Origin of the sequence: Halorussus vallis, assembly GCF_024138165.1 — an archaeon.
Lineage (GTDB): Archaea > Halobacteriota > Halobacteria > Halobacteriales > Haladaptataceae > Halorussus > Halorussus vallis.
Map to the genome: position 1 here is coordinate 329,477 of NZ_CP100000.1, position 110,977 is coordinate 440,453.

Sequence of the window (110,977 nt, forward strand, 5' to 3'; positions counted from 1 at the left end):
TCGTCGTACTCTCGCTGATGCTCATCGTGGCGGGGAGTGCGGTCGGAGACTCGTTCGGCGGCGGCGCCACGGTCACCATCGTCATCGACAACGAGCGCCAGCGCCTGACCTTCTCGGCCGAGGAGGGGGTCGCCGAGGAACTGCGCCGACTCGCCGCGGAGAACCGTTAGGCGTCGGAGTCGACCCGCGAGGCGACGTACTTCGAGACGTGGTCGTCGACCTTGCGCTTGAACCCCGCTTGCCGAGCGAGGCGGTCGAGTTCGCGTGCGACGAGGCTCCCGTACTGGACCGCCTTCTTCTCGCGGAACGCCACTCGGTCGGGGACGAACTCGCGGGCGGCCAGACGGAACGCCTTCTTGCGCTCGCCCCGCGAATCGACCAGCAGTTCGCCGGACAGCGACAGCGCTGTCCGGACGACCCGGTCGTCAAGCAGGGGCGCGACCGGTTCGACGCCCGCGCCGCGGAGCGCCAGCACGTCTCGCTCCAGTTGGTCGGGGAGCGTCCGAATCACCTCGCGGGCCGCGCCGCGGACCGTCTCGGCCTCGACGCGGGGGTCTTCGGGCGCGCGAGCGACCTTAGCGTAGCCGCCGAACAGTTCGTCGGCGCCCTGGCCGACGGCGAGACGGTCGAAGCCGTCGGCCGCCGCCCGCTCGGCCGCAAGGTAGAGCGGCAGGGCGATCTGGACGTCCATCGCGTTCGTCCGGCCGGTCGCGCGCGCGACGGCCGGTACCGCCCGTTCGACGTCCGCGACCGAGAGTTCGACGACGCGCAGGTCCGACTCGCGACCCATCAGTCGCGCGGCCGACCGCGCCGCGGCGACGTCGTGGCTGTCGGGGAACCCGACGACGTACAGCGGCGCGTCGACGGCGGCGGCGACGACCGCCGAGTCCACGCCGCCCGAGAAGGCGACCGCGAGTCCGTCGCCGGGAACGTCGAGGCTGTCGCCGAGCGCCTCCCCGAGTTCCGAAACCGCCTCACGAGCGTCGGCGAACGTCGGCGCGGCGGCGGCGGGTAGCGAGAAAACGCGTTCGGCCCGGCCCGCGACGGTCCCGGAGTCGTCGCTCGCGGAGTCCTCGCCCGTAGGCGCGGGCGAGGACTCCACAGGCGCTGACTCCCTCGTCGACAGCGCGTGACCCGCGGGTAGCGAAATCGGGTTCGACAGGTCGGCGGGGTCGAAACTCCACGCCTCGCCGTCGACGAACACCGGGTAGCGACCTAGCACGTCGCGGACGAGGTGACCGTCGGGGAGTCGCCCGGCGAACCCCCGGGTACCGGGAAACGGGTCGCCCGAGCGCGCCGCGCGCGCGGCGCGCTCGGGCGACGTCCCGTGCATCTCCGCCGCCTCCGAGGAGTCGTTCGTCATTCGAGCGCGTCGAGGACCCGGTTCTTCACGCGGCGCTTCGCCCCGCCCGCGGCCTGCCGGAAACTGATGCGCCAGGGGGTCCGCTTGCCCTCGACGCTGGTCCGCCCCGCCTCGATGGCGTCGAGGATGCCCGCGATGCTCCGCTCGTCGGCGTCTATCTGGGTGACCGCCTGGCCGACCATCTCGCTGATGTGGGCGTCGCTCCCGGCGGTCCGCGGGAGGCCGTGGCCCGCGGCGAACTGTTCGGCCTTCCGGTTGCCCCGGCCGGTCAGCAGCCGGGAGTTGTACACCTCGATTGCGTCGGCTTCCGCGAGTTCCGACCGACCGATGTTGGCCATCACGCCGCTCCGGGAGGTCTGGAACGGGTGGGGAACGACCGCGACGCCGCCCGCTTCGCGGATGCGGTCGAGCGTCTCGCCGAACGACAGGCCGGCGGGGACCCGCTCGCGGATGCCCAGTCCCAGAACGTGGCCCGCCGCGGAGCTAATCTCCATGCCGGGGATGCCGACCAGCCCGTACTCGCCGGCCTTCTCGACCGCGTCGAGGCTGGCGTCGATCTCGTCGTGGTCGGTTATCGCCAGCGCGTCGAGGCCGATGGCCGCGGCTTGCTCGAGGAGGAGGTCTACGTCGTCGCGGCCGTCGTACGAAAGCGACGAGTGGGCGTGTAACTCGGCCGATAGCACGGTCGGAAGTTGGAAGGGTGTCGGCAAAAGCGCCTCGGTCCGTCCGAGTGCGTGTCATTACCACGTACCGACGCCCTTCCGCCTTCTGACGACCGCAAAGTACAAATCCCAATTCGGTCGATTAACTCACGATGAGCGAATAGCTGGTCTTCGTCCTTTTTCGCTCTCGCTGCACTGTGCACGTCCACGCAGTGTGGTTCGAGCGCCAGCCATCCGAATCGAGACGCTTCCTCGCGGGAAGTACAACCGACACACGGTCAACACGAACACATGCCAACAGCCATCGAGTTTCCGGTCTCCGCGGGCCGGACGACTCCCGGACGACCCGTCGGCCCCGAACGCGGGCCGACGCCGGTCGAGGTACAGTACGCAGTAATCGAAACGGGCGGAGAGGCGGCCGCGATCGTCGAACGCGACGCCGAAACGGAGGAGGAAGAGTCGCGATGACATCCGATTCCGACCCCGAAATCTACCCGATGCCGATGTTCGCCGGACTCGAAGTCTCGGACGTCGCTCGGTCCGCCGAGTGGTACGAGGACGTTCTCGGTTTCGCGAACGTCTTCCAGATGCCGACGCTGGCGCACCTCCGCTATCGAAAGTACGCGGACGTGCTCCTCGTTCCGAGCGAAACCGAAGGAGAGCGTGAACGACGAGCGAGCGGCGTCACCGTCAGTTTCACCGCCGAGGGCGAAACCGTCGCCGAAATCGCCGAGCGGGCGCGCGACGCCGATGCCGACGTGAGCGGTCCGACCGAAACCTCTTACAACACGCGGGAGGTCGAGATCACCGACCCGGACGGCTACGCGCTGGCGTTCACCGAACCCGTCGATACGTCCCGACGTTTCGAGGACGTCATGGGGGTGGAGTACGAGAATCGATAGTTGCCACTCCGAGTCCCCCGTCCGTTCGAAAGAAGAATCGTGCCTCGTCGGGTCGGCGATGCCGTCTCCGTATCGACCGACCCGGAGCGATAACTATCAACCTGAAGAAAATATTTCAACTATTTGCTCGTAGTGATTCCGCATGTCCAGTACGCAGGTGACGTTCGAGTTCGAGGAGATGGAAGCCGAGCGGCGATTTCTCCGGCGGTACATGGTTCCCGCCTGGGACCGCTTCGAGGAGATGGACGCCTTCGAATCGGGATGGTTCTGGCGACACGGCCGGGTTCACCGCCACGGAATCGACGGACTCGAAGAGGGAAAGATAATCTTCGTCATCAACGGGACGCCGGGCGCCGTCATCGAACGGGAACGCGACCGCTGGGAAGCCCAAAAAGCGGAGGGGGAACTCGCCGGTTGGTCCACCAGGACGTTCCGTCCCGAGTACGAGGACAGTCTCGACAAACTCCGGCAGAACTTCGGCGAGGTCGGAGGGCGTCGAAACTACAGACTCCGTACCCTGGCGCCGCGCTTCACGCTGGAAATGCTCCGGGAGTTCGAAGACCCGCTCCCCGCAGTCGGGGAAGCGACCGACGATAACCCGCTCCCGGTCAACTTCTGGGTGCTCTTCCACTACCTGATGAAACAGAGCGGCTACGACTGGTACGACGAAATCGACGCCGCCACCAAAGCGATCGAGAACCGACTTCGTTCGCTCGCGGAGTTCAGGGGCGAAGCGGAAGCCCGACGGCAACTGCGGGAAACCATCGAAGAACTCGAAGCCTTCTCCGAGGAACTCGATACGCCGTCGGGCAAGCGGGAGTCCCGTTGAGTCGTCTCCCCGTCGGTGTCGAACGCTTCCGCTCGCGTTTCCATCGGGCGTTCGCGTTCCAACCACCTGCGGCCGGCCGGCGACTCCCTCGCACCGACCGGGTCGCCGGTCAGTTCCGCCGAAAGGTCCTTCCGAATTTTCACGACGCTCCGCGGCGAGAACCGAGCGCAAACGGACACTGCCTGGCGATTTCGCGTCACTTTCTCCGGCGAACTACCGGCGCCGGAATCGCCGCGATTTTAGAATCCCACCCTCGAATTCTGTATAGCTCTAAATGGTTTATGTGGCGCGCCCGGGGCACTCGAAAGTGACTCTCAAGATACATCTCCGGCCAATGCCATATCCGAGATTCCCGAAAATCGCCCGCTTCGTTTCGGCCGGCGGCGAGACGGTTTATCTGCCCGGAGCGCGAACCCCGTGCCATGAAGGTCGCCGTCGGTGGACCGCCGAACTCCGGGAAGAGCACGTTCACCGCAGCCCTCGTCGAGGAGATCCGCGAACGCCGGCGCGACAGCACCGTCGACCTCTCCTTTACCTGGGAGACGCTCGACGTGACCGACAACTCGCTCGCGTACCTCCTCAACGAGCGCGAGCGTCCAGAGCGCAAACACGAGGAGATAGAGTGGAGCGACCAGACCGCCCGGACCAAGCGAGCCACCTTCGAGGGTTGCGACGAACAGCTGGTCGTCGCGGACACCCCCGGCAAACTCACCGAGGAACTGGACATCGTGCTCGAACCCGCCGACGAGATGATACTCCTCGTGAGCGCCGAAGGGGCCGAGGAGGCCGAGGCGTGGCGCCGGCAGGCCGAGTCACACGGCATCGACGTCCGGTGGTTCCTGACCACAGTGCTGGACGAAGAAGCCGACCTCGGATGGCGAGACGACGAGGAGGAAAGCGAGGAAGGCGGCGAGCAGGCCAGAGATGGCGTGATTCGGAGCGTCGAGCGCCCGGCGTTCGAGGAGCGCGGAATCGACGCCTACGACCCGGAGTCGGCCCGCGCGATTCGCCGAGTCGCGCGGGACCTCGTTGAGCGGGCGACGCGAGTCGAAGCGTGAGCGCGGACGGCGACTGCGGTCGACGGGTGTGAAACCCTGTACCGTTTTTTCGTGCGGTCAGGCGACTGTCTCCCGGCGCGCGGTCGCCGAGAGTGCACACGTTCGTGCACATGGAAAGGCATTAATCCGGCGTGTCTGTACAGAAGAGTGAATGAGTCTCTCCGAGCCAGACCGCGAACTGGTCGTCGCCGAACTCGACCGGGAGCCGACCCCGGCGGAGGCGGCCCTCTTCGAGAACCTCTGGAGCGAACACTGCGCGTACCGCTCGTCCCGACCGCTGCTCTCGGCGTTCGACTCCGAGGGCGAGCAGGTCGTCGTCGGACCGGGCGACGACGCCGCCGTGGTGGCCGTTCCGTCCCACGGCGGCGCCGACGAGGAGACGTACATCACGATGGGCATCGAGAGCCACAACCACCCCTCGTTCGTCGACCCCTACGACGGCGCGGCGACCGGCGTCGGCGGTATCGTCCGCGACACGCTCTCGATGGGCGCCTACCCCATCGCGCTGGCCGACTCGCTGTACTTCGGCGACTTCGATCGCGAGCACTCGCGCTACCTGCTGGAGGGCGTCGTTGAGGGCATCTCGGACTACGGCAACTCCATCGGCGTCCCGACCGTGACGGGGAGCACCGAGTTCCACCCCGACTACGAGGGCAACCCGCTGGTCAACGTCGCCTGCGTCGGCCTACTGTCGGCCGACCGCCTCGTGACCGCCGACGCGAAGGAACCCGGCAACAAACTGGTGCTCGTGGGCAACGCGACCGGCCGCGACGGACTGGGCGGTGCGAGCTTCGCCAGCGAGGACCTCGGCGAGGACGCCGAAACCGAGGACCGCCCGGCGGTCCAGGTCGGCGACCCTTACACCGAGAAACTCCTGATAGAAGCCAACGAGGCGCTGCTCGACGAGGACCTCGTGGAGGCGGCCCGCGACCTCGGGGCGGCCGGCCTGGGCGGCGCGTCCTCCGAGATGGTTTCGAAGGGCGGACTCGGCGCGGAGATTCGCCTCGAGGAGGTCCACCAGCGCGAACCGAACATGAATGCGCTCGAAATCCTACTCGCGGAGTCCCAGGAGCGGATGTGCTACGAAGTTCGCCCGGAGAACGTCGAGGCGGTCCGCGCCGTCGCCGAGAAGTACGACCTCGGCTGTTCGGTCATCGGCGAGGTCACGGAGGGCAACTACGTCTGCACGTTCGAGGGCGAGACGGTCGTCGACGTCGACGCCCACTTCCTCGGCGAGGGCGCGCCGATGAACGACCTCCCGTCCGAGGACTCCGAACAGCCCGCACGGGACCTGCCCGAGGTCGACCTCCGGGAGGCGTTCGAGGCGGTCGTCGCCAGTCCGAACTGCGCCAGCAAGCGGTGGGTCTACCGCCAGTACGACCACGAGGTCCAGGTCCGGACCGCGGTCGCGCCGGGCGACGACGCGGCGCTACTCGCGCTCCGCGAAGCCGAAACCGGCCTCGCGTTCTCCTCGGGCGCGGTCCCGCGCTGGACGAGCGTCGCCCCCTACGACGGCGCTCGGGCAGTGGCGCTCGAAAACGCAACCAACGTCGCCGCGAAGGGCGCGATGCCGCTTGCCGCGGTCGACTGCCTCAACGGCGGCAACCCCGAGAAGCCCGACGTCTACGGCGGTTTCCAAGCCATAATCTCCGGTCTAGCCGACATGTGCTCGGAGCTGTCGGTGCCGGTCGTCGGCGGCAACGTCTCGCTGTACAACGACTCGCCGTCCGGCCCGATTCCGCCGACGCCCACGCTGGCGATGACTGGCACGAAGGCGGGCTACGACGCTCCGCCCGCGGCGCTCGCGGGCGAGGGGACGCTCCTGCTCGTCGGGGCAGGCGGCGAGTCGACGCTCGGCGGATCGGAGTACCTCGCGCAGTTCGGCGGGAGCGACCGCTTCCCCGACCTCCCTGAGAACGCGAGCGAGGTCGTCGCGGCGCTCGCAGAGTCCGCGAACCTCCTCGGGACGCTCGCGGTCCACGACGTCAGCGACGGCGGCCTGGCCGTGACGCTCGCCGAGATGGTCACCCCGAGCGCCGGCGCGTCGGTCGAACTCGCCGGTGAGGCGGTAGACGCCGCCTCGCCCGCGGAACTGCTGTTCGCGGAGACGCCCGGCCGCGCGGTGGTCGAGACGACCGACCCCGACGCGGTCCGCGAAACCTTCGAGGGCGTCGCGCCGGTCGTCGAACTCGGGTCGGCCGACGATTCCGGAACGCTCTCGCTGTCCGTCGGCGAGGAGTCGCTCTCCGTTGACGCCGACGAAATCGCAGAGCTCCGGGATACGCTTGCCCGGGAACTGGACTGAACTCCGTCGGCAAGTTCGACGATTCGATTACGCGGTTCTGATTTTGGGGACGGCGCGTGCTGGTGCGGCCGGCGGTTTCGGCCGCACCCACACGCGCGAGGGATGAGCGAACGAGCGAAGCGAGTGAGTGAATCGGCTGGGGAGGCGTGTGGCTGTGGCGGGGCGGTTGCGGTTTCTCAGTTGCGTCGTGCGAGTAGCGGTCACCGTCGCAGAGTCAGTCCGAACTGGCCGTGGAGACGAGCCGTGTCACCGTCGCAGAATCGTCCGCTATCAGCCAACACCGATGGAGTCGTAGCGGCGAGAAGATTTCGCGAAAACGAGCGGAGAGAACGACGATTACGCCAGAACGAGCGGGAGAACGAACGCCACCGCCAGTCCCACGGCCAGCACGGCGAAACCGATGCCGACCTGCGAAGTCGAGAAGTCCTGCATCGGTGAGGTCACGCGGTCCATCTCCTGGGCCTCGTGGCCGTGGACGTCGTCGGTGTGGGCGTCTCGTTCCGAGGGGTCTTCTTGGTCGCTCATGCTCGACGATTACGCCGCCCGCCACTTAAACGCACCCAAACGCCCCAATCGTGAATCGCGAATCGACGGGCCACCGTCGCGGGGAAGGTGGCGGTGTTCGTGGGGAATAAACCGGTGGACCACGTTCGTCCGGACGATGGAAGGGCGAGCACCCGCTGGCGCTTCGGAGCGAGGCGAGGAGTGGTGGAAGGAGGCAGTGGTCTATCAGATCTATCCCCGGAGTTTCGCCGACTCCGACGGCGACGGCGTCGGCGACCTGCGCGGCATCGAGTCGAAACTCGACTACCTCGACGAACTCGGCGTCGACGTGGTGTGGCTCAATCCGGTGTACGACTCGCCGCACGCCGACAACGGCTACGACATCCGCGACTACCGGGCCATCGACGACGACTTCGGGACGATGGACGACTGGGAGTCGCTCCTGTCGAGCCTCCACGACCGCGACATCCGCCTTATCATGGACCTCGTGGTCAACCACACCTCCGACGAACACGAGTGGTTCCAGCGCGGTCGCGAGGACCCCGACTCCGAGTACCGCGACTTCTACATCTGGCGGGAGGGCCGCGGCGACGGCCCCGGCGGGAAGGGCGAACCGCCGAACAACTGGGAGTCGGCGTTCGGCGGGTCGGCCTGGACGTACGACGAGCGGGTCGGGAAGTACTACCTCCACCTCTTCGACGAGAAGCAACCCGACCTCAACTGGCGCAACCCTGCGGTCCGCGAGCGCGTCTACAACATGATGGAGTGGTGGCTCGACCGGGGCATCGACGGCTTCCGGATGGACGTCGTCGACCTGCTCTCGAAGGCCGAGGGCCTGCCCGACGGCGACCCCGGTTCCGGATGGGTCGGCTCCGAGCACTTCATGAGCGGGCCGAACATCCACGACTACATCGGCGAGATGCACGAGGAAGTCCTGGAAGGCCGGGACGTGATGACCGTCGGCGAGATGCCCGGCGCGACCTTGGAGGAGGCCAGGCGGTACCTCGGGCCGGACGGCGACGGCCTGAACATGATCTTCCACTTCGAGCACATCGACATCGACGTGAAGGAGGGGTCGTGGCACGCCGTCGACGACTGGTCGCTGACGGAACTCAAGGAGATACTGACGAAGTGGCAGGAGGGCCTGCGCGGCGAGGGGTGGAACAGCGTCTACCTGGGCAACCACGACTGGCCCCGGATGGTCTCGCGGTTCGGCGACGACGGACTATACCGCATCGAGTCGGCGAAGATGCTGGCGACGCTGCTGTTCACCCTCGAAGGCACGCCGTACGTCTACCAGGGGGACGAACTCGGGATGACGAACTACCCCTTCTCCGAGCCCGAGGAGGTCGACGACGTGAGCGCGAGGAACTACCTCGAACGCCGGCGCGAGGCGGGCGACCCCGTCGAGGATATCATGGAGGCCATCGAGTACGGAAGCCGGGACAACGCCCGCACGCCGATGCAGTGGTCCGACGAGGAGAACGCCGGGTTCACCGAGGGTGACCCGTGGCTCCAAATCAATCCCAACTACGAGACTGTCAACGCCGCGGACGCCCGGTCGCGCGAGGACTCCGTCTGGCACTACTACCGCGACCTCGTCGAGTTCCGCGACGACACCCCGGCCGCGGTGTACGGCGAATACGACCTGCTGTTGCCCGACGACCCCGACATCTACGCCTACACCCGAACGCTCGGCGATAGCCGACTGCTGGTCGTGTTGAACTTCTTCGACGGGACGCCGACGTTCTCGCTCCCGCCCGAGGTGACCTACGACGAGGCCGTATATCGCCTGGGCAACTACCCCGTCGCGGGCGACGACCCCGGGTCGTTCGAACTGCGGCCTTACGAGGCGCGGGTGTACGAACTCGCGTAGCCGAGCGCGATTTCGGCGGAAACCGGAGACTCCGTTCCGTCACTCGGCGGAGACGACGCGGTGGAGTCCGCCGCCGTCGTCGCCGGTCCCGAGGACGTACACCTCGCCGGCGGCATCCCGGCCGAACGAGAGCACGCGCTGAATCTTCCCGGCGTCGTCGCCGGCGACTTCGAGGACGCGCGTCGGCCACTGGCCGCCGTCCGTGTCACCTCCGCCCGCTCCGTTCTGTCTGCCCGTGGGCCGCGTCGCGGCGAACAATCGCCCGGAGGCGGCGTAGTCGGCGAACAGGTACGTCCCCCGCAGTCCGGGAACGCTCGACCCGCGATAGACGTAGCCGCCGATGACCGAGACGCCGCTGATGGCGGCGTCGGAGTGGGGATACTCGATTATCGGGTCGACCAGCGGTTCGCCGCCCCGGACGTCCTGCGGGGTCCGGTCCGGGCAGTCGTTCGCCCCGTAGCAGTGGGTTCCCTCCTTGACGTTCCAGCCGTAGTTGCCGCCCTTCTCGACCAGGCTGACCTCCTCGTAGGCGCTCTGGCCCACGTCGGCGACGAAGAAGTCCCCGCGGTCGAACGAGAACCGCCACGGGTTGCGGAACCCCCACGCGTAGTGTTCGGGCAGGCCCTCGGAGCCGACCAGCGGATTGTCGTCCGGAATCGCGTAGGGCTTGCCGTCTTCCCGGTTGTTAACGTCGATTCGCAGGATGCTCCCCAGCAGATTCTCTGTCACGTCCTGGCCGTTGCCCCCCGAGACGGCGTCGTACCAGTCGTCGACGTGGCCGGTACCCTGGTCGCCCCCGCTACCGCCGTCGCCGACGCCGAGGTAGAGGTAGCCGTCGGGGCCGAACGCGAGCGACCCGGCGTTGTGGTTGGCCTGAGGTTCGGGAATCTCCAGGATCGCCCGCTCGAAGTCGGGCTTGGCCCGCCTGCCGTTCGCGGTCGCCTCGAACTCCGAGAGGACGAACGTGTGGCTGTAGTCGTCGGGCGTCCCCGAACGCGGAGGCGCGCTGTACCGGACGAACACCCGGCGATTCCGCGCGAAGTTCGGATGGAGCGCGATGCCCAGCAACCCCGTCTCGCTCCCGACGGTGACCGACTCGCGCAGGTCGAGGAACGGTCGGTCGCGGAGGCCGCCCGACTCGTGGACGAAGACTCGACCCTGCTGGTCGGCGACGTACCGCCGGTCGGCGTCTGGGGCGAACTCGACGTCCAGCGGCGCGTCGAACCCGGTCGCCAGCGTCTCCAGGCCGACCGAGTCGGGGACAGATGCCCCCGACTCGGTCGTTTCGCCGGCGTCGGTCGTCGTTTCGGTCCCGGCGGTCGTCCCGGTCGTCGTTCCCTGCCGAGGTTCGTTCGACCCCGAACACCCCGCGAGTCCGGTCACCGCGCCGGCGAGCGCCGTCCCGAGGAAGCGTCGCCTGCTGAAAGGAGGTTCCATGGGAGTCGTCTAGGCTCGCCAACGGAAATAACTGCGTGCGGGAATCGGGGGCGCTCAGTGAGACGAACCGCCGGAAGCGGTCGCCGTGACGGAATAGGGGACGCGCTCGGTGAACCAACCGACGGGTGGGACTGAAAGGGGCCGCTCGCTGGCGGGCCGCAGGCCCCTGGTCGCTTCCGACGGGCCACTATTCGGCGCTCGCCGTGGGCGAGCGTCGAATATCCCGCGGAACGACCGCCAGCGAGCGGGGGCTTTCGAGGCGGTCACAGTCACGATACTGTACGAACACGACGACCCGTACTCTCCGAGTCCCTGCCGCAGTCGAAACCGTGAAACCGCGTTCACGCCAATCCACGAACGACTAGATGACCCTCACCAAACGTATCATCCCGTGCATCGACGTCGACGTCGACGACGACGGCGAGGCGGCGGTGTACACGGGCGTCAACTTCGAGGACCTCCAGTACACGGGCGACCCGGTCGAGATGGCCCGCGAGTACAACGAGTCGGGGGCCGACGAGTTCGTCTTCCTCGACATCACCGCGAGCGCGGAGGGCCGCGAGACGATGCTCGATACCGTCTCGGCGGTCGCAGACGAGGTGTTCATCCCGCTGACCGTCGGCGGCGGCATTCGCACCACGGAGGACATCAAAGAGACGCTCCGCGCCGGCGCCGACAAGGTGTCCATCAACTCCGGCGCGATAGCCAACCCCGACCTCATCGACGAGGGCGCGGCCGCGTTCGGCAGCCAGTGCATCGTCATCTCCGTCGACGCAGAGCGCCGCTACGACGAGCGAGGCGAACACTACGCCGAGGTCGACGGCGAGTCGTGCTGGTTCGAGTGCACCGTCAAGGGCGGCCGCGAGGGCACCGGCCTCGACGTGGTCGAGTGGGCGACCGAGGCCGAGGAGCGCGGTGCGGGCGAACTGTTCGTCAACTCCATCGACGCCGACGGGACCAAGGACGGTTACGACATCCCGCTCACGAAGGCGGTCTGCGACGCCGTGAACACCCCGGTGATCGCCTCCTCGGGTTGCGGCGGTCCCGAGGACATGCACGAGGTGTTCGAGGACGCGGGCGCCGACGCCGCGCTCGCGGCCTCCATCTTCCACTACGGCGAGTACACGATTCGAGAGGTCAAGGAGTACCTCGACGAGCAGGGCGTTCCGGTTCGGCTCTAGGGACGTCTGTCGTCGGCGAGTCGTTCCGTGAGGGGCGGTACGTTTGGTTTTGTGGAGAGCGAAGGATGCGGTAAGAGGCGGAGAAATACAGTACGAGGCGCTGAAAATCCCACTGTGGACCGCAACGCGGACCGCCACTCGCACGAATCAAGTGAAACAGCACCGCCGTCGGACCGGCGGTCCGACGGGCCTGCGTTCGCTACGCTCCCGAAGACGCCAGCGCGCACCGTGACCGACGGACGACTGTTCGCCGTCGATTCCTAAAAGAAAGTTATCGTCTTCACTCCCGAAACTGCGGTCGTCGACTCCCCTTACCGCTCGGGCGCGCGGTACGCCGCGGTCGTCGTGGTGTTCCCGGTGCCCGCTTCGCCTTCGGTCGCGGTGCCGGTCGTCTGCTCGTCACCGCCGCCGAGGACCGAACCGATGCCGACGGAGGCGTTCTCGACGCTCACGCTGTCGGCCTGCACCGCGTCGAGGACCACCGAATCGACGGTCATGTTACCCACCGAGATGGTCGGCGACTCTAACTGGCCCGCGTCGGTCGCGTTCCCGCCGGGGGAGATGGACGCCTGGACGTCGTTGACCTCGACGGTGCCGACGCGGCTCTCGTTGACGTACAGCGAGTCGAGGCTCACGTTCGAGAGCGTGGCGTTCTGGACGGTCGCGGTGCCGTCCTCGGGCGTCGCGTTCCCGAGCAGTGCGTCGGCGACCGTCTGGTTACGGATGGTCACGTTCTGAAGCGTGACGTTCCGGAGCGTGGCGTTGACGACGGTCAGGTTCGACGCCGCGGCGGTGCCGAGCGGGTTGGTTCCGCCGGCCTCGCGCTGGAGGACCGTGTTCTCCAGTCGCGCTTGTCCGATCTGGACGCCCTCCAGGTGGAGGCGCTGGATTGTCAGGTTCTGTAGCTGAACCGCGGTGTCGTTGCCGCCGTCCTGCATCGCGGCCGCCGCGGGTGCGTCTGCGCCGGTCGCGGCGTGCGTACTCGGTCCGGTTTCGGCCGCCGCCAGCGCCGAGGAGACGCCGGCGAGCAGTACGAGCGTCGCTACGGCTATTGCGCGTGTTCTCATGCGTAATCCGAGTTTCCCGCCCGCGCGAATAAACCGAAGCGACCGTTTCGTTTTTCCGTGAGTCGTTGGCCGCGGTTAGTCTCGGCTTATCTCCGCGGCTCGAACGCTTCTCACCGGGTGTGAGACGCCGGACGCCGGCAGTAACGAGGCATACGTCTGAGAGTCCGCCGAGGGTGTCAATCGGTGACGTGACGGCGGCGCGGTCGCCGTCCTCGGCCGCCCTCGATTGAGGATGACCTCGGACGATAAACCGTAGGGCGCTTTAGGGAGGGTGGTTCGACGGAGCGTCGGAGAAGAGGGGCGGCGGGACCGGCACGGAATCCCAAACTATACGCTTCCTATCGCTGAGGTCACATCATGGATTTGAAACTCGACGGGAAGCGGGCGTACGTCGTGGCCGCCAGCGGGGGTCTCGGCCGGGCGGTGGCCGAAGCGTTCGTTCGGGAGGGCGCTTCCGTCGTCATCTCGTCCCGGAGCGCCGAACGACTGGAGACTGCGACCGAGTCCATCCGAGCGGCGACCGGGTGCGAGACGGACACCGTCGATTCGGTCGTCTGCGACCTGAGCGACGGAACGTCGGTACGGGACGCGACCGAGGCGGCCGTCGACCGCCTCGGGGGCCTCGACGCTCTGGTGACGAACCACGGCGGCCCCGAGACGACGCCGTTTTCGGGCCTCTCGATCGACGACTTCGACGAGGGGTACCGCGGCATCCTCCGGAGTACCGTCCTCACGTGCAAGACGGCGCTCCCCGCGCTCCGGGAGGGAGGCGGCGCGATAACGAACTTGGTCGCGGCGTCAGCGCTGGAGCCGTCGGCCCGCGGCGCGCTCGGGAACGTCTTCCGTCCCGGGATATACGGACTCTCGAAGGTGCTCGCCGAGGAGTTCGGCGCCGACGGGGTTCGCGTCAACTGCGTCTCCCCGCGGGGAGTGACCACCGACCGCATCGACCACAAAATCGAGCAACTCGCCGAGCGGGAGGGAATCAGCCGGGAGGAAGCCGAGCAGCGCCGGACGGACGAACTTCCCCTCGACGACCTGGGAACGCCGGAGTCGTTCGCGCGCGCCGCGACCTACCTCTCGTCGCCGGCCGCCGATTACATCACGGGCGCCGTGCTGCCGGTCGACGGCGGGTGGCACCGGCGCGGATTCTGACCGGCGGGGATTTCTAACCCGCAGTTCCGACACTGTGCGGTAACTTCGAGAACGATTCGAGAACGAGGAGATGCCGGCAGGAGTAGATTTAGATGGCGGTTCGTTCGTGCGACGCTCGCGCGATTCGGTCCGGTCCGGTCGTCAGGCCGCGTTCTGGTAGGCGTCGTGGAACGCCGCCGTCTTGTCGTCGATGTCGCGGGCGGCGGCCTCCAGCGCGTCGAGGGGGTCGGTGCCGTCCTCGGTCTTGATGGTGAGGATGGGTTCGGTCTGGCCGCCGGACTGCTCGGGGTTCACGTCGTAGGTCGCGGCCGCGACGCCCTCGCGTTCGAGGAGCGCCCCCTTCAGCACGTTCATGAAGGTGTGGTCCTCGCCGCCGATTTCGATGGAGAGTTCGTCGTCCTCCTTCTCGATGACCCGTAGTTCCATACCTCCTCGTTCTGGCTTTGCGGGTTTCAAGGTTGCGGAAGCGGGATTCGAGCGACCCGGAGGGCCAGGATTCGCCCGGCCGGCAGGAAGCCTGTACTGTCGGCTGTCGTTCCGTTGCGCACGCCGGTCCTCGAAACCGTCGACGTAGTCCGGAAACCGTGTGGTACAATCGGTCGAATCACCACAGCGCTACGGCCCACAGCATAAGTGCCCGAGCGTCGACCGTCGGAGTATGGAGGACGGAGAGAACGAACCGGTCGAGGTACCTCGGCAAGTGTACTGCGAACTCAAGACGATGCGCCAGATGGGGACTCACGAACCGCTGTCGGACGAAGTGCTCGACGGACTGGAAACCTACAACTTCCGGGCGGCCCGCGAGTGGGTGCTCGACAATCCCGAGGCGTACGTGCGGACGGTCTATGACGGGATGGTGGACGCGACGTCGTCCGAGAGCGAATCCTGAATCCTCGGAGACGCGTCGGCTCGAATCGCTCGCGGTTGGCGGGCGTGCGGCGCGGGGTCACTCGCGGTCGTTCGGGCGGCGGCGTCGAGGGAGGCTCGTTCGAGCACTGCGAACGCCGCCCCGTCCGAGCCCGGCCGACTCCAACCACCCATTTATACGGCCTCCGTCTTATTCACGGACATGGGTCAGTTGCTTCCGTGGCTTCCCGCGCCGGAGCAGGTCGCCATCCCCCTCGTCTTCCTGCTGTCGTTGGCGGCGGTGTGGTGGCTCGACCGGCCCCGCGGTCGCTGGGGGCGGACGCTCCGGTCGCAATTCCTGTTCGGCCTGCCGTGGGGGACGCTGGTTTCGGTGCTCGGCGTCCTCGCGGTGTACCTGTTCGTCCAGGGCGGTTTCGCTCGCTGGCAGCACCCGCTCACGCTCCCGTTCTCGTCGTGGTCGTACCTCTACCCGACTGGGTGGCTCCTCGCGCCGTTCTCGCACACCGGCCCCGGACATCTCATCGGTAACCTCACCACCACGCTCACCGTCGCGCCGCTGGCGGAGTACTTCTTCGGCCACTTCCCGCACGCCCGCGGTCGGCGGAGCTTCGAATCGTGGCGCACGAACCCCTACGTACGGGCGTTCGTCCTGTTTCCGCTCGGGGTGTTCCTCGTCGGCCTGGCGACCAGCGTGTTCGCGTGGGGTCCCATCATCGGCTTCTCGGGCGTCGCGTTCGCGTTCGCGGGATTCGCGCTGGTGCGTTACCCCCTCGGAACCGTCGTCGCGCTCTCGGTGCAGGAACTCGTCAGGACCGTCTACCAAGCGTTCCTCGACCCCGTGACGCCGGGGGCCGCCCGGCAGGTGTTCCAGACCCCGTGGTGGTACGGCATCGCCATCCAGGGCCACGCCCTCGGCCTCTTCCTCGGCGTCCTGCTCGGCGTCCTCGTCCTCTACCGGCGCGACGAGACTCCCTCGGCGCTCCGACTGTGGACCGGCGCGACGGTCCTCGGAATCTCGATGACGCTGTGGGCGCTCTGGTGGTACCGCGGCGGAAACTCCTACGTCCTCTATCGGGGACTCGGCGTCGTCTTCGTCGTCGCGGTGGCGTTGCTCTTCACGGTCGCCGCGGTCGCCGGCGACCGACCGCTGCCGGCGTGGCCGTCGCGCCGCCGCGCGCTCCTCGGTTTCGACGCGCTACTCGTCCTCGGATGGGTGGCGTGGGGCGTGTTCGGGTCGAGTCCCGCCGGACTCCGGACGCTCTCGCTCGAGGTCGCCGGACTCCGGATAGGCGCCGTCAGCGCGCTGTTCGGGGTCGCGGTGGTCGCCGTCTCGACCGGCGCGGCGCTGAGTTCCGAGCGGCCGCTGTTGCCCCGGTCGGTCACCAGAAAGCAGGCGGCGTTCGTCTGCCTCCTGATCCCGCTGGCGGCCATGGTGGGCGTCGCGGGCGTGGTCAACGCCACGCAGGTCACCGACGACGCGGGCGTTCCCGGCGACGGTCCGGCGGTTTCGGTCGGCGACTACTCGGTCACCTACGCCGAGAGCGTCCCGAACGAGAAGGTGTCGGTGATCGACGTCTCGCTGTTCGGCGAGACGACGAACGTCGAGACGAGCGGCGTCATCGTGGTGAACCCCGACCGCGAGATCTGGGCGGTCCCCGTCTCGAAGGGGAGACTCGCGTTCCGGGGCCGGGCGGGCGTCCAGGTCGGCGGCGTCGGCTGGTCTGAGGTCGTCCGGGTCAGGCGCGCCGGGTGGTCGACGGTCCACGGCGGCACCGCCTACCAGGTGTGGCTCCGCGGCTCCGACGACCGCACGTGGACCCACGCGTTCGCCTCGAACCCCGCGACGGCCGGGGCGACCCTGGCGAACCGGAAGGTGTCGGTCGTCCCCCAGGGCGGGGCGTTCCTCCTGCGTGTCACGCGGAACAACTCCACGCTGGCGACCGTCCCGCTCCCGAAGAAGGGCGCGAACGCGACGGCCGCCGGCCTCCGCTTCGAGCGGCGGGGCGGGCGACTGTTCGCCGAGACGAACGGGACCAGAATCCGCATCGCCGCGACCGAACGCTCCGGAACGTGACCTCGCTGGCGATACGTAATCTTCCGGGCGATTCCGGCGCTTCGACGCGGGAGGCCGTAACGGTGATTTCGCTCCGCGTCGTCGGGCCGACGTGACAGTTCCGGGGTGGGCGATTCGATGAACGACGCTCGGGGGTGGACGGTTCGATGAACGACCAGGGTGGAAAGACCGGCGGAATGGGGACCGCGATTCGACGGCTGGAGGGCGTCGCGCGCCCACTCGCCGGCGCGCTCGGACTCGGCGTGTTGATAGTCTCGCTGGTCCGTCGCCTGGAGGGGCGCGGAAACGGTTAGACGACGCCGCCGAGGGTGACCAGCGTCCCGACCAGCGCGAGCCCGAATCCGATTTCGCCGTAGAAAGCCACCGCGAAACCACCCAACAGCGTCAGTTGTAGCCCGACGGCGATTATCCGAATTCTCGACTCCAGTTTCATAGCGTTCGAGTCTCACCGTTTCGATAAAAAGTCACCGCCACCGAATCCGGAACACCTCGGCGTCGAGCACCTCGCGCTCGCTGGTCTGGTGGTCGTACTGTCTGGGGAGGACCAGTTCCGCGCGGAAGGCGTGGGTGACCTCGCCGCCCTCGTCCGCGGCGAACGCCTCGACGAACTCCCGACTGCCCGCGTTGTGGACCGAGTAGGAGACGCCCGCCACCGCGGCGGCCGTCTCCAGGAACGCGCGGTCGGCGTGGACGTTGTCTCGCTGTGCGCCGAAGGGCGGGTTCATCAGGACCGTGACGGCCGAGTCCCGGTCAGCGCGGGCCGACGCCGACGCGGCCGCGTCGGCGTCGGCCCGCGCTCGACCCAGGCAGAGCGGGTGGCGGGTCGCGTCGGCGAGGAGCCACTCGACCCCGACCGCGGGGCCGACGCGACCGTGGTTCTCGCGGGCCTGCGCGAGCGCCGCGGGGTCGCGGTCGAGTCCGAATACGCGCTCGGGGCCGCGCGTCGCGGCCCCGAGCGCGAGCATCCCGGTGCCGGTTCCGAGATCGAAGACCGTCCGGCCGCCGAGGTCGCCCTGCACGTCGGCGAGGTGGACGAGGTGGGCCGCGAGGTCGGCGGGGGTCGGGTACTGTTCGAGTTCCAGTTTCGGGTCGGCGAACCCTTCGACGGCCGACAGGCGGCGCTCCAGCGCGGCCTTGCTCATGGCGGGAGAGAAGCGGTCGAGAGGATAGAGACTTCGGATTCGCGGTCGGGAAGACGGGACGCCGAGCGGACCTCGCTCAGGCGTCGAGCGAGAGCGGACCGTCGACGTCGAACGCGACGCCCTCGCGGCGGGCGCGTTCCGCGACCGCCGCGAGGGCGGGTCGGACCTTGCCTTCGTCGGAGACGCCGTCGAACTCGACGGTGACGGTGCCCGCGCCGAGGTACTTCGCGGCCCGGACGTACTCGCGCACGCGGTCGGCCTCCTCCTGGGTCGCGAACGAGCAGTCCTCGTCGAAGCAGGCCGAGACGACGATGCGGGCGGGCACGAGGTCGTCGGCGTCGAGTTGGCGCTTCAGTTCGGCGAGGTCGGGTCGGGCGGTCGAGGGAATCGTCTCGGCGTCGAGGCTCACCGGGGTGGCGTCTTCGACGTGACAGCCTTCGATAGCGGTTCGGACGTCGGCGGAACGGGTGGCGCTCATCGTTACCAGTACATACAAAACGGTAATACAAAAACCTTTGTGAATGCGCAATAGTAATACGCCGGGGTCGGAGGCGAGGGCGACGGGTCGATTCGAGGTCGGTCCGAGGCACGTTTATCTACGGACGCGTTGTGTGGTAACTCATGGCAACATGGGGGCGCGACGCCTGGCTCACGCTCGCCACGACGGTCACGCTACTCGTCGGCGTCGGTCTGGTCGTGTTCGGCAACGCGACGCTGACCGTCCTCGGCATCCTCCTGATAATCGGGAGCGCCATCGTCTTCCTCGTCGACGTGAAGGACCTGCTCGTCAAGACCGACGAGAAGGCCAGAAAGTGAGGACGGCGGCGTCGGTCGCGTTCCGGAGTCCGTCGAGCGAGCGTCTCTCCCCGATGTCGGCCGGGAGACGCTGAGGTGGATTTTTGCCGGTACGGCGATGACTACCGGTATGTACGAGTCGGTGCCGGCGGCATTCGGGGGTGACCGCGAGCGCGTCGTCTGGGCCGACGACGGGGACGAGTTCGCGACGTTGACGCCTTCCGACCGGTCCGGAACGCTCCCGGAAGCGACGTTCGCGTTTCGCCTCGCCAACGACCGGGGGACACGACTATGGACGAACGCGTACGGATGGAAACTCCTAAAGCGAGTCGACGGGGCGTGGTACCTCGTCGCGCCGACGTTCACGCCGCTCGTAGGGCTGAGCGTCGCATCCGGTAGTTTCCGTGACTGGTGGCTGACCCTCGAACGCGAGCCGATTCAGACGGGCGAGCGCACCCGCTCGACCTATCGACAGGAGAGCGTCGACGGCCGGCCCGTCGACCGGCTTCGCGTCGGACCCGTCGGCGGTGGAACGTACGCCTTCGGCGTTCCGGGCGGTTTCGAGGGTGACGGAAACGAGGGATCCGAAATCGACGCAATTCACGCCGCAGAGTTCGAACTGGCGGGCGACCCGCTCGTCGTCACTCCGACCGACGACGTCGCCAGCGTCGAGGACCGCGGCACGGAGGTCGTCGTCCGTCTCGCCGACGACGCGGAGTTCCTCGATGCCGACTTCCCACGGGCGACCTACGAGGTGACGAAGGTGAGTCCGGACGAAGCGACCAGAAAACCAACTCGGAAGATTCCGGAGCAACTCGCACACACCCCCGAACTGTGGAACGCCGTCGCGAACTTCGAACCCGGCGTCGAGCGGGTCCGCATCCTGACGCGGAACGCCACGGAACCGCCGTTCGGGATGGCGACGTCGACGTACTTCGCGTTCGACGGCGAGACGTACAGAATCGAGACGAGAAGGCCGGAGTGAGTCGGAACTCGCCTGTGCGAACGCTCAGGCTTCTTCGAGCGCGTAGGCCTTCGACGACTCGTCGCCGCCGCCCTCGGTTAGCACGAACACCGCGCCGTCGGCTACCGCGAGGCCCTGCTCGGGGCGTCCCTCGACGGGGTGCGACCAGCGCTTGGCACCGGCCCGGAACCGGCCGACGCCGAGGCCGCCGCCGAACTCGTAGGCGATGACCCGGTCGTCGCTCGCGGCGTAGACCGTCTCGCCCGCGGCGGCCGGACCGCACTGGGTCGTCTCGCCGCCGGTCCACCGGCGCTCGCCCGAGTTCGTATTCAGCGAGACGAGGCGGTCGCCCACCGCGAACAGCGTCCCGGCGGTGACCGCGAACGAGTCGGTCGTCCAGACGTCGGCCCTCCAGGCCGTCGCGCCGTTGCGCTCGCCGGAGAGTTCGACCGTCGGTCCGCCGAAGACCGAGACGAACGCGCCGTGGCTGTCCCCGGTGGCGAGCGCCTGGATCTGGCCGTGTAGTCTGCGCCGCCAGTACGCCCTGCCGTCGGTCGAATCGAGGCCGAACACCTCGCCCGCCTCGGTCGCCACGAGGAGTTCGGGGATGCTCCGGGCGAACGCGGTCACGCCGCCGAACACCCGACGCCGCCACCGGGTTTCGCCCGTCGTCGGGTCGAGTCCGTAGACGTACCCCTCGTCGTCACCCGCGAAGAGGGCGGGCCGCCGAGGGTCGACCAGGAGTGCTTGTGCACCAAATCCCTTCGGCGAGAGGGTCCACCGACGCTCGCCGGTCTTCGCGTCGAGCGCGAGAAGTCCCGGAGCGCCCATCCAGGCGACGAAGAGGGTGCCGTCGTGGTGGACCACCGACCGCGGCCACATCGGCGGGTCGCCGCCGTTCTCGCGCCACCGCTCCTCGCCGGTGTTCGCGTCCACCGCCCGGACCGCGCTCGCGGTCGGCAGGAAGGCGAGTCCGTCGGCGACCACGGGTGCGCACGCGGAAGGCGCGGAGATGTCGAGGCTCCAGCGCTCCTGAACGGATTCGCTGGGACCGACGGGCTTCGGGTTGTAACAGGAGCCGAGGTCGTCGAACCGCGGTTGGGGCCACCACTTCGTGTTCGATTCGCCGTCGCCGGCGTAGTTGGGGTCGGACGAGCCGAGACAGCCGACGGTGGCTGCGAGTCCGGCGGCCCCGACGCTCGCGACGAACTGACGTCTGGAGGGCATATCGGCCACTGCTCGCGAGTCGGCCAATAATGTTTCTACTCTTCTCGGGGTGAAGAAATCGGAGAGACGAGAGGGAGAATCGCCGGAGGAGCCACGCTCCGTCCGGACGGTTCGAGGTTCCTCCGGACGGTCACCGCGCGCCGCGGAACATCACCGCGTGTCGTCGGAGGTCACCACGTGCCGTGGAACGTGTCGAACGAGAGTTCGTCCAGCGGCTTGTTCCCCACCGCGATTTCGTACTCGCCGGGCGTGAGCATCGGCTTGTGGAACTGCGGGCCGTCGTCGGTCGTGATGCGGGGACAGCCCGTGTTGACGAACGCGTCCATGTCGAAGTTCCGCAGGCGGTCGGGGGTCACCTCGTCCATCGTGATGAGGTAGGCGTCGTCGTTGTCGTCCAGTATCTCCTGGGCCTGCTCCCAGCGGCCCTGACCGATCTTCGTGCAGAAGATGACGCCCCACTTCTGGGCGTCCATTGCCTTGTGGACCGAGGCGTAGCGCTGTTTCAGGAACTTCTCGGTGTCGGCGACGGTGACGACGTTGTTGACGGGGTCGGCGATGACCACGTTCTTGTCGGGGTGCTCCATCGCGAGGCCGAGCGGATGGAACTTGCCGCCACCGACGTAGAGCACCTGGTCTGCGTCGATGTCGGCGCTGGCGTAGTTGCACCCGAGCACCTGGCCCTCGTGAGTGAGTCGGTCGTCGCCCTTACGGGTGTGGACCTCGTAGCCGCGCTCGTCGAGCCACGACTTCATCTCCTCGAAGCGGTTCATGTGCTGGGCGGTCGTGACCAGGCCGACGTCGGGGTTCTCTGCGGGGTCGGCGAGTTCCTCCAGGGACTCCTCTATGATGGGGAAGACGTCGACGTTCGAGAACAGCGGGACGTAGATGACCTTGTCCGTATTCTTCATCGGCGAGTGGCCGAAGTGGACGAACACGTCGGTCCGCTTCATCAGGAAGGTGTCGAGGTCGCAGGCGCCGTAGCAGGGCTGGCCCGACAGCATCACGGTCACGTCGTCGGGGACGAGTTCGCGGATGTCGTCGGCGACCTTCGGGCCGCGCCGCTTGAGTCCCTCGGGGAACTGTAGCCCGACCTTGGTGGCGTCGCGCTCCTCGACCGCCTCGACGATGCGGTCGAGTTCGTAGTCCCACTCGCGGTCGTGCTTGAGGGACATGCCGGTGTTCCGGAGGTCTCCCTCCGAGTAGTCCTGTTCCTGGCTCATTGGAACGGCTTTGTCGTCGCACGCGTTTAAGCGCGGTGTTCCTGCGATACCGGGTGGTTAGTTCTGTCGTGGTAGACGTCGTCAGTACGTGAGTGAACTCGGAAGTGGGAGACGAGAACGGCCCGAGGCTCCCGTTCGGCGTCCACTCTCACGATTCGAACTCCACCGTAGTCGTGACCGCCACTCGCACGAATCAAATGAGAAACCGCAACCGCCACTGCACCGCGACCGCATGCCACGAGCCTCCCCAGCCGACTCCCTCGTTCGTACCTCCGGCACTCACTCGGTCGTCCCTCGCGCGGTTTGGTCGCACCACGAAGGTGCGACCGCACGCGCCACGCCGAAGGACAGTGTTGCGCTTCTCCACACCACCAATTCGGCGCGCGCTGGCGCGACCTCGTGTCGCGCCTTTACGCGCGAGGGACGACTGAGCGCCTCGGAGAGGCGCGACGGAGTCGGCTGGGGAGGCGTGTGGCCGTGCGGTTGCGGTGCGGTTTCTCATACTCATCGTGTCAGTAGCGGTCGTAGTCGCAGTTGCGGTCGAGGAGTCGAGGGGTCAACTACTCTCACGGAGTGTCAATTCCCTCGCCCCATCCGGCAGGTCTAAAACGTCCGAAGCCTAACCACCGACGCATGAGCGTCGAAACCGAAGCCGACGAAACCGCCGAACTCTCGCACCTCGAAACGCTCGGCGAGGAGCTCGGCGAGGCCATCGCCGACTCGCCCGCCTACCGGACGTTCGAGGAGAAGAAGGCGGCGGTCGAGGAGGACGAGGAAGCCCAGGAGAAGGTCCGCGAGTTCGAACAGCTCCGCCAGGAGTTCATGCTCGCGCGCCAGACCGGCGAGGCGACCCAGGAGGACGTCGAGAAGGTCCAGCGAGCCCAGCAGGAACTCCACCAGCTTCCCGTGATGGCCGAGTACCTCCAGGCCCAGGAGGAACTCGAAGCCAAACTCGAAGCCGTCAACGAGGCCATCTCGTCCCAGCTCGCGGTCGACTTCGGCCAGCAGGCCGGCGGTTGCTGCGAGGACTGAGGCGGCCTTCTGCGCACACTTTCCGTTTTCTGAATACCGTCGAGCGACGAGTGGCGACGCTCGGCGACGTCCGATACCGCCCGCTGACGTCCGCCACCGCCCGATGACGTCCCGCACCGCCGAACTGTTTAGCAGTCTGAATGGACAACCGGACGGTGTACGGCAGTTCGCCAGCACGAATAAGTGCGTCCTGAACGTTGAGAGTGGTGGTGGGGGACCATGGACGATAATACACGAAACGACACGGACGTATCTCGTGACGGGGAATCGAACATCACCACGGACCGCGAGACGGTGCGGACGTGGCTCGAAGACGCGGGTGCGAGACCCGCGTACCGAACTACCGGCGAGAACGAACGGGAGCTCCACATCCATCACGACGAACACGACGCCGACGAGTCCGTCGAGGAGGCCGACTGGGACGAGTTCCATCAGCGATTCGAGGACGACGAGATGGCGCTCATGCGCCACGGCGACCGCTCCGGCGCGGACGCCTTCGAGCTCATCCCGCAGTCCGAGGCGATAGAGCGGGCGACCCTCGAAGACCGAGAGGTCGAAGAGGCCCTGCTGGAGGGCGAAACCGTCACCAGCCAGATCGTCGAGACGAAGGTCATCGAACGGACGGTCCAGGAAACCGAGACCATCGAGAGCAAGATCATCGATAGCGAGGTCGTCCGCGACGAGGTCATCGACGAAGAGCTGATCCGCCGGGAGGTCGCCGGCATCCACCTCGGCGAGCGAGACACCGGCGTGACCGTCGTCGAGGAGAGCGAGTCCGTCGGCGTCGGCGACGAGGACCTCCGAGCTGAGGAGGACGAACTCGAGGTGCTCGAACACGAGGTCGTCACCCTCGACGTCGACGAAACCCGCGAGGTCACCCGGGAAGTCATCGAGCGCAAGACGGTCGAGAGCCGGCTGGTGGACGTCGACATCGAGGAAACCGACACGGTCGAATCCGACACGCTCGAGAGCCGCGTCGACCTCGAAGGCGTCCAGCGGACCATCGTCGAGAGCGACATCCTGGGCGGCGAGGTCGTCACCGAGGACGTCATCGAGGGCGGCCAGATGGAGAGCGAGATCACCGAGGACCAGACCATCCTGACGGAGCTCTACGAGCGCACCATCGTCGTCGACGAGGTCGTCGACCGCAAGCGTCTCCTCTTCGAACTCGTCGAAGAGGACATCGTCGACACCGAGACCATCACGTCCCGAGTCATCGAGAGCGAACTCGTCGGCTCGGACGCGATGGAGGAGGGCGTCGAGGTCGAGGGCGTGGCCATCGATCGCGAGGAGACCGTGACGACCGAAACGACCACGACCACCGAGACGACGACCGAGACCACCGAATCGACCGACGCGACGATGGGCGACGTGGAGACTACCGAGGCCGACACCGGGACCACGACCGACTCGGACACGATGGGCGAGTCCGACACGATGACCGACACCGGAACGGTCGTGCTGGACGACGACACTGTCGGCAAGCGCGTCGTCGACGAGAGCGGCGAGAAGGTCGGCGTAGTGACCGAGGTCGATGAGGACGCCGGCCAGATGTACGTCGACCCGAACCCCGGCATCGCCGAGCGCATCCGGAGTCGTCTCGGCTGGGAGAGCCACGACGACGACGCCTACTCGGTCGACCGTGACCACATCGAGGTCATCGACGACGACGAAGTGCGACTCCGCTCACTCTGAGCGGACGAGCCGAGAGCGCAAGCCTTACCGGGGTTCTCGGCGAGTCCCCGGATATGGCTGTTCACTCAGACTGGGGCGACTGGCTCCCCCGGGAAATCGAGGACGCCGACCCCGAAGGCATCGCCGTCTGGTACCTCGGCTGCAACGGTTTCGTGCTCAAGGCGGCCGACACGACCGTGTTCGTCGACCCGTACCTCGGGACCGGCGACCCGCCGCGGACCGTCCGGATGGTGCCGGTGCCGTTCGACCCCGCGGACGTGACCGAGGCCGACGCCGTGTTCGCGACCCACGAGCACACCGACCACGTCCACGGCCCGAGCCAGGCCCCGATTCTCGAGAACACCGACGCGACCTTCTACGGCCCCGACGACAGCGTCGCGGTCGCGCGCGAAGAGGAGAACTGGACCGACGAGTGGGACGTCTCCGACGACCGACTCGACGTCGTCGAGGAGGGCGACAGCGTCGAGGTCGGCGCGTTCACGGTCCACGTCGAACCCGCCCACGACCCCGACGCGACCCACCCGGTGAGCTACCTCTTCGAGTACAACGGCCGCACCGTCTTCCACGGCGGCGACACCAAACCCAGCGACGAGTTCGCCCGCATCGGCGAGGAGTACGATATCGACCTCGGCATCCTGGCGTTCGGGACCGTGGGCAACATCCCCGACAAGGAAACCGACGAACCGACGCGCACGAAGTGGTACAACGACGAGAACCAGGCCGTCGAGGCCGCCAGCGACCTGCAGTTCGAGCGCTTCCTGCCGAGCCACTGGGACATGTGGAAGGGCCTGACCGCCGACCCGAAGGCGCTCCACCACCACGTAAACAGCTTCGACTATCCGCGCGAACTGGAAATCGTGGAGATTGGCGATAAAGTGGACGTGTAGACGGTTCCCTCTGCCGTCTGTTCTTCTCCGAGCGGGAGCACGCACTGCGACCGCAACTGCGGCATCAATCTGACCGTAACCGCGAACGCAACTTGCACTCCAAGACTGAGGCCGGGATCCGAAGCTCACTTTCAAACGACCGAAGCCATCGCGCCACCTCGTCCACGACGAAGCGAACTTTCAAATACCATCCCGCGGCCAACTCTCCGCGGACGCTTCGCGCGGTCGCGGGCGGCGCACCTGGACCGCCAGTCCGGCTAAGCCGGGAACGGCCGAGCCCTAACGAAAACGCGAGTACCGACTGGGCTACAGTCCGAGCAGGGACGATACGCCCGCAGGTAACTCGCCACCGTCGACCCACTCGTCCGACGAGCGTACGATCACCCGGCCGTCGTTCGTGCCCGCCACGACCTGCCCGTCGTAGGCGGTCCACCCGAGCACGACCTCCTCGGGTTCGCCTGGGTACGCCACGGGCTCCAGCGTGTCCCCCTCGTCCGTGGACTCGAAGAGCGCGGCGTCAGCGCCGTTCTCGCCGCGCCAGGTCCCCGGCGACGAACGCGCCGCCGCGGCGTAGAGGACACCGTCGGAGGCGAACGCTTCGCGGAAGTAAGTGTGGTCGACGTCCGTGTCGAGTCGGGTCCACGACTCGCCCGCGTCCCGCGTCCGGTAGAGGCCGCCGCCGCAGGAGGCGACGTAGTGGGACGGTCCGCGCACGAGGACGTGGTGGACGTCGTCGTGGACGCCGTCCCTGCGCTCGGACCACGTCTCGCCCTCGTCGTCGCTGACGTGGACGCCGCCGACCTCCACGCCCGCGACCACCCGTTCGGGCGCGTCGGCGTGGGCGCCGAGGCTCCGAACGTGGGCCTCGTCGCGGTGGCGCGGCGTGTGCCACTGGTCGCGCGAGGGGAGGTCCTGGAACCCCTCGAGTTCGCCCCACGATTCACCGCCGTCCTTGGAGACGTAGAGGTGAGCGGGATGGGTGCCGGCGTACAGGCGTTCTCCCGAAGGGTCGCCCAGCACCGAGTACACCTCCTCCCGCGGGACGTCGAGGTTCGTCCAGAGGCCACCGCCGTCGGTCGAGCGGTAGAGGCCGCTCTTGGTCGCGGCGAACGCGCCGTCCCACGCCTCGAACCGCCGGACGCGCAGGACCCGGCCGCAGTCGAGCACCTGCTCGCCCGCGTCGAAGCGCGGGCCGTCGGTCCGATACACCCCGTCGTAGGTTCCGGCCAACAGTGTCACGTGCGGACGTACGACTCGGAGGCCCAAATTCGTATGCCCTCTCTCCGCTCGCACCGTCGGGAGGGAAGTACTATGAGGCGTGCTACGAGGCGTACCGCGACCGTCGTGTCGAATCCGCGTCGTATCTACGAAATCGGCGAGCCCTCGATTTACGCTTCGCGCGGCGTGTGATTTATATGGCCCTTCTGGGATGTGAACCGTATGAGTGACAGCATGACCGAAGTCGTGACGACCGAACGGGACATGGTCGTCGTAGAGAAGTCCTTCGAGGGCGACGAGTTCGCCGTACCGGCCATCAAGTTCGTCGTCCGCTCCGAGCGCGACGACCGCGCGGCGTTCACGCTCGCCGACGACATCCCCGAGTCGTTTCCGATGGACAACGTCGGATTCCACCCCGACTACGAGAACGACAACTGGACCGCGTACAAGGACCACCGGGTCCAGTTCGAGCGCGTCCTCGAACCCGGCGAGGAACTGGTCACCGTCTACGGCGTCCGACTCACCGACGACGACGACCCGGACGGCTTCCTCGGCTCGCCGTCCATCGAGGAGGTCGCGCCCGTCTCGGACGACTCCGAAAACGACGACTCGGCGTCCGAGTCCGAACCGGAACCCGACCCGGACGCGCTCAACGGCGGCGCGGGCGAGCGCGACAACACAATCACCGACATCGTCTCGGAGGAGGACAGCCGACTCGTCCGCGACGTGGTTTCGGGCGAAGAGGGCCTCGGACTCGACGAGGACGCGGACGATGACGACCCCCTCGCGGTCGAGGACGCCGACCCGCTGGCCGCCGACGACGCCGACCTCCTCGGCGACGCGGACGACCCGCTCGCCGAAGACGAGGGCGAAGACCCGCTGGCCGACGCCGACCCACTGGCCGCCGACGAGGGTGAAGCCGAAACCGACGACGGGGCCGACTTCCTCGAATCCGAGGACGGTGAGAAGTTCCTCGAACCGGAAGCCGACGACGCCGAATCCGAGGACGACGCGGTCGCGTCGTCCGAACTCGACGGCGAGAGACCCTCCGAGGCGGCCGAGGAAACCGAAACCGCCGAACCGTCGGTGTCGCCACCGTCGGACGCCGCGTCCGACGAGGTTCGCGAACGGCAGGTTCGCTCTCCCCCGACGCCGGGGACGGTCGCGGCGACGCTCGCCGAGGAGATTCGCGCGGGCGAGGTTTCCGAGGAGGACCTGAAGGTGCTCCAGCGGGAACTCGACATCGACACGCCCGAGAGCACCAACGTCCGCATCCGCCACCTCCAGTCGCGGGTCGAGGACCTCTCGGCCTACACCGGCGCGCTGGAGGAGTTCATCGACGAGGAGGGCGTCGCGAGCGACATTCTCGGCGACTTCGAGGACGACATCGCGCAGGTCCGCGCCGACGTCCAGGCGTTCGAGGACGAGGTGCAGTCGGTCAGAGCCGACGCGAACGAAACCGACGAGCGCGTCGGTGACCTCGACGACGACCTCGCGGCGCTCGAAAGCGACCTCGACGGTGTCGAGGAGGACCTGGCCGGGTTCGAGGACGAACTCGCGGCGGTCGAGGAACTCGACGCCGACCTCGCCGACGTCGAGGCCGACCTCGCGGCCGTGGACGGACTGGCAGACGACGTCGCCGAACTCGAATCCGACGTGGCCGAACTCGGCGACCTCCGCGAGGAGGTCGAGTCGGTCGAGAGCGAACTCGACGCCGTCGGCGACCTCCGCGAGGACCTCCGGACGGTCGAAGAAGAACTCGACTCGCTGGAGGACTTCGGCGGCGACGTGGAGGCCGTCTCGACCCAGTTGGAGGAACTGGAGGACCTCGTCGGCGCGAACACGACCGACGTCTCGAATGTGAGCAACGAACTGTCGTCCCTGCAGAGCGACTTCGAGTCGGTTCGGGACGACGTGGCCGACGCCGCCGACGCCGCGGAGGACATCTCGGCGGTCCGCGAGAGCGTCGAATCCGTCTCCGAGAGCGTCGAGTCGCTGTCGGCCGACGTCGACGCGCTCGAGGCGAACCTCACCGCGCGCGTGGAGGACGTCGAGGCGAGCGTCTCCGACGTCGAGGGCGAGATCGCCGACATCCACGACGAACTCGAAGGCCTCCAGGAGTGGCGCGACCAGATTTCGAACGTCTTCGGGAACTGATCGACGCCGATGTTTCGCCGGTCGGACGAGCGCTCGGTCGCCCGCAGTGTCGGCCCGTTGCGGTCGTGGTCCGTCGTCGGTCTCGGCGTCGGACTGCTGGCCGTCTCCGGAAGCTACTTCTTCGTCGACGCCGCGCTCGACGCGACCGAACTCGTCCGACTGGGCATCCCGGTGGGTGTTTCGCTGTTGGTCGTCGCGCTCGGTACCTGGCTTCGGACGTCGGCGCTCTCGGCGAGGCGCGTCGGCGCGGTCTTCGTCTGGAGCGTCGCCGGCGGAATCGTGATGGGCCTGCTCTCGGGGTGGGTCACGGTGTTGCAGGCGATGGAGGGACGACCGATGGTCCGGCCGGCGTCCATCGTCCTGACGGAGGTCGCCCTCGGCGCGCTGGGCGGCGGCCTGCTCGGCGTCTACCACGGCCGCCTGCGCCGCCGGACCGAGCAGTTGGCCGAGGAGCGAAATCGACTCGACGAGTTCGCGGGCATCGTCTCCCACGACCTCCGCAACCCGTTGAACGTCGCGCAGGGCCACCTCGAACTCGCCTGCGAGACGGGGCGCGACGAGAGCTTCGAGGCGGTCGCCGACGCCCACGGCCGGATGGAGCGATTGGTCGAGGAGGTGCTGGCGCTGTCGCGGCGCGGCCGAACCGTCGCCGACGCGGAGTCGGTGTCGGTCGGGTCGGTCGCCCGCGAGGCGTGGGCGACCGTCGAGACGCGGGGGATGGAACTGCGCGTCGAAACCGACCGCGAAGTCGTCGCCGACGCCCGGCGACTCCGGGCGCTGTTCGAGAACCTGTTTCGAAACGCTGTCGAACATGGAATCGAGGACGGGTCGGCCGACGACCGCGCCGGCGCGGTCGTCGTCGGCGAGTGCGAGTCGGGGTTCTTCGTCGCCGACGACGGGCCGGGCATCCCGGCCGACGAGCGCGAGCGCGTCTTCGAAGGCGGCTACTCCACGGCGAAGAACGGGACGGGCTTCGGCCTCGCCATCGTTCGACGCATCGCCGAGGCCCACGACTGGCGTATCCGGGTCGGCGAGAGCGAGGCGGGCGGCGCGCGCTTCGAGTTCGTCGGCGCGCGCGACCGATAGGACAGGGACACGCGGCGCGGCGTCGCGGCACCGCCGCGACGCCGCGCCGGACCGGAGTGACCGTTCTGCGGCCGAACCCTCGGCAAAACGTCGCACGAAGCGCAACCGGTTTACTGGCGCCGTCCGTGTTTCGGGGTAATGACTGAGACGATTTCGGTCGCGGTGCCGCGCAAGGGCCGGCCGCTGGAGGCGGTCCTCCAGCGCGTCGCCGAGCAGGCCGACGCCCAGGGGGTCGCCGACGACGTCATCTCGACGCTCCGCTACGAGAAGGCGGTCACCAAGCGCGACCAGGAAGCCAACGAGGACGTCTACCAGCGCTTGGCCGACTACAGCCACCTCGGCGAGGAGACCGAACCCGACTACACCCTGCTCCGGGACGACCGGGCGGGCAAGCCCCGGCGCATCGTCTTCGACAGCGTGACGGTTCCGGTCGGCGACGTGAACCTCCGACTGGTGGGCCGCGAGGAACCGTTCCGGGCGCTCCGCAAGCACGACTTCGCGCTCGGCTTCGACAGCGCCGACCTCGTGCTGGAGGAGGTCGTCGAACTCCGTCCGGACCCATTGACCCGCATCGCCGACGTGAACGCCCGCATCGACCCCCACGACACCGACGTCCGAGTCGTGGCCGGGATGGGCGACACCGTCTACCACACGCTGATGGCGACCCCCGAGGCGCTCGGCCAGGGCCGCCAGCCCACCCGCGAGTTCCTCGCCGACTACGAGGGGCCGCTCTGCATCTCGCCGCGCTACGAGCGACTGGTCGAGGCCGTTCTCGGCACGCGCAACGCCGACTCGCTGGAGTTCTGCTACCCCGACGAGGACGTCGAGGAGGAAGCCGCCATCGCCGAGGCGGGCGTCGGCGTCTACCTGACCGTCACCGGGTCGACGGCGCGCGACCACGGTCTGGTCGTCGGCGACGAACTGTTCCCCAGCGAAACCGTGCTGATGGAGAACTACGAGGAGGCCGACGAGGCCGCAGAACGCGCAAAGGAGGTCTTCACGCGGGCGGAACTGGAGACCGAGATGGCGATTCACTGACCGATTTGATGCGGCTCGTCGCTCCACCAAAACCACGGTGTTCCTGTGGAATTTCGGGCGACTCTCGACGTTCCCGCCGCAGTTCACGGACGTAGGCCGGTCTGCTTCGGTCGGCCCGTGGAACTTCTCGTTCCGACTTCCGACCGCTGTCTGGATATAGCAGGATACAATTTATACCTCGCATTTCGGACGTGGTTTTCGATTTCGAATTGGCCGTGAACAGCGAAGAGGACCGGTGACGTCGTGGAAATTGGCGTTTCTACTCCTCGTCGTCCAGCCTACACGTCATCCGGACGAGTTCCTCGGTGCCACCTTCGGGAACCTCGAACTCGGGGCCGAAGACCTCGAACCCGACCGACTCGTAGAAGGGAACCAGCCCCTCTCGGCAGAGCAGCGAGAGGCCGACGACGGACTGGAGCTCGGGATGGTCGCGGATCGCTTCCATCAACTCCCTGCCGAGGCCGTCTCCGCGGCGGTCGGCGGCGACGACCACGTCGAAGACGTTCGCGTAGTAGGTGAAGTCGGTCAAGACGCGCCCCGCGGCGACGAGTTCGCCGTCGGCATCGATGCCGACGGCGAACTCGGTTTCCGCCAGCGCGGCGCGGACGTCCTCCGTTTCTCGGTCGGCCCACCACTCGTACTCCTCGTAGAGGGCGGTCAGCTCCTCGGCGTCTGCCGGAGCGAGGTCGCGCACGGTGCTCATTCGGCTCCGTGTTTCTCCCCCCGAGGAAAAGCTCCTCGGGTGGTGGGTGAATCGGTGTCAAAGTGAAGGGTCGGGGGAGTCGTTGGTCCACGGCCGACGCTAGGGACACGCTCTCGGGGCGTGAGAGCGCCCTGAGCTACCTCGTGGACAAGCCCATCGGAGTCCGCGGCCCGAGTGACGAATGCCGTCGGTCGAGACGAGAGCGACTGCGTGGCGCTCTGTCGTCTCGACCGAGGTTTCTGATTACTGTGGCATCGACGCGGTTCCGTCGAGACGCCGTTCGACGTCCGTTCGCTCGTCCAACTACGTGACTCGACGCGCGAGAAAGACGACCATGGTCGAACGAGTGAAGTCGAATGCATCGACACGGGAACCACCCCCGTTTCGGACGACGAGCGAACCCGCGGTTCCGCCGTTGCCCGGCCGCGCAAAAACTCCCTAAAATATGATATGTGTCGCGTTCTACTTCTGTTCGACTCGAACGCGACGCGTTCGAGTTTCTTCTTCGAGACGAGCACCGGATCGAGTAATCCACCCTCGTGGCACTTCCACCGGAGAATTTCTAATCAGTCTTTGTAGGACTTCGACTCCATAAATCACTCTCCGTGGCACATCCTTTCTGCGCTTTTCCGGCACTACGGCAGAAGATAAGGTCACTTATCCGTACTCGTGGGACAGATTGATGTACCGGGGGTGAGAGGGTCCGAACGACCGATGAGCGAGGGTTCCGACACCGACCGCGCCGTGGTGAAGACGTTCGTCCCCCAATATCAAAAATCCGAGTGGAAGCGTCACGCCGACGAACTCGACATGAGCCAGAGCGAGTTCGTCAGATCGATGGTACAGGCCGGGAGACGCGGGTTCTCGGTCGAAAATTCGGAGAACCGTTCGGAAGGCGGTTCTCCACCCTCCGACCCCGGGGGTGACGGCCTCGAAACACGCCTCCTCGCGCTTCTCGATTCGGCCGACCACCTGTCGTGGGACCAACTAGTCGAGGAACTGGCCGGCGACTTCGAAGACCGACTGGAGGATACACTCCAGCGACTCCAGAACGAGAACCGCGTCCAGTACAGCGGCCGCCGAGGCGGCTACACGGTGGTGGGCGATGGCGAGTAGCCGACCGACTGGCGGCGAGGTCGAAACCGACGACCCCGTGGGTTACTTCCTCGAAGACCTCCGGTTCCACGGCAAGAGCGAGCGCACCCGCGAGTACTACGAGCGAGTGCTCCGGGAGTTCGAGGCGTTCCTCGGCGACCCCGACCGCAACCCCGGCGGCGTCTCGCTCGCACCGGGCGAGGCCACCCAGCGCGAGTGCATGGCGTGGGTCCACAGCCTCCGAGGCGACCTCGCCGAGAGCACCATCGCGACGTACGCCTCCTACCTCCACCGCTTCTACGCCTACATGACCCAGGTCGGGGCGTTCGACTCGAATCCGATGGCGCTCGTCGCCGAGGAGATGACCGAGTCCATCGACAAGGACCCCACCCGCCGGGAGATCTCGGTCGAGCAGATGCGGGGGTTCGTCGCCGGCATCGGCCACCCCCTCGAACGCGCGGCGGTCGTCACGTTGCTGAAGACCGGGATGCGTGTCGGCGAACTCTGTAACCTCGACCTGCGAGACCTGCGACTTACCGGCGAGGCCGCGGAGGTATACGACCTCGGCTCGCGGCCCGCGCTCGACGGTCGCGGCGAGTCGCTGTTCGTCGCAAGCGACGTGGGTCGCGGCGACGTGGTCAACGGCGAGGAGCGGTCGGCCGCCAACAAGCGAAAGCGCGACACCGTGATTCCGGTGGACGCCGAACTCGCGGCCGAACTCGCCCGCTGGCTGGCAATTCGCCCCGACACCGTCTCGGAGGCCGAACCGCTGTTCGTGAGCACGCGCCGCCAGTGGGGCCGCCGGCTCACCCCGCAGATGGTCCGCAACGCCGTCGAAACCCACGCCCGCGAGGCCGGGTGGTACCGCGAGGGCGGCGGCGCCGAGGAGAACGTCACGCCCCACTACTTCCGGCACTTCTTCACGACCCACCTCCGGGACAGAACCGGCGACAGGGGCATCGTGAAGTACCTCCGCGGGGACGTGGCCGAAGACATCATCGACACCTACACCCACAACTGGGGCGACCGAGTGCGCGAGGTGTACGAGGCGAACGTCTACTCGCTGTTCTGAGTCGAAAGCGCCGCTTCCGCCGGTGAAAGTTTCGCGGAATTCCGTCTTATCGGCGACTCCTAAACCATATGTTGCTACATTCATCACGAGGGGCGCAGTCGAACTTCGATTCGGATTCGGGCTCGATGGGCGCACCTGGTCTGTGCAGAACGGTCGTCCGCACCGATAATCGAATTACAGCGCGAAAGAAGTCCCGGAGCGTCCGTTTCGCCGGGTGACCCCGGAAAGTACTTGCCCGTCGTTTCGCAACGAATCGCATGCAACGGCGAGCCCTCCTCTCCTCACTCGGTGCTCTCGGAGCCGTGAATCTCTCCGGCTGTCTCGGGAGCCTGACGGCCGAAGAAACGACGACGACGCTCGCCTGGCTCGCGATTTACAACTACGACGAGAATCGCGGTCATCGAATCGACGTCCACGTCGAGCGAGACAGCGAGGTCGTCCACGAGTCGACCCACACCGTAGAGCGGAACCGGGAAGAGCGGATTCCCGCTGTCTCCGGCGCCATGGTGGAGTGTACGTGGGACGACATCGCGGGGCGGTACGTCGTCTTCGCCCGGACCGACGGCGGCGAATGGGTCGAGCAGGACCTCGTCGAAGCGTACGAACACCATCCCGGGTGCGTTACCGCCACGGTCGAGCACCACGGTGACGACGACTTCAGAGTGATGGTTCGTAACGACTGTAGCAACGTCGACGGCTACGTGGGCGGTTGTCCGGCCTACAAAGACCCCGAGACGACGACCGACGAGACGGAAGCGTAGCCGGCTAGTGTCGCGAACCGACGCGTCGGTCAGCCGTCTCCGAACGCCGACAGCCGGACTTCCTCCACGTCGCGCAAGTAGCGCCGAATCCGCGCGCGGTCCCAGCCCAGCGGCGAAACCACGCTCTCGGCCGCCCGAATCAGGCGGTCCTCGTAGAACTCGACGTCGTAGGGCGTTTCCTCGTCGAGTTCGAAGTCCAGGCGCACGCGCTCGCGCGAGCGCGCCGAGTCGTCGACGACGACGAAGTCGAACGACTGGCCCTGTCGCGGGTCGAGTCCGGCCGCCTTCGCGCGGTCGAGCGCCGCCACCGTTCGGGTTCGCCGGCGGTACGCCTCCGGACGCTTGAACGCCCGGGTCGTGACCAGCAAGTCCTCGGTCGGAACGTCGCCCGCCCGAAGTTCGCCGAGTCGGCGTTTCAGCGCGTCGCAGACCGGTTCGGGCTTTCGGTGGCGGTCGACCGCCCGGAGGAGTTCCCGCTGGGTGTCCGCGACGAACGCCGGGGTGGACCGCTGGCGAGCCTCGATGCCCCGAACCTTGTACTCGTCGGCGTCGCGTTCCTTGCCGAAGTACCGGTTGAGCGCGCCCGCCGACGAGTCGCGCTTCGGGACGAAGCAGATCCAGTCGTACGTCGCCTCGTGTTCGAGTCGAACACCGACGTCGGCGGTGACCGCCTCGGTCACCGCCGAGAGCGGCGTCGGGTCGCGGTCTTCGACGGGCGTCACCCAGAGGCTGTCGACGATGCCGTGGACGACCCGCCAGCCCTCTGCCTCGAACGCCTCCTTGGCTCGCAGGAGCACGTCGCGGGCGACGGCGTTGATGGCCTCGTGACACTCGATGCGGCCGAACTTCGCGTTCCGGTAGCCCTGGTAGCCAAAACAGGAAACCAGAATCCACTTGATGGCGCTGGCGGTCCGCCGGAGGTCGGCCTCCCGGTCGGGGTCGTCGGTTTCGCGGGCCTCGCGCTTCATCCGCGCGCGGTCGTCCAACAGCGGTCGGAGCACGTCGGGGAGGAACCCCCGGTCGTCGCAGACGCTGTACCCCAGTTCGGGCACGTCCTCGCGGTCGGCGTGGCAGTCGCAGCAGACGGTGTCGGGCGAGACGTTGTACCGACAGATGACGTTGGGGTACAGCGACGCGAAGTCGACCTCGTAGACCCCCTCGTGGAGGCCGACCTCCGGCGAGAAGGTGAACCCGCCGCGGTCGGCGGCGTGGAGCGTCCGCACGTCCTTGAACGCCTCCGGTTCCCACTTGTTCCACGGAATCAGCACGTCGCGGTCGCGGGCCTCGCGGATTTGAATCGCAGTGAGCACGGTGCCGATGCTGGCCCGGCCAACCTCCTGAATCGGCTGCCACGACCGCGAAACCAGGTACTCCAGGCCGGCGAGTCCGGCCTGCCCCCAGAGGAAACTGTTCGAGGCGTCCACGACGGCCCGGCCCGGTACGTCGTATCCGCCGCGCGAGCGACCGACTCGGCCGTCGCTTCCGGCGGTACCGCTCCCGTCGGTGTCACCCTCGTCGGTGTCGGCTCCTCCCGTCTCCCGCTCGGGACGTCGACCGAGTGCGAACTCCTCGCGGCCGTGTTCGTCGGCCTTCTCGGCGAGCAACGCGAGGAGTTCGCCGTGGCTCACGACGAGTACGTCGGGGTCGGCGTCCGCGAGTCGGTGCTCGACCACCTCCAACATCACGTCCTCGGTGGCTCTGAGGAAGTCGCCGTCGACGGTGAGTCGCGAAATGTCGCGGTCGGCGAGTCGCTTGCGGGTCGTCCCGAGTTCGAGCGTCCGGAGGTCGACGTCCTCGGGCGTCGTCGGGTCGGTGCCGGTGTCGATGCAGTAGCGGAACTGCGGCGAGAGGTCGACATCGAACAGTCGGAACGTTCCCGGCGGATACTCGCCGCGTTCGTGGACGCCGCGAATCTCGCGGGCGAGCGTTCGGACCTCGTCCACCCGGGCGAGGTCGGCGCGCAGGACGAGTTCGCGCTCGTCGGCCCGCAAGTCGACGTAGCGTTCCTCGAAGGCGGTCCCGACGACCTTCGGATCGGCGTCTAGACGCGCCCGCAGGTCGGCGAGTTTCGACCGCTCGGCGGCGACGAACAGCGCAGGTTCGTACTCGTCGTTTCGCCGGGTCGTCACGCCGTCTTCGGTGCGGTGCCACTCCACGACCGCGTCGTCGTAGAAGTCGACTTTGAACATGTTACTCGGCGGGTCGGTCCGGGGTCGGCTCCGGGTCGGCGCCGTCGTCCTCGTCCGATTCCGTCGCGGCGTCGAGGCGCCGCCGGAGTCGACGAATCTCGACCTCCTGGGACAACAGCACCGACAGCACGAACGCGCGTTCTGGGTCGGCGGCGTTCATGTATCCCGCGGCGTCGGCGTGCTCGCGGGCGCGGTCGAACAGTCGGTCGAAGTGGGGTTTGTACCGACGGCGGAGTCCCCGGCGGTAGGCCGACCAGTCGTCCTCGTAGCGGTCGAGGAAATCTCGGAAGGTGGGGTTGGTCCGACCCATGCTACACCTCGCCCGCGACGAGTCCGGCGGCCGTCGCCGCGGCGACCGGGTCGTCCTCGGCCACCGCGCCGAGCAACTCGACCCAGTAGGGGATGGTGGTCTGCCAGAAGCCGTCGTCGAGGTAGACGGTCGTCTCGAAGTCGTCGCTCGCGTACCGAAGTCCCGCATCCGTCCGCGTGCACTCGATTTCGGCGTCGGCGTAATCGGCGACGAGGGCGGCCGTTTCGGCGTCGGCCCCCTCGGCCGTGACCACCACCGGGAGGTCGAGCGCGCTAGCGAGTTCGGCGAGGACGGCGAGCGACGCGGAGAGCAGGTCCCGGCCCTCCCGGTCGGGCAGGTCGTCGTCCCGGTAGAGCGACGCGACGCAGGGCGCGACGACGAGCGCGGTCGACGGCGACGCCCGCCGGGCGGCCGCCCGCACGAGCGAGTGGTGCTGGTAGGCCGTGAACGCGCGAGCGACTCGGACCCCGTCGAGTCGTCGCCGACCCGGCGCGAGTTCGTGGAGCGCGTAGGTCGAGGCCTGGTTTCGCGCGTCGACCCACAGCGTCTCTCCGGTCCGCTCGCCCAGTTCGTGGAGGGCGAGTCGGTGGAGCGCGGTCGAGCGCCGTGAGGGCCGTTCGAGCACCGTCAGTCCCGGTTCCAAGCGTGGCAACGTCTTCGAGTGGGTTCCTCCCGTCATAGCACCTCTCCACTCACCGATAAATCGGAGTACCGTTTAACGGTACGCCGTCCGCGGAGTGAAAGTGAAACTGGAGCGTCGGGGCGGAACGCGGCAGCTCGCTCCCGTAGACGGGCGTTCAGGGGGTCTGCTCGGCGGTGAAAGTGGTCGGATGACGGGAAGGGTGGCGCGACCGGGCGAGTGGCCTAGTGCGCCGGCCGGGGTTCGTGATGAGTGCGGGTGCGGCGTTAGTGTGCTGGAGCCGATTCGGGATTCCGCGAACGGAAGCAAGCGTCCGGGCGGCGCTCGGCGAACGCCGCCCGGACGCCGCGAAACCCGTCGACTGCGAGCGGTCGAGCCGGGGAATCTGGCCATATAGTCCTATTTTTGGTATGTATTCGGAACTGCAGAACGTCCGAGCACGGACTTATGAACTTCATGCAGCTATACCGAATCTGGTTCCCTGAGGCTACCGAGATTTGTCTACTGAGAAGCGAAATTCGGGCGGAAGAGCCGCCGATTCGGAGGTTGTCACTCGAAGAGCGAAATCGGCGATAGCGAACACGCGAGGTGAAGCGGTATAATCGGGAGCGCCGAGCGAGTCTCGCCTCAGAAGTGCCGCCGGAGCACGCCGGCGTGTTCGGGTTCGCCGCAGTCGGGAATCGATTCGAACCACGCCGCGGCCTCGATCTCCGCGTCGTTCTCCCCGAGGTCGCCGCCGAGCGAGCGGGGCGACGAAGGGAGCACGCGCGTCTCGAAGACGGCGAAGTAGCCCTCGATGGTGGCCGCGGTCGCGCACTCCCCGGGCGAGTCGCCGGCCGCCGCGGCGGCCGGCGACTCGCGTTCTATCAACTCCGACTCGCTCTCGCGCACGAACGTCTGTTCGACTACTTCGAGGGGCCGCTCCACGCCAACGTCGAGGCCGGTTTCCTCTCGGGCCTCTCGGACCGCCGCTCCAGGGAGCGTCTCGCCGGGTTCGACCTTCCCGCCGGGGAGCACCCAGCCGTCGCTCCAGCGATTCCGCACCAGCGCGACCCGGCCCGCATCGTCCCGGACGAACGCGCCGACCGAAACTTCGTAGCCGGCCTCGACGTTCTCGCGGACCGTCTCGAACTCCGCGTCCGAGAGCGGGACGCTCTCCGCGGTGCGAGCCACATCGTCCCGGGCGACCAGCGCGTCGATTCCGGTCATCAGTTCGACGATTCGTCGGCCGCGGCGTAAAGGTTCGTCCCCGCGACCCGACGGTGGTTTCCGGCGGGTTACGAAAGTAACATGACACGCGAGCGCGACGGCATTCGCATGTCCCCGACCCGTCGGACCCTCCTCCGGGCGAGCGCGGTCGGCCTCCTCGGCGCGTTCGCAGGCTGTGCGGGCGACCGAGACGACGCCGAACCGACTTCGTTCGAAGCGAGCAGTACGAAAGCGACGACCGCGACTCCCAGCCACGGAACCGCGACGAAAGCGACGAGAGCGACGGCGACGACTCCCGCGGCCGAGGCGCGGGCGGTGGCGTTCCCCCATCGGAGTTCCGTCCTCGACTCCGGCGTTCAGTCGGTCGACGCGCGATACCACGCCCGCGTCTTCGACGACCGGTCGGCCGCGAGAGCCCTCGACGTGTCGAACGCGCGCGGAGAAATCGACGGACGGCACCTCGACTACGTCGACCGGTTCGTCGCCGAAACCGACTTCGAATCGTCGGCCCTGTTCGTCGTGCAGGCCGAAGTTCCGTCGTCGGAGTATGGACTCTCGTTCGACTTCGTGGACCGTGACGCCGCGCCGCCGCAGGTCGTCGCGCGCGTCCGGCGGACGGACCGCTCCGAACGCGGCGGCGAGTCCGAGTCCTCCGAGTCCCGGACCGTCGCTTCGACGCTCCTGGTCCGCGTTCCGGCGGCGATGGCGTTCCGATGCATCGCCACCGTGGTCGACTTCGCGGGCTGGCACCGGAAGGGGCACCTCCAGTCGATTCGGACGTTCGCACCGCCGAGCGAGACGCTGTTCGAATCGGTTCGAGTCGCTCTCGGCGGGCGGTGGGACGGACTCGCGTCGCCCGGCGGCACGCTGGTGACGACGCCGGCCGACGCGCGCCGGTTCGTCCCGGAGAATGCCGCGTTCTCGTCGTTCGTTCGCGAAACGACGTTCGAGCGGGCGTACCTGCTCGCCGTCCGAACCTCGGTCGACAGCGGCGATTACCTGTGGCCTCAGTCGGTCGAGCGCGTCGGGTCGCGAGTGACGGCGAAACTCCGCCTGCAAGCGTACTCGACCGGCATCAACTCGATGGACGACGTGCTCACGCTCGTCCGACTGTTCGACGCGTCACCGCCGACGGAAGGTGCGGTGACGATACGGCGCTACGCCGCCGACCCCGGCGACTCGCCGACCGAGCGGACGACTCTCCGCGTTTCGGCGACCCCGACGACCGGAACCGGTCGGGGTCGTTCGGGGTCGTCCGGGACGACCCTGCACGGCAATCGAAGCTAAGTGAATGGGTGTCGTGAACGTATGCCATGGACCGGGACGACACCCAGTTCTGGGCCGGCGTGATACTCTTCGTACTCGGGGGATTCCTGTTGTTCGCGCCCCTCGTGATGAACTGGCGGTACACGGATTTACTGCTCGCGGTCGCGGTGCTCGGACTGGCCGTCGGTGCCCTGCTCGTCGGCGTCTCGGGGCGCGGCCGGCCGGTGTGAGGGCCGTCCTGTTCGCTCGGAACCGTCGGTCCCCGGCGTCGCGATTCCTCTCGCTCCGTCGGGATGTCGCTGTTTTAATGTGCGCAGGGTCAGTAGAACGCGACAATGACAGACGAGGATTTCACCGTCACGCCCTACGCGGTCGAGGGCGACGTGGACTACGACAAGGTCCTCGAACAGTTCGGAGCCGACGAACTCACCGACGAGGACCGCGACCGGTTCCCGAAACCGCTCCACCCGCTGGTCAAGCGCGGCATCTTCTACGGCGGCCGCGACGTCGACGAGTGGCTCGACGGCGTCGAGTCCGACGAGACGGTTTCCATCGTCACCGGGCGCGGCCCGTCGGGTAAGATGCACATCGGGCACGTCTTCGTGTTCTACCTCGCCAAGCGCCTGCAGGAGCAGACCGGCGCGCACGTTTACATCCCCATCTCCGACGACGAGAAGTACTTCGCGAAGGACCAGTCGTTCGAGGACATCCAGGGCTGGGCGAAGAACAACGTCGAGGAAGTGATGGCGGTCGGCTTCGACCCCGAGAAGACCCGCATCATCGTCGACACCGCCGACGCCGACGTGGTCTACCCCCACGCCGCGAAGTTCGCCAAGAAGTACACCCAGTCGACGGTCGACGCCACCTACGGGAACCCCGAGAACATCGGCCTGTCGTTCTACCCCGCCGTGCAGGCGACCCACCTCCTGCTCCCCCAACTGGTCCACGGCAAGCACCGGACGATGGTCCCCATCGCCGTCGACCAGGACCCCCACATCCGACTCTGCCGCGACGTGGCCGCCAAAGAGCAGTTCGAGGTTTCCAAGCCCTCGGCCCTGCTGAGCCGGTTCTTCCCGCAGCTCAAGGGGTCGGGCGGCAAGATGAGCAGTTCGGGCGACGACCCGACCATCTACCTCGACGACGACCGCGAAACCATCAAGAACAAGATCAGCAAGTACGCCTACTCGGGCGGTCAGACGAGCGTCGAGGAACACCGCGAGAAGGGCGGTGACCCGGACGTCGACGTCTCCTACCAGCTGATGTACTACTTCTTCGAGGAGGACGACGCGGAAGTCGAGCGCCTCGCCGAGGAGTACCGCTCCGGCGAACTGCTGAGCGGCGAGATGAAACTCACCGCGGCCGAAAAGGTCGCCGACTTCCTCGAAGAACACCAGGAGCGCAAGGCCGACCTCGGCGACTTCGACGAGGAGATGGCGAAGTACCGGTTCACCGACGAGGAGCGCGAGATTCTGACGAGCGACCTGCTGTACTGAGCGGTCCGCCGTCTCGTCCTCTCGACCATCATCGTCTTCGGCGTTCCCGGCGGCCCCGCGGGGCCGCCGGGAACGCCCAATCTACTTACCTCGCTCGCGCACGTCCAGAGTCTCCATGCCGAATCGAGACGACGAAGCCGACGACTCGAACGAGCACAGCGGTGACTCCGACGGGCCGGCGACCCGCCGGAGTCGCCCGGTGACGGAGGAGAGCTACGGCATTCCCGACGACGAGGAGGGACTGCTGTCGTGGGAGTTCGTCGCCGACCGGATGGCCGACGACCGGACGTACTGGGTTTCGACCACGCGCCCGGACGGCCACCCGCACGCGCGACCCGTCTGGGGCATCTGGTTCGACGACACCTTCCACTGCGGCGGCGGCGAGCGGACGCGGTGGGTCCAGAACCTCGCGGAGAACGCCGAGATAACTGTCCACCGCGAGAGCGGCACCGAGGTCGTCATCGTCGAGGGCCGGGCGGGGATGCTCACGGAGCGGACCGCCGACGAGGAACGCCTGGAGCGAATCGACGACGCCTACGAGGAGAAGTACGGAATCCGCCACGGGACGCCCGTCTTCGCGGTCCACCCCCACACGGTCTTCGCGTGGAGCGACTACCCCGAGGACGCGACCCGGTGGACGTTCGGTCACCAGAGCGACGAGGAAGAAGACGAGGAGTGAGGAGTCCGGTGAACGCGCCGGAGAGACGTTTGGGGAACTGCGCTCGGTGACACCAACCCCCGGAAGCGCTCGGTGAATCAACCGATAGGGGGGACTTTCGAGGCGGTCTGCTTTGCCGCGGTTACCGTCTCGTCGAATCCAATACCGTTTCCATCCGATTATGTAATCTCGGGTACGTTCCGCAACTCCAATCAGCGCGAACGGCGATAGAGCAAAGTACCCGAGAGACACCATTGGTACCATGTCTCTCGACTACGAGCGGGAACTGGCGGAGTTCGAGTGGGACATCCCGGACGACTACAACATCCCGGCGGTCGTCGAGGACCACGCCGAGTCGTTCGGCGACCGCCTGGCGGTCCGGTACCGCGACGACAGGGGCCGGGAGGCCGAGCGGACCTTCGCCGACGTGCGGGACGACGCCAACCGGTTCGCCAACGCGCTGGCCGACCTCGGCGTCGGCGAGGGCGACCGGGTGATGCACCTCTTTCCCCGCCACCCCGACGCCTTCGCCATCCAGGTCGGCGCGCTGGCCCGCGGCGCGCTGCTGGTGCCGTGTTCGGCCATGCTCAAGCCCAAGGACATCGGCTTCCGGGCGAGCGACTGCGAGGCCGAGACGGTGGTCTGTCACGCCGACCTCACCGAGATGGTCGAACCGGTGCTCGAGGAGACGCCGCTGTCGCGGGTCGTCGTCCTCGACGCCGATGAAGGCGACGAGCGACTCGACCGCGAGGGCTGGTACGGCTTCGCCGACCTCATCGACGGCCAGTCGACCGACCACGACGGCCCGGACCTCGGCGCCCAGGACCCCATGTCCATCAACTACACGTCCGGGACGACCGGCCAGCCCAAGCCGGTGCTCCACCGCCACCGCTGGCTCCGCTGTTTCGAACTCGTCAACGGCCGCTACTGGTGGGGCGTCGAGGCGGGCGACGACTTCTCGGACGAACTGCTGTGGGCGACCACCGGCACCGGGTGGGCGAAGTGGTTCTGGAGCCCCGTCGGCGTCGGCCTGACGACCGGCGCGCCACAGTTCCTCTACGAGGGCGAGTTCGACGCCGGAACGTTCCTCGACCTGATGGAGGAAGAGGACGTCACGCGCCTCTGTGCGGTGCCGACCCAGTACCGGATGTTCGCCCAGCGCGACGACCTCGCCGACCGTGACCTCGCGCTCACGGAAGCGGTTTCGGCAGGCGAACCGCTCAACCGCGAACCGATTCAGGCCTTCGAGGACGCGCTCGGGGTGACGCCCCGGGACGGCTACGGCCAGACCGAGACGGTCGCGCTCGTCACCAATTACCCCGGCATCGACGTCAAGCCCGGCAGCATGGGCAAGCCCGCGCCCGGCATGGGGACGACCGTCATCGACACCCAGGACGAGGAGGAGGTCGAACCCGGCGAAACCGGCGAAATCGCGGTGCCGGTCGACTGCCCCGGCATCTTCGACGGCTACTACGAGAAGCCCGAACTCGACGAGAAGACGTTCCGGGGCGACTACTATCGCACCGGCGACCTCGCCCGCGTCGACGAGGACGGCTACTTCTTCTTCGAGGGCCGGGCCGACGACATCATCATCTCCTCGGGCTACCGCATCGGCCCGTTCGAGGTCGAGGACGCGCTGGTCGGCCACGAGGCGGTCGCCGAGGCCGCGGCGGTCGCCAGCCCCCACGACGAGCGCGGCAACGTCGTCAAAGCCTACGTCGTGCTCTCGGAGAGCTACGAAGGGAGCGACGAACTGGTCGCAGAGCTACAGGACTACATGAAGTCGGAGACGGCGCCGTACAAGTACCCCCGACGGATCGAGTTCGTCGACGAACTCCCGAAGACCTCCAGCGGGAAGATCCGCCGGATAGAACTCCGGAAGGAGGAGAAGGAGCAGTTCGGCGCGTAGGCCGACCGCCCGCAGATTACGGTCGGGGTCACTCGCCGAACGTCTCTGCCTCGGCGTCCGTCACGCGCTCGATGACCGCGATATCACCTGGGACGCGATTCATCCCGGCTTTGGCTGACACTAACGTGGTTGGTGCGGAGATAGAGGAGAAGGATACGTTTCGAACGTGAGTTCTGACCTAACCCGTTTATTCCTCCACCCGACCGGCGAGGTTTTCGAGGGCGGCGTCCCATCTGGCGGTCGCCTGGTCGACGCCGCCGAATTCGGGGATTCCCTCGAAGAGCGCGGTCACTTCGGTCCCGTCGGGGACTTCTTCGAAGGTGACCGTAGCCGTGTACCTCGCCTCTTCACCCAACTGCTCGACCATCGACTCGTCGGTAAACACTATCTTCTCGGGCTTCGTGAGTTCCTGGAACGTGCCTTTGAACGGATGGGAGTGAGGCTCCGTCTCCTCGGTCGTTCCTTCGAGCCATATCCGGAACGTCCCGCCCTCCTCGGGCTCTACGTCCTCGACCTCGGCTTCGAACCCCGGCGGGGGCGCCCAGACGGCGAGGTCGTCCGGGTCGAGGAACGCTTCGAATACCCGTTCGGGCGGGGCGTCGATCGTGCGGTTGATGGTGAAGCTTCGGTCTTCGTCGTCTGTGGATTCTGTCATCGGTTTCTCCAGTCGGTGGATTCGAGTGTCATGGTTGGTCGTTTTCGAGATGGTCGCCCAGCGCGTCGAAGCGGTCCTCCCAGAAGATGCGGTACCGGAGCAACCAGCCGAACGCGGCGCTCATCGGCGCGGCTTCCAGGTGACACCGGCGGACCCGGCCGTCTTTTTCGATCTCGACGAGGCCGGCGTCCTCCAGGACGTGCAGGTGTTTCGAAACCGCTGCGAGCGACACGTCGTGGGGTTCGGCCAACCCGCTAACGGGTTCCGGACCATCGGCCAACTGTTCGAGGATCGCTCGTCGGATGGGGTGAGCGAGCGCTCTGAAGATCTCGTCCAACTCGACATCTTCCGGCACTCGTTCAACCATCCAGTTGAATTACCTCTTCGATGATGCTTAGCATTTTCGTTGGGTGAATGGGAAGTCGCCCCGTTCGTCCGAATTCGGATCGCTGCCCGAGGGATATTCCCGCGGGATTCGTCCTGCTCATCTCGTGTACTTCTACGGAATCGCGTCGGTATCAAACCCGTCCAATTCCCCTACGGGTTCGACCGAACACGGACGTCCCCACCGCTACTGCCGAAATCCGCTCCGATAACAGCGTTTCCTCGAAGGGACTTAGTAGAAGACGCCGAAAGAGACGAATCCGACGACGAAGAACAGAACCATTCCGACGAACGCGTGTGCGGTCGGGGAGAGATTCATTCCCGCGAACGCGACGTAGTGTAGACCGAGAGTCACGATTATCGAGAGCACTACGTAGAAGGCGATTCTGCCCCAATCTTGGTCCGGGTGGGACGCGGTTTCGTTCGTTGGCTCGGCTTCGGGAGTTGGTTTTTCTGTCATGGCTGGTAGTTCTCCAAATGGTTATTAAACCACCTGGTTGAATGTCGGCGAGGCGAATATTTAACACTTTTGGTGGTTTTGGCGCGATGCGGCGCTAACGCTCCGAATTCGGCGCGTATCACCCCGGATACTGTCACAGGGCGCGATTAGAACTGCCGCCGGTACCGCCGATTTCCTATCCCCCTGCGTCGGCAACCGACCCGTCCTTCACCCGAACGGGGCGCTATCCCGTGGATTCTGCGAAGAACTCGCGCACGGTGTCGGCGCCCTCCTCCTCGTCCACCGCTCCTAGCGCAAGCGCGAGTTTCACGCGGGCCTTCCACGGCGCGAGGTCGCCGCCGGGAATCGCGCCCGCGTCCTGGAGGGTTTTGCCGCCGCCGGGCGTGCCGTACACCGCGCCGGTCGACCCCGCGCCGCACCGGGAGGTCAGGACCGCGGGGACGCCCGCTTCGATGGCGTCGGCGACGGCCTCGCCCAACTCCCCCGTGGTGTTGCCGAGGCCGGTGCCCGCGACCACGATGCCGTCGGCGCCGGCGTCGACGGCGCGCTCGACCTGAGCGCCGTCGACGCCTGCCGCCGAGACGACCAGTTCGACGCAAGCGTCGGTCGAGGTCGCGGGGACGTAGACAGACTCGCTCCGCGGTTCGCGGTGGAACCGCAGGCCGTCGCGGGTGAGCGTCGCGACGGGGCCGTCGTTCGGCGAGGCGAACGCCGCGAGCTTGTGAGTGTGGACCTTTCGGACGTCGCGGGCCGCGTGGAGTTCGTCGTCGAACGCGACGAAGGCGCCCTCGTCGACTCGGCGGTGAGTCGCCGCGCGGACCGCCGCCAGCACGTTCGCCGGCGCGTCGGAACTCGGCTCGTCGAGCCGACGCTGAGCGCCCGTGACGACCACCGGAACCGGAAGCGAGAGCGTCAGGTCCAGGAAGTACGCCGTCTCGGCCAGGGTGTCCGTACCGTGGGTGACGACGACGGCTTCCGCGCCGTCCTCGGCCGCGGCACGGGCGCGCTCGCCGACGGCGGCCATCGTCTCGAAGTCCATGTCGAACCCGGGCGTCTGCGAAACCGACTCGACCGAGAGGCTCGCCTCGGCGCCGAGTTCGGGGACCGCGTCGACGAGGTCCTCGCCCGAGAGCGACGGGGTCGCGCCGTCTTCGTCCGCCGTGCTGGCGATGGTGCCGCCGGTGGCGACGACGTGAACCTGTGGGAGCATGATTCGACGTGCACGCGACAGCGACAAGAAGCCTCGGGCGAGTCCCGGGTCGAACGACTCGCGGTGTGTCGGCGGCGTTCCCGAGTCGAGCGACTTGCGGTATGTCGGCGGCGCTCCGCCGCGCGGCGGAGCGCCGTCGCTCGGGACTCAAACACTGCCAACAATTTATTTATTCTAGTCCGTCGTACTGCTTCCGTGCTCCGACGCTTCCCCTACGAAGCGGAGCCCGACGGCGCGGTGTTCGGGCCGCACCACTTCTACCTGGGCGTTCTGCTGATACTGTTGGTCTGCTGGATGGTTTACGGCGTCGACGAGTCCGGCCGGAAGCCGTGGGGCGTCGTCGCGCTGACGATGCTCGCCATCTTCTTCTTCTCGCTCACGTGGCCGTACTACCCCGCCGTCGGGGCGCTCGGCGTTCTCGTTACGCTCGGCATCGCGGCGGCGCTGGCGGCGCTGCGACCCTACTGGTGGCGCGTCGGGATGACGACCCACTGGGCGCTACTGGTCGGTCTGTTCGTCGCGCTCGACGACGCGGTGAGCCACGCGCTCGGGTGGCGGACGCCGCTGGACTCCATCTGGGCCGAGTACCTCTACCCGTACGTCTCGAAGGGCCGGCTACCGTCCGACCTCGAAACCTTCGTCGCGGAGAATCTCGCGAACGCGCTCGGTGTGGTCCCCCTGTAGTTCGATGGTGCCGTCGTCGACGGTCCCGCCCGTGGCGAGTTTGCTCTTGAGCGTCGACCCGAGTTCCGAGGTGTCGACCGACGTGGTGTCGAACCCCTCCACGATGGTCATCGCCTTCCCGTAGGTCCGCTCCTCGGTGCGGACCGTCAGGCGCTGCTGGGAGCGCCCGAGGTCCTCGTCGATTCCAAGTTCGTCCGGCAGCCCCGAGACGGAGCTGATGTCGTCTTTCTCCCCCATGGTTCGACCTACGCATCGTGCGCCCTTGAGGCTTCCCCGGCACCGCCGGCGGTGATTCTCGCCGGAGCGCGACCGTCCCGGCAACCCCCGTCCCGGCAACCCCCGTCCCTCGCCGATATCTCGAACCTATAAGCGTCCCGCGGTGAATCGTGCGGTATGGACCGTGTCGCAATCATCGGTGCGTCGATGACCAAGTTCGGCGACCGGGACTCGTGGCTGCGCGAGTTGCTCGCGCAGGCGGGCCGCGAGTGTCTCGAAGACGCCGGCGTCGCACCCGACGAACTCGAACACCTGTACGTCTCGAACATGGCCAGCGGCGAGTTCGAGGGCCAGACGGGCGTCCCGAACGCCCTCGCCCACGACCTCGGCGCGATGCCGGCCTACACCCAGCGCGTCGACCAGACCTCCGCGTCCGGCGGCGCGGGCATCTACGCCGCCTGGCAGTCGGTCGCCTCGGGCGCGTCGGAGATGACCATGCTGGTCGGCGGCGAGAAGATGACCCACAAGACGACCGCGGAGGCGACCGACATCATCGCGTCGCTCACCCATCCGGTCGAGTACAAGCACGGCCTGACCCTGCCGTCGTTCGCGGGACTCACGGCGCGGCGGTACCTCCACGAGTACGACGCCCCGCGCGAGAGCCTGGCGAAGGTCGCGGTGAAGAACCACAAGAACGGCCTCGACAACCCCCACGCGCAGTTCCGCAAGGAGGTCGACGTCGAGACGGTGATGGAGTCGCCCATCGTGGCCGACCCGCTCCGCCTCTACGACTTCTGTCCCATCACGGACGGGAGCGCGGCCCTGCTGTTCTGTCCGGAGTCGGTCGCCGAGGAGGTCGCCACCGACTACACCGTCGTCTCGGGCATCGGCGGCGCGACCGACACCCACGTCGTCCACGAGCGCGACGACCCGACGGTGATGGGCGCGGCGGTCGAGAGTTCGGAGACGGCCTACGAGATGGCCGGCAGCGGCCCCGACGACGTCGACGTGGCGGAACTCCACGACATGTTCACCATCCTGGAGTTCCTCCAGAGCGAGGCCGTCGGCTTCTTCGAGCAGGGCGAGGGCTGGAAGGCGGTCGAGGAGGGCGTCACCGACCGCGACGGCGAGTTGCCCATCAACACCTCCGGCGGCCTCAAGTCGAAGGGCCACCCGCTCGGCGCGAGCGGGGTCGCACAGGCGTACGAGATACACCAGCAGTTGCTCGGCGACGCGGGCGACCGGCAGGTCGAGGCCGAGGTCGGCCTGGCCTGCAACGTCGGCGGGTTCGGCAACTGCGTCACCACCACCATCCTGGAGCAACCATGAGTCTGGAAGCACACCGCTGTCCGAACGGCCACCTGACGTACCCCGCACACCCGCTCTGCCCGGAGTGCGGCGAGGAGCAAGAGGAAACGGTCGACCTGAGCGACGAAACCGCGGAGGTCGTGACCTGGACGACCAGCACCGCGACCCCGCCCGGCGTCCGTCAGCCGAACTCGCTCGCCATCGTGGAGTTCTCGGTGGCGGACGGGTCGGTGCGCGCCATCGGGCAACTGACCGAGGATACGGAGGTCGAAATCGGCGACGAGGTTCGGCCCGTGTACGTCGAGGAGTTGCGCGACCCCGATGCAGGGATTCGAGAACCCGAGAGTCAGGAGTGGGACGGGTATCGGTTCGAAGCCGTCTGAGTCAACGATTTCTTGGTGACCGATAGCGCGGCGGGCGACCGACCGCGGTCGGTCGCCCGCCGCGCGGGAGGTCGACGGTTGTACGGCGGGTCGACTGACCGAACCGCGGAGTCGAGTCGCCGAACCGCTCGCGACTCTCGGCGGGTCGGAGAACCCTTGAGGCCGGCCCTCGAAACGCCGGGCGAGACACCATGACGGTACCCGAACCCGGCGGCGTCCGGCGCGTCGAGCGAACCTTTACGCCCGAAGACGTGCGGCAGTTCGCCGACGTCTCCGGCGACGAACAACCACGACACCTCGAACCCGACGACCGGGGGCGACTGATGGTCCACGGACTGCTGACCGCGACGCTCCCGACGAAGATCGGCGGCGACCTCGAAGTGCTCGCGCGCACGATGGAGTTCGAGTTCCGCCGCCCCGTCTACACCGGTGAAACCGTCGTCTGCGAGATGGAAGTCGAGGAAGTCGAGGAGCGCGGGGACCGCTACGAACTGGTCACGTCGGTGGTCTGCGAGAACGGCGACGGCGAGAAAGTGCTGACCGGCGAGGTCGACGGATTGGTCTGGAAGGAGTGACGGGCCGGAAAAGCGACTCGCCCGGAGAAGGCAATTCAGTGGGCGCGCGAACCGTCGTGGAGTTCGGCCTCGGGGTCGGCGGCCTCGTAGTTGTCGCGGGCACCCTGGGCCGCCTCGCGAATGTCGCGCTCGACCTCCTCGCGACCCTTCTTGAACTCGCCCATCGCCTCGCCGCTCGCGCGGGCGAGTTTCGGGAGTTTGTCGGCGCCGAACAGTAGGACGGCGATGAGGAGGATGACCAGCATCTCCATCCCGCCGGGGACCGGACCGAACAGCGGTGTCGGGTTCATGTCGCGGGGGTACGAAGTCCCGGAATATCAACTTCTCGCGTGCGCCGACTCTGACAGGTCGGCCGAGCGTGTTCGCCGACCAACACTTATAAAGGGACAGATTTACGTCGGGGCGGTGGGCCTTATGGCGTATGTTCCCGCCAGGCCACTACGGGATGGCCCTCGTCCTCTACTCCGTCGTCGGGTACGTCCTGCTCACGCGGGGCTACGTCCGGGACGCCCTCTCGGGCGGCGGCGTGGTGCTGGCGTACACGCTGTTTCCCGACATGGACGGCAAGTTCGAGTTCCTCGTCCACCGGGGCGTGACCCACACGCTCTGGTTCGCCATCGCGGTCGGCGCGTTCTGCGTGCTGGCCGTCTCGACCTCGCTCTACGGTCGCGAGCGCCGCGAGGCGCTTCGAGGCGCGGTGTGGGCGTTCTTCCTCGGCGCACTCGCGGTTGTCGCCCACCTGCTGGCCGACGTCGTGAACCCGTGGGGCGTCATGCCGCTGTACCCCGTCTCGCCTTCGCTCTACACGCTTGACCTGGTCCGCGCGACCAACGACGCCGCCAACTACGCGATGTTCGCGGTCGGCGTCCTCGTCGCGGGGGCGACGCTGCTGGCCGCGTGGCCGCGCCCGGAGCGTCCTCGGCCGACCCCCGCACCGCTGCACGTCAGGGCGTACCGCTGGGTTCTGGCGCGCACGACCGTCGCCGAGGGAAGTAAAACGGGTCGACAGAACGTCGAGAAGTAGGCTACTCGTCGTCCGCGTCGCCCGCGTCCTCGTCGTCTGCTTCCGACTCTCCCGCTTCCGAGCCGTCTCCGTTTCCGCGCGAATCACCGTCGTCGGTCTTCGAATCGCCGTCCGACGTCTCCGGTTCGGCGTCGTCGGACTCCGAGTCGCCATCGTCCGACGAGTCGTCGCTCGGTCCGACGTCCGCCGACTCCCTCCGCTCGATTTCGTCCTTGATGGACCGGAGTTCCGCGTCGACGTCGACCTGCGGTCGGTCCTCCTCTTCGTCCTCGTCGCCGGCGTCGTCGGGGTCGCTGAGTTCGATGGTCGCCCCGCGGTCGCGGTCACGGTCACGGTCACGGTCGCGGTCACGGTCACGCCGGCGGTCGTCCCGACTCCGATTTCTGTCCCGGTCCCGGTCGTCTGCGTCGGCCCGGCGTGAACGCTCTCGCTCCTCGTCGGCGCGTTGTCGGCTCTGCTCGACTCGCTCTCGGATGTCGCGGTTGATGCGCCGGGCGTCTTCGAGGAGGTCGCGGGCCTCCGGTTCCCGGGGGAGGTCGCCCTCTCGAATCGCGGTTTCGACCTCGCTCAGCGCGTCGTCCAGTCGGTCGAGGGTCGCGCGGCTCGCGTCGGCCGCGCGACTCTGGAGTCGGTCGCGGCCCTCCTCGACGTGGCTGTACTCGGGGTCGAGGACGCGCACGACGCGCTGGAGCGCCCGGAGCGCGCGGATGTTGGCCTCCAGAACGGCGATGGCGGTCGGAATCGCGTATTCGCCGGCGAACGACAGCACCTCACGCGGCGTCGGGGGTCGTGGCAGGCCGAGCGGCCCCTCCGGCGGTCGTGTCATCTCGGCCCGGAGTTCGCGGAGTTGGGCTTCGAGGTCGGCGATCCGCTCGTCGAGGTCCTCGGCGTCGCTCCGGCCGCTCCGTCGGTCCGGCCCGTCTCGTTCGTCGTTCCCGCGGCGTCGGTCGTCCCGGTCGTCGCTCGGATCGCTCATGGTCGACGGTACGTGTCGAACGGTAAAGAGTTTGGCCGCTCGGCGCCGGTCAGAATCCCTCGCGCAGGAACACGTCTCGCGGCGGGAACATCGCAGTTAGCGTCTCCCGGACCGCGGCGTCTCGAACCTCGAGGTCGCCGAGTCGCTCGGCGTCGGCGACCGAGTGGTAGCCGACGTACACCTGCGAGAGCGTGCCGACGCCGACGCGAGCGTCGGCGTCGGCGACCGAAATCTCGTCTGCGGGGTCGCAGGTCGCCCGGCCGTCGTCTATCGCGACGCGGAACGTTCGGTCGTTCCACTCAGCCAGCGGGTCGGTGACGGCGAGGGTGAACTCGCCGGAGACGCGAACGACGTTCGCGTCTCCGTCTGCGCCGCCGTAGTCGAGCGCCTCGAACGCCGCGGGAACGTCGACGAGGCGGACCATCGGCCCGGGCTTGACCTCGCAGTCGACGTCCGCCGGGTCGCGCACGCGGTCGAACAGGTCGGTCCGCTCTGGACCGTAGATTCGCACCGTCTCGACCTGCGAGTCGTGGTTGGCGAGGAATCGCAGGCAGTGGCGGTACGCCTCGTCGTCGACGGCCGCGAGTTCCCGGACGGCCAACTGCTTGCCGTCGCCCTCCTTCTCGACGGTGTAGACGAGGTAGCCGCGTATCTCGCCGTCGCGCTCCCAGGCGTAGGCGTAGGGGTCCTTGCGCCAGCTCTCGAAGACGCGCTTGCGCCACCACTTCTCGGTGCGGTCGAGGGCCAGTTCGTAGGGCTCGTTGTCGGCCGCGAGCACCGCGTCGAGTTCCTCGTGGTCGTCGGCGTCGACCTGTCGGAACTCGCCGGCGCGCTCGGCGTCGTCGTCGACCCGCTCGCGCGCGAAGTCGAGGACGTCGGGCGAGCACTCGTAGCTGACGTACTTGGTCGTCAGCCCCCAGCCGTACTTCGCGTAGAAGGGGTGTTCGAACGCCCAGAGCGCCGTCAGGAAGTCCCCGCGGTCGTGGTACTCGGCGAGCGACTCGGCGAGCATGGCGGCGACGTGGCCCTTCCGGCGGTGCTCGGGTGGCGACGCGACGGCCGACAGCCCCGGCATCTCGGTCCACCGACCGCGGACGCGGGTTCGGAACCAGTAGTGGCGACAGACGCAGAGGAGGTCCTCGCCGTCGAACAGCCCGCGCATCGCGCCCGGTTGCTCGGCCGGGTCCCAGTCCTCGTCGTCGACCTCCGGCCCGCTCTCGGGGTTGAAGGCGTAGTTGAGGTACTCCCGGAACTGGTCGTAGCGGTCCTCCGGAAGTGGACGGTAGTTCATGAATCACTCGCCGGGGCCGGAGGACAAATAGCTTGTTCCGGTGCGCCACGCGGTCGCACGCGCAGTTCGAACGGACCGAAGCCGAGCGACCTGAGCGGTGACCGCGCCGGTCGTGCCTGCCGCCCCTACCGCGCCCGCCGAAGTTACCCGCCGACTACCGTCGCGTACGGAAGCTTGTTGGTTTTGTACGTCCGCTTTCTCCGTTCACAAGCTGGCTTATTCCACCGCACGCCGGTACTGAACCGGCCACTCCACGCGGTCGCCCGCGCCAAGTTCCTCGGCCGCGTGGAGCGTGAAGTAGGGGTCCCGGAGGTGTTCGCGACCGACGATGGCGAGGTCGGCGCGACCGTTTCGAATCAGGGCGTCGGCCTGCGCGGGTTCCGAGATACCGCCGACCGCGCCGACGCGCGCGTCGGTCGCCTCGCCGATTCGCTCGGCGTACGGCACCTGGTAGTTCGGCCCGGAACTCGGAACTCGCTGGTCGGGGTGGAGGCCGCCCGAACTGACGTCGACGAGGTCGGCGCCCGCCTCAGCCAGCATCGGCGCGAGTCTCGCGGTGTCCTCGACGGTCCACGACTCGCGGTCGGGGAGCCAGTCGGTCGCCGACACCCGGACGAACACCGGTTTGTCGTCGGGCCAGACGCCACGGACCGCGGCCGTGACCTCGCGGACGAACCGCGTCCGGTCCTCGAAGTCGCCGCCGTAGGCGTCCTCGCGGTGGTTGGTGACCGGCGAGAGGAACTCGTGGAGGAGGTAGCCGTGGGCCGCGTGGACCTCTGCTATCTCGAATCCGGCGTCTCGGGCGCGCTCGGCCGCGGCGACGAAGGCGTTCTTGACCGCTGCGAGGTCCTCCTTCGTCATCTCACGGGTCAGCGGCGGTTCGTCGTCGTAGGGGTAGGGCTTCGCGCTCGGGGCGACCGTCTCCCAGCCGCCCTCGTCGGGTTGGAGGGGACGGCTCCCGTCCCAGGGCCGGGTCTTGCTCGCCTTTCGGCCGGCGTGGGCCAGTTGGATGGCCGGCGTCGCGCCGCGGTCGGCGGCGAACTCGGCGATGGGCGCGAGCGCGTCCGCGTGTTCGTCGCTCCAGATGCCGAGGTCGTGGGGCGTGATGCGCCCGCGCGGTTCGACCGCGGTCGCTTCGGTCATCACGATACTCGCGCCGCCGGTGGCCCTGCTCCCGAGGTGGACCTCGTGCCAGTCGGTCGCCAGGCCGTCGGTTTCGCAGGAGTACTGGCACATCGGCGAGACCATTACGCGGTTCCGAACGGTCGTCTCGCGGAGCGCCAACGGTTCGAAGAGGTCGCTCATCGGTGCCTACTCGCGGCCCGAGGTTGGAAAGCCCTCGTTTCCCCCGCGTTCTTGCCGAAACCGCCGTCGACAGAGGTTTCAACTCCCGAAACACTTATTGTAGCGATAGCCGTCATTGTTGAATCGATGAGTGGGGAGGAAGGAAGGGGGAGTCCGGAATCGATAGTGCAGTTTCGAAACCAACTCGCGGAGCTGAAGCAGGAGGGGAGCAACATCCTGCTGGTCGGAACCGACGAGCAGTCGGCGGCGTGCGAGCGGCTTCTGGGGGAGTCGAGCGCGCGACCCCGGCGTCGCGTGTTCGTGACGACCGACGCCGACCCGTCGGTGACCCGCCCGAAGTTCGAGTCGATAGACGAACGGCCGACCCGGGAGTCGGCCGCCGTCGTCGACTGGCGGGTCGAGACCAGGAGCGCCTCGGCCGACAGCGGGTCCGGCGGCGACGTCCGCACCTGGTCGGTCGACGGCGACCTCCGGACGCTCGGAGAGACCGTCGAGCAGGTGGTCGAGGCGTTCGACGAGGAAACCGGCGGACTCCGCCCGGCGGAGCTACGGCTCTGTTTCGACTCGCTGACGCCGCTGGTCGCCGACCGCGACCTCCGGGACGCGAGCCGATTCCTGCTGGCGCTCACCGAGACGGTAAAGCGCGTCGACGGGATGGCCCACTACCACCTGCCGGTTTCGTACGACGACGAGACGGTGCAGGTGCTCGCGCCGCTGTTCGACGCGGTCGTCGAGGTCCAGCGCGGCGAGCGCGAGGTCGAACAGCGGTGGCACCTCTCGGACCCCGACATCACGACCGACTGGCTCCCGCTGTAAGTCGGATATTTCGCCGGGGAGAACTCGGTTCGGGGAGCAACATCGACCGAAAGCGCGCCCGACGCCGGCCCGAGTCGGGCCGGCGTCGGGCGCGACACGCTTCGCATCCTTCCTCACTTCGGGGCCTCGAACCGCCCCACGCTAGACTTCCCGCCCCGCCCGGCGCGACTTCGCGTTCGGCGGCGCGGCTTCACGTTCGGCGGCGCGGGATCTCACGTCCCGCGCCGCCGAACGTCGCCTCGTCACGTCGAAACCGACTCGTCCTCGCGGTCGACGAACCGCGCCTCGGGGTTGCGGTCCGCCGGGTCTTCCGCGGCCGGGTCCTCCGCGACCGCGTCCCCCGACGCGGCCGGCGACCGGTCGTACTCGATGTACCACGAGTACCGGTCCTGGAGGCGCTTCCACACCTCGGCGTCCGGCCCGGGCGAGCGCACGTTCACGTCGCGAATCCGGGTCAAATCGCGCTCGGTGAGTCGCTGGAACGTGAACTTGCCGAGCATCTCGCCGATGCCGGGCGTCTCCTCGGTGCCTTCGATGCGCTGGTTGCGGCGCTCGCGCCCCTCCGAGACGATCTCGCCGGGGCTGAGGCTGTAGTAGTAGGCCTCGACGGTCGGGAACCAACCGCCGGTCAGGGCGCGCTCCGTACACGTGAGGAGTCCGGTTCGGAGGCGGGCGGGCGCGGGGCCGCCGTCGGCGTCGGCGTTCGACGTGCCGGCGCGTTCGACGCCCGCCGCGACCAGCGCCTCGTGGGCGTCCAGCAGCGCGCGCAGGTCGTCCACGCGGTCGGTGAGTCGCTCGGAGACGACGACGCGGAACCGCCGCTCGGACATCTCGTCGTGCTTGTAGAACTTCCCGTTGGCGTCGGTTTCGAAGCTCCGCGCCTCGAAGTACGCCTCATTGAGTCGGACGAGCACCTTGAGGTACTCGGCCTTCGGTTCGTCGGCGTCGAACGGCGCTCGCACGACCTGCTGGCCCGACTTCGACAGCGCTCGGAGAAATCGCTCTCCGTTGAATCGGAAGTAGTCCTCCCGACCGTCGCTGTCTTCGACGAGGAGCTTCGAGCCCGTGAAGAACGCCTTCGATACCATCCCTGAACTACGTTCGTTACAAGTAAGCTAATATTTATAAAACTACGTCCTCGTTATCACCCGCGAGAATCGCACTTCCGGGCGGCTTTCGACGCCGTTTTCCCCGTTTCTCCGAGGAAAGTGAAACAGGTTTTACCAGAGCGTGAGCGAGTCGTGGGCGAGCAACCGGGTGATGGCCTGGGCGTCCTCCTCGAAGCCGACCAGTCGCTCGCGGAGGACGTGGCCGGTGGTGTGGTCGCCGAGGCTCTCGGCGAACTCGATGTGGCTGCTGACGCTCTCGATGAGGTCGCCGTACGCTTCGAGGTCGTTTTCGAGCGAGGTCCGGGCGTCGTAGACGTCCTCGCCCTCGAACGGGACCGGGCTGTGACGCTCGAACGCTCCCGGGCCGTTGACCGGGACGCCGCCGAGCGCGCCGACGCGACCCGCGAACGCGTCGGTGGCGGCCTCTGCGTTCGCGGCCGCCCGCGAGAAGAACCGCCGGAGTTCGCGCGACTGGGCGCCCCCCACGGTCCAGCGGTGTTTTCGGAGTTGATGGTAGAGCACGTAGGTGGCCGCGAGGTCTGCGTTCAGCGCCTCCACGACCTGTTCGGCCTTCTCGACGTCTATCCGGACGGCGTTGCTCTCGACTGTTCCGGCTCGCTGTAGTACCTGGCGCTGTCGATTCACGCGGGGTCCCCCGACGACGGTAACGGCGGGGGCTCAAAAATAGGTGTGGGCGACCGGGTCGGACCGTCTCGGTGAGGTCGGACGCGTCGCGTCCGACCAGCCGGATTCGCCGGGTTGCGCAGTCGCGGGCGTCCGCGGGCCGCGGTCGAGAGCGTTCGCAAGACTCAGTCGGGGCCGTCCTCGAACACCGGAATCGTCTCCCGACACGCCGCCAGCACCGCCGGGTCGAGCGTCGTAACCAAGTCGCGCTCACCGCGGTCGAGCGCGGCCTGCACGCTCCCGTCCGGACGGACGACCTGCGAGCGACCCGCGTACTCTGCGGGGTCGCCGTCGGAGACGGCGACCGACTTGCGGCCGGTGCGGCCCGCGGCGACCGCCCAGCGCACGCCGTCGAGCGCGCGGGCGCGCACGAGGAGGTCCCAGTTGTCGGCGTGGGCCGCGGGCCACGCGCCCGCGACGAACAGCGCCTCGACGTCGGGGCGGGCGAGGGCCGCGCTCTCGTCGACGAAGTTGAGGTCGTAGCAGGTGAGGAGGCCGGCGGTTCCGACCGGCGTCTCGACGGTCACGCGCTCGGTGCCGGGTTCGAGGACGATTCGCTCCTCGTCCCAGAGGTGGCGCTTCCGGTAGACGGTGTCCCCGCCGCCAGGGTCAAGGTACGCGACGGCGTTGTAGAGGGCGTCGCCGCCGTCTTCGACGAATCCGACCGCCAGCGCGCACCGCTCCGTCGCGGCGAGGTCGCGCAGGCCCGCGAGGACCGGGCCGTCGCGCGCGAGGGCGACCCCGCGGATTCGGTCGTCCGCGACGAAGCCGGTCAGCGCGTACTCCGGGAACAGCGCCACGTCGGTCGCGTCGGGGAGCGCCCGGACGCGCTCGCGGACCGACGCCAGGTTCGCGTCGACGTCGAGGTCGGCGACCGCCAACTGGCAGGTCGCGACGGTCGGCGCCGCGGCGGACTCGGGGGAGTCGCGGAGTTCGGATTCGATTTCGGCGTCGTCTTTCACGTTCCGGACGCTCGCGTGCGCGGGGGAAAAAGTCGGCGTCGCGCCCGCCGAAATACTACTCGTGCTCCGGAGCGTTCGCGGCGAGCGACGGTGCCGACGTTTATCCGCTTTTGAGTAAATATTTTATCCGGGGAGCCCCTAGAGTCGTCCATGTCACAGCAACCACTCCACCGGCGCGAGCGTCTCTACATCGACGGCGAATGGCGCGACGCCGACGACGTGCTCGACGTGACCGACCTCGCGGACGGTGGCACGTTCGCGCAGGTCGCGGCGGCGACCCCCGAACAGGCCGACGACGCGCTCGCGGCGGCCCAGCGCGCCCAGCAGGCGATGCGCGAGACCACCGTCCCCCAGCGCGCGGCGTGGATGGACGAGATCGCCGACGGACTGCTCGAACGCAAGGAGGAACTCGCGGAGGTCATCGTCCGCGAGGCCGGCAAGCCCGTCTCGTCGGCCCGCGGCGAGGTCGAGAGCGCGGCCGAGCGATTCCGCCGGGCGAAAGAGGAGATCCGCGCGATGAAAGGCGAGTTCCGCGAGGGCACCACCGCGGGCCACGAGGGCTGGAACGCCATCGTCAAGCACGAGCCGATCGGCACCGTGCTGGCGATCACGCCGTACAACTACCCCCTCGCGACCACCGCCCTGGAGGTCGCACCCGCGCTCGCGGCGGGCAACTGTGTCATCCTCAAGCCCGCGAGCGACACGCCGGTCAGCGCGGCGATTCTGGCCGACGTCATCTCGCAGGTCGAGATACCGAACGGCGCGTTCAACTTCGTCTCCGGGAGCGCGAGCCGAATCGGCGACGTGCTCGCGGGCGACGACCGCATCAACATGGTCGCGATGACCGGGTCCAGCGCGGCGGGCAAGCACGTCGCCAAGGAGAGCGGCATGGTCGAACTCCACATGGAACTGGGCGGCAACGCGCCCGCGGTCGTGTTCCCCGACGCCGACCTCGCCGACGTGGCCGGCGCGGCCGCCAAGGGGTCGTTCAAGTACGCCGGCCAGCGCTGTTCGGCGGTCAGCCGCGTGCTGGCCCACGAGTCGGTCCACGACGAGGTGGTCGAGCGACTCGAAGCCGAGATGGACAACTGGCAGCCCGGCGACCTCTTCGACGAGGACACCACGATGGGGCCGCTCATCAACGAGGGCCAGGCCGAGTGGGTCGAGGAACTCGTCGAGGACGCCGTCGAGAAGGGCGCCGACCTCGTCCGCGGCGGCGAGCGCGACGGGCAGTTCTTCGAACCGACCCTGCTGGCGAACGTCCCCCACGACGCCCGCATCGTCCACGAGGAGCAGTTCGGCCCGGTCGCGGCCGTGACCACCTTCGACACCGAGGAGGAGGCCATCGAGATCGCCAACCGCGGCGACCTCGCGCTCGACGCCGCGGTGTTCACCAAGGACTACGACCGCGCGCTCAAGTTTGCCGACGAACTCGACGCCGGCGCGGTCCGCATCAACGGCGCGCCGAGCCACGGACTGGGCGACATCCCGTTCGGCGGGAACAAGGCCTCCGGCATCGGCCGACAGGGCCTGCACGACACCATCAAGGAGATGGTCCGCGAGAAGAGCATCGTCCTCTGAAGTTCGTCTGAGGTTCGCTCGACTTCGGCCGACTTCGGTTGCTGTCTTTTCGTTCGTGGGTATCGGTCCTCTCCGACGGTCGCGTTCCGCCTTCTCGCCTCAGGGGTCGCGCTCCAAGTCGAACTTGAGCGCGGCGCGGATGCGGTCGACCAGCGACTGCTCGACCTCCGGGGGGACGGCCGCGAGCGCGTCGTCCGACCGCACCGCCGAGGCGGTGCGGTCGGACTTCGCGGCGTCCCGCGAGGTTCGGTCGGCGGTCCCCTTCGCGTTCGCGTCGGGAGCGTCGCTGGCCGACAGCGCGCCGGCACCCGATGCGCCGTCGGCCGCCCCACTCACACCCGAGAGACTCGGATACGGGAACGGGTGGGCGTTCCAGTCCGCGGGGAGCGCGCGGTACTCGGCCACGTCGAGCGCGTCGACGGCGGGGGTGCCGGCGGCGAGCGCCCGAGCGTCGGCCGTCGAGTAGACCGAGCCGTCGGGGTGGAACAGCCCGTTGATGCGGCCCTTCTTCCGGGGTTCCCGGAGGTACGCCGGCTTGAGCATCAGCGCCCAGAAGAAGTTGCCGTCGATGGTGCCCGCTTCGTGGGCTTCCTGGATGGTCGGCGCGAGGCTGGCGAGGTTCGGCGCGAACCGGACCGGCGGTTCTTCGAGGGTGCGCTGCCACTCGGTGCACCAGATGGGTTTCTTCGCCCCGTCTCCGTCGCCTTCCGCGGCGCGCTCGTGCTGGTCGGCCACGTACTCCTCGGCGACCCGCGGGTTCAGCGGGAGGTTCATGTGGAACTGGTAGACGTCGAGGTCGCCGTCGCGGTCGTACAGTCTCGAGAAGTAGACGTCCTTCGTCCCCATCGTCAGGGTGGCGTCGGGGGCGGCTTCCCGGACCTCTGCGAGCGCGTCGAAGACGAAGTCGCGCCGGGGGCGGACCTTGCCCGGTTCGTTCATGATTTCGGTGGCGAGCACCCGGTCGTCCTCCCCGTACTTCTCGGCCCACCGGCGCGCGAAGTGAATCGGCGAGCGGGCGTAGCCCTTCCAGTTGCGTTTACGGATTATCTCCGGCCGCGACGGCGAGTGGACGCCGAACCCGTTCGCCGGGTCGGTCGCCCGGAGGTTCTCCTCGGTGGGCGGGTCCTTCGGCGGTGCCTCGAACAGCACCATCAGCGGGCGAATCCCGCGGCGCTCGCAGGTCGCCAGGAAGTGCTCGACCCGCGAGAAGAAGGCCGGGCCGTTCTCGCGCCAGTACTCGTAGGACGTCCACACCCGGAGGCTGTTCAGACCGAGACTCGCCGCATAGCCGAGGTCGCGCTCGACGACGGCGTCCTCGTAGTTCGCCCATAGCTGGTAGGCGTTCCAGTCCTTTCGCGGGAAGTACACCGCGCCTCTCACGTTCTGCAGGTCCCCCGGGACCGCACCCGAATCGTCAGTCACGTGCCTTGGATGCGAACCCCGGTACAAAAATCTTCGGCGGCGCGTCGGAGGACTCGGCGTTTCGAAGCCCGAGACGTTCTAGAATCGAGATATTTCGTGAGAGCGACGGGGACGGAACGACGCAACGCAGGAACGATGAGACGCGAGTGACGCCAGAAGAACGGCGAGGGGTGACAAATCACTCGGAATCGCACCGTGCTAGCCGAAACCACTATTTCCGCTGTTTCGTCTGTCTAGAATCATTTATATAGTCCCCCACCCCGTCGTTCCGCTGAGTGGGCGCGCGAGGGGAGGGGTGGCCCCCGAGGTTCCGGGCGATTTTGGACGACGGTGGCGTTCGAGGCGCAACGCATCGTGTTCGAGACGGGACCGGTCGCGTCCAATCAGAAAATTTTCGAGTCGAAGCAGACGAAATAGTCGAATTAGTCTGGTTTACGGATACGGTTTTCCGACCTAGGACAAGAAGGTTGCTGTTTTAGAGAGCGCTCCGGAGGGCCACCCACCCCTCCTCCTTTCCCGCGAGATTCAGCGGAACGATGGGGTGGGGGTGATTTTTAAATAACCCGCTCAGAAGAATCAGCGGAATCAGCGGAACGGGTGGTTTCGACACCTTCATTGTCCGGGCCCGAATCGCCCCACGTAATGGGTTCCTTCGATTTCGTTCGGGAGTACTCTCCCTACACCAATCGGGAGGCGTTGTTGGACGATTACACGCCCGACACGCTGGTGGGTCGCGACGACGAACTGGACGAGTACCACGGCGCGCTCCAACCGGCCATCTACGGCGAGCAACCCGACAACATCTTCCTCTACGGCAAGGCCGGCGTCGGCAAGACCGCCGCGACGCGCTTCCTGCTCGACAAACTCGTCGAGAACGCCGAGCAGTACGAGGACCTGGACGTCCGTACCGAGATCATCAACTGCGACGGACTGAACTCCTCCTACCGGGTCGCCAGTCACCTCGTCAACGCGATGCGCCCACCCTCGAACCACATCAGCGAGACGGGCTACTCCCGGTCGCAGGTGTACGACCTGATGTGGGACGAACTCGACGAGAACGGCGGCATTATCCTCATCGTGCTCGACGAGATCGACCACCTGAAGGACGACTCCATCCTCTATCAGCTCTCGCGGGCGCGCGAGAACGAGAACCTCACCGAGGCCCGAATCGGCCTTATCGGCATCTCCAACGACCTCACCTTCCGGGACTCGCTGTCGCCGAAGGTCCGGTCGTCGCTCTGTGAGCGCGCCATCTCCTTCTCCACCTACGACGCCAACGAACTCCGAGCGGTGCTCGACCAGCGCCGGAAGGTCGCGTTCAAGGAGGACGTGCTCACCGACGACGTAGTACCGCTCTGCGCCGCCTTCGGCGCCCAGGAGTCCGGCGACGCCCGCAAGGCGCTGGACCTCCTGCTCAAGGCAGGCGACCTCGCCCGCGAGGAGAACGACGAGGTGGTCACCGAACAGCACGTCCGACGCGGCCGGGAACTGCTGGAGCGCGAGCAGGTCGCCCGCGGCATCGCCGACCTCAACGACCACGAGCGTCTGGTGGTCTACGCGCTCGCCACCCTCGAAGCCGAGAGCGACACGCCCGCACGCTCACGAGAGATATACACCCGCTACAAGTCGCTGGCCGACGCCGCCGGCAAGGACTCGCTGACCGCCCGATGGCTCCGCGAGCACTTGGACGACCTCGCGATGCTCGGCATCCTCAACGTCACCGAGATAAACGAGGGGTCTGCCGGCGGCAAGTACCGGGAGTACGACCTCCAGCAGGACCTCGCGGTGGTGCTGGACGCCTTGGAGGAAACCTTCGAGTCGATGGGCGTCCACACCAGCGTGAAGGGGTATCTCTGAGAGTTTCGGGGTGGTATCGTTTCTACAGTTTTCAGTGAAGCGCTATCGCTATATAACGTAAATCGGTAGTAGCGTCGATTGCAACTCCACTACAGCAACGCCGACCGCCACTCGCACGATGCATATGAGTAGCCGCACCGCAACCGCCACCGCACACCACATACCTCCCCAACCGACTGCGGTCCTCGGCCGACGGCCTGCGGTCCTCATCCCTCGCGCGTGTCGGTGCGGCCGAAACCGCCGGAAGACAACCCGCGTCTTCCGAGGTCACCCTCGCGCCACTCGCGTGACCGCCGGCCGCACCAGCACGCGCCGGTTTGGCTGTGACGGTGTGCGCTCTCCCGTTTCGGCGTGGCTCGGGCTTGGCGTGCAGTTTCTCAGTTGTACCGTGTGAGTAGCGGTCTGCAGTCTCGTCGCTGTTTAAGTTCGAATTCGAGGTGACTCCGCACCTATTCCCGAGGTCCGACACTCCCGAATCCCGTTCCACCGTCGAACCTTTCCCCCTCGGAGTCGACTCCCACTGTAACACCACTGCGGTGGGGGAGGGGATTCCAGCGTGGCACTCGACTACCAGCGCGTCATCGACTGGCTCGACGAGCGCATCGTCGGGCGGCCGAAGCAGGTCGTCGCGGTCTTCCTGCTACTGACCGCCGTCTTCGCGGTCGGACTCGGAAGCGTCTCGACCGAGTCCGGCAACGAGGAGTTCGCCGAGGACGTGCCCGAACAGACCGCGCTCGACGCCGTCAACCGGGAGTTCGAACCCGCGTTCGGCTCCGGCACCACCTCAACGCAACTCATCCAGACCGGCGAGAACGTCCTCTCGAAGGAGGGACTGATTCGGATGCTCACGGTGCAGTACCGCCTGGAGCGCCGGACCGACCTCCGAATCACCGGGTTCACGAGTCCCGCTTCCATCGTCGCCCGGACTATCGAACCGAACGCGACCACCGCGGAGGCCCAACTCCGGGCGGTCGAGCGCGCCAGCGACACCGAGATCCGAATCGCGGTCCGAACCGCGGCGAGTCGGAATCCCGCGTTCACCAGCCTGCTGAGCAAGGACTTCAACCCGGAGTCGGCGTCGGCCTCCGCTTCCATCACGGTCGTCGAACACGCCATCCCCGAACTCGCGGCCGACGAGGCGCCGGCCGGGAACAACCCGATCACGCCCATCCAGCGCGAGATGCAGTCGGTCACCGAATCGGTGGGCGGTGACATCCGGGTGTTCGGCGCGGGCATCATCGAAGCCGAGTTCGGCACCGTCATCGGCGACACGCTGGTCGTCGTCGTCCCCGCGGCCGCGATACTCATCGTCGTCTTCCTCGTCGTCGCCTACCGGGACCTCGCCGACCTCCTGCTGGGAATCGTCGCGCTCGTGATGGCCATCGTCTGGACGTTCGGCTTCATGGGCTTCGCGGGCATCGCTTTCAACCAGATCCTCATCACGGTGCCGCCCCTGTTGCTGGCGGTCGGCATCGACTTCGGCATCCACGCCGTCAACCGCTACCGCGAGGACCGCGAAACCATCCTCGCGGGCGAGGCGAGCGCGGGCGACGACGACCTCGTCGGCGCGGCCATGCGCCGGGCGACCGACCAGTTGCTCGTCGCCTTCTTCATCGTCACGACCACCTCGGTCATCGGCTTCGCGTCGAACCTCACGAGCCAACTCGTCCCCATCCGGGACTTCGGCGTGGTCGCCAGCGTCGGCATCGTCTTCACCGCGCTCATCTTCGGCGTCTTCCTCCCGAGCGCGAAGGTGCTACTGGACCGGTTGCGCCAGAAGTACCCCATCCCGACGTTCAGCCAGTCGCCGCTCGGCTCCGAGGGGTCGTCGCTCGGCAGAGTGCTGTCCGGCGGCGTGGTCGTCGCCCGGCGCGCGCCGGTCGCCTTCCTACTGGTCACCGCGGTCCTCACGGCCGGCGCGACGGGCTACGCCACCGGGGTCGACACCACCTTCTCCGACGAGCAGTTCCTGCCGCCCGAGGACACGCCCGACTACCTCGACGCCCTTCCGGAGCCGTTCAAACCCAACGAGTACACCGTCACTCGCGATATCAATTTCCTCGAAGCCAACTTCGAGACGAGCGAGGACGAGACGGTCGTCGTCTACGTCGAGGGGCCGATGGAGCGCGATACGGCGCTCGAATCCATCTACCGCGCCGGCGCGAACCCGCCCGACACCTTCGTCGTCGAGGACGGCCGCGCCAGCGAGCAGAGCATCATCACCGTTATCCGGGCGCTCGCCGCGACCGACCCCGACTTTCGGAGGCTGGTCGAGCGCAACGACCAGGACAACAACGGCATCCCCGACGACAACCTCGCAGAAATCTACGACGAACTGATGGCCTCTCAGTACGGCACCCTCGCCGAGCAGTACCTCACCGAGGACCGCCGGAGCGCCCGCGTCGTCTACGCCGTGAAGGGCGACGCCGACCAGACGGAGGTCACCGAGGACGCCCGGGAGGTCGCCGACCGCTACCGGTACGAGGCGACCGCGACGGGCAACATCGTCGTCTTCCAGGCGGTCGCCGACCTCATCTTCGAGTCGGCCATCGTGAGCCTCGCGGTCGCGCTCGGCGGCACCGCCGTCTTCCTCGTCCTCGTCTACGCGGTGCTGGTCGGCCGCCCCTCGCTCGGCGTCGCCAACCTCGTCCCCATCGTGGTGACTGTCGCGGCACTCGCGGCGACGATGCGACTGGTCGGCATCTCGCTCAACGCCTTCACCGCGACCGTGCTGGCCATCACCATCGGCCTCGGTATCGACTACTCGGTCCACGTGGTCCACCGATTCGTGGACGAATACGAAGAGGGCGAGGCGCGCGAGGAGCGCGAAGCGCTCCGACCGGCCCTCGAAGACGAGCGGCGAAGCCGCGAAACCCCAACGCCCGTCGCCGCCCTCCAGCGGACCGTCACCGGGACCGGCGGAGCGCTCACCGGGAGCGTGCTGACGACCGTCTTCGGCATCGGCGTGCTCGTCCTCGCGGTGTTCCCGGCCATCGGCCAGTTCGGACTGCTCACCGCGCTGAGCGTCGTCTACGCCTACCTCGCGTCGCTTATCATCCTCCCGTCGGTCCTGGTCGTCTGGGCGCGACTGGTCGGCGAGCACGCGCCCTCGCCGGAGGCGACCGACGCGTCGGTCGCCTCCGGCGAATCGAAGTGAGGTGGCGACTTCGAACGGTCGCTCGGCTGGACGGTCGCTCAGTCCAGATGGCTACCCAATTCGAAGGGTCACTCCGTCCGTTCGGCGCTGGTGGTGTACCCCGGTGGCGGCGGAAGTTCCATTACCTCCGTCTCTCCGCGCTCGTGCGGAATCGTCGCCTCCATCTCCATCTTCACCGCGTGGTCGCCGCCGACCACGTCGCTCACGCCGACCATCACGGTCCCCGGTAGCTCCGGCGGTTCGAAGTAGTCTCGGCACGCCTCGCCGATCTGGAACTCCGCCTCCGGGAGGAGGTCCTCGCGGACGAAGTGGCGGATCATCGTCACGTCCTCCAGACTCCCGTCGCAGTACTCGCGCAGGAACCGGTCGGCGAAGGAGAGCGCCCGGTCGGCCTGCTCCCTCGGCGTCTCGCCCGGTGCGACGAAGCCGTCGAGTTGCACCCGGTCGTGGTCGGCGTGTCGTGTTCGGACGGCCGTCGCCGCCACCGCGTCGTCCTCCCGGTCGCGGCGTCTGAACACGGTTTTCTCCATACGAACCCTACATGTCGAGAAGATGTAAACTTTGCCCCGACGCGTTCGAGTCCGGTCGACGGTTGCCGTACCGTACCGGGAACCCGAACGGAAGCCGGTCCTCCTCCCCGCTTCGTCGTTCCCACGACACCGTCGTCACCACGTTACGATTCTGGCGAGCACGAACACGAGCAGGGCGGCCAACAGCGACCCCAGGACCGACTCGACGCCGGCTATCAATCGCGCGAACGAACCGATGGGTTGGATGTCGCCCAACCCGAGGGTCGCGAACGTGACGACGCTGAAGTAGAGGCTCTTGAACAGCACTTCCCCGAGCCACCACCACGGCACCTCGTCGGGGTTGTCGAGGGTGTACGTGACCGGCTGACCGGCCTGAATCTCCTGAATACCGCCCGTGAGCGGGTAGAGGAGCGCCGCGACGACGACCACGACGAGCGACGTAAGCAGTATCCGGTAGGGACTCTCCCCGTAGCGCATCACCCACCGGGACAACTCCCACTTGATCGCGTCCTGGTAGTTCGACTGCTCCCACGCGTTGCGTCGCCGGGCGTCCCGTTCCAACCGGTAGCTCCGGCGGGCCAACTCGGGCAGCGCGTTCTCCTCGTACAGCGCCTGGAGCTGTCGATACACCCACGCGGCGGCCTCCAGCGGTTGCTCGTCGAGGAGGTCCGGCGGCGCGTTCTCGCGGTCGTAGATGGACACGCCGCCCATCCTCGTCCCGCCCCCGATGTGCATGTCGGTGAGGACCGTCTCGTGGAGTCGCGCGTGTTCGAGCACCGCGCGCCGGAGGTCGGCGTTGGTCAGGATGGCACCTTCGAGGTTCGCGCCCGTGAAGTCGGCCCCGAGCGCGCTCGCGTCCGTCAGCCTCGCCAGCGTCAGGTTCGTTCCGGTGAAGTCGGCCCCCGTCAGGTCCGCGCCGGTGAAGTCGGTTCCGACCATCGACGTGTCGGCGAACCAGTCGACGTTCCCGAGCGACGCCTCGCGGAGGTACGCACCGTCGATGGTGTCCTGGCCCGCCGGGTCGGCGGCTTCGAGTTGCTCTCTCTCCTTCCCGTCGACCGGGGCGTGCCAGATGCAGCGGTCGTGGTCGTCCCAGACCGGTCGGTCGCACGAGTCGATGTCGATGTCCTCCTCGGTCACTCCGATTTCGAGCCGATAACCGCACCGATCTGACTCTTCCGCGGGCATTCCCCGTGTTAACACGTGAACCTCCAAGTTTCGTTCGGCCGCGCCGTCGCGACGCCCGGCGATGCCGCTCGGCGGTTCGGCGCGATAGAAAGGTGGGCTTGGTGGCCCGAAAGCGGGCGGTGAGGCTGCGTTACGACGCCGCGTCGACCACGGCCGGCGCGACCATCGAGGAGTTACCCCCGGTGGCGTTCGCGATTTCGCCGGGCTGGACCTCCTCGCCGTTCAGCAGGAACGTCGTGTTCGAGACGTTCCCCTGGGCGGAGAAGTCCGTTATCTGGCCGGCGAACCGGTAGACGTCCGCGTCGGCGGTGGTCGTGCTGACCGAACCGGCGGCGATGGTCGCGCCGAGTTCGGTCGTGTTCACCCCCTCGACGGCTCGCAGCTGGCCGTCGACGGTGAGGGCGTACTGGACCGCGCCGCCCTCGGGGCGAATCTCTAGCGTGTTCGGCAGTTGGTTCTGGGACTGGTTGCCCGCCGCGGTCGTCTCGTTGCCGTCCGCGGCGGCGTCCTCATTTCCCGCTTCGGTGGTCGTCTCGTTCCCTGCTTGGCCGTCCTGACCCTGCTGGCCCTGGGCTTGCTGGCCCTGGCCCTGTCCGACGACCTGGAACTGGACGAGGTCGGTGTTGTCGCCGTCGTCCACTTCCAGGGTGTAGGTGCCGGGTTGGATGCCCTCGGTGCTGAGGTTCACCGACCAGATGCCGTTGCGGCCCCACTGGTCGACCGTCGCGCCGTCGAACTCGTTGGCGCTCGGGCCGTCGACCACTTCGACCGAGATGGTGTTGTCGTCGGGCTTGCGGTTGGTGACGCCCTCGACGACCACCGTCTGCCCGGTTTCGACGGGGATGATCTGCGACTGGGTGCCGGGCTGAGAGCTGACGTTCGCCTCGCTCTGGGGCACGATGGCCGTGACCGAGGTCGACGCGTCGGCGTAGCGGAAGTTCTGCCGGAGCCGCAGGTCGTCACTGCCCGCCTCACCGGTCGTCTCGTCGGTGATGCGCGCGACGACCTGGTCCTGGGTCAGACCGGAGCCGAAGCTCCGAATCCAGTTCTCGAGCGCGGCGAGGTCGGCCTGGTCCTGGCCGGGCACGACGCCGTCGCCGACGACGGTGTCGCGACCGAGGCCGATGACCATACCGGTGATCTCGCCCTCGTTGAGTTCGCGACCGTCGGCGTTGACGAGTTCGATGTCGTCCTCCTCGAAGATGTCGTTGTTGTCGACGCTGACGGTCTCCGTGACCACGCGGCCGCGCGAGTCGACCATCACGACGAGCACTTCCTGGAGGCCGGGCGCGACGCCGCTGACCTCGACGGTGCCGTCTTCGACGGCGACCTGGTTATTGTAGGTCTTGAAGACCCACGTCGGGTTCTCGTTGGTCGCCGGGGTGCCCTCGTCGATTATCTCGCCGTCTTGAGTCGTGTTGTTGCCTTCTTGAGTCGTGTTGTTGCCGTCCTGCATCGCCATCGCGGGTGCGCCGGCACCGAACGCCGCGACGAGCGAGCTGTTGTTGCCGCTGTTGTTGCCGTTCTCGCCGAGCGTCGGCTCGTTGACGATGATCGACGTCTGTTCGCTGGTGGCGCTGCTGAACTCGGACGTGGACAGCTGCTGCTGGATGGTACCGTTCTGACCGAGTACGTCGTCGCCTTCGACGACGCCGATGCGGTACCGTCCGGGGATGCTCAGGATGTCGGACGCCTGCGAGAGGGTGACGTCGCGCTCCTCCCACTCGCCGTCGGCGTCGACGTTGATGAGGTCCTGCTGGTTGAGCTGGCCGTCGGTGTTGATGTCGGCCAGTTCCCAGTCGCCCTGGTCGCGGACGTAGACGGCGACCTCGTCGACGCCGGGCGCGGCCGAGCCGCTGACGTCGACTTCCTGGCCGGCGATGTAGGTGCCGGCGGGCTGGTCGAAGGTCAGACCGCCCTGGATGACGTTGAGGGTCCGGTCGTCCTCGGTGTCACCGGGGTTCTGGGCGATCTCGGTCAGGTTCGTACCCTCCTGGTAGAGGTTCACGTCGACGTTGGTGTCGTCGAGGTACGACGTGTCGATCTGCCCCTGTCCGAGACCGGTGTCCTCGTTGACCTCTATCTGCGCCCACGCGAGGTCGGCCTGGCCGTCGTTGTTGGTGTCGAGTGTCCCGCGGTCGATGGTGTCCTCGACGCCGCGGAAGACGTTCTCGTTGACCTGGTTGTTCCGGAAGTCGTTGTCCTCGATGGTGACGATGTGACTCGCGCCGGCCGTCGAGCCGCGGACGGTGTAGGCGACGTTCTCGCCGCGAGTCGCCTCGTCACCTTCGACGTCGAGCGCGACGTTCGTCTCGCCGGTCACCGAGATGGTGGTCGACTGAGTCGCGGACTCCTGGTTGAGGTTGTCCCAGCCTTCGACCGTGATGCTGTAGTCGCCGGCGGGCTGCTCGCTCATGTCGATCGCCCAGTACGCCGATTGGACGCTGGTGTTGTTCGTCTCGAGTTGGCTCTGGTTGAACTGGCCGATGCCCTGGAGGTACTCGATGCCGGTACCGGTGCCCCGCTGACCGGGGCTGTCGATCATCTCGGGGTACCGGGCGTACGCGCCGTTGAGCTCCTGGAGCTGGGCCTGCGTGAGCGAGTCGACGTTGGTCAGGACGTCGCCCGTGATCTCGTTACCGTTCGAGTCGGTGACCTCGAGCGAGAGGTCCTCGGCCTGCTGGAAGTTCCAGTCGGCCTTGACGAGCAGCGTCTCGTCCTCCTGGACCGTCGAACCCGCGACGTCGACCCCGCGCTCGTTGAGGAGTTCGAGGTCGGTCACGCGCGGACGCTGGACCGTGACGCCGATGTTGCTCCGCTGGCCGTTGACGGCGTACTGGCCGAGTTCCTGGTCCTGCGGGATGGGCTGTTCGAGCGGGATGCCCTCCGCGTCGCCGGAGACGCCGATGAGCTGGCTGGCGTCTATCGGCTGGCCGTTCGGCTGTACGAAGTTGATGTCCTCTTCACCTTGGAAGACGACGGGTTTCTGCTCGGAGACGACGACCGTGTTCGGGCCGCCGACCCCCGGGCTGAACGTCGGATCTTGTCCGCCGCGCTGTACCTCCGCGCCCACGGCCACGCCTGCGACCGTCGACAGTACGAGGAGTGCAGACAGCACGAGCGCACTCGCTTTCTTCTTCGTGATTCGTGTCGTTATGTCCTTCATTTCTTGTCCTGTTTGCTGATCTGGAGCGTTCGAACTACCCCCATACCAGTGGTTAGATGCCTGTTCCCCCATTCGTGTCGTCGTAAATCGTCGCTCGGCATCTCACTGCCCTACGAGCTTCCGGGTGTCACCTCACCAGAACCGGACACCAGATTCGTTCATAAAGAGCGACGACCGTTTTCGACCGGCCTCGCTAGGTATTGCTTAATACCCACCGTTTACGGCCAGTTGACCCGGCTCAATTGGGGATACCAACATAGGGCGAGAATATATCCCGGCCGGAAGAAGGATAGGCCGAGGGTAGTATCAGAATCCGCTCATTCCGATATCGAACGGCTTCGGACCCGTTCACGGAGCGGCGATTCGAGATGGCCGCAGAACTGCCCGTTACGCCGAGTTTCGGGGGCGATGGATTCGTCGGAAGTGTAGCCGAACGAACTATCGGAAGTTAGCCACGTTAGGATAATCCAATGAACATATCGACTAACCGCCCGGTAGCCGTCGAGGGTGTCGGCGCGCATCTCGCAGACCGCCTTATATGGGATTATCTTCCCCTTGCCCGGTCGTCACTGGACAACACCGACCCGAGAAAATCGTTAACAGTCGTAACCGTCCGTGTCCCCCGCTTCGGGGGTCGTTACCGGGCGTCGGTAAGCATTCAGGGAAGCAACTGCGCGAGTGCATCCCGTTTCCACCAGCCGAGTCCGAGCGCGACGACCGCCGCCGCTCCGCCCGCGACCCACGCCGCCGCGCCGGCGTCGAGCACGACCGGGAAGCCGCGGCGACGCGGTTCGACGACCTCAATCGGCACCCGGTAGGTTTCCGAGAGGACGTCGTCGCCGCGCTCGTTCTCGTAGGCGAAGTCGATGGAAACCGGGTAGTCCTTCGGAATCGCGGACCCGGCCGCGCTCACCCGGAACTTCAGGACGGTCGACTCACCCGGCGCGAGTCGGTCGACGAACGCCTCGTCGTTGTCGCTCGACAGCGGGTCGCTCGCGAACAGTTTCGCGTCGACGTTCCGGAGCGTCTCGCCGGCCGTGTTTGTCACCCTGACCGCGACGACCTCGGCACCGCCCGCGGGTACGGTCGCGTTGACCGGTTCGACCCGGAACTCGTCGCGCTCCTCGGCGACCGTCACGCGTCCGTCGATGGGCTCGCTCGTCCGAAGGTCGTTGTTCTGGTTGCGGTACCGGACCCGGAACGAGAGCTGTCGCGGGCCGGGTTCGGCCTCGGTGTTGACGTCCACGGTGTACTCGAACGACGCCGACTCGCCGGGCGCGAGCGTGCCGACGGCGTACTCGGTCTCCCGCGGGTCGAGGTTGGGGTTGTTCGTCCGGAGGTCGACCACCGCGTTCGAGACGGTGCGGTTGCCGGTGTTCACTATCGTCCCGGTGAGGTCGCCGGTTTGGCCGACCCGGAGCGTCCCGTTGAGGTTCCGAACCGCGAACGTCTGCTCGCCCCCGACGGCGACACGGCTCTCGAGCGCGTCGCTGGTCCGCAACTCGTCGTTCCGGTTGCGGTAGCGCACCTGGAACGAAACCTGTCGAGAGCCAGGTTCCGAGCCGTTGGGCACGTCCACGGTGAACTCGAAGGGGACCGACTCGCCGGGCGTGAGCGTCCCGACCGCGATCTGGGTTTCGCGGGGCTGGAAGTTCGAGTTCCCGGTCCCGAAGACGACGACCGCGTTCGAGACCGTCTGGTTACCCGTGTTGACGAGCGTTCCCGAGACGGTGCCGGTGTCGCCGACCTGCAGGTCGCCCGAGACGCCCCTGACCGAGAACGTCTGCTCGCCGTCGACCGCGACGATGGCGTCGACCGATTCCCCGGTCCGGGTGTCGCCCTGCCGGTTGGCGTAGCGGACCTGGAACGACACCCGCCGGGGTCCGGGGTCGGCCGCGTTCGCGGTGTCGATACGGAACGAGAAGTTGGCCGACTCGCCGGGCGCGAGCGTGCCGACGGCGTACTCGGTTTCGCGGGGCTGGAGGTTCGGGTTCCCCGGTTGAAGGGTGACCACTGCGTCGGTCACGTTGGTTTCGCCGGTGTTCACGACCGTGCCCGTGACCAGTCCGCTGTCGCCGACCGTGAGATTGCTCTCGACGCCCCGGATCGCGAACGTCTGTTCACCACCGACCGCAACGCCGTATCGCAGGAGTTCCGAGCGCCCGGCGACGCCGTTGGGTTGCTCGTAGGCGACCATCGCGTTGGCGATGTAGGTTCCCGGGGCCGTGTCCGCGGTCGCGCCCACGGTGACGTTGAACGTTTTCGTCTCGCCGGGTTCGATGCGGTCGAAGAAGACGCTGGTCTGCTGCTGGGGGTTCGCGGCGTTCCCGAAGAACAGCGAGGAGTTGGCGGCCGAGAGGGTCACATCGGCCCGGACGGCCGGCTGGGTGCCGGTGTTGGTGAGGTTCATCCGGTAGGTCGCGGTTTCGCCGGGCGTCACCGGCTGGAGCGACTGGGACGATATCTCGAACCGGGGCTGGTCCTCGACGACGATGGTGACGTAGGCGGTCTGCTCGCGCGAGAGGTCGCCGTACTCCGGTTGGCCGCCCGTCCGGTACCGGACGAAGTTGGTGTAGTCGTAGCTCACCTCGACCGGAATCCGGTAGGTACCGGGCGACAGCGAGTCGCCGATTTCGAGGTTGAACGCGTACGGGCCGGAGACGCCTTCGGGGACCGACCCGGCGAACACGGTGCCGGAGTTGATATCTATCGCGCGCGCGAGGGTGTCGTTGAGTCGGTCCTCGTCGATGTCCAGTCGGACGTTCCTCGCGGTCGTCACGCGCTGTTCGTACTCGCTGGGTCCGCCGCGGTCGATGTCCCCGTCGTTCGAGATGTACACCTCGAGGGCCACCTGCTCGCCCGCGCCGTACTGGTTGTCCGGTGCGGTGAGTTCGAGGTTCGGACGGCCGACGACGGTGCCCTCTTCCTGTGCGAGCGCCGCCGCGGAACCCGACGCCCCCGCGGGGTTCGGCGTCTCCGCGGTCCCGGTCGCGTTCGAGAGAGCTCCGACTCCCGCGAACGCGGCGGGTCCCGCGCCGGCCGCGACGACGCTCGCGGTCACGACCGCGACGAGGACGGTCCGGAGGAGCGCCCCGGCGTTCATGCCCCCTCGCTGGCGGACGGGCACCGCCGCGCGGCGGTGTCCGTCCGCGAAAGCCTCGCCTCTGAGCGCGTCCGTCTCCCCGACAGGGAGGTTTCCGTCCGAGACTGCGCATCACCAGCCGTGCCGAATGGACCGATTCGGCACGGCAGGCGTCCGGGAATCATCTGCTCGGCGCTCCCCCTTCGCCCGGTCCCCTGTCGCGCGAGAAGAGGAACAGCGCGAACAGGAGCGGTGAGAGGAACGCCATCGCGATGGCCGCGACCAGCAGGAGGTACTGCGGCGGAATACTGGTACCGCCGCCTCCGCCGCCCTGCTCCTGGGCCCCGCCCTGAACCTCGATGTCGCCGACCATCGTCGACTGGTGGTAGACGCAGATGTACTGGGCCATGGCCGGCGTGGCGGTGAACGTCACCGAGGCGGTCGCTCCTTGCTCGGTGACGGTGTCCGTGGTGACGAGGTCCTGGCCCTCCTCGGTCTGTATCACGAAGTTGTGGGGCGCGCCGTCGAGGTTCTCCCAGGTGACCTGGTAGCGCTGGCCCGCCACGAAGTTCAGCGTCGGATTCACGACCCCGGCGTCTATCGGCCCGCGTTCGAGGCCCTGCCAGCCGGCGACCTCACCGCCGATGTAGAACCGCTGTGCGATGTCTTGAGTCCCCGCGACCTCGTCGCTGGCCGCCGCCGCACCGCCCGCGGCGGCCGCGGCACTTCCGGCGGCGGTCCGGATGAACGAACGGCGCGTCACGCCGGCGACCGAATCGCCACCCTCGCCCTCGGAATCGTTCGGCCGCGCGCGCTCGGAGTCGTCCGTCCGAGCGCCGTCCGAGCCGCCGCGACTCCCGTCGGGAGTCGCGGGGAGCGGGACGCGAGGCCCGTCCTCGTGCGTCTGCTCGTCGTGCGTCTGATTTCCGTGCATCTCCCATCCCCGCCCGGGGTAAGCCCCGACGAGACAAGAAACCACGGGCTGGGGGTCTGGGCCGGGCCTCGCGACGGCGTTCGACCGCGAGGGGAGTCTCGCGCCACCCCGCCCGCGGCCGGGAGTGCTTTCACCGCTCGCGGCGAACCCCGTCGAGGTGAGAACGTGTCCGAATCGAGGCCGAACCGCCGCAGAAACCGACGAGCCGACCGAACCTACCAGGCACCCCCGTGGGCCGCGCGGATGTTCCTCGACGACGTTCGGCCGGGCTCCCGGTTCGTCGTCGCCTCCGAACCGCTCGACTACCACCCGCGTCGGGAGTATCAGCCCGGCGAATCGTTCCTCTCGGACCTCTACTGGAACGACTTCGAAACCCGGGTCGTCCGGTACGTCAACACGGGCGAGCGCGTCCTCTTCTTCCCGGCGAAGGACGCCGCGGTCCGGGAGGGCCGGCGATACGAACTGGCGGGCGTGACCGAGACCGACCTCCGAATCGCCGGCCTCGCCCGCGTGCGCTTCCGGCCGGCCGACGGTCGGTCGTCGGAGGGGTGACGAATCGACACCGACTCCGACGCCCGGCGCGCCGACCACGAAAACCCAAAAGGAAGCGCGACCAATCTCCGGCCATGACCGACGCCGACGCCGACGCCACGGCCGACCCCGACGTGCTCGTGTCGGGCGAGACGCTCGTCGACTTCCTGCCCGACAGCTCCGGACCGCTCGCCGACGTGGAGAACTTCTCCCGGCGGGCGGGCGGCGCACCCGCCAACGTCGCGGTGGCGCTCGCTCGCCTCGAGGAGACGCCGTGGTTCTGGACCCGCGTCGGCGCCGACCCCTTCGGCGATTTCCTCGCCGACACGCTCGCGTCCTACGAGCTTCCCGACCGGTTCGTCGAGCGCGACCCCGAGGCCTCGACCGCGCTGGCGTTCGTCAGCCACGACGAGGCGGCCGACCGCGCGTTCACCTTCTACCGCGACGGCACGGCCGACACCCGACTCGAACCCGGCCGGGTCTCCGACGCCGACCTCGACGCGGTCGACTGGGTGTACGTCGGCGGCGTCATGCTCGCGGCCGACCCCGGCCGCACCGCAACGCTCGACCTCGCCGAGCGCGCGTCGGCCCGCGACTGTACCGTGGTCTTCGACCCGAACGCCCGGCCCGAACTCTGGGACGGAGCCGACTACGCGGGGTTGGTCGCCGAGATGCTCCCGTTCGCCGACGTGGTGAAGGCGACGCCGGAGGACCTCGAAGCGGCGGGCTTCGACGGCGAGAGCCCCGAGTCGCTCGCCCGGTCGGTCTGCGACCTCGACGGCCGGAGCGGCGAATCCGCGCGGGCCGGACCCCACACGCTCCTGCTCACGCTCGGCGACGCGGGGTCGTTCGCCTCCTCGACCGACGACGCTCCCTGGGGCGCGGGCGCGGTCTCCCACAGCGGGTACGAGGTCGACCCCGTCGACACGACCGGCGCGGGCGACGCGTTCACCGCGGGGGCGCTGGCCGCGTTGGCCGGCGGCGAGGCGTCGCTGTCGGAAGTCCTCGGCTTCGCCAACGCCGTGGCCGCGCTGACCACGACGGCGGCCGGCGCGATGACCGCGCTCCCGACCCGCGAGGAGGTCCGGGCGTTCCGGGAGTCCTGACGGCGCCCCAGGGCGCTCGACGCCGGGAGCGTTCGACGGATTGATACGTTCGGCCGCCAAGCGAGCGCCATGGACGAACAGCGGCGAGTCGCCGACTTTCTGGCGGCCAACGACATGGAGACGTCCCCCGAGTTCCGCCTGCTCGACCTGGTTTCGGAACTCGGCGAAGTCGCCAAGGAGGTCAACGAGTCGACCGGCTACGGCGCGGATCCGGACGCGGTCGAAATCGCCGACGACGAACTCGGCGACGCACTGTTCGCGTTGCTCGCGCTCGCGGAGTCGACGGACATCGACGCCGGGGACGCGCTCGACGTCGCGCTGGCGAAGTACGAGCGCCGAATCGCCGCGAAGGGCGAAGCGTCCTCGGGCGAGTAGCGAATCCGGAACGACGAGCGCGAGCACCGGGCGCTACGCCGCGAACCACGGGCCTGTGCACCTACGCCGCGAACACCTGGTCGCCGATTCTGACGTAGAGGTCGTAGTAGGTCCCGTCCCGGACGAGATACGCCTCGAAGTCGTCGTTCGTGCGCTCGTTCGCTCGGTGGGCGAACGACCGAAACGCCCGCGACACCTCCTCGCAAGTCCGGTAGGTGCCCGCCGAAATCGCCCGGTCGAGGAGACGGCGTTCGTCCTTCGGGAGGTCCGAGAAGCGAATCGCGCCGTCGACGGCCGACGAAATCTCCTCGGCACGGAGTTCGCTCTCGTGCATCGGGTCGCACGTCGTCTCCGAATTCGTGGTTTCGGGATTCGAGGTCGGGGTCGCGTCGGCGGTCGTCGGGGTCGGCTCCTCGGTCCCAGGTGTCTGCGTCTCGTCGGCGGTCGTCCCCTCGCCCGCGCCGCCGGCTCCGGACGAGAGACAGCCACCGAGCGCGCCGAGTGCGACCGTCGCACCCGCGACGGTCGCCCGGGTCAGGAAGTCGCGTCGGTCCATGCCGGAGCGTCTCCTCGGGGTGACAAAAGCGCGACGTAGACTGAAACGCCCGTTACACCCTTAACTACTTGAATCGAGGCGACGCAATTCCCGGCCATGCACGCGAGAGCGCGGGAGTTCGCCGAGCAGGCGCGCGAGGAGTACGGCTTCGACCCCAAGGTCGAGGAGTTCCCCGAGGGGACCAAGACGGCGGCCGACGCCGCCGACGCCGTCGGCTGTGACGTCGCCCAGATAGCCAGCAGCATCGCGATGCGGGCGGGCGAGGACCTCGTCGTGGTCGTCACCAGCGGCGCGAACCGGGTGAGCGAGGCGAAGTTGGCCGACGCGCTCGGCGTCGAGGAGTCGACGGTCAGGATGGCCGACGCCGACGAGATAAAGGAGGCGCTCGGCTGGTCCATCGGCGGCGTGCCGCCGTTCTGCCACGCCTCAGACGCCCCCGTCTACGTCGACGAGACGCTGACGGAGTTCGAGACGGTGTGGGCCGCCGCCGGGACGCCGGAGGCCGTCTTCCCCGTCGACCCCGACCGCCTCCAAGAACTCTCGGGCGGCGAAGTCGTCGACGTGGCCGAGTGAGGCGGGGCTGACTTGAGTAGGCGGGGCCGACCCGAGGACCGAACCGAACGCTAACCCGCGGCGCGGTCTGCGACCGCGCCGCCGACGTATCGAACGTTTTACCGACGTCGCGTCCGAAGCGCCGCTATGAGCGCGGTTTCCGTGGCGCTGTTGCTCGTCATCGACGCGGCGCTGGGCGTCTGGCTCGGGAGCATGGTGTTCTTCTCGTTCGTCGCCGCGCCGCGGGTGTTCGCGGTCCTCCCCGACGACGACGCCGGCCGGGTCGTCAACGACATCTTCCCGCGCTACTACGCCTTCGGCCTCGCGCTCGGGGTCGTCGCCATCGCGGCCGGCCTGGCGCTCGGGACGAGCGACGGCGTCGTTCCCGACGTCCTCCTCCTCGGACCGGTGGCGGTCGCCGTCGCGGTGAACGGCTACGCCCGGTTGGCGCTCATCCCCAAGATGGAGCGGGCCGGCGACGACGCCTTCGCGCAGTATCACAGGCAGTCGGTCGCGCTGAACGGCGTGTCGATGGTGGCCGTGACGGCCGGCCTCGTCTTCGCGCACTTCTGAGAGAACGATGACCGAACGCGGCACCTACACCCTGCTGGTCGAACTCACCGACCCTGCGGTCGTCGAGTTCGGCGCGCTGGGCGAGCGCGACCTCCCCGCCGGACACTACGCCTACACGGGGAGCGCGTTCGGTCCCGGCGGCTTCTCCCGGGTCGAACGCCACCGCGAGGTCGCCGCGGGCGAACGAGACGTCCGCCACTGGCACGTAGATTACTTGCTCGGCGACCCGCGTTCGCGGGTCGCCGAGGTGGTAAAGTCGCCGGGCGCCGACGTCGAGTGCGAGGTCAGTCGCAGTATCGACGCCGCACCGGTCGCGGGAGTTGGGTGTTCGGACTGCCAGTGCGGGTCGCACCTGCAGTACGCGGAGAATCGGGACGAACTGGTGCGGAAAGTCCGACGCGCCCACGAAGCGGCGCGGGGGTGAGGACTCATCTCCGAACCGAGTCGTCCCCCTCCGCCGCCTGCAGTTCCTCGCCGAGCGCCTTCGCGGCGGTGAGCACCGGATCCCAGACGGGACCGAACGGCGGCGCGTAGCCGAAGTCGAGATGACCGACTTCTTCGACGGTCATCCCGGCGTGGAGCGCTGTGGCGACCGCGTTGATTCGGTGGGCCGCGCCCTCCTTCCCGACCATGGTCGCGCCGAGCAGGCGGCCCGACTCGCGGTCGGCGGTCGCGTGGACGACCATCCGCGACCACCCGGGGTAGTAGTGGGCGCGCGTGAGGGTCGTGACGGTGGTCGAAACCGGGTCGAACCCCGCTTCGCGGGCCTCCGGACCGTCCAGGCCGGTCCGGGCGACCTGGAGGTCGAAGGCCTTCATCACGCCCGTCCCGACGATTCCGCCGACCGGCGTGGGCACGCCCGCGACGGTTCGACCCACCGCACGGCCCGCCCGGTTGGCGGCGAGCGCGAAGGGCCACTCGACCGTCTCGCCGGTGAGGAGGTGGCGTTTCTCGGCGCAGTCGCCCGCGGCGTAGACGTCGGGGTCGTTCGTCCGGCCGTACTCGTCGGTGGCGATGGCGCCGGTCGACCCCAGTTCGATTCCGGCCTCGGCGGCCACCTCGACGTTCGGTTCGACGCCGAGGTCCGCGACCGCGGCGTCGACCGCGACGGACCCATCGGCGGTTTCGACGGCCGTGACCCGCCCGTCGCCGGCGAGACGTTCGACCGAGGCTCCGAGGTGGAGGACGACGCCCTTCTCGCGGAGGTGGTCCTCGACCACGGCGGCCGCGTCGGGGCCGAACGCCGGCAGGACGCGGTCGCCCTCTTCGAAGACGTGGACTTCGAACCCCCGCGCGTCGAACGCCTCCGCGAGTTCGACGCCGATCTTGTTCGCGCCCAGGACCGCGACCGCCTCGGGGTCGGCCTCGGTCAGGTACGAGCGGAACTCGGCGCCGTAACCCGATTGTATCGCGGGTGCGTCGGGGGTGTCCTCGTGGAGGACGTAGTTCCGGAGTGCCCGACCGGTTTCGAGGTTGCGGACGGCGAACACGCCGTCGAGGTTGGTCCCCGGAACGCCCGGGAGCGCGGCGCGACCGCCCGTGGCGACCAGCAGGTCGTCGTAGCCGAGTTGGTAGTCGTCGGTCGCCTCCGGGTCGTCGCTCGCGTCGACGGTGACGCGCTCGGCCTCGCGGTCGATGGCGACGACCTCGTGGTGTCGCCGGAGGTCGATGCCACGCTCCTCGACGAACTTCTCGGGGCGGACCACCACCAGGTCTTCGAGGTCGGGTATCTCGCCCTTGACGTAGTAGGGCAGGCCGCACGCGCCGTAGGACACCCAGTCGCCGCGTTCGAGGACGACGACGTCAATATCCGGCGCGTCGCGCTTGGCCTTGCCCGCCGCGCTCATCCCGGCCGCGTCGCCGCCGACGACGACGAATCGTTCGGTCATCGAGGTTCGGATTGAACGCCCGTTTACATAGTCGGTGCGCCCGCTTCGGACGCACCGGACGAATCGGGCGGACCGATTGGACCGAGTGGACCGGACGAACCGGGCGAATCGGACGAATCGGACTGACGGGCGGGCGAACCGACTGGTTCGCCCGCCCACCGTCCGATTCTCGCGCTCGCGGAACCGGACACCACTTTTAAGCGGAAATCGGGCGAACCGACGCACGTGGACGACAACACCGGCGGACTGTCGGGGCTGTTCGCGCCCGAGCGAGTCGCGGTGATCGGCGCAACCGAGAGCGAGGGGGTCGGTCGGGCCATCACCGCGAACCTCGAAGCCGAGTTCTCGGGCGAGACGGTCCCGGTGAATCCGAACTACGACGAAGTACTGGGGCTGTCGTGCTACCCGGACGTGGCGTCGGTGCCGGGCGAAATCGACCTCGGCGTGGTGGTCGTCCCGCCGTCCATCGCGGTCGAGGCCGTCCGGCAGTGCGGCGAGGCCGGCGTCCGGAACGTGGTGGTCATCACCGCTGGCTTCGGTGAAACCGGCAGCGAGGGCGCGGGCAGGGAGCGAGAACTGACCGCGGTCGCCGAGGAGTACGACCTGAACCTCGTCGGCCCCAACAGCCTTGGGGTGATGAGCACGCCGACCGGTCTGAACGCGACGTTCGGCCCGGAGAGTCCCCTGCCGGGGGCCGTCTCGTTCATGAGCCAGTCGGGGGCGTTCATCACCGCGGTGCTCGACTGGGCCACCGACGAGGGCATCGGCTTCAAGGACGTGGTGTCGCTGGGCAACAAGGCCGTCCTCGACGAAACCGACTTCGTCGAGGCGTGGGCCGACGACCCCGACACCGACGTCATCCTGGGCTACCTCGAAGGCATCGAGGACGGCGGGGAGTTCATCGCGTCGGCGCGTGAGGCGACCGCCAGCACGCCCGTCGTGATGGTCAAGTCCGGCCGGACCGAGGCCGGCGCGCAGGCGGTGTCCTCGCACACGGGGACGCTCGCCGGCAGCGAACAGGCCTACGAGGCCGGCCTCGAACAGGCCGGCGTCCTGCGGGTCGAAACCGTCCAGGAGTTGTTCGACTTCGCCCAGATACTGTCGGGCCAACCGCTACCGGAAACCGACGACGTGGCCATCGTCACCAACGCCGGCGGGCCGGGCGTGATGACCACTGACGCGGTGGGCGACTCGTCGCTGTCGCTTGCCTCCTTCTCCGAGGAGACGCTCGACGCCCTCGCCGAGGCGATGCCCGAGGAGGCGAACATCTACAATCCCATCGACGCCATCGGCGACGCCGACGTCGAGCGGTTCGAGACGGCGCTCGACCTGGCGCTCGCCGACGAGAACGTCGGGGCGGCGGTGGTCCTCTCGGCGCCGACGGCCGTCATCGAGTACGACGAACTCGCGGCCGTCATCGCGAAGCGCCAGGCCGAACACGGCAAACCCGTCGCGTCGGTGCTGATGGGCGGCGAGCGTACCCGTTCGGCCGAGGAGATTCTGCGCGAGCGCGGCATCCCGAACTACTTCGACCCGGCCCGCGCGGTCCGGAGCCTCGACGCACTCTCGACCTACCGGGAGATTCGCGAGCGCGAGTACGAGGCCCCCGAGACGTTTGACGTCGACCGCGAGCGCGCACGCGAGGTGCTCGAACGCGCCGAGGCCAGGGGAGACAACCGCCTCGGCGTCGAGGCGATGGACCTGCTCGACGCCTACGGGATTCCGACGCCCGAGGGCACCGTCGCCGAGACGCCCGAGGAGGCGGTCGCGGCCGCCGAGGACATCGAGGGCGAAACCGTGATGAAGATCGTCAGCCCCGACATCCTCCACAAGTCCGACATCGGCGGCGTGAAGGTCGGCGTCTCGGACGAGGAGGTGTACGACGCCTACGAGGATCTCGTGACCCGGGCGCGCAACTACCAGCCGGATGCGACCATCCTGGGCGTGCAGGTCCAGGAGATGGTCGACCTCGACGCCGGCACCGAGACGATTCTGGGAGTCAACCGCGACCCGCAGTTCGGCCCGCTGTTGCTGTTCGGACTGGGCGGCATCTTCGTGGAGGTGCTCGAAGATACCACCACGCGAGTCGCGCCCGTCAGCGAGCGCGAGGCCCGCGAGATGGTCGAGGGCATTCGGGCCGCGCCGCTGTTGCGGGGTGCGCGTGGACGCGACCCGGCCGACCTGGACGCCGTAATCGAGAGCGTCCAGCGACTCTCGCAACTCGTGACCGACTTCCCGGCCATCCTCGAACTCGACGTGAACCCACTCGTCGCCGGCCCCGACGGCGTCCAGGCCGTCGACATCCGACTCACCGTGGACGCAGACGAACTATGACCCGACAGCCACACCGACCCATCCGACCCCGACACACCAACGAACCATGACGCGAACCATACTCGTCACCGCGACCGAAGAGAGCACGGGCAAGACCGCCGTGGCGCTGGCGCTGGCCCGACTCGCCGCCGAACGCGGCCTCTCGGTCGGCTACATGAAACCGAAGGGGACCAGGCTCCAGAGCAACGTCGGCAAGACGCTGGACGAGGACCCGATGCTCGCGCGCGAACTGCTCGGCCTCGACGCCGAGATGCACGAACTCGAACCCGTCGTCTACTCGCCGACGTTCGTCGAGCAGGCGATTCGGGGCAAGGAGGACCCCGCGGAACTCCGCGAGCAAGTCCGCGAATCCTTCGACTCCCTCGCGGCGGACAAGGACCTTATCGTCGTCGAGGGCGGCGGCGACCTCACGACCGGCGGCATCGTCGACCTCACCGACCCCGACGTGGCCGACCTGCTGGACGCCGAGGTTCTACTACTGAGTCGGTACGAGCACGCGATGGACGTCGACGACGTGCTGGCGGCGGCCGACGACGTGGGCGAGCGCCTGCTGGGCGTGCTGTTCAACGCCGTCCCGGACGCCGTCTTCGACTCGCTCGACGCCGAAGTCGTCCCGTTCCTCGAAGGCCGGGGCGTCCCGGTCCTCGGGGTCGTCCCGCGCAAGCGGGCGCTCGCGGGCGTGACCGTCGACGAACTCGCGACCGAACTCTCGGCGGAGCGACTCACCGACGCCGACGGGGACGCGTTCGTCGAGCGGTTCCTCGTCGGCGCGATGAGCGGCGACTCGGCGCTCCGACACCTCCGCCGGACCAGGGACGCCGCGCTCATCACCGGCGGCGACCGCCCGGACCTCCAGCGTGTCGCGCTGGAGGCTCCGGGCGTGAAGTGTCTGATCCTGACGGGCGGCTACCGCCCGCCGAGCGCCATCGTCGGCGCGGCCGAGGAGAAGGGCGTGCCGATTCTGCTAGTCCAGTCGGACACCCTGACCACGGTCGAGCGCGCCGAGGACGTGGTCCGGAGCGGGCGCACCCGCGACGCCGAGACGGTCGAACGGATGGAGCGACTGCTGGGCGACCACGCCGACGTGGACGCGATACTCGGCGACGACCGCGGAACCGACGTCGACGAGTCGCCGGAGTGACGGCGGAGACCGATGAGCGACTCCGCCCGCGACCTCGACTCGGAAACCGGGGCAGAAGTCGAAACCGAAGTCGGGGTCGAATCCGAGGAGGACACGGCGACCGAGGTCGAAACCGAAGTCGCGGTCGTCGGCGTGGGGCCCGGCGGGTGCGTCCTGAGCTATCTGCTCGCCCGGAGCGGAGTCGAGACGGTCCTGCTGGAGCGCCACGCGGACCTCGACCGGGAGTTCCGCGGCTACTTCTTCCAGCCGCTGGCCGTCTCCCTGTTCGCGGAGATGGGAGTGCTGGACGACGTACTGGCGCTCTCTCACGAGAAAATCGTCCGACCTGAACTCCGCGTATTCGGTCGCTCCTACGAGGTGTTCGACCTCTCGGACCTGCCGGGACCGGGGTACGGAGTCCTGATGGAACAGCCGCCGCTGCTCCGGTTGCTCATCGACCGGGCCGACGAGTACGACAACTTCCGATTTCGGCCGGCGACGGGGGCGAGCGACCTCCTGACCGGGGACGAGGGGGTCGTCGGACTCCGGGCGCGGGACCGCGAGGCCGACGAAGAGCTGATAGTGCGAAGCCGCCTCGTCGTCGGCGCCGACGGCCGCTACTCCACGGTTCGAAAGGCCGCCGGCATCGACCCCGGACTGCTGGAGTCGCGGGTGGAACTGGTCTGGTTCAAACTCCCCGCGAGCGTCGTCTCGGCGTCGGCGCAGGCCCGCATCGAAGCCGCGGGGCAGTTGCTGTACTTCGGGCTGGGCGACGAGGAGGCCCAGCTCGGCTGGTTCGTCGAGAAGGGGACGTACCCCGACCTGCGCGAGCGCGGCATTGAGGCGTTCCGGCGGCGGGTCGCGGCGGTCGACCCGTCGCTGGCGAGTGCGCTCTCTGATCACCTCACCGACTTCGAGGACTGCTCGCTACTCCGCATCGAACCCGGACTGAGCGACGACTGGACCGGCGACGGACTCCTGTTGCTCGGCGACGCGGCCCACGTCGCCTCGCCCGTCGGCGGCCAGGGCAACGGACTGGCGATTCAGGACGCCGTCGTCGCCCACCGGGTCGTGACGGAGGCGCTGAGCCGAAGTGATGCGGCCACGCTGGCCGACGCGAGCGACCCACTCTCCGAGGAGGCGCTTCGGGCCTTCGAGTCGCGTCGCCGCCCCGCGGTCGAGAAGGTGCTTCGACTCCAGCGCCGGGGCGAACGCGGCCTGACGTGGCTGGTGCTCGACGGCGACGACGTTCCGGCATGGCTGAAGCGGCCGCTCCTCCGGGCGGTGTTCGGGACGCTTCCCTGGAACCCGTTCGTGCGGTCGGCGATGCGGACGTTCGCGCTCGGGCCGGACCCCGTGTCGGTGGACACGACCCGATTCGTCGACTAGCGTTCGCCGACTATCGCCGTCGTCAATCCCGCTCGAACGCCGACTCGACCTCACCCGGTTCCGCACTTTCGGTGTCAGTCGTTGCCACACCACCCGGTCGTTTATGGCGGCTCTGGGAGTAGCCACGCGTATGCCCGGTTCGGTGTTCCTCCGCGGCGAGGACGTGACCCTGCAGACGGTCGAAGAGGAGGACCTGGAGTTCCTGCGAGACGCCATCAACGACCCCGAGGTCCGGAAGGGCCTGATGGCAACGAAACCCATCAACGGCCACCAGGAGCAGGAATACTTCGAGGAGCGAATCTCGAGCGACGACGACGTGAGCCTGCTGATCTGCCACGACGACGAACCGGTCGGGAGCATCGGCCTCCACCACGACGACGGCCGGTCGGGTAGCGCGGAGATCGGCATCTTCCTCGCGCCCGAGTACCACGGTCGGGGGTACGGCACCGAGGCCTCGCGCCTGCTCGTCACGTACGCCCTCGACGAACTCAGGCTTCACCGCGTCCAGGCGCGCGTGCTGGCGACCAACGAAGCCTCCCAGCGGGTCTGGGAGAAACTCGGCTTCGAGCGCGAGGGCGTCCACCGCGAGGAGCAGTACAAGGACGGCGAGTACGTCGACGTGGTGTACTTGGGCGTGCTCGAAGACGAGTGGGACGCCGAGGCGTAGCGTCCCACTACTTGCCTCACTCGCACCCGAAGAGGAGTTCGGTCGTCGCGTTCGCCTTGATTTTGATCTCGAATCGCGACGCGCTCCCCTGGCGCGCACAGTCCTCGACCATGGTTTCGAACCGTCCAGAAGTCAGGTCGACGGTCCGCGTCGAAGCATTGTCGACGCGGACGTAGACGACGAGTTCGCCGCGCGCCTCCTCGGATCTCGGCGGCAGGATGGTTCTACTCGACGGTTCGTCGTCCGCCACCGTCCCGAGTTCGAACGACGTCCAGCGGACCACCGACTCGTTTTCGGTTACTAGGACCCCGATACGGTGAGGTTCGGCGTCGTCGTTGGTAATCGATACCGCTTCGACCGGCGGAACTGACGACCGCTCGGCGCCGAATCCGAACGTGCCGGCACAACCGGCGAGTGCGACGAGGAGGGCGAGCGCGACCGCACTTCGGAGTCGGGCGAGAGCGTCACTGCGGCGACGCTCGCGCCCCGCCCCATCGGAGGACGAGGACATACGACGGTCGTCGTTCCGACGTGTAAGTTTTCCGTTACTCGACGTGGTGCATCGCCGCGAGGCGTACCGTCCGGACGTCTCGGTGCGGCGCGTCGGCGTCCACTGTGGCGGGCGCCGACGCGCCGCGGTGCCGGTTGGGTCACTCCACGAACGCGCGAACCGCACGCTCGATACCGAGGCCGACGGCGACGACGGCGAAGGAGAACGCACAGAACAGCGCGACCACCTGGAGCGTGTCGCCCGGCGTCGCCGACACCGCCAGTCCGACGACGAACAACGCCGTCGCCATCAGCCATATCGGCACGACGAACCACTTGACGGCCCAGTGGTCGTCCAGGAACGACGAGACGCGGTGGACCGTCGGGGAGTTCGACAGGGACATACGGAGTTCTACGCGGACGTTGGTCGGCATCGCGCATAAAGGTTGGATGGATGATACCAAAGGTGCACTCGGCCGAACCACCCGGAGGAGGATATATATCGGGGGAGCGACAACCGAGCGAGAAGATGGGACTCGAACGAATATTGGCGATGGGGACGACGCTCGCGCTCGCGGGGACGCTCCCGCTGGCGCTCGTCGCGTCCCGCGGATTCAGCGGCGCGCCGTTCGGTTCGGTGTTGCGACCGCTCCCGGTCGTGCTGGGCGCGTTCCTGGCGCTGAACGCGAACGAGGTGCTCGGCACCGAGACGCCGCCAGCCTACGAACTCGTCGTCTCCCTGGTGGCGATCTGCGGCATCCTCGTCTCGGCCGCGCACGTCCTCGTGCTTCTCACCGAACGGAGGAAACTGTGATTCCCGCGAGCGACCTCGTCTCGTTCGTGTTCATCCTCGAGACGACGGCGCTCGTCATCGCGAGCCTGTTGCTCGTCTATCCGGTCGTCACGCACGCCCGGAACGTCGCGCACACGCGCGGCCTGTTGTTGCTCGCGGCGGCGTTCCTCCTGGTCACGGCCTCCTACGTCGCGGCGGTTCCCCTCCACCGGCCGCTCGTCTCGGAGGCGCTGGAGTTCGTGGCGTCGCTGTTCGCCGCCGCGGGTATCTGGCAGTTCGCGCGGCCGTTCGTCCGGTTCGGCGACGAGGAGTTCGACGCGTCTGCCGTGGGCGAAACCGCCGGAGGGTTCGAGAGTGCCGGAGACGACTGAGTCGACGGCGGTGTCGCTCGACCCCGGCGAACAGGCGTTGGTCACCGTCCCGTCGATGCACCCGCCGCTCTCGTCGCTGCCGGACTCGGCGTTCGAGAACCTGCTGGTCGTCTCCGCGACGGCGTCGCCGTCGAAGGTCGAGAGCGCGGTCGAACGCCGGGGCGGCGACCCCGCGAAGGTCGGGGTCGTCCCGGTCACGGGGTCGCCGAGCGAGTACGACGGGCCGCTGTGGACGACCGACCCCGTCGACCCCAGCGACCTCACCGGCATCAGCATCCGCCTCTCGAAGGCGCTGCGGTACGTCACGGCCGACGGGTGGGTGCTCTTCGACAGCCTGAACGTCCTGCTGATGTACGCCCGCGAGGACCAAGTGTACCGACTCCTCGATTCGGTGGTTTCGAACGTCCGGAGCAGAGAGGCCCGCGGGGCCTACTGCATCGTCCGCGAGGCGGTCACGGAGGAGACGTACTCCCGGTTCCGGGAACCGTTCGACGCGGCGATAACCGTCGAGTAGAACTGGTGGCTCGGCGTCGAACGGGACTGACCCGGCCTCGCTCGACCGCGATAGTTCCCCGGAATCGAGCGATGGTTTTCCGCGAAGTGACGGCGGAATGGCCATAATAAATTTAATAGCTCCTCGAACGCTAGGGCCATCCAGTAATGAAACGCCGAACGTTCTTGGCGGCGGGTACGGCCTCGCTCTCTGCGGTGGCCGGCTGTCTCAGTAGCGGTAGCGGCGGCGAACAGACCTCGACGCCGTGGTCCGGCTACTCGGAGAACAAGCCCTCCGACGGGAACACCGACGGCTATCCGCCCAAGTTCGACCAGCAACCGAAGAAACGGTCCATCGACACCTCGCTGTTCAAGACGGTCAAGGAAGGCGGCGTGCAGGTCCCGCTGGCTCCCATCGACGTCGTCCACTACTGGTACAAGCGGCGGGAAGCCCGGTTCGCCGACGCGCGCGGCCCGCGGTCGTACAAGGCCTCCCACGTACTCGGGGCGGTGCTGAGTCCCGCGCCGGAGAAGTACCGCGCCCCGAACGACCCGGTGAACGAATGGCCGAAGGACGACCGCATCGTCTGTTACTGCGGCTGTCCGCACCATCTCTCGTCGATCCGAGCGTCACAGCTCATCAACGCTGGCTACAAGAACGTCTACGTCATCGACGAGGGGTTCGGCGCGTGGATGCAGCGGAGCTATCCGATGGCCGGCAACGACGTCCAGTCGCAGTCGCTGCCGGACGCGTGGGTGCTTCGCGGAAAGACCGCCGCCTCCTACGCCGGCAAGAACGCCTGGGCACGCCACCCCGACTCCGAGCAGATAGAGTCGACCAACATCGCCGACGACGGGAGCTACGAACTCCACCTCAAGTTCTACGACGTGGGCCCCGACTCCGTGGTCAGCGTCGAGACGCCGGAGTACACCGTCGAAGGGACGCTCTCGGAACTCTCGTCGGGCACCATCACCGGGTAACGGTTCTCGCCGGCCGTCTCGACGGCTGGCGACGCCCGTCACCGCGCGACTTTCCTTCTACGGTTTCTCCACGTCGGCCTCGCCGACGTCAACCGGGTCTTCGAGGTCGCCCAGCACCGCTTCGAAGGCGTCGGTCGCGGTCACGAGGCCGACGACGTCGCCCTCCGATTCCACCAGCGCGAGTTCCTGATTCTCCGCCTGGAACCGGTCGATAGCCTCGCTGACCGGCGTGTCCGCCGCAACCGTCATCGGTTCGGTCGCGAACTCCTCGAACGACCGCTCGCCCGACTTCAGCGCCGCCAGACTGCCCACGACCGTCGGCGTGTAGACGACGCCGACGAACTCCTCCAGCGACTCGCCGACCAGCGGGAACCGGACGTGGGGGCGCTCGGCGACGACGCGGACGTTCTCCTCCGGGTCGTTCGTGGTCGAGAGCGGTACCACCTCCGGGCGGTCGACCATGACGTCCGACACCGGGATGTCGTCGATGTGGAGCGCCGCGAGCACCTCCTCCTCGCGTTCCTCGTCGAGGCCGGCGCGGCGCAGGATGTCGCCCATCTCTCGGCGGACGTCTCCCCGGCCCGTCACCCTCGGCCGGTCGCCGTCGGTTCCCTCGCCGCCCTCCTCGGCCTCGGTCCACGACCGCGTCATCTCGACGCCGCCGAGCGACAGGATTCCCTTCGCGGTCCGGTCGGCGACGACGATGAACGGTTTCATGAGCTTCGTCCAGTAGTACAGCGGCGGCGCGCCGTACTTGGCGACGGTCCTGGTCCGCTCGATGCCGAGGTACGTCGGGGTCTGCTCGCCGACGACGACGTGGAGCATGTTGATGGTCCCGAGCGCGAACAGGGCCGCCAGCGCGTGCGAGCCAAGGCCGATGGTTTCGAGGACCGGCGCGAACAGGTGTGCGAGCGCGGGTTCGGCGACCACGCCGAGGCCGACGCTCGCGATGGTGATGCCGAACTGGCACCCCGAGAGGTACACCTCCAGTCGGTCGGTCATCCCCCAGGCGCGGCGCAGACCCGCCGACCCCCGGAACGCCTCCTCCTCGAACTGTCGGACGCGAGTCATGGCGAACTCTATCGTCACGAAGTAGCCGTTGAGCAGGAGGAGGAACGCCCCGCCGACCAGTCGCGCACCCGTAGCCAACTCGACCATTACCGTACGCGAGTCCGGAAATCCGCAAAAGTCTGACGGCGACCGCCGTTTCGAAACGAAGCGCATCTTCGGCTTTCGCTGTCACGGAGGTTTTCTCAATCAGGTCCTGCTGAAGTTATTTTATCGAAGTGTAGGAAATGATAACCCGTACCAAAGATATTATTATAGATGGTTGAGTCGAAAGCACTCATGGTCGGTTACAACAGACGGTCGTTCCTGAAGGTGAGCGGCGCAGTACTAGGTGGAATCGCGGTCGGCAGCACGGTCACCGCCGCGGCGTCGAGCGAGCGCTTCCTCGTCGACGCGAAGAAGACCTCGGCGTCGGCCGCCGAAGCGGCGGGACTCGACGTCGTCTACGACCTGCACGAGATCGACACGCTGGTCGTCGAGGGGAGCGAGTCCGACGTACGGTCGCTCGGGGCCGACTACGCGCCGGACGCGCTCTACTCGCTCGACCTGCCCGTCGAGGAGCGGGCGCCCATCACGGTGGAAGACGCCGAAACCGCGGAGTCGGCGTCGGCCCGCGACGAACCGTACTACCCGCTCCAGTGGGACAAGCAGGCCCAGAATGTCCCCGCGGCCCACGAGATAACTCAGGGCGAGGGGACGCGCGTGGCCATCATCGACAGTGGCGTCACCGCCTCGCACCCGGACCTCGAACACGCGGTGAACGAGGAACTGTCGCGGAACTTTAGCGGCGACGGCCTCGGCGCCGGGGGTCCGTACGGCGGCTACCACGGCACGCACGTCGCGGGTATCGTCGCCGCCAACGACGACAACGAGGTGGGTGTCGTCGGCACCGCGCCCGAAACCGAACTGGTAGACTGTCGGGTCTTCCCGTACCACGACGAGGGCGCGTCGTTCGCCAGCATCGTGGCGGCGCTCGTCTACAGCGCGCGAATCGACAGCGACGCGGCCAACCTCAGCCTCGGCGCGTACCCGGTTCCGAAGACCGAAACCAAGGAGCTGTTCGGCAAGACCATCAAGCGGGCGACCCACTTCGCGCGCAAGCAGGGGACGCTGGTCGTCGTCGCGGCCGGCAACGACGCCGCCGACCTCCAGCACGACGGCAACCTCGTCAGCGTGCCCGCCGAGGCGTCCAACGTGGTGTCGGTCAGCGCCACCGGTCCCATCGGGTTCAACTGGGGCGCAGACGGCCTCGAAAGCCCGACCTACACGCCCGCGGTCTACACGAACTACGGCACGAACGCCATCGACGTGGCCGCGCCCGGCGGGAACTACGACCCCGAGGCGTACACGAACGAGACACCCGGATGGTACTTCGACCTCGTGTTGAACACCGTCGGCCTGTACACGGAGTTCGACGAGGACGGCGTACCTCTCGAAGAGAGCCTGAGCACCGACTACAGTTGGGTCGCGGGGACGTCGATGGCCGCCCCACAGGTCGCGGGCATCGCGGCGCTCGTCCGGAGCCAGAACCCCGACTACCACGCCAAGGCGGTCCGGAAGGCGATTCGCGAGAGCGCGACCGTGCCCGAGGAGTTCGACAAGTCGTACTACGGCGCGGGCGTCGTCGACGCGTTCGACGCACTCGAATAACGGCCCTCGGTAGCTCTTTTCGACCGGCGTTCTGATTCGCCGCCCCGTCTCGTGTCCGGTTTCTCGGCGTTCGCTTCGGCGTCTCTTCTCGATAGTGGTTCGCGTACCCACACGTCTCTCCGAATCCCCATCCTTTATGCCGAGCTGTTAGTAACCTCCTAACAACAGCACTGATAGTATGATTCTACAAACAGCCCCGCGGAGGGCCGTCCCGTGAACGGGAGCGACCTCTTCGCGGCCGTCACGAAGCACAGTCGCGCCGTCATCGCCGCCCTGTTGGTGTTGACGGTGCTCGTCGGCGCGGGCGCACCGATGGTCGAACAGTCGTCGTCGCTCGACCAGTTCCAGAGCGACAGCACCGCCGCGAAGAAACTCGACTACGCGAACGCCAACTTCACCTCCGGACGCGAGAACACCACGACCGTCCAGTTGATAATCCGGGGCGACGACGTGCTCTCGAAACAGTCGCTCGTACAGAGCCTGGAGATGCAACAGGCGCTCCGAACGAACCGGACGATAAACCGGACCCTGGTGAACGACACGCCGACGATGGGCATCGCCAACGTCCTCGCCACGGCGGCGATGCGCCAGGAGCAGGCCGCCCAACTTCGTGCGCAGGGCGCGCAACTCAAGCGCAAGCAGGCCCAGCTAAACGCCACGACGACGAGGCTGAGCGACCTACTCAACCGGACCCGAGAGCTTCAGCGCCGGTACGACCAACTGAACCGGTCGCACGCGCAGGGGCAGGTCAACAACTCCACGTACCGCCAGCGCTCGACCCAACTCCGCCAGGAGTTCCGGAAGGTCAACGCGCAGGCGGGCCAACTGCTGACCGACCAGCAGGCCCAGCGCTTCGGGAATCTGATGGACCAGACCCGCAAGCTTCAGGGTCGGCTCGACGCGCTCAACGCCTCGTATCAGGCCGGGCAGATCAACCAGTCGACCTACCAACAGCGCGCCGAGTCGATTCGGCAGGGCTTCCAGCAGTTGTACCAGCGCGGCCTCCCGGGCATCCTCCGCGAGGAGTACGCCCAGTTGCAACAGATGGGCAAGCAGCTCCGGCAGGACCGGGCCGCGTTCCAGAACGCCTCTCAGCCCTCGCTCGACGAACAGATCGAACAGTTGCGCTCGATGAACCGTTCGGAGCTCAACGAAACCATCACGACGGTCCTCAGCGAGGGCGGTAATGGTGGGTCGAGCCAGGCGTTCGCGTTCATGCCGACCTCCTACGAACCGGGAAGCACGCAAGCGAACGCCACCATGGTCGTCGCCTTCCAGACCCAGAAGGGGCAGACGGTCCAGAGCATGGCCGGATCGCGGCTCGTCGACTCGCAGTTGGCGATGCAGCAGGTCGCCCAGCAATCGATGGACGCCGAGGTGATGGTGTTCGGGTCGGGCATCATCAGCCAGGAGACGAACCAGTCGATGACCGACAGCATCGCCATCGTCGGCCCGCTCGCGCTCGTGTTCGTCGTGCTGACGCTCGTCATCGCCTACCGCGACCTGATAGACATCGCGCTGGGCGTCTTCGGCATCTTCGCCGTGCTCGTCTGGACGTTCGGCTTCATGGGCTGGGCGGGCATCACGTTCAACCAGATCTTCATCGCGGTGCCGGTGTTGCTCATCGGCCTGTCAATCGACTACGCCATCCACGTGTTCATGCGCCACCGCGAGGAGCGCGAGGAACACCCCGACTCCGACGTTCGCGGGTCGATGAAGGTGGCGCTCGCCAGCGTGGGCGTCGCGCTCGTGTGGGTGACCGCGACGACGGTCATCGGCTTCATGTCGAACCTCGTCAGCCCCCTGCCGCCGATTCAGGACTTCGGTATCGTGAGTTCGGTCGGCATCCTCGCCGCGCTCGTCATCTTCGGCGGGTTGATTCCCGCGCTCAAGGTCGAGATCGACGGCCTGCTCGAATCGCGCGGCTTCGACCGGCGCAAGCGAGCGTTCGGGACCGGCGGTGGCGCAATCGGGTCGTTCCTCTCGGTCGGGGCGGTCGCCGCCCGGAAGGCTCCGTGGGTCGTCATCGCGCTCACGCTGGTCGTCAGCGCGGCCGGCGGCTACGGCGCGACCCAGGTCGACACGAGTTTCGCTCAGGAGGACTTCCTGGCCGAGGACCCGCCCGAGTGGATGAAGGACCTGCCCGAACCGTTCGCGCCGGGTACCTACACCGCCAAGGAGAACCTCGACTACGTCAACGAGAACTTCCTGCGACAGGACTCGCAGGCCCAGATTCTCGTACAGGGCGATGTCGCGACCGGGCAGGCGCTCGACAAACTCCAGCGGGCGAAAACGCGGGCGGCCGAAACCGACGTCGCGGTCGTCCTCTCGAACGGCGAACCCCGGATTCAAAGCCCGCTGTCGGTGATGGACCAGGTCGCCGCGCAGAACCGGTCGTTCAACGCGACGTTCGCCGCCGCCGACACCGACGGCGACGGCGTGCCCGACCGGAACGTCGCGCAGGTCTACGACAAACTGTACGAGGTCGCGCCGAGCCAGGCCGAAGGCGTCATCCACCGCGAGGACGGGGAGTACCGGGCGGTTCGGATGGTCGTCTCCGTGAAGGGCGGGGCGAGTTCCGCCGAGGTGACCGAGCAGATGCGCGAGGTGGCCGCGGTCGTCGAGGGGCCGAACCTCGACGCGACCGCGACCGGCCAGCCCATCGTGTTCGAAATCGTCCAACAGCAACTGCTGGAGACGGTCATCGAGAGCCTGCTCATCACGCTCGGCGCGACGTTCGCGTTCTTGATGCTCGTCTACCGCATCACCGAGGGCTCCGCGACGCTCGGGGCCATCACCTTGCTCCCGGTCGCGTTCAGCGTCTCGTGGATTCTGGGCACGATGTACCTGCTCGGGATGCCGTTCAACGTCCTGACGGGGATGATCACCAGCCTCACGGTCGGGCTGGGCGTCGCCTACAGCATCCACTTGAGCGAGCGCTACAACGTCGAACTCGAACGGCGCGACTCGATGTGGGACGCGATGCGCACCGCGGTCACCGGCACGGGCGGCGCGCTCCTCGGGAGCGCGGCGACCACCGTCGGCGGCTTCGGCGTGCTGGCGTTCGCCATCCTGCCTGCGCTCCAGCAGTTCGGCATCATCACCGGGCTGACCATCGTCTACGCGTTCCTCGCCAGCGTGCTCGTGCTGCCGAGTCTGCTGGTCGTCTGGACGCGCTACCTCGGTCCCGACGTGAGCGAATCGGCGGGGTCAAGCACCGTCGCGGCGAACGGTGGGGTGAACGAAGACTGATGGACGAGAACGACGCCATCGAGGCCCTCGAGAACCTGGGCCTGTCGAACTACGAGGCGAAGGTGTTCACCGCGCTCCAGAAACTCGGCACCGGCACCGCCCGGGACGTCCACCGGGTGACCGACGTGCCCCGCTCGCAGGTGTACGGCGCGGCCGAGTCGCTCCAGGAGCGGGGTCTGCTGGAGGTCCAGCAGTCCAAGCCCATCCAGTACCGGCCGGTGAGCCTCGAAGCCGCCCGGTCGCACCTCCGCGGGGAGTTCGAGCGTACCCAGGAGCGGGCGTTCGACTACCTCGAAACCGCCCGCGAGGAGTACAGCGGCGGCGAGGAGAAACAGGAGGATATCTGGACGGTCCACGGCGACGCGAGCATCGACGGTCGGGTCGAACAGTTGCTCGAAGAGGCCGAAGACCGCATTCTCGTCGGGTTCGGCCGCCACTCGCCGCTCGACGACTGGTTGCTGGACCTGTTGCGCGAGCGGGCCGAGTCGGGCGTAGACGTCGTACTCGTCACGTCGGACGAGTCGTTCGCCCGGCGGTTCGAGGACGGCCCTATCGGCGTCCGGACGCCCCCGGAGCCCCACGTCCACGACGACGAGCCCATCGGCCGGGTGATCGTCGTCGACGGCGAGACGGTCCTCCTTTCCGTCCGGGGCGACCTGGAGTCGGCCGAACTCGACGAGGAGACCGCCATCTGGTCGTCCCAGACCGGCATCGCGGCGGTGCTCATCCAACTCATCGAGAGCGGACTCGGCGAGTCGGCGTCGGACTGACGCCCGGGCCCCGCACGTCGGGAATCCGACGTTTCTCACTGCCAACCTTTTCGTAGCGAGCCGCCGTATTCGAATGCATGTCGTGGTACGCCGTCGATGCGTTGGGTGACGCTTTCGAGGCGACGAGGGATTTGCTCACGCCGCTGTCGGCCGGTCAGTGGCTGAAGCTCGCGCTCGTCGTCTTCTTCCTGGGCGGAACCGGCGGCACCGGCGGCCCCTCGGCGTCGGCCGGAAGTTCGACCGGGAGCGCCCCCGCGGACTTCCCCGGCGGCGTCCAACCGTCCGTCCCGACCGAGACGCTGTTTCCGATTCTGGTCGGCGTGTTCGTCGTCGCGCTCCTGTTCGGCCTGGCGTACGCGCTCGTCGGCTCCATCATGGAGTTCGTCTTCGTCGAGTCGCTACGCCGCGAGCGCGTCCGGGTTCGGGGGTACGCGGACCAGCACTTCGGGCACGGTCTCCGACTGTTCGCGTTCCGGGTCGTCCTCGGACTGCTGGTCGCGGTGCCGGCGCTCGGCGCGGCGCTGACCGCCCTGTCGTTCTTCGGCGACGGACTGCCCCGCGCCGCGGTCGGCCTGCTGGTCGTCCTGGTCCCGCTGTTCGTCGTGCTGGCGGTCTTCGTCGCCGTCGCCGACGGCTTCACCACCAACTTCGTCGTGCCGGTGATGATACTCCGGAACGTCGGCGTGCTCGACGGCTGGCGGGCGTTCTGGCCGACGCTGACCGCCGAGTGGCGCCAGTACGCCGTCTTCGTCTTGGTGCGGTTCGTGCTCGCGCTCGCGGTGGGACTGGTGGCGGCCATCGTCGGCGGCGTCGTCGGCGCGATACTGCTGGCCCCGTTGGCGATTCTGGGCTTCATCGCGATTCCGCTGTTCGGCGGGGCGGCGGGAATCCTCTCGAACCCAGTCGCGCTCGGCGGGGCGGCGCTCCTGCTGTTCGGCTACGGACTGGTGTTGACCGCCGCGCTGTCGGTCGCGCTGGTGCCCGTGCAGGTCTACCTCCGGTACCACGCCCTGCTCGTGCTCGGAGACACCGACGCCGACCACGACGCGATTCCGGAACTCCGCCGGGCGATACGCGAAGGTCGGGGCCGCCGCGGGTGAGCGGCGGAGAAGAGGGGGAGACGAGGAGAGGCGGACGGGAGAAAACGAGACGGAAGAAAGCAACAAACCGAGCGCCTGGCCCGCTATCGGTTCGAACGAAGTCGACGCGACGCCGAGCGGAGTTGGCGCGCGACGGCGTCGTCGTCGACCGGTTTGCCGTCCCGGCGAATTCGGACGAGCGGCGCGCCGGCGATTCGAAGCCACTCGTCGTCGCCGTCGCCGTCGAGCGTCACGAACTCCTTCGGGCGCGCCGCGCGTCGCTCGCGACGCGCGGCGCGCCGTCCGGGTCCGTCCCGCCGTCGCCGTTCCGTCTCGTCCTCGAAGCGGTCGAGCGACGGGAGGTCGCCGGTCGTCTCGCAGGCGACGAGGCGGCGTTCGGGGAGGTTCGAACCCCACTCGCGGAGCGCCGCGCGGTACTCGCGGGCGAGGTCGAGCGCGGTTTCGGCGGCGTCGGGGGAGGGGAACGACTTGCCCTTCAGCGGAACGGGGCGCTCGCCGGTGTCTGCGTCGACGACGGCGTACGCACCGTCGGGGGCGGCGAGGTCGGCGATTCGTCGGTGGGAGTCGTCGAGGTGGTCGGCCATCTGGGCGTGTGGGGTGGAGTCGCGGCCGACCGCTAAGTCCTTTCGAAATCAGGTCGGGAGAACGAGCACGGCGTCGAGTTCACGCCCGCGCGCAGAGGTGGCGCCGGACCGCCCGCTGGCAGTCGGCCAGCAGGTCGGCGAGTCGCGCGAGGTCGGCCAGCACCGGGTGGTCGTCGGGGAAGTTGCCGTACAGCGCGTCGACGAGCTCGCGCTTTCTGATGCCCTTGAGCCCGGAGTTGCGCGTCCCTCGGAGTTCGGCCTGCCGTTCGCGGGCGAGTTCGTCGCAGGTTTCGCGGAACGACGCGAGTCGGTCGTGGCGGGCGCGCAGGTCCTCGAACCCCAACCGGAGGAGCGACGTCTCGTCGGCCTCGGCGAGCCACCCGGTGACGGCGTCGAGTTCGGCGGCGAACTCGTCGAGTCGCTCGCGCTCGGCGTCGACGGCGGCGACGAGGAGGCGACACTCCGAGCGGCGTTCGTCGACGCGTTCGAGGAGCGTGCGCTTCGACTCCCGCGGGAGTCCGTTGGCGGCCGGGGAGAACGCCGCCGCGAGGTCGGTCGATAGCTCGTCGGCCATCGCCGCCGTCACGCCGTCGGCGTCGGCGTGCGGGAGGACGGTTTCTCGGAAGGCGCTCCGGACGACATCGACGCCGTTCGAGGACGTACCGGTCGCGTGGACGGAGAGCGCGCCGGCGGCGGGGCCGCCACCCGAGGGTGTGCCGCCCGAGAGCGCGCCGCCCGAACCCGCGCCGCCGGATTCGACGGGGGCGTCGGCGACTCGCTCGGCGAACGCCTCGAAGGCGGCCGCCTTCGCCTCGGTTTCTTCGCGCTCAGTTTCGCAACGCTCCATCGCGGCCTGGGTCCGGAGTTCGACGCTCATAGCTTCGAGTCCAACTGGCGCGACACCGCGTCGTCCGGGAGCGGTTCGCCGTCCCGCCGGACGTGGACCAGCGGCGCGTTGTCCATCCGGAGCCACTCGCGCTCGTCATCGCCCGAGAGTGTGACGGTCCGCGACGACCGCGGCAGTCCGTTCGCACGCTGGCCGGGTGCGCGCTCGCGCGTGGCGACCATCCGGAGCGGGTCGCTCTCGACCTCGTAGACGACGAGGCTGCGCTCGGGGAGGTCGGGGTCCGCTTCGCGCAGGGCGGTCCGGTACTCGGTCGCCAGGTCGGCCGCTTCGTCCGCAGCGCGTTCGGTCGGGAACCGGTGGTCGGCCACGGGCGTCGGTCGGTCGCCGGTTTCGGGGCAGGCGAGGTAGAACTCGCCGTCCTCGGCGGCGAGTTCGGCGATCCGGTCGCGGAGGTCGCTCGGGCAGGCGGACATGGTTTAGGTTCGCCTAAACAGAATTAGGCCGGCCTAAAAGATGTTGCGGATGGCGGTCGCTCGAACGCTCGGGGAAGATGGAACTATCGGTTCTCGGATACCAGGGCGGCGCTACGGAGGCGTTACTCGCCGTACTCCGCTATCAGGGTCACCAGTTCGGCTTTCGTCAGGGCGCCCTCTCGGCGTTCTTGGCGCTCGCCGCCGACGTACAGGTCGAACGTCGGCGTCCCCTCGACGCCGTTGTCCAGCGCGAGTTTCTGGAGTTGCACCACGTTCACCTTCGCCACCGCCGCGAACGTCTCGCGCGCGACAGACTCGACGATGGGGTGGAGTCGCTGGCCCGCCCCGCGCCCGGCGTAGTAGTGGACCAACACCACCTCGTGGGCGTTCACCGTGCGCTCGAAGTTCTGCGACCCGTCCACGTAGACGGGTGCGGGCGGCGCGCCCAGTCCGTGTTCGGCCATCAGCGCGCGCTTCTTCCGGTCGCGGACGTTCGAGAGGTCCCGGTCAGTTTCCTCGCCGTCGGCCATGCTACGCGGGGGCTTTCCATCGGGGGGACTTAGTTGTACGCCTCGCCGGGATGGCAGTAGACGCTGAGTCGAACGTTCCGGCCAACTCGCTACGAACCACAGCGGCGAACAGAACCGCCTCGAAAGCCCTCGGACGCTCGCGGTCGCTGTGAGACATATCGCGGCCGCACCGGTGGCGCGGCCGCGATAGGGGTCCCACAGACGACCACGGGCCTCCGGCCCGCGAGCGCCCGACCCCTTTCAGTCCCGCCCGGCGGTGGTCGGCGGGGCGATACCGTTGGCTGATGAGTCTCCGTTACCGGTAGTTGGTCGCTCCGACGCTTTCCGCCGGTTGATTCCCGGGCGCTTTCTGCCGGCAGGTCAGTCGGCGTTTGCCGATTCCCGCTCGGCCGTCGCGTCGATGTCCAGAAGTTCTTCGAGCAGGTACCGGGCGGTGTGTTTGTCGAGGGGGTCGTTGGCGTTCCCGCAGTGGGGCGACTGGACGCAGGCCGGACAGCCCCCGGCCTCCTCGCAGTCGCAGGCGGCTATCATCCGGGCCGTCTCGTCCATCAGGTCCTCGACCGTCTCGTAGCCCTCGCGGGTGAACCCCACGCCGCCAGGGTAGCCGTCGTAGATGAAGATGGTGCTCTGGCCGGTGTGGGGGTGCAGGGGCGTCGAGACGCCGCCGATGTCGCCGCGGTCACAGAGGAGTTCGAGCGGGAACAGCGAAATCATCCCGTGCTCGGCAGCGTGGATGCCGCCGGGGAAGTCGCCGCGCTCGCGCATCTCGTCCTCGACGTCGCCGGGCACCGTGAAGTACAGCGCCTTCGTCCGGAGGGTCGTCTCCGGCAGTTCGAGCGACTCGCGGGCCAGCGTCTCGCCGTTCGACTGGTCCTTGCGCTCGAAGCCGGTGATCTGCTTGCGCATCGTCACCTCGGCGAAGCGCACCGTCACGTCGTCGCGGGTCGAGAGCGTCTTCTCCCGGAGGTCCTCCTCGACCGTGATGGTCTTCTCGTGGAGCACCTTCGTGTAGTAGTCGGCCCACGTCGGGGTGAGTTCGGCTATCTCCTTGGCGAGGTCGAGGTCCACGACCTCGTAGGTCTGGCCCTGGTGGTAGTAGATGGCGCCCGGGTGGGCGTCGGTGAGCGCGTCGTCGAACGCCAGCGTCGAGATGGTTTCGCCGTTCCGTCTGTCGACCAGGTTGATCTCGCGGTCGTCGATGGTCCGCAGGCTCATCTCGTGCTGGGGACTCCCGCCGCCGTCGTAGGTCCAGCGGACGCCCTGCGGCGTGTTCCTGCGTTCGAGTTCGCCCGCCTCCTCCAGGTCGGCGACGAGGTCCGGGAACGACTCGCCGAAGTAGCGCTCGTCGTCGGGTTTGAGCCACGTCTCCTGGGCCGCGGAACGGACGTGGGCCGGGAGCAGTTCCTCGTTCTCGGGGTTGACGACCGCGCGCTCGGGCGACCCGTCGAAGAAGTCCTCGGGGTTCGCCAGCAGGTACTGGTCGAGTTGGTCCTCGCCGCCCACGAGGACGACGAGGCTCGGGTCGTCGCCCCGCCCGGCGCGGCCGGCCTGCTGGAAGGCGGCCATCCTGGTTCCGGGGTAACCGTCGAGCAACACCGCGTCGAGGCCGCCGATGTCCACGCCGAGTTCGAGCGCGTTGGTGCTCCAGACGCCGCGAATCCCGCCGTCGTGGAGTCCGTCTTCGATTTCGCCCCGGCGGTCGTCGCCGAGCGCGGCCTGGTAGGCCGTCACGTCGGGCGCGAGGTCGCCGCGGCCCCGTCGGCGGAGTTCGTCGGCGCTCTCCATGGCGTAGCGCTCGGCGGCCTGTCGCGCCCGCGTGAACGTCAGCGTCTGGTGGCCCTTGCTCACCAGGTCGGCGAAGACGCGCTTGGTTTCGCCGTGGTTGGACTTGCGCCGGCCGCTGGTCCCGGCCTGGGGGTTCTCGTACTCCGGCGGGTTCCACAGTAGCCAGTGTTTCGGGCCGGCGTCGCTCACGTCCTCGTCGACGAGGCGGAACGACGAGGGCTCGCACCCGGTGACGTTCGCCGCGTGTTCGACCGGATTGCCGATGGTCGCCGAACAGCAGACGAAGTCGGGGTCGGCGTCGTACCGCTCGCAGACCCGCCGGAGGCGCCGCAGAACCAGCGCGACGTGGCTGCCGAAGACGCCGCGGTACTCGTGGACCTCGTCGAGCACCACTGTTTCGAGGCCCTTGAAGAACCAGTCCCAGAGCCGGTAGGAGTGGGGCAACAGCGCGTAGTGGAGCATATCGGGCGTCGAGAGGACGACCGTTGGCTGGCGATTCCGGACCGCGCGCTTCTCGGACTTGTTCAGTCGACCGGTGTACTGGGCGACCGAGACGCGACTGCCGAACCCCAGGTCGCGGGCGAGTTCGGAGAGGGTCTCCTCCTGGTCGTTGATGAGCGCGTTCTGGGGTGCGATGTAGAGGGTGCGACCGCCGTGGTCCATCGCGCGCTCGAACGCCGGCACGGTGTACGCGAGGCTCTTGCCGCTGGCGGTCGGGGTGGCGACGACGACGTTCTCGCCGTCCCGGACCGCCCCGACGGCGTCGGCCTGGTGGGCGTACAGCGATTCGATGCCGCGGTCGGCCAGCGCCGACTCCAGTCGCGGTTCCAGCGAGAGGTCCCGAAACTCGCCGTCGCGACCGGGGAGGGTCCGGTGGGCTTCGACCTGCCCGTCGTAGTAGGGCCGGCCGCGAAGCCAGTCGATGGTCTCGTCCACGACTCCCCGATAGGGCCGGGCGTTCTAACGGTTTTCGCCGCGGAGCGAAAGTGAACGCGCGGGGAAGTACGCCGGGAGAACGTCGGCGAACGCCGACGCCGGGACCGAGACGCTTGCGTCCGGGGCACACAAGACTTATTCCGACCATGGCGAAAGCCGAATTCGATGACGGGTCCCCGCTCGCGACGCTCTCTCCTGCGCGCCGGTGCGCTCGGCGTCGTCGGACTCGCCGGGTGCGTCGGCGAACTCGCCGACGCACCCGGCGAGTCCGACGACTCCCCGACCGGAACTACGCGAACCGCGTCCCCCGACGAAACCGGCGAGACGACTGGAACCGCCTCTCCGACTACGGAAGCGACGGCGAGCGGCGACGTGTCGCCGCTCGCCGTCGCGGACGTCCGCGTCCAGTCGTCGTTCGTCTACCTCACGACGCCCGACTCGATGGACGTGCACGCGCCCGACGGGACGCAGTTCGCCTTCGTCGACGTCCGGCTGCGCGCGTCGTCCACCTCGGAGTCCCTTCCCACGACGCCGGAGTTCGCGCTGGTCGCCGACGGCCGGCGGTTCTCCCCGACGACCGAACCCGGCCCCACCTACAACCCGTGGGCGGTCGCCGAGCGGGGTCCTCCCTACGACCCGGACGAGACGACGACGGGGTGGGTCTGCTTCGAACTCCCGAACCCGCTCGACGCCGAGTCGGCGGCCCTGACCTACCCCGCAGCGGGTCGAACCGTCTCGGAGTCGCTCGGCGCGGCGGCGCGCTCTGCGCTCGCCGCGCCGCCAACCGAGTTCGAACTCGCGGCGTTCGCGGCCCCGGCGTCGGCGGGTCGCGACGAGTCCTTCGACGTCTCGGTGACCGCCGAGAACGTCGGCGAAACCGACGGCGTCTTCCGCGGGTCGCTGAACCAGGAGAGTCCCACGTACGCGCCATACCCGTTCGCGCTCTCGATTCCCGCGGGTGAGCGACGTACGTGGACGAGGACATTCGGTCGTCACCTCGGCGGTGACGTGGACCGGATGGATTTCGACCTCCGGACGCCCGTCGGAGACCGCGAGGCGTCCGTCACTGTCGCGTCGGGACCCGACGCAACGTCGACGGAGTGAACGAGGGTCAGTCGGGCCGGGGGAAGGCGTTGAACGACCGCTCGACCGGCGAGAACGGGTCGTAGACCGACTGGTGACACTGGCAGTACACCGCGTCGGTGGCGTCGAACTTCGGGGCGTCCCGCGAGGAGTTGAACCCGGGCGTACAGCAGAAGTGCGTGCACTTGTCGAGCCACGCGACGAAGTCCGACTCGGTCGCCTCTCGCAGAAAGGGCGCGAGTTCGCCTTCCTCGCGTAACGCCGAAACCTTCGGCGAGCGGAGCACCTGTACCGGAAGTTTGGTCACGTCCTCCCCGCCGTCCGACCGAGAGCGCCAGGTGGTCTGTGCGGGCTTGCCGGCGCCGGCCGAACCGATGCCGTTGGTCCACGTCTCGTAGTCATCGAAGTCGTCGACGTGGAGTTTCTGGCCGGGGTCGTGGTCGTTCTGCCAGTCGTAGAGTCCGGGCTTCGACCGGAGGAAGTCGTCCCGGTCGGCCTCGGGCCGCAGCGCCTCCGCGGTCTGGACGCCGCAGTACTGGAACCACCGGCCCGTGTAGGTGATTCCGCCCATCTCCTGTTCGGTGACGGCGAGCGTGCTCCCGTCTTCGAGTTCCTTCTCCTTCACCTCCGGCCAGACGCCCTTCAGATACCCCTCGTCGTCGATGGTGAGCGGGACGATGGGCATCCCCCGCGGTGCGGGACCGGCGACGTTCTCGATGCCGACGAAGTCGGTCGGACCGCCCGTGCCGCCCGCGGCGGAGGTGGTCGATTCCAGCGTGGCGACGCCCGCGGTCCCGACGCCGACGAGCGCCGAGGAGGCGACGACGCCTTTCACGAAGCGGCGCCGGTCGCTCGCTTCCGGATACTTGTCGGAGGCCATGGTCGGTCGAAACGTCACTCCGGAATAAATTATATATATTACACTATTCTCGGATTCCCGAAATCACCCGAAACGTTAAGATGTCGTCAGACGGATATTCCGAACGATAGCCGTGCCGTCCGGCCGCCTTGGCCGCAGAGAACGACTACGAGCCATCGGCACGTACGCTGACGGGACTCGTGACGACCTCGAAAATCCGCCGACGGCCGAGGCTCCGCTCGACGGTCGAGACGCGGGTCGCCGATTCCCGAACGTTAATCCCTCGCCCTCCCTACACCCGAACGTGTTTCCCGACATCGAGTACCTCGACTGGATAGCGGGTCGGCCCGAGGCGGCGGAGTTCGACCTCGGTTCGAGCGACCTCCGGCGCGCGCCGCCGGAGGCGGGCGCGTTGGCACCTCCCGCACTGGCGTCGGTGCCCGACCCAGCTCCCGAGGAGACGGTCGAAACGCTGGTCGCCGAGGCGTACGGCGTCGACGCGGAGAACGTCCTCGTGACCGCGGGCGCGACCCACGCGAACTTCCTCGCGGCGGCGGCCGCGCTCCGCGCGGAGGAGTCCTCGGACGCCGACGGCGACGACGGGCCGTCTCGCCCGCGCGTGCTGGTCGAGAAGCCGGGCTACGAACCGCTGCGGGCGTCGCCGGCCGGCCTCGGCGCGAAGGTCGACCGTTTCCTCCGTAAACCGGCCGACGATTACGCGCTCGACGTCGACCGCGTCGACGGCGCGGTCACCGACGACCACGCGCTGGTGACGGTGACGAACCGGCACAACCCGTCGGGCCGGCGGGTCGGTCGCGAGACGCTCGCCGACGTGGCCGGGTCGGTCGCCACGGCGGGCGCGTCGCTGCTCGTCGACGAGGTGTACGCCTCCTTCGGGGCCGAACCGGCCGACGAGTCGCTCGGCACGGAGGAACGAACCGGTCCGTTCGGCGGACCGACCGCGGTCGGACTCCCGAACACGGTCGTCACGAACTCGCTGACGAAGTTCCTCGGGTTCGGCGGCGTCCGTATCGGCTGGCTGGTCGCCGACGAGACGTTCGTCGCGGACGCCCGCAGGGTCGCCCACCACGTCCCGGCCGTCTCGGAACCGAGTCGTCGACTGGCGCGGCGGGCGCTCGCGGCCGCCGCCGACCTCGGCGCCGAGTCGCGCGAGCGCGTCCGGACGAACCGGCGACTCCTGGCGTCGTTCGTCGACGAGCGCGACGACCTCGCGGGGACCGTCGAGGCCGGCTGTCCTTTCGGCTTCCTCGCGCACGTTGACTCGTCCGACGGCGACGAACCGCCGGCCGAGGAACGACCCCGGTCCACGGAAGCGTCTCGGACCGAGGGGAGCGCTTCGAGGGACGGAGGGACCGCGAGCGACGGCGGGTCGGCGAGCGCGGCGGAACCGACCGAAGCCGCGGCCGACACCGGCGCGTCCGGCGACGACGTGGTCGAAGCCGCGTGGGAGCGCGAAGTGCTGGTCGTCCCCGGTCGGTTCTTCGACGACGACGACCGCTTCCGCGTCGGCGTCTGCGGCGACCCCGAGGAGATGCGGGAGGGACTCGACCGCCTCGGGTCGGCGCTCGACGATCTCTCGGCGTAGGCCGACGCGGCGGAAGGCCTTCCGCCGCGTCGGTGATAGTGTGCGGGACGGAGAACCTCTCGGGCACCGGGGAATTCGAAATATTCGCTCGCAAAGATAGATTTTTGAATCTCGTCGGCGTACGTTTCGATGGTGTGGCAGTGACTGTCATCCCGGGCTGGCATCCCGAACCACTGCCCCAAACTGGACTTCTCGCGAAACAGCGCCGAACGCTCGGCGAGAGCGTCTCGTCGTACTTGCACTCGCGTTTGCGTCGGGGGAACCGTCCGTAATTCTACCTATAATACTTGATATATACGGGTGGGGAGTTATATCGTTCGGGTCGGAGCCACCCGTATGAGCGTAGTCGTAGAGTTGACCGTGGCCCCCGACGCGTTCGCGCTCGGTCGTGCGCTCGGGACCCAGGAGGGGATGCTCGTCGAACTCGAGCGCGTGGTTCCCACGCCGAACTCGGTCATGCCGTTCCTCTGGATTCGCGGCGCAGACGCCGAACGACTCGAAGCCGACGTGAGGGAGAGCGCGTACATCGAGAACCTCACGCCGCTCGACCGAATCGGCGACGAGGTCCTCTACCGGGTCGAGTGGACCGGCGAGTACGAGGACCTCGTCGAGGGAATCGTGCGGTGCGAGGGGACGATTCTGGAGGCCGCCGGGAACGGGCAGTGGAACTTCCAGTTGCGGTTCCTTGACCACGAACACGTCGCCGACTTCTACAACTACTGCACCGACCACGATATCACGATTCACGTCGACCGCGTGTACACGCTGACCGAGGAGAGCTTTCGCAGCCGAGTGTTCGACCTGACGCCCGAGCAGCGCGAGGCGCTCGTCCTCGGCCTCCGGCGTGGGTACTTCTCGACGCCGCGGGAGGTGGCGATGGAGGAACTGGCCGACGAGATGGGCATCTCCCAGCAGGCGTTCTCCGACCGGCTCCGGCGGGGCAACGAGAAGGTGTTGACCAACGTGCTGCTCCCGCGACTCGCCCGGTCGGAGTAACGCGCTCGAATTTTCGTCTCGCCGACAGCTCCGACATAAAAGGCTTGTAGATACAACCCCTTCGAGTTTCCTCCCGGAACGCGACCAAGTAGGTAGCGAATCGGCCCGCCCTCCCACTACCCGCCCACCGAGGGTCCCGAGGCCGCGACGCCGAACGATACGACTGCTCTGGACTGACACATGATCTCCATCGAGTTCAATCTGGACCACCCGACGCTCGCCGACGCGTTCGCCGCGGCTCCGGAGACGCGAATCGATTGGGAGCGCTCGGACGTCGTCGAGGACGACCGGCTCTGTCTGCTGGTCTGGGTCACCGGCGGGAGCGTCGACCGGTTCGAGCGCGGACTCGACGCCGACGAGAGCGTCGCCTCCCACGAGCGACTGGCGGAGAACGCCAACCGGTCGCTCTACCGCATCGAACTCTCGGCGGCGGGGACCCGAGAGAGCGTCTATCCGGTCCTCGTCGACGAGGGGGTGTTGGTCGACCAGTTGACCATCTCCGCCGACGGGTGGGAGTTCCAGACGACGTTCCCCGACTGGGAGTCGTTCGAGCGCTTCCGGGACTTCTGTCGCGCCCGCGACTTCGACATCGACGTCCACCGGCTGTCGTCTGACTCGGCCGCGAAGGCGGCCGACGGCGCCGGGTCGGCACTGACCGAGCGACAGCACGAACTGCTCGTGGCCGTCCTCGACACCGGCTATCTCGAGATTCCGCGGGACTCGTCGGTCGCCGAACTCGGCGAGCACCTCAACGTCTCGGCCAACTCCGCCTCGCAACTGTTCCGGCGGGCGGTGAAGTCACTGATCGAACAGAGCGTCCGGGGGAGTCGGCGAGGGTCGTAGGCGGGTCGCCCGCGCCGTCGACTCGGGCCGCGGCGGTGGCGGTCGCTCGTCGAGCGACCGCCACCGCGACGATTCGTTCGGATTCCTTTCGAGTCTGCCAAAAGTTAAGACCCACCAACGCAATCGGTGTCTACATGGACGCAACACCGCAGGAAATAACGACGCTCGTCGGTCGGGAGGTGTACTCCAACAACGGCGTCTTCGTCGGGGAGATAGAAGACGTGCGACTGAACGTCGACGCGTGCGCCGTGACCGGAATCGCGCTCGGCGAAGTGAACGACGAACTGTTCTCGGGGGTCGTCGACGGGGGCAACGGCGTGATGCTCCCCTACCGCTGGGTCCGCGCCGTCGGCGACGTCGTACTCATCAACGACATCATCGAACGCCTCCAGCGCCCCGAACAGGACGAAACCGAAGAAGTCGCCGTCTGAGAACTCGAACCGCCTTTTCCTCGTTTCGACTCGGGTCTAACTTCCGTTGCTACCCTCGCCGCTCTCGACGCCCATCGCGTCGAACAGCTTTCGCTTGACGGCTTCCTCGGTCAGCGACAGCAGCGTGTCGCGGTTGTCGTCGGTCGTCTCGATGCCGGTGAAGATGCCGAGCGGAATCTCGACGCTGGCCTGCGTCGAGTGGCCCGCCGCCTCGCCGATGCCGCCGAAGGCGTCCTGAAGCACCTTGCCGATGTTCATCCGGATGTCCTTCGAGCGGGCCGCGAGGTAGATGGTCTCCTCGGCGATGCCGAAGACGGCGGTGGTGGTGATTCCCTCCAGGTTGAGCAGGTGGGAGGCCGCCTGGGTGAGGGCGTCGCGGTCGCGGATGAACCCCGCGTTGCTCACGAGGTGGCTCCCCTGGACCTCGCGGTTGGTGATGGCCTCCGCGAGCACGTCGAGCGTCTCGGGCGACATCGAGGGCGATTCGACCTGCTCGAGGGTGTCGTGGTTGGCGAACGGGTAGAGGAACGCCGCCGCGGTGAGGTCGGCGGGGGTGGTGTCGCGCTTGAAGTCCAGCGTCTCAGCGCGGATGCCGTACAGCAGCGCGGTGGCGACCTCCTCGCCGACGTTGATGTCGAACTCCTGGATGTACTTGGTGAGGATGGTCGAGGTCGAACTCACGCTCGGGCGGACGTCGACGAACTCGGCCTCGTACTCCTCGTCGGGTTCGAAGTGGTCGATGAAGATGTCCACCGGACCGTCGAAGCCAGCTTCGGTGGCCTTGGCGTGGTCGACCAGCGCCACGGTGTCGTACTCCTCCAGGTTCGCCTCGTCGTACGAGAGCAGTTCGATGCCCAGGAGGTTGACGAACGCGCGGTTCTCCTGGTGGCCGATGTCGCCGATGTAGAGGATGTCGGCCTCCACGCCGAGGTCCTCGGCGATGGCCTTGAGCGCGACTGCGCTGGCGATGGAGTCGGGGTCGGGGTTGTCGTGGGTGACGATGGCGATGCGGTCGTCGGTCTCCTCGATGACGGCCGCGAGCTGCTGGGCCTTGTACTCCAGTTCGCCCGTTTCGAGCGCCCGGAGCGCCGAGTCGGAGATGACCGTCGAGGGGTTGATGACCACGTCGGCGCCGAGGTCGGTCAGTTCGTCCTCGGAAACGGGGTCGCTCGCGCGCACGACGATGAACTGCTCACCGCCGTTCTCGCGGATGTTCCGCACCGCGTCCTTGTTGGCCTCCACGTCCGAGGAGAGGATGAGGATGACCTCGTTGTCGGCGACGGCCTCGACGATGGCGTCGTCGCGGATGTCGGCGGTCCGGGCGTTGAGATCCTGGTCGCGCAGGGCCTCGACGCGGTCCTCGTCGCGGTCGATGATGAGAACGTCCTTGCCCTGCTCGACCAGTTCCTCGGCGACCGCGTGCCCGACGCTCCCGCAACCCAAGATAGCGTAGTCGGACATCGAGGAGATGGTAATCCCGGCGCTCATGATACTCAGGCGTAGCTTGGGACCACACTTAACACTCCCGGAGCGTTTCGCCGTTCCCGGCGATTCGCCCGCCGTCTCCCAACTTTCCGACCGCGTCGAGGCTGTCGAAACCGACGGGGTCGGATGCGTCGCAGTTCCGCCGCGCGGAGAGGTCGTCGCAACGTCGCAGTCTCTCGGTTTCGCCGGGAATCGAAAGGGGTAACAGTCCGACGAAACGGAAACGTATTTACGTCACACCCGGCAAGTTGAGAATGCGTTGGGCCGGTAGCTCAGTTAGGCAGAGCGTCTGACTCTTAATCAGACGGTCGCGTGTTCAAATCGCGCCCGGCCCGTACTTCTGCGACGAATTAATCGACGAGCGACGCGTCGCGTCGCTCGTCGATTCGACTCGAATACCGACTCGTGAGCGATTCTGACTAGCGAAACCGAGAGCCGCCACGCTCTCGAACGTTC

At 67.8% G+C, this 110,977-nt stretch carries 107 protein-coding genes and 1 tRNA gene (1 of these 108 only partly in view); 61 read left to right on the forward strand and 47 right to left on the reverse strand.

Annotated elements, in window-relative coordinates; translation table 11 throughout:
• On the forward strand, positions 1-170 hold the 3' end of the coding sequence (locus NGM07_RS01820; RefSeq protein ID WP_253515956.1) for a hypothetical protein. It extends 319 nt beyond the left edge of the window; the window shows 170 of its 489 coding nt (coding positions 320-489); its start codon lies beyond the left edge, outside the window; its stop codon occupies positions 168-170.
• On the opposite strand, the gene NGM07_RS01825 is transcribed toward NGM07_RS01820, so the two are convergent.
• Positions 167-1,333 carry an asparagine synthase C-terminal domain-containing protein gene (locus NGM07_RS01825; RefSeq protein WP_253520131.1) on the reverse strand — a complete coding sequence of 389 codons (1,167 nt, stop codon included), beginning with the start codon at positions 1,331-1,333 and terminating at the stop codon, positions 167-169. The genes NGM07_RS01820 and NGM07_RS01825 overlap by 4 nt on opposite strands.
• Positions 1,334-1,359: 26 nt before the next feature.
• Positions 1,360-2,046, reverse strand: a complete 687-nt coding sequence (locus NGM07_RS01830; RefSeq protein ID WP_253515958.1) for a PHP domain-containing protein — start codon at positions 2,044-2,046, stop codon at positions 1,360-1,362.
• A gap of 270 nt (positions 2,047-2,316) precedes the next feature.
• On the opposite strand from NGM07_RS01830, the gene NGM07_RS01835 reads away from it, so the two are divergent.
• From NGM07_RS01835 to purL, 5 genes are all read left to right on the forward strand, one after another.
• Positions 2,317-2,493, forward strand: a complete 177-nt coding sequence (locus NGM07_RS01835) for a hypothetical protein (RefSeq protein ID WP_253515961.1) — start codon at positions 2,317-2,319, stop codon at positions 2,491-2,493.
• Complete coding sequence (locus tag NGM07_RS01840) at positions 2,490-2,927, forward strand: VOC family protein (RefSeq protein ID WP_253515969.1); 438 nt, start codon at positions 2,490-2,492, stop codon at positions 2,925-2,927. The genes NGM07_RS01835 and NGM07_RS01840 overlap by 4 nt, the downstream gene beginning before the upstream one ends.
• A gap of 142 nt (positions 2,928-3,069) precedes the next feature.
• Positions 3,070-3,756: a hypothetical protein gene (locus NGM07_RS01845; RefSeq protein WP_253515972.1), complete on the forward strand. Its 687-nt coding sequence runs from the start codon at positions 3,070-3,072 to the stop codon at positions 3,754-3,756.
• A gap of 422 nt (positions 3,757-4,178) precedes the next feature.
• Positions 4,179-4,814: a GTPase gene (locus NGM07_RS01850; RefSeq protein WP_253515976.1), complete on the forward strand. Its 636-nt coding sequence runs from the start codon at positions 4,179-4,181 to the stop codon at positions 4,812-4,814.
• Between the two features lie 151 nt (positions 4,815-4,965).
• Complete coding sequence (purL, locus tag NGM07_RS01855) at positions 4,966-7,119, forward strand: phosphoribosylformylglycinamidine synthase subunit PurL (RefSeq protein WP_253515978.1); 2,154 nt, start codon at positions 4,966-4,968, stop codon at positions 7,117-7,119.
• Positions 7,120-7,455: 336 nt separating this feature from the next.
• Here the strand turns inward: purL and NGM07_RS01860 are convergent, their stop codons facing one another.
• Positions 7,456-7,644 (reverse strand): DUF7550 family protein, encoded by a 189-nt coding sequence (locus NGM07_RS01860; RefSeq protein WP_253515980.1) that lies wholly within the window; start codon positions 7,642-7,644, stop codon positions 7,456-7,458.
• Positions 7,645-7,780: 136 nt separating this feature from the next.
• Between NGM07_RS01860 and NGM07_RS01865 the strand changes: the two genes are divergently transcribed.
• On the forward strand, positions 7,781-9,499 hold the full coding sequence (locus tag NGM07_RS01865; protein ID WP_253515981.1) for a glycoside hydrolase family 13 protein: 1,719 nt from the start codon (positions 7,781-7,783) through the stop codon (positions 9,497-9,499).
• Positions 9,500-9,538: 39 nt separating this feature from the next.
• Here NGM07_RS01865 and NGM07_RS01870 read toward each other — a convergent pair whose 3' ends face one another.
• Entirely contained in the window at positions 9,539-10,936 is a 1,398-nt protein-coding gene (locus NGM07_RS01870; protein WP_253515992.1) for a PQQ-dependent sugar dehydrogenase, read from the reverse strand.
• A gap of 365 nt (positions 10,937-11,301) precedes the next feature.
• On the opposite strand from NGM07_RS01870, the gene hisF reads away from it, so the two are divergent.
• The gene (gene hisF / locus NGM07_RS01875; RefSeq protein WP_253515994.1) at positions 11,302-12,117 is read left to right on the forward strand and encodes an imidazole glycerol phosphate synthase subunit HisF; all 816 of its coding nucleotides are present in this window, start codon (positions 11,302-11,304) and stop codon (positions 12,115-12,117) included.
• Between the two features lie 311 nt (positions 12,118-12,428).
• Here hisF and NGM07_RS01880 read toward each other — a convergent pair whose 3' ends face one another.
• Positions 12,429-13,184 carry a hypothetical protein gene (locus NGM07_RS01880; RefSeq protein WP_253516009.1) on the reverse strand — a complete coding sequence of 252 codons (756 nt, stop codon included), beginning with the start codon at positions 13,182-13,184 and terminating at the stop codon, positions 12,429-12,431.
• Between the two features lie 357 nt (positions 13,185-13,541).
• On the opposite strand from NGM07_RS01880, the gene NGM07_RS01885 reads away from it, so the two are divergent.
• The gene (locus tag NGM07_RS01885; protein ID WP_253516011.1) at positions 13,542-14,339 is read left to right on the forward strand and encodes an SDR family oxidoreductase; all 798 of its coding nucleotides are present in this window, start codon (positions 13,542-13,544) and stop codon (positions 14,337-14,339) included.
• A 141-nt stretch (positions 14,340-14,480) separates the two neighbouring features.
• Here the strand turns inward: NGM07_RS01885 and NGM07_RS01890 are convergent, their stop codons facing one another.
• A complete protein-coding gene (locus tag NGM07_RS01890; RefSeq protein ID WP_253516014.1) occupies positions 14,481-14,765 on the reverse strand; it encodes a DNA-directed RNA polymerase subunit L in 285 nt (94 codons plus the stop codon).
• Between the two features lie 232 nt (positions 14,766-14,997).
• Here NGM07_RS01890 and NGM07_RS01895 point away from each other — a divergent pair, with 232 nt between their 5' ends.
• The 3 genes from NGM07_RS01895 (at position 14,998) to NGM07_RS01905 (ending at position 17,573) form a co-directional block, all read left to right on the forward strand.
• Entirely contained in the window at positions 14,998-15,228 is a 231-nt protein-coding gene (locus tag NGM07_RS01895; protein WP_253516026.1) for a hypothetical protein, read from the forward strand.
• 180 nt (positions 15,229-15,408) lie between these two features.
• Complete coding sequence (locus NGM07_RS01900; RefSeq protein WP_253516039.1) at positions 15,409-17,280, forward strand: rhomboid-like intramembrane serine protease; 1,872 nt, start codon at positions 15,409-15,411, stop codon at positions 17,278-17,280.
• A gap of 146 nt (positions 17,281-17,426) precedes the next feature.
• Positions 17,427-17,573 (forward strand): hypothetical protein, encoded by a 147-nt coding sequence (locus tag NGM07_RS01905; RefSeq protein ID WP_253516042.1) that lies wholly within the window; start codon positions 17,427-17,429, stop codon positions 17,571-17,573.
• On the opposite strand, the gene NGM07_RS01910 is transcribed toward NGM07_RS01905, so the two are convergent.
• From NGM07_RS01910 to NGM07_RS01920, 3 genes are all read right to left on the reverse strand, one after another.
• A complete protein-coding gene (locus NGM07_RS01910; RefSeq protein WP_253516045.1) occupies positions 17,570-17,713 on the reverse strand; it encodes a hypothetical protein in 144 nt (47 codons plus the stop codon). The two genes, NGM07_RS01905 and NGM07_RS01910, sit on opposite strands and share 4 nt — an antisense overlap.
• A 31-nt stretch (positions 17,714-17,744) precedes the next feature.
• Positions 17,745-18,422 carry an METTL5 family protein gene (locus NGM07_RS01915; RefSeq protein WP_253516056.1) on the reverse strand — a complete coding sequence of 226 codons (678 nt, stop codon included), beginning with the start codon at positions 18,420-18,422 and terminating at the stop codon, positions 17,745-17,747.
• Positions 18,423-18,498: 76 nt separating this feature from the next.
• On the reverse strand, positions 18,499-18,900 hold the full coding sequence (locus tag NGM07_RS01920; protein ID WP_253516058.1) for a DUF7961 family protein: 402 nt from the start codon (positions 18,898-18,900) through the stop codon (positions 18,499-18,501).
• A 143-nt stretch (positions 18,901-19,043) separates the two neighbouring features.
• Between NGM07_RS01920 and NGM07_RS01925 the strand changes: the two genes are divergently transcribed.
• Complete coding sequence (locus NGM07_RS01925) at positions 19,044-19,238, forward strand: hypothetical protein (RefSeq protein WP_253516060.1); 195 nt, start codon at positions 19,044-19,046, stop codon at positions 19,236-19,238.
• Positions 19,239-19,347: 109 nt separating this feature from the next.
• Positions 19,348-20,202: a hypothetical protein gene (locus tag NGM07_RS01930; RefSeq protein WP_253516062.1), complete on the forward strand. Its 855-nt coding sequence runs from the start codon at positions 19,348-19,350 to the stop codon at positions 20,200-20,202.
• A gap of 24 nt (positions 20,203-20,226) precedes the next feature.
• Here the strand turns inward: NGM07_RS01930 and NGM07_RS01935 are convergent, their stop codons facing one another.
• Together NGM07_RS01935 and dph2 are read right to left on the reverse strand one after the other, a co-directional pair.
• Entirely contained in the window at positions 20,227-21,408 is a 1,182-nt protein-coding gene (locus tag NGM07_RS01935; protein ID WP_253516064.1) for a PQQ-binding-like beta-propeller repeat protein, read from the reverse strand.
• A gap of 170 nt (positions 21,409-21,578) precedes the next feature.
• Complete coding sequence (dph2, locus tag NGM07_RS01940) at positions 21,579-22,628, reverse strand: diphthamide biosynthesis enzyme Dph2 (protein ID WP_253516068.1); 1,050 nt, start codon at positions 22,626-22,628, stop codon at positions 21,579-21,581.
• Between the two features lie 633 nt (positions 22,629-23,261).
• Between dph2 and NGM07_RS01945 the strand changes: the two genes are divergently transcribed.
• The 3 genes from NGM07_RS01945 to NGM07_RS01955 all read left to right on the forward strand — a co-directional run bounded on the left by NGM07_RS01945 (position 23,262) and on the right by NGM07_RS01955 (position 26,242).
• Positions 23,262-23,660 (forward strand): YlbF/YmcA family competence regulator, encoded by a 399-nt coding sequence (locus tag NGM07_RS01945; protein WP_253516071.1) that lies wholly within the window; start codon positions 23,262-23,264, stop codon positions 23,658-23,660.
• Positions 23,661-23,879: 219 nt separating this feature from the next.
• Positions 23,880-25,355: a DUF8593 domain-containing protein gene (locus NGM07_RS01950; protein ID WP_253516074.1), complete on the forward strand. Its 1,476-nt coding sequence runs from the start codon at positions 23,880-23,882 to the stop codon at positions 25,353-25,355.
• Positions 25,356-25,408: 53 nt separating this feature from the next.
• Positions 25,409-26,242: an MBL fold metallo-hydrolase gene (locus NGM07_RS01955; RefSeq protein ID WP_253516077.1), complete on the forward strand. Its 834-nt coding sequence runs from the start codon at positions 25,409-25,411 to the stop codon at positions 26,240-26,242.
• 306 nt (positions 26,243-26,548) lie between these two features.
• Here the strand turns inward: NGM07_RS01955 and NGM07_RS01960 are convergent, their stop codons facing one another.
• Positions 26,549-27,481, reverse strand: a complete 933-nt coding sequence (locus NGM07_RS01960) for a glycosyl hydrolase (RefSeq protein WP_253516079.1) — start codon at positions 27,479-27,481, stop codon at positions 26,549-26,551.
• Between the two features lie 201 nt (positions 27,482-27,682).
• On the opposite strand from NGM07_RS01960, the gene NGM07_RS01965 reads away from it, so the two are divergent.
• From NGM07_RS01965 to NGM07_RS01975, 3 genes are all read left to right on the forward strand, one after another.
• Entirely contained in the window at positions 27,683-29,617 is a 1,935-nt protein-coding gene (locus NGM07_RS01965; RefSeq protein WP_253516082.1) for an AAA family ATPase, read from the forward strand.
• A gap of 9 nt (positions 29,618-29,626) precedes the next feature.
• Positions 29,627-30,703, forward strand: coding sequence for a sensor histidine kinase (locus tag NGM07_RS01970; RefSeq protein ID WP_253516084.1), 1,077 nt, complete (start codon positions 29,627-29,629; stop codon positions 30,701-30,703).
• Between the two features lie 138 nt (positions 30,704-30,841).
• On the forward strand, positions 30,842-31,741 hold the full coding sequence (locus NGM07_RS01975; RefSeq protein ID WP_253516093.1) for a phosphoribosyltransferase HisG-related protein: 900 nt from the start codon (positions 30,842-30,844) through the stop codon (positions 31,739-31,741).
• A 259-nt stretch (positions 31,742-32,000) separates the two neighbouring features.
• On the opposite strand, the gene NGM07_RS01980 is transcribed toward NGM07_RS01975, so the two are convergent.
• Complete coding sequence (locus NGM07_RS01980) at positions 32,001-32,444, reverse strand: GNAT family N-acetyltransferase (protein ID WP_253516096.1); 444 nt, start codon at positions 32,442-32,444, stop codon at positions 32,001-32,003.
• 714 nt (positions 32,445-33,158) lie between these two features.
• Here NGM07_RS01980 and NGM07_RS01985 point away from each other — a divergent pair.
• The 3 genes from NGM07_RS01985 (at position 33,159) to NGM07_RS01995 (ending at position 35,372) form a co-directional block, all read left to right on the forward strand.
• Positions 33,159-33,560 (forward strand): DUF5805 domain-containing protein, encoded by a 402-nt coding sequence (locus NGM07_RS01985; RefSeq protein WP_253516099.1) that lies wholly within the window; start codon positions 33,159-33,161, stop codon positions 33,558-33,560.
• Positions 33,550-34,611, forward strand: a complete 1,062-nt coding sequence (locus NGM07_RS01990) for a tyrosine-type recombinase/integrase (RefSeq protein ID WP_253516111.1) — start codon at positions 33,550-33,552, stop codon at positions 34,609-34,611. Before NGM07_RS01985 ends, NGM07_RS01990 begins: the two co-directional genes overlap by 11 nt.
• A 257-nt stretch (positions 34,612-34,868) precedes the next feature.
• Positions 34,869-35,372 carry a hypothetical protein gene (locus tag NGM07_RS01995; RefSeq protein ID WP_253516115.1) on the forward strand — a complete coding sequence of 168 codons (504 nt, stop codon included), beginning with the start codon at positions 34,869-34,871 and terminating at the stop codon, positions 35,370-35,372.
• A gap of 29 nt (positions 35,373-35,401) precedes the next feature.
• Here NGM07_RS01995 and NGM07_RS02000 read toward each other — a convergent pair whose 3' ends face one another.
• From NGM07_RS02000 to NGM07_RS02015, 4 genes are all read right to left on the reverse strand, one after another.
• Positions 35,402-37,561: a type B DNA-directed DNA polymerase gene (locus NGM07_RS02000; protein ID WP_253516117.1), complete on the reverse strand. Its 2,160-nt coding sequence runs from the start codon at positions 37,559-37,561 to the stop codon at positions 35,402-35,404.
• Between the two features lies 1 nt (position 37,562).
• The gene (locus NGM07_RS02005) at positions 37,563-37,871 is read right to left on the reverse strand and encodes a DUF8156 family protein (RefSeq protein ID WP_253516119.1); all 309 of its coding nucleotides are present in this window, start codon (positions 37,869-37,871) and stop codon (positions 37,563-37,565) included.
• Position 37,872: 1 nt separating this feature from the next.
• On the reverse strand, positions 37,873-38,550 hold the full coding sequence (locus NGM07_RS02010) for a RecA family protein (RefSeq protein ID WP_253516129.1): 678 nt from the start codon (positions 38,548-38,550) through the stop codon (positions 37,873-37,875).
• A 588-nt stretch (positions 38,551-39,138) separates the two neighbouring features.
• Entirely contained in the window at positions 39,139-39,720 is a 582-nt protein-coding gene (locus NGM07_RS02015) for an NUDIX hydrolase (protein ID WP_253516131.1), read from the reverse strand.
• Positions 39,721-39,828: 108 nt separating this feature from the next.
• On the opposite strand from NGM07_RS02015, the gene NGM07_RS02020 reads away from it, so the two are divergent.
• The 5 genes from NGM07_RS02020 (at position 39,829) to NGM07_RS02040 (ending at position 45,046) form a co-directional block, all read left to right on the forward strand.
• Entirely contained in the window at positions 39,829-41,007 is a 1,179-nt protein-coding gene (locus tag NGM07_RS02020; RefSeq protein ID WP_253516133.1) for a hypothetical protein, read from the forward strand.
• A 26-nt stretch (positions 41,008-41,033) separates the two neighbouring features.
• Positions 41,034-41,216, forward strand: a complete 183-nt coding sequence (locus NGM07_RS02025) for a hypothetical protein (protein WP_253516139.1) — start codon at positions 41,034-41,036, stop codon at positions 41,214-41,216.
• A 105-nt stretch (positions 41,217-41,321) separates the two neighbouring features.
• On the forward strand, positions 41,322-42,479 hold the full coding sequence (locus NGM07_RS02030; protein WP_253516142.1) for a tryptophan--tRNA ligase: 1,158 nt from the start codon (positions 41,322-41,324) through the stop codon (positions 42,477-42,479).
• A 115-nt stretch (positions 42,480-42,594) separates the two neighbouring features.
• The gene (locus NGM07_RS02035; RefSeq protein ID WP_253516151.1) at positions 42,595-43,158 is read left to right on the forward strand and encodes a pyridoxamine 5'-phosphate oxidase family protein; all 564 of its coding nucleotides are present in this window, start codon (positions 42,595-42,597) and stop codon (positions 43,156-43,158) included.
• A 241-nt stretch (positions 43,159-43,399) separates the two neighbouring features.
• Positions 43,400-45,046 carry an acetate--CoA ligase gene (locus tag NGM07_RS02040; RefSeq protein ID WP_253516153.1) on the forward strand — a complete coding sequence of 549 codons (1,647 nt, stop codon included), beginning with the start codon at positions 43,400-43,402 and terminating at the stop codon, positions 45,044-45,046.
• Between the two features lie 187 nt (positions 45,047-45,233).
• Here the strand turns inward: NGM07_RS02040 and NGM07_RS02045 are convergent, their stop codons facing one another.
• The 4 genes from NGM07_RS02045 to NGM07_RS02060 form a co-directional block, all read right to left on the reverse strand.
• A complete protein-coding gene (locus tag NGM07_RS02045; RefSeq protein WP_253516155.1) occupies positions 45,234-45,701 on the reverse strand; it encodes an SRPBCC domain-containing protein in 468 nt (155 codons plus the stop codon).
• Positions 45,702-45,729: 28 nt separating this feature from the next.
• Positions 45,730-46,068, reverse strand: coding sequence for an ArsR/SmtB family transcription factor (locus NGM07_RS02050; RefSeq protein WP_253516157.1), 339 nt, complete (start codon positions 46,066-46,068; stop codon positions 45,730-45,732).
• A gap of 249 nt (positions 46,069-46,317) precedes the next feature.
• Positions 46,318-46,545, reverse strand: a complete 228-nt coding sequence (locus tag NGM07_RS02055; RefSeq protein ID WP_253516168.1) for a hypothetical protein — start codon at positions 46,543-46,545, stop codon at positions 46,318-46,320.
• A 223-nt stretch (positions 46,546-46,768) separates the two neighbouring features.
• Complete coding sequence (locus NGM07_RS02060; RefSeq protein WP_253516171.1) at positions 46,769-47,755, reverse strand: asparaginase; 987 nt, start codon at positions 47,753-47,755, stop codon at positions 46,769-46,771.
• 195 nt (positions 47,756-47,950) lie between these two features.
• Here NGM07_RS02060 and NGM07_RS02065 point away from each other — a divergent pair, with 195 nt between their 5' ends.
• Positions 47,951-48,439, forward strand: coding sequence for a hypothetical protein (locus NGM07_RS02065; RefSeq protein WP_253516172.1), 489 nt, complete (start codon positions 47,951-47,953; stop codon positions 48,437-48,439).
• On the opposite strand, the gene yciH is transcribed toward NGM07_RS02065, so the two are convergent.
• Positions 48,371-48,676: a stress response translation initiation inhibitor YciH gene (yciH, locus tag NGM07_RS02070; protein ID WP_253516175.1), complete on the reverse strand. Its 306-nt coding sequence runs from the start codon at positions 48,674-48,676 to the stop codon at positions 48,371-48,373. The genes NGM07_RS02065 and yciH overlap by 69 nt on opposite strands.
• 156 nt (positions 48,677-48,832) lie before the next feature.
• On the opposite strand from yciH, the gene NGM07_RS02075 reads away from it, so the two are divergent.
• From NGM07_RS02075 to NGM07_RS02085, 3 genes are all read left to right on the forward strand, one after another.
• Positions 48,833-49,984, forward strand: a complete 1,152-nt coding sequence (locus NGM07_RS02075; protein ID WP_253516177.1) for a thiolase family protein — start codon at positions 48,833-48,835, stop codon at positions 49,982-49,984.
• The gene (locus tag NGM07_RS02080; protein ID WP_253516180.1) at positions 49,981-50,346 is read left to right on the forward strand and encodes a Zn-ribbon domain-containing OB-fold protein; all 366 of its coding nucleotides are present in this window, start codon (positions 49,981-49,983) and stop codon (positions 50,344-50,346) included. The genes NGM07_RS02075 and NGM07_RS02080 overlap by 4 nt, the downstream gene beginning before the upstream one ends.
• 191 nt (positions 50,347-50,537) lie before the next feature.
• The gene (locus tag NGM07_RS02085) at positions 50,538-50,921 is read left to right on the forward strand and encodes a MaoC/PaaZ C-terminal domain-containing protein (protein WP_253516183.1); all 384 of its coding nucleotides are present in this window, start codon (positions 50,538-50,540) and stop codon (positions 50,919-50,921) included.
• A gap of 35 nt (positions 50,922-50,956) precedes the next feature.
• On the opposite strand, the gene NGM07_RS02090 is transcribed toward NGM07_RS02085, so the two are convergent.
• Positions 50,957-51,211 carry a Sec-independent protein translocase subunit TatA/TatB gene (locus NGM07_RS02090; protein ID WP_253516186.1) on the reverse strand — a complete coding sequence of 85 codons (255 nt, stop codon included), beginning with the start codon at positions 51,209-51,211 and terminating at the stop codon, positions 50,957-50,959.
• A 131-nt stretch (positions 51,212-51,342) separates the two neighbouring features.
• Between NGM07_RS02090 and NGM07_RS02095 the strand changes: the two genes are divergently transcribed.
• Complete coding sequence (locus NGM07_RS02095; protein WP_253516189.1) at positions 51,343-51,945, forward strand: metal-dependent hydrolase; 603 nt, start codon at positions 51,343-51,345, stop codon at positions 51,943-51,945.
• 1 nt (position 51,946) lies between these two features.
• Here NGM07_RS02095 and NGM07_RS02100 read toward each other — a convergent pair whose 3' ends face one another.
• From NGM07_RS02100 to NGM07_RS02110, 3 genes are all read right to left on the reverse strand, one after another.
• Complete coding sequence (locus NGM07_RS02100; RefSeq protein ID WP_253516192.1) at positions 51,947-52,921, reverse strand: DUF7547 family protein; 975 nt, start codon at positions 52,919-52,921, stop codon at positions 51,947-51,949.
• 49 nt (positions 52,922-52,970) lie between these two features.
• The gene (locus tag NGM07_RS02105) at positions 52,971-54,212 is read right to left on the reverse strand and encodes a GNAT family N-acetyltransferase (RefSeq protein ID WP_253516194.1); all 1,242 of its coding nucleotides are present in this window, start codon (positions 54,210-54,212) and stop codon (positions 52,971-52,973) included.
• Positions 54,213-54,428: 216 nt separating this feature from the next.
• Complete coding sequence (locus tag NGM07_RS02110; protein ID WP_253516197.1) at positions 54,429-55,517, reverse strand: NADH:flavin oxidoreductase/NADH oxidase; 1,089 nt, start codon at positions 55,515-55,517, stop codon at positions 54,429-54,431.
• Between the two features lie 126 nt (positions 55,518-55,643).
• Here NGM07_RS02110 and NGM07_RS02115 point away from each other — a divergent pair, with 126 nt between their 5' ends.
• A complete protein-coding gene (locus NGM07_RS02115; RefSeq protein WP_253516200.1) occupies positions 55,644-56,333 on the forward strand; it encodes a DUF7504 family protein in 690 nt (229 codons plus the stop codon).
• A 242-nt stretch (positions 56,334-56,575) separates the two neighbouring features.
• On the opposite strand, the gene NGM07_RS02120 is transcribed toward NGM07_RS02115, so the two are convergent.
• The 3 genes from NGM07_RS02120 to NGM07_RS02130 all read right to left on the reverse strand — a co-directional run bounded on the left by NGM07_RS02120 (position 56,576) and on the right by NGM07_RS02130 (position 59,088).
• Positions 56,576-57,421, reverse strand: coding sequence for a hypothetical protein (locus NGM07_RS02120; RefSeq protein WP_253516203.1), 846 nt, complete (start codon positions 57,419-57,421; stop codon positions 56,576-56,578).
• 132 nt (positions 57,422-57,553) lie between these two features.
• A complete protein-coding gene (gene dpsA / locus NGM07_RS02125) occupies positions 57,554-58,087 on the reverse strand; it encodes a DNA starvation/stationary phase protection protein DpsA (RefSeq protein WP_253516205.1) in 534 nt (177 codons plus the stop codon).
• A gap of 164 nt (positions 58,088-58,251) precedes the next feature.
• Positions 58,252-59,088, reverse strand: coding sequence for a carbon-nitrogen hydrolase family protein (locus NGM07_RS02130; protein ID WP_253516207.1), 837 nt, complete (start codon positions 59,086-59,088; stop codon positions 58,252-58,254).
• 150 nt (positions 59,089-59,238) lie between these two features.
• Between NGM07_RS02130 and NGM07_RS02135 the strand changes: the two genes are divergently transcribed.
• Positions 59,239-60,669 carry an aldehyde dehydrogenase family protein gene (locus tag NGM07_RS02135; RefSeq protein ID WP_253516209.1) on the forward strand — a complete coding sequence of 477 codons (1,431 nt, stop codon included), beginning with the start codon at positions 59,239-59,241 and terminating at the stop codon, positions 60,667-60,669.
• 99 nt (positions 60,670-60,768) lie between these two features.
• Here NGM07_RS02135 and NGM07_RS02140 read toward each other — a convergent pair whose 3' ends face one another.
• Entirely contained in the window at positions 60,769-62,091 is a 1,323-nt protein-coding gene (locus tag NGM07_RS02140) for a glycoside hydrolase 5 family protein (RefSeq protein WP_253516211.1), read from the reverse strand.
• Positions 62,092-62,733: 642 nt separating this feature from the next.
• Here NGM07_RS02140 and NGM07_RS02145 point away from each other — a divergent pair.
• Both NGM07_RS02145 and NGM07_RS02150 read left to right on the forward strand, forming a co-directional pair.
• On the forward strand, positions 62,734-63,948 hold the full coding sequence (locus tag NGM07_RS02145) for a Cdc6/Cdc18 family protein (protein ID WP_253516213.1): 1,215 nt from the start codon (positions 62,734-62,736) through the stop codon (positions 63,946-63,948).
• A gap of 556 nt (positions 63,949-64,504) precedes the next feature.
• Positions 64,505-67,105, forward strand: coding sequence for an efflux RND transporter permease subunit (locus NGM07_RS02150; RefSeq protein WP_253516215.1), 2,601 nt, complete (start codon positions 64,505-64,507; stop codon positions 67,103-67,105).
• 68 nt (positions 67,106-67,173) lie between these two features.
• Here the strand turns inward: NGM07_RS02150 and NGM07_RS02155 are convergent, their stop codons facing one another.
• The 5 genes from NGM07_RS02155 to NGM07_RS02180 form a co-directional block, all read right to left on the reverse strand.
• Complete coding sequence (locus NGM07_RS02155) at positions 67,174-67,635, reverse strand: hypothetical protein (RefSeq protein WP_253516217.1); 462 nt, start codon at positions 67,633-67,635, stop codon at positions 67,174-67,176.
• A 135-nt stretch (positions 67,636-67,770) separates the two neighbouring features.
• Entirely contained in the window at positions 67,771-68,775 is a 1,005-nt protein-coding gene (locus tag NGM07_RS25280) for a pentapeptide repeat-containing protein (RefSeq protein ID WP_303657240.1), read from the reverse strand.
• 178 nt (positions 68,776-68,953) lie between these two features.
• Entirely contained in the window at positions 68,954-71,989 is a 3,036-nt protein-coding gene (locus NGM07_RS02170; RefSeq protein ID WP_253516219.1) for a hypothetical protein, read from the reverse strand.
• 658 nt (positions 71,990-72,647) lie between these two features.
• Positions 72,648-75,092 carry a COG1361 S-layer family protein gene (locus NGM07_RS02175; RefSeq protein ID WP_253516221.1) on the reverse strand — a complete coding sequence of 815 codons (2,445 nt, stop codon included), beginning with the start codon at positions 75,090-75,092 and terminating at the stop codon, positions 72,648-72,650.
• 160 nt (positions 75,093-75,252) lie between these two features.
• Positions 75,253-76,005, reverse strand: coding sequence for a cupredoxin domain-containing protein (locus NGM07_RS02180; protein ID WP_253516223.1), 753 nt, complete (start codon positions 76,003-76,005; stop codon positions 75,253-75,255).
• 165 nt (positions 76,006-76,170) lie between these two features.
• Here NGM07_RS02180 and NGM07_RS02185 point away from each other — a divergent pair, with 165 nt between their 5' ends.
• The 3 genes from NGM07_RS02185 to NGM07_RS02195 all read left to right on the forward strand — a co-directional run bounded on the left by NGM07_RS02185 (position 76,171) and on the right by NGM07_RS02195 (position 78,017).
• Positions 76,171-76,557 carry a hypothetical protein gene (locus NGM07_RS02185; protein WP_253516233.1) on the forward strand — a complete coding sequence of 129 codons (387 nt, stop codon included), beginning with the start codon at positions 76,171-76,173 and terminating at the stop codon, positions 76,555-76,557.
• A 74-nt stretch (positions 76,558-76,631) separates the two neighbouring features.
• Positions 76,632-77,642 carry a carbohydrate kinase family protein gene (locus tag NGM07_RS02190; RefSeq protein WP_253516242.1) on the forward strand — a complete coding sequence of 337 codons (1,011 nt, stop codon included), beginning with the start codon at positions 76,632-76,634 and terminating at the stop codon, positions 77,640-77,642.
• A gap of 69 nt (positions 77,643-77,711) precedes the next feature.
• Positions 77,712-78,017: a MazG nucleotide pyrophosphohydrolase domain-containing protein gene (locus NGM07_RS02195; RefSeq protein ID WP_253516244.1), complete on the forward strand. Its 306-nt coding sequence runs from the start codon at positions 77,712-77,714 to the stop codon at positions 78,015-78,017.
• Between the two features lie 61 nt (positions 78,018-78,078).
• On the opposite strand, the gene NGM07_RS02200 is transcribed toward NGM07_RS02195, so the two are convergent.
• Positions 78,079-78,573 carry a twin-arginine translocation signal domain-containing protein gene (locus NGM07_RS02200; protein ID WP_253516246.1) on the reverse strand — a complete coding sequence of 165 codons (495 nt, stop codon included), beginning with the start codon at positions 78,571-78,573 and terminating at the stop codon, positions 78,079-78,081.
• 96 nt (positions 78,574-78,669) lie between these two features.
• Here NGM07_RS02200 and NGM07_RS02205 point away from each other — a divergent pair, with 96 nt between their 5' ends.
• The 3 genes from NGM07_RS02205 to NGM07_RS02215 all read left to right on the forward strand — a co-directional run bounded on the left by NGM07_RS02205 (position 78,670) and on the right by NGM07_RS02215 (position 80,122).
• Positions 78,670-79,146: a YbaK/EbsC family protein gene (locus tag NGM07_RS02205; RefSeq protein ID WP_253516248.1), complete on the forward strand. Its 477-nt coding sequence runs from the start codon at positions 78,670-78,672 to the stop codon at positions 79,144-79,146.
• 126 nt (positions 79,147-79,272) lie between these two features.
• A complete protein-coding gene (locus tag NGM07_RS02210) occupies positions 79,273-79,698 on the forward strand; it encodes a DUF4149 domain-containing protein (RefSeq protein ID WP_253516250.1) in 426 nt (141 codons plus the stop codon).
• 7 nt (positions 79,699-79,705) lie between these two features.
• Positions 79,706-80,122: a GIY-YIG nuclease family protein gene (locus NGM07_RS02215; protein ID WP_253516252.1), complete on the forward strand. Its 417-nt coding sequence runs from the start codon at positions 79,706-79,708 to the stop codon at positions 80,120-80,122.
• Positions 80,123-80,126: 4 nt separating this feature from the next.
• Here the strand turns inward: NGM07_RS02215 and NGM07_RS02220 are convergent, their stop codons facing one another.
• Complete coding sequence (locus tag NGM07_RS02220) at positions 80,127-81,587, reverse strand: FAD-dependent oxidoreductase (protein WP_253516253.1); 1,461 nt, start codon at positions 81,585-81,587, stop codon at positions 80,127-80,129.
• Between the two features lie 225 nt (positions 81,588-81,812).
• On the opposite strand from NGM07_RS02220, the gene NGM07_RS02225 reads away from it, so the two are divergent.
• From NGM07_RS02225 to NGM07_RS02240, 4 genes are all read left to right on the forward strand, one after another.
• Positions 81,813-83,921 (forward strand): acetate--CoA ligase family protein, encoded by a 2,109-nt coding sequence (locus tag NGM07_RS02225; protein ID WP_253516255.1) that lies wholly within the window; start codon positions 81,813-81,815, stop codon positions 83,919-83,921.
• A 46-nt stretch (positions 83,922-83,967) separates the two neighbouring features.
• On the forward strand, positions 83,968-85,062 hold the full coding sequence (locus tag NGM07_RS02230; protein WP_253516257.1) for a phosphotransacetylase family protein: 1,095 nt from the start codon (positions 83,968-83,970) through the stop codon (positions 85,060-85,062).
• Positions 85,063-85,074: 12 nt separating this feature from the next.
• Entirely contained in the window at positions 85,075-86,430 is a 1,356-nt protein-coding gene (locus NGM07_RS02235) for an FAD-dependent monooxygenase (RefSeq protein ID WP_253516259.1), read from the forward strand.
• Between the two features lie 130 nt (positions 86,431-86,560).
• A complete protein-coding gene (locus tag NGM07_RS02240) occupies positions 86,561-87,097 on the forward strand; it encodes a GNAT family N-acetyltransferase (RefSeq protein ID WP_253516261.1) in 537 nt (178 codons plus the stop codon).
• 16 nt (positions 87,098-87,113) lie between these two features.
• Here NGM07_RS02240 and NGM07_RS02245 read toward each other — a convergent pair whose 3' ends face one another.
• Together NGM07_RS02245 and NGM07_RS02250 are read right to left on the reverse strand one after the other, a co-directional pair.
• Positions 87,114-87,608 carry a hypothetical protein gene (locus tag NGM07_RS02245; RefSeq protein WP_253516263.1) on the reverse strand — a complete coding sequence of 165 codons (495 nt, stop codon included), beginning with the start codon at positions 87,606-87,608 and terminating at the stop codon, positions 87,114-87,116.
• Between the two features lie 139 nt (positions 87,609-87,747).
• Positions 87,748-87,990, reverse strand: coding sequence for a hypothetical protein (locus NGM07_RS02250; protein WP_253516265.1), 243 nt, complete (start codon positions 87,988-87,990; stop codon positions 87,748-87,750).
• A 125-nt stretch (positions 87,991-88,115) separates the two neighbouring features.
• On the opposite strand from NGM07_RS02250, the gene NGM07_RS02255 reads away from it, so the two are divergent.
• The 4 genes from NGM07_RS02255 to NGM07_RS02270 all read left to right on the forward strand — a co-directional run bounded on the left by NGM07_RS02255 (position 88,116) and on the right by NGM07_RS02270 (position 90,223).
• Complete coding sequence (locus NGM07_RS02255; RefSeq protein WP_253516267.1) at positions 88,116-88,400, forward strand: hypothetical protein; 285 nt, start codon at positions 88,116-88,118, stop codon at positions 88,398-88,400.
• Entirely contained in the window at positions 88,397-88,750 is a 354-nt protein-coding gene (locus NGM07_RS02260; protein ID WP_253516270.1) for a hypothetical protein, read from the forward strand. Before NGM07_RS02255 ends, NGM07_RS02260 begins: the two co-directional genes overlap by 4 nt.
• On the forward strand, positions 88,734-89,264 hold the full coding sequence (locus NGM07_RS02265; RefSeq protein ID WP_253516272.1) for a DUF7504 family protein: 531 nt from the start codon (positions 88,734-88,736) through the stop codon (positions 89,262-89,264). Before NGM07_RS02260 ends, NGM07_RS02265 begins: the two co-directional genes overlap by 17 nt.
• Before the next feature lie 146 nt (positions 89,265-89,410).
• Positions 89,411-90,223 carry a rhodanese-like domain-containing protein gene (locus NGM07_RS02270; protein WP_253516275.1) on the forward strand — a complete coding sequence of 271 codons (813 nt, stop codon included), beginning with the start codon at positions 89,411-89,413 and terminating at the stop codon, positions 90,221-90,223.
• A gap of 57 nt (positions 90,224-90,280) precedes the next feature.
• On the opposite strand, the gene NGM07_RS02275 is transcribed toward NGM07_RS02270, so the two are convergent.
• Positions 90,281-91,381 (reverse strand): CNNM domain-containing protein, encoded by a 1,101-nt coding sequence (locus NGM07_RS02275; RefSeq protein ID WP_253516278.1) that lies wholly within the window; start codon positions 91,379-91,381, stop codon positions 90,281-90,283.
• A 168-nt stretch (positions 91,382-91,549) separates the two neighbouring features.
• Here NGM07_RS02275 and NGM07_RS02280 point away from each other — a divergent pair, with 168 nt between their 5' ends.
• The 4 genes from NGM07_RS02280 (at position 91,550) to NGM07_RS02295 (ending at position 98,063) form a co-directional block, all read left to right on the forward strand.
• Positions 91,550-92,941: a S8 family peptidase gene (locus NGM07_RS02280; RefSeq protein ID WP_253516280.1), complete on the forward strand. Its 1,392-nt coding sequence runs from the start codon at positions 91,550-91,552 to the stop codon at positions 92,939-92,941.
• Between the two features lie 213 nt (positions 92,942-93,154).
• On the forward strand, positions 93,155-96,193 hold the full coding sequence (locus tag NGM07_RS02285; protein WP_253516282.1) for an MMPL family transporter: 3,039 nt from the start codon (positions 93,155-93,157) through the stop codon (positions 96,191-96,193).
• Positions 96,193-96,963, forward strand: coding sequence for a TrmB family transcriptional regulator (locus tag NGM07_RS02290; RefSeq protein WP_253516291.1), 771 nt, complete (start codon positions 96,193-96,195; stop codon positions 96,961-96,963). Before NGM07_RS02285 ends, NGM07_RS02290 begins: the two co-directional genes overlap by 1 nt.
• A 77-nt stretch (positions 96,964-97,040) precedes the next feature.
• Positions 97,041-98,063 (forward strand): DUF7544 domain-containing protein, encoded by a 1,023-nt coding sequence (locus NGM07_RS02295; protein ID WP_253516294.1) that lies wholly within the window; start codon positions 97,041-97,043, stop codon positions 98,061-98,063.
• Positions 98,064-98,146: 83 nt separating this feature from the next.
• Here the strand turns inward: NGM07_RS02295 and NGM07_RS02300 are convergent, their stop codons facing one another.
• From NGM07_RS02300 to NGM07_RS02320, 5 genes are all read right to left on the reverse strand, one after another.
• The gene (locus NGM07_RS02300) at positions 98,147-98,647 is read right to left on the reverse strand and encodes a DUF7552 domain-containing protein (RefSeq protein WP_253516296.1); all 501 of its coding nucleotides are present in this window, start codon (positions 98,645-98,647) and stop codon (positions 98,147-98,149) included.
• A gap of 79 nt (positions 98,648-98,726) precedes the next feature.
• Positions 98,727-99,524: a DUF7260 family protein gene (locus tag NGM07_RS02305; protein WP_253516298.1), complete on the reverse strand. Its 798-nt coding sequence runs from the start codon at positions 99,522-99,524 to the stop codon at positions 98,727-98,729.
• Positions 99,521-99,967, reverse strand: coding sequence for a DUF7552 domain-containing protein (locus NGM07_RS02310; protein ID WP_253516301.1), 447 nt, complete (start codon positions 99,965-99,967; stop codon positions 99,521-99,523). Before NGM07_RS02310 ends, NGM07_RS02305 begins: the two co-directional genes overlap by 4 nt.
• A gap of 122 nt (positions 99,968-100,089) precedes the next feature.
• Positions 100,090-100,497 (reverse strand): thioredoxin family protein, encoded by a 408-nt coding sequence (locus tag NGM07_RS02315; protein WP_253516304.1) that lies wholly within the window; start codon positions 100,495-100,497, stop codon positions 100,090-100,092.
• A gap of 360 nt (positions 100,498-100,857) precedes the next feature.
• Positions 100,858-103,218 carry a DEAD/DEAH box helicase gene (locus NGM07_RS02320; protein ID WP_253516307.1) on the reverse strand — a complete coding sequence of 787 codons (2,361 nt, stop codon included), beginning with the start codon at positions 103,216-103,218 and terminating at the stop codon, positions 100,858-100,860.
• A gap of 165 nt (positions 103,219-103,383) precedes the next feature.
• Here NGM07_RS02320 and NGM07_RS02325 point away from each other — a divergent pair, with 165 nt between their 5' ends.
• The gene (locus NGM07_RS02325) at positions 103,384-104,322 is read left to right on the forward strand and encodes a hypothetical protein (protein WP_253516316.1); all 939 of its coding nucleotides are present in this window, start codon (positions 103,384-103,386) and stop codon (positions 104,320-104,322) included.
• Between the two features lie 7 nt (positions 104,323-104,329).
• On the opposite strand, the gene NGM07_RS02330 is transcribed toward NGM07_RS02325, so the two are convergent.
• Positions 104,330-105,181 carry a ubiquinol-cytochrome c reductase iron-sulfur subunit gene (locus NGM07_RS02330; RefSeq protein ID WP_253516325.1) on the reverse strand — a complete coding sequence of 284 codons (852 nt, stop codon included), beginning with the start codon at positions 105,179-105,181 and terminating at the stop codon, positions 104,330-104,332.
• 283 nt (positions 105,182-105,464) lie between these two features.
• On the opposite strand from NGM07_RS02330, the gene NGM07_RS02335 reads away from it, so the two are divergent.
• From NGM07_RS02335 to NGM07_RS02350, 4 genes are all read left to right on the forward strand, one after another.
• Entirely contained in the window at positions 105,465-106,766 is a 1,302-nt protein-coding gene (locus NGM07_RS02335) for a pyridoxal phosphate-dependent aminotransferase (protein ID WP_253516328.1), read from the forward strand.
• Positions 106,767-107,102: 336 nt separating this feature from the next.
• Complete coding sequence (locus NGM07_RS02340; RefSeq protein ID WP_253516330.1) at positions 107,103-107,762, forward strand: helix-turn-helix domain-containing protein; 660 nt, start codon at positions 107,103-107,105, stop codon at positions 107,760-107,762.
• A 180-nt stretch (positions 107,763-107,942) separates the two neighbouring features.
• Positions 107,943-108,605 carry a helix-turn-helix domain-containing protein gene (locus NGM07_RS02345; RefSeq protein WP_253516332.1) on the forward strand — a complete coding sequence of 221 codons (663 nt, stop codon included), beginning with the start codon at positions 107,943-107,945 and terminating at the stop codon, positions 108,603-108,605.
• Positions 108,606-108,739: 134 nt separating this feature from the next.
• Entirely contained in the window at positions 108,740-109,036 is a 297-nt protein-coding gene (locus NGM07_RS02350; RefSeq protein ID WP_253516335.1) for a PRC-barrel domain-containing protein, read from the forward strand.
• 36 nt (positions 109,037-109,072) lie between these two features.
• Here the strand turns inward: NGM07_RS02350 and NGM07_RS02355 are convergent, their stop codons facing one another.
• Entirely contained in the window at positions 109,073-110,524 is a 1,452-nt protein-coding gene (locus NGM07_RS02355) for a DHH family phosphoesterase (protein WP_253516338.1), read from the reverse strand.
• A 258-nt stretch (positions 110,525-110,782) separates the two neighbouring features.
• On the opposite strand from NGM07_RS02355, the gene NGM07_RS02360 reads away from it, so the two are divergent.
• Positions 110,783-110,856: transfer RNA gene (locus tag NGM07_RS02360), tRNA-Lys, on the forward strand.
• The last annotated feature ends 121 nt before the right edge of the window (positions 110,857-110,977 follow it).

What these genes read in the sequence shown, in the direction of transcription:
- NGM07_RS02240 (WP_253516261.1), top strand. Translation starts at nt 86,561, where the DNA reads ATGCCCGGTTCGGTGTTCCTCCGCGGCGAGGACGTGACCCTGCAGACG.
- NGM07_RS02275 (WP_253516278.1), bottom strand. Translation starts at nt 91,381, where the DNA reads ATGGTCGAGTTGGCTACGGGTGCGCGACTGGTCGGCGGGGCGTTCCTC.
- NGM07_RS02015 (WP_253516131.1), bottom strand. Translation starts at nt 39,720, where the DNA reads ATGACCGGAATCGACGCGCTGGTCGCCCGGGACGATGTGGCTCGCACC.
- NGM07_RS01865 (WP_253515981.1), top strand. Translation starts at nt 7,781, where the DNA reads ATGGAAGGGCGAGCACCCGCTGGCGCTTCGGAGCGAGGCGAGGAGTGG.
- NGM07_RS01860 (WP_253515980.1), bottom strand. Translation starts at nt 7,644, where the DNA reads ATGAGCGACCAAGAAGACCCCTCGGAACGAGACGCCCACACCGACGAC.
- NGM07_RS01985 (WP_253516099.1), top strand. Translation starts at nt 33,159, where the DNA reads ATGAGCGAGGGTTCCGACACCGACCGCGCCGTGGTGAAGACGTTCGTC.
- NGM07_RS02190 (WP_253516242.1), top strand. Translation starts at nt 76,632, where the DNA reads ATGACCGACGCCGACGCCGACGCCACGGCCGACCCCGACGTGCTCGTG.
- NGM07_RS02210 (WP_253516250.1), top strand. Translation starts at nt 79,273, where the DNA reads ATGAGCGCGGTTTCCGTGGCGCTGTTGCTCGTCATCGACGCGGCGCTG.
- yciH (WP_253516175.1), bottom strand. Translation starts at nt 48,676, where the DNA reads ATGGGGGAGAAAGACGACATCAGCTCCGTCTCGGGGCTGCCGGACGAA.
- hisF (WP_253515994.1), top strand. Translation starts at nt 11,302, where the DNA reads ATGACCCTCACCAAACGTATCATCCCGTGCATCGACGTCGACGTCGAC.
- NGM07_RS01950 (WP_253516074.1), top strand. Translation starts at nt 23,880, where the DNA reads ATGGACGATAATACACGAAACGACACGGACGTATCTCGTGACGGGGAA.
- NGM07_RS02200 (WP_253516246.1), bottom strand. Translation starts at nt 78,573, where the DNA reads ATGGACCGACGCGACTTCCTGACCCGGGCGACCGTCGCGGGTGCGACG.
- NGM07_RS02035 (WP_253516151.1), top strand. Translation starts at nt 42,595, where the DNA reads ATGCCGAATCGAGACGACGAAGCCGACGACTCGAACGAGCACAGCGGT.
- NGM07_RS01945 (WP_253516071.1), top strand. Translation starts at nt 23,262, where the DNA reads ATGAGCGTCGAAACCGAAGCCGACGAAACCGCCGAACTCTCGCACCTC.
- NGM07_RS02020 (WP_253516133.1), top strand. Translation starts at nt 39,829, where the DNA reads ATGTCCCCGACCCGTCGGACCCTCCTCCGGGCGAGCGCGGTCGGCCTC.
- NGM07_RS01970 (WP_253516084.1), top strand. Translation starts at nt 29,627, where the DNA reads ATGTTTCGCCGGTCGGACGAGCGCTCGGTCGCCCGCAGTGTCGGCCCG.
- NGM07_RS01975 (WP_253516093.1), top strand. Translation starts at nt 30,842, where the DNA reads ATGACTGAGACGATTTCGGTCGCGGTGCCGCGCAAGGGCCGGCCGCTG.
- NGM07_RS02170 (WP_253516219.1), bottom strand. Translation starts at nt 71,989, where the DNA reads ATGAAGGACATAACGACACGAATCACGAAGAAGAAAGCGAGTGCGCTC.
- NGM07_RS02295 (WP_253516294.1), top strand. Translation starts at nt 97,041, where the DNA reads ATGTCGTGGTACGCCGTCGATGCGTTGGGTGACGCTTTCGAGGCGACG.
- NGM07_RS02105 (WP_253516194.1), bottom strand. Translation starts at nt 54,212, where the DNA reads ATGAACTACCGTCCACTTCCGGAGGACCGCTACGACCAGTTCCGGGAG.
- NGM07_RS01920 (WP_253516058.1), bottom strand. Translation starts at nt 18,900, where the DNA reads ATGAGCGCCACCCGTTCCGCCGACGTCCGAACCGCTATCGAAGGCTGT.
- NGM07_RS02045 (WP_253516155.1), bottom strand. Translation starts at nt 45,701, where the DNA reads ATGACAGAATCCACAGACGACGAAGACCGAAGCTTCACCATCAACCGC.
- NGM07_RS02255 (WP_253516267.1), top strand. Translation starts at nt 88,116, where the DNA reads ATGGGACTCGAACGAATATTGGCGATGGGGACGACGCTCGCGCTCGCG.
- NGM07_RS01845 (WP_253515972.1), top strand. Translation starts at nt 3,070, where the DNA reads ATGTCCAGTACGCAGGTGACGTTCGAGTTCGAGGAGATGGAAGCCGAG.
- NGM07_RS01965 (WP_253516082.1), top strand. Translation starts at nt 27,683, where the DNA reads ATGAGTGACAGCATGACCGAAGTCGTGACGACCGAACGGGACATGGTC.
- NGM07_RS02100 (WP_253516192.1), bottom strand. Translation starts at nt 52,921, where the DNA reads ATGAGCGATCCGAGCGACGACCGGGACGACCGACGCCGCGGGAACGAC.
- NGM07_RS02235 (WP_253516259.1), top strand. Translation starts at nt 85,075, where the DNA reads ATGAGCGACTCCGCCCGCGACCTCGACTCGGAAACCGGGGCAGAAGTC.
- dph2 (WP_253516068.1), bottom strand. Translation starts at nt 22,628, where the DNA reads ATGAGCCAGGAACAGGACTACTCGGAGGGAGACCTCCGGAACACCGGC.
- NGM07_RS02215 (WP_253516252.1), top strand. Translation starts at nt 79,706, where the DNA reads ATGACCGAACGCGGCACCTACACCCTGCTGGTCGAACTCACCGACCCT.
- NGM07_RS02010 (WP_253516129.1), bottom strand. Translation starts at nt 38,550, where the DNA reads ATGACGGGAGGAACCCACTCGAAGACGTTGCCACGCTTGGAACCGGGA.
- NGM07_RS02205 (WP_253516248.1), top strand. Translation starts at nt 78,670, where the DNA reads ATGCACGCGAGAGCGCGGGAGTTCGCCGAGCAGGCGCGCGAGGAGTAC.
- NGM07_RS02330 (WP_253516325.1), bottom strand. Translation starts at nt 105,181, where the DNA reads ATGGCCTCCGACAAGTATCCGGAAGCGAGCGACCGGCGCCGCTTCGTG.
- NGM07_RS01935 (WP_253516064.1), bottom strand. Translation starts at nt 21,408, where the DNA reads ATGCCCTCCAGACGTCAGTTCGTCGCGAGCGTCGGGGCCGCCGGACTC.
- NGM07_RS01850 (WP_253515976.1), top strand. Translation starts at nt 4,179, where the DNA reads ATGAAGGTCGCCGTCGGTGGACCGCCGAACTCCGGGAAGAGCACGTTC.
- purL (WP_253515978.1), top strand. Translation starts at nt 4,966, where the DNA reads ATGAGTCTCTCCGAGCCAGACCGCGAACTGGTCGTCGCCGAACTCGAC.
- NGM07_RS02030 (WP_253516142.1), top strand. Translation starts at nt 41,322, where the DNA reads ATGACAGACGAGGATTTCACCGTCACGCCCTACGCGGTCGAGGGCGAC.
- NGM07_RS02095 (WP_253516189.1), top strand. Translation starts at nt 51,343, where the DNA reads ATGTTCCCGCCAGGCCACTACGGGATGGCCCTCGTCCTCTACTCCGTC.
- NGM07_RS02040 (WP_253516153.1), top strand. Translation starts at nt 43,400, where the DNA reads ATGTCTCTCGACTACGAGCGGGAACTGGCGGAGTTCGAGTGGGACATC.
- NGM07_RS02250 (WP_253516265.1), bottom strand. Translation starts at nt 87,990, where the DNA reads ATGTCCCTGTCGAACTCCCCGACGGTCCACCGCGTCTCGTCGTTCCTG.
- NGM07_RS02055 (WP_253516168.1), bottom strand. Translation starts at nt 46,545, where the DNA reads ATGACAGAAAAACCAACTCCCGAAGCCGAGCCAACGAACGAAACCGCG.
- NGM07_RS01980 (WP_253516096.1), bottom strand. Translation starts at nt 32,444, where the DNA reads ATGAGCACCGTGCGCGACCTCGCTCCGGCAGACGCCGAGGAGCTGACC.
- NGM07_RS01905 (WP_253516042.1), top strand. Translation starts at nt 17,427, where the DNA reads ATGAACGACCAGGGTGGAAAGACCGGCGGAATGGGGACCGCGATTCGA.
- NGM07_RS01910 (WP_253516045.1), bottom strand. Translation starts at nt 17,713, where the DNA reads ATGAAACTGGAGTCGAGAATTCGGATAATCGCCGTCGGGCTACAACTG.
- NGM07_RS01990 (WP_253516111.1), top strand. Translation starts at nt 33,550, where the DNA reads ATGGCGAGTAGCCGACCGACTGGCGGCGAGGTCGAAACCGACGACCCC.
- NGM07_RS01835 (WP_253515961.1), top strand. Translation starts at nt 2,317, where the DNA reads ATGCCAACAGCCATCGAGTTTCCGGTCTCCGCGGGCCGGACGACTCCC.
- NGM07_RS02145 (WP_253516213.1), top strand. Translation starts at nt 62,734, where the DNA reads ATGGGTTCCTTCGATTTCGTTCGGGAGTACTCTCCCTACACCAATCGG.
- NGM07_RS01885 (WP_253516011.1), top strand. Translation starts at nt 13,542, where the DNA reads ATGGATTTGAAACTCGACGGGAAGCGGGCGTACGTCGTGGCCGCCAGC.
- NGM07_RS02315 (WP_253516304.1), bottom strand. Translation starts at nt 100,497, where the DNA reads ATGGCCGACGGCGAGGAAACTGACCGGGACCTCTCGAACGTCCGCGAC.
- NGM07_RS01930 (WP_253516062.1), top strand. Translation starts at nt 19,348, where the DNA reads ATGTACGAGTCGGTGCCGGCGGCATTCGGGGGTGACCGCGAGCGCGTC.
- NGM07_RS02135 (WP_253516209.1), top strand. Translation starts at nt 59,239, where the DNA reads ATGTCACAGCAACCACTCCACCGGCGCGAGCGTCTCTACATCGACGGC.
- NGM07_RS02280 (WP_253516280.1), top strand. Translation starts at nt 91,550, where the DNA reads ATGGTTGAGTCGAAAGCACTCATGGTCGGTTACAACAGACGGTCGTTC.
- NGM07_RS02340 (WP_253516330.1), top strand. Translation starts at nt 107,103, where the DNA reads ATGAGCGTAGTCGTAGAGTTGACCGTGGCCCCCGACGCGTTCGCGCTC.
- NGM07_RS01915 (WP_253516056.1), bottom strand. Translation starts at nt 18,422, where the DNA reads ATGAGCAAGGCCGCGCTGGAGCGCCGCCTGTCGGCCGTCGAAGGGTTC.
- NGM07_RS02270 (WP_253516275.1), top strand. Translation starts at nt 89,411, where the DNA reads ATGAAACGCCGAACGTTCTTGGCGGCGGGTACGGCCTCGCTCTCTGCG.
- NGM07_RS02350 (WP_253516335.1), top strand. Translation starts at nt 108,740, where the DNA reads ATGGACGCAACACCGCAGGAAATAACGACGCTCGTCGGTCGGGAGGTG.
- NGM07_RS01925 (WP_253516060.1), top strand. Translation starts at nt 19,044, where the DNA reads ATGGCAACATGGGGGCGCGACGCCTGGCTCACGCTCGCCACGACGGTC.
- NGM07_RS01900 (WP_253516039.1), top strand. Translation starts at nt 15,409, where the DNA reads ATGGGTCAGTTGCTTCCGTGGCTTCCCGCGCCGGAGCAGGTCGCCATC.
- NGM07_RS02000 (WP_253516117.1), bottom strand. Translation starts at nt 37,561, where the DNA reads ATGTTCAAAGTCGACTTCTACGACGACGCGGTCGTGGAGTGGCACCGC.
- NGM07_RS02310 (WP_253516301.1), bottom strand. Translation starts at nt 99,967, where the DNA reads ATGTCCGCCTGCCCGAGCGACCTCCGCGACCGGATCGCCGAACTCGCC.
- NGM07_RS02355 (WP_253516338.1), bottom strand. Translation starts at nt 110,524, where the DNA reads ATGAGCGCCGGGATTACCATCTCCTCGATGTCCGACTACGCTATCTTG.
- NGM07_RS01995 (WP_253516115.1), top strand. Translation starts at nt 34,869, where the DNA reads ATGCAACGGCGAGCCCTCCTCTCCTCACTCGGTGCTCTCGGAGCCGTG.
- NGM07_RS01870 (WP_253515992.1), bottom strand. Translation starts at nt 10,936, where the DNA reads ATGGAACCTCCTTTCAGCAGGCGACGCTTCCTCGGGACGGCGCTCGCC.
- NGM07_RS02025 (WP_253516139.1), top strand. Translation starts at nt 41,034, where the DNA reads ATGGACCGGGACGACACCCAGTTCTGGGCCGGCGTGATACTCTTCGTA.
- NGM07_RS02155 (WP_253516217.1), bottom strand. Translation starts at nt 67,635, where the DNA reads ATGGAGAAAACCGTGTTCAGACGCCGCGACCGGGAGGACGACGCGGTG.
- NGM07_RS02090 (WP_253516186.1), bottom strand. Translation starts at nt 51,211, where the DNA reads ATGAACCCGACACCGCTGTTCGGTCCGGTCCCCGGCGGGATGGAGATG.
- NGM07_RS01880 (WP_253516009.1), bottom strand. Translation starts at nt 13,184, where the DNA reads ATGAGAACACGCGCAATAGCCGTAGCGACGCTCGTACTGCTCGCCGGC.
- NGM07_RS02115 (WP_253516200.1), top strand. Translation starts at nt 55,644, where the DNA reads ATGAGTGGGGAGGAAGGAAGGGGGAGTCCGGAATCGATAGTGCAGTTT.
- NGM07_RS02060 (WP_253516171.1), bottom strand. Translation starts at nt 47,755, where the DNA reads ATGCTCCCACAGGTTCACGTCGTCGCCACCGGCGGCACCATCGCCAGC.
- NGM07_RS02175 (WP_253516221.1), bottom strand. Translation starts at nt 75,092, where the DNA reads ATGAACGCCGGGGCGCTCCTCCGGACCGTCCTCGTCGCGGTCGTGACC.
- NGM07_RS02305 (WP_253516298.1), bottom strand. Translation starts at nt 99,524, where the DNA reads ATGAGCGTCGAACTCCGGACCCAGGCCGCGATGGAGCGTTGCGAAACT.
- NGM07_RS02085 (WP_253516183.1), top strand. Translation starts at nt 50,538, where the DNA reads ATGACGGTACCCGAACCCGGCGGCGTCCGGCGCGTCGAGCGAACCTTT.
- NGM07_RS02325 (WP_253516316.1), top strand. Translation starts at nt 103,384, where the DNA reads ATGACGGGTCCCCGCTCGCGACGCTCTCTCCTGCGCGCCGGTGCGCTC.
- NGM07_RS01895 (WP_253516026.1), top strand. Translation starts at nt 14,998, where the DNA reads ATGGAGGACGGAGAGAACGAACCGGTCGAGGTACCTCGGCAAGTGTAC.
- NGM07_RS01955 (WP_253516077.1), top strand. Translation starts at nt 25,409, where the DNA reads ATGGCTGTTCACTCAGACTGGGGCGACTGGCTCCCCCGGGAAATCGAG.
- NGM07_RS02005 (WP_253516119.1), bottom strand. Translation starts at nt 37,871, where the DNA reads ATGGGTCGGACCAACCCCACCTTCCGAGATTTCCTCGACCGCTACGAG.
- NGM07_RS02300 (WP_253516296.1), bottom strand. Translation starts at nt 98,647, where the DNA reads ATGGCCGACCACCTCGACGACTCCCACCGACGAATCGCCGACCTCGCC.
- NGM07_RS02180 (WP_253516223.1), bottom strand. Translation starts at nt 76,005, where the DNA reads ATGCACGGAAATCAGACGCACGACGAGCAGACGCACGAGGACGGGCCT.
- NGM07_RS02290 (WP_253516291.1), top strand. Translation starts at nt 96,193, where the DNA reads ATGGACGAGAACGACGCCATCGAGGCCCTCGAGAACCTGGGCCTGTCG.
- NGM07_RS02195 (WP_253516244.1), top strand. Translation starts at nt 77,712, where the DNA reads ATGGACGAACAGCGGCGAGTCGCCGACTTTCTGGCGGCCAACGACATG.
- NGM07_RS02220 (WP_253516253.1), bottom strand. Translation starts at nt 81,587, where the DNA reads ATGACCGAACGATTCGTCGTCGTCGGCGGCGACGCGGCCGGGATGAGC.
- NGM07_RS02110 (WP_253516197.1), bottom strand. Translation starts at nt 55,517, where the DNA reads ATGAGCGACCTCTTCGAACCGTTGGCGCTCCGCGAGACGACCGTTCGG.
- NGM07_RS02075 (WP_253516177.1), top strand. Translation starts at nt 48,833, where the DNA reads ATGGACCGTGTCGCAATCATCGGTGCGTCGATGACCAAGTTCGGCGAC.
- NGM07_RS02050 (WP_253516157.1), bottom strand. Translation starts at nt 46,068, where the DNA reads ATGGTTGAACGAGTGCCGGAAGATGTCGAGTTGGACGAGATCTTCAGA.
- NGM07_RS01890 (WP_253516014.1), bottom strand. Translation starts at nt 14,765, where the DNA reads ATGGAACTACGGGTCATCGAGAAGGAGGACGACGAACTCTCCATCGAA.
- NGM07_RS01840 (WP_253515969.1), top strand. Translation starts at nt 2,490, where the DNA reads ATGACATCCGATTCCGACCCCGAAATCTACCCGATGCCGATGTTCGCC.
- NGM07_RS02230 (WP_253516257.1), top strand. Translation starts at nt 83,968, where the DNA reads ATGACGCGAACCATACTCGTCACCGCGACCGAAGAGAGCACGGGCAAG.
- NGM07_RS02245 (WP_253516263.1), bottom strand. Translation starts at nt 87,608, where the DNA reads ATGTCCTCGTCCTCCGATGGGGCGGGGCGCGAGCGTCGCCGCAGTGAC.
- NGM07_RS02345 (WP_253516332.1), top strand. Translation starts at nt 107,943, where the DNA reads ATGATCTCCATCGAGTTCAATCTGGACCACCCGACGCTCGCCGACGCG.
- NGM07_RS02120 (WP_253516203.1), bottom strand. Translation starts at nt 57,421, where the DNA reads ATGGTATCGAAGGCGTTCTTCACGGGCTCGAAGCTCCTCGTCGAAGAC.
- NGM07_RS01825 (WP_253520131.1), bottom strand. Translation starts at nt 1,333, where the DNA reads ATGCACGGGACGTCGCCCGAGCGCGCCGCGCGCGCGGCGCGCTCGGGC.
- NGM07_RS02080 (WP_253516180.1), top strand. Translation starts at nt 49,981, where the DNA reads ATGAGTCTGGAAGCACACCGCTGTCCGAACGGCCACCTGACGTACCCC.